This window comes from Glycomyces buryatensis (assembly GCF_004912275.1).
GTDB lineage: Bacteria > Actinomycetota > Actinomycetes > Mycobacteriales > Micromonosporaceae > Glycomyces > Glycomyces buryatensis.
Genome location: NZ_STGY01000083.1, coordinates 1 through 110,339 on the forward strand (window position 1 = coordinate 1; position 110,339 = coordinate 110,339).

Annotated in this window: 115 protein-coding genes and 2 pseudogenes (1 of these 117 running past the window's edge); 67 read left to right on the forward strand and 50 right to left on the reverse strand. The window is 69.2% G+C overall.

Annotation, left to right across the window (positions count from 1 at the left end):
- Positions 1-549: 549 nt before the first annotated feature.
- Positions 550-948 (forward strand): carboxymuconolactone decarboxylase family protein, encoded by a 399-nt coding sequence (locus FAB82_RS24780; RefSeq protein ID WP_281276997.1) that lies wholly within the window; start codon positions 550-552, stop codon positions 946-948.
- 115 nt (positions 949-1,063) lie between these two features.
- Positions 1,064-2,512 carry a sugar porter family MFS transporter gene (locus tag FAB82_RS24785; RefSeq protein WP_136537249.1) on the forward strand — a complete coding sequence of 483 codons (1,449 nt, stop codon included), beginning with the start codon at positions 1,064-1,066 and terminating at the stop codon, positions 2,510-2,512.
- A gap of 59 nt (positions 2,513-2,571) precedes the next feature.
- Here FAB82_RS24785 and FAB82_RS24790 read toward each other — a convergent pair whose 3' ends face one another.
- From FAB82_RS24790 to FAB82_RS24825, 8 genes are all read right to left on the reverse strand, one after another.
- Complete coding sequence (locus FAB82_RS24790; protein WP_136537250.1) at positions 2,572-5,109, reverse strand: ABC transporter permease; 2,538 nt, start codon at positions 5,107-5,109, stop codon at positions 2,572-2,574.
- Between the two features lie 2 nt (positions 5,110-5,111).
- On the reverse strand, positions 5,112-5,912 hold the full coding sequence (locus FAB82_RS24795; RefSeq protein WP_211116875.1) for an ABC transporter ATP-binding protein: 801 nt from the start codon (positions 5,910-5,912) through the stop codon (positions 5,112-5,114).
- A 267-nt stretch (positions 5,913-6,179) separates the two neighbouring features.
- The gene (locus FAB82_RS24800; RefSeq protein ID WP_136537251.1) at positions 6,180-8,726 is read right to left on the reverse strand and encodes an ABC transporter permease; all 2,547 of its coding nucleotides are present in this window, start codon (positions 8,724-8,726) and stop codon (positions 6,180-6,182) included.
- A 3-nt stretch (positions 8,727-8,729) separates the two neighbouring features.
- Complete coding sequence (locus FAB82_RS24805) at positions 8,730-9,506, reverse strand: ABC transporter ATP-binding protein (protein WP_136537252.1); 777 nt, start codon at positions 9,504-9,506, stop codon at positions 8,730-8,732.
- 248 nt (positions 9,507-9,754) lie between these two features.
- Positions 9,755-10,426 carry a response regulator gene (locus tag FAB82_RS24810; RefSeq protein ID WP_136537253.1) on the reverse strand — a complete coding sequence of 224 codons (672 nt, stop codon included), beginning with the start codon at positions 10,424-10,426 and terminating at the stop codon, positions 9,755-9,757.
- Positions 10,423-11,664 (reverse strand): sensor histidine kinase, encoded by a 1,242-nt coding sequence (locus tag FAB82_RS24815; protein WP_136537254.1) that lies wholly within the window; start codon positions 11,662-11,664, stop codon positions 10,423-10,425. The genes FAB82_RS24810 and FAB82_RS24815 overlap by 4 nt, the downstream gene beginning before the upstream one ends.
- A 76-nt stretch (positions 11,665-11,740) precedes the next feature.
- Positions 11,741-12,574: a RecB family exonuclease gene (locus tag FAB82_RS24820; protein ID WP_136537255.1), complete on the reverse strand. Its 834-nt coding sequence runs from the start codon at positions 12,572-12,574 to the stop codon at positions 11,741-11,743.
- 9 nt (positions 12,575-12,583) lie between these two features.
- A complete protein-coding gene (locus FAB82_RS24825; RefSeq protein ID WP_136537256.1) occupies positions 12,584-13,375 on the reverse strand; it encodes a class I SAM-dependent methyltransferase in 792 nt (263 codons plus the stop codon).
- A gap of 124 nt (positions 13,376-13,499) precedes the next feature.
- On the opposite strand from FAB82_RS24825, the gene FAB82_RS24830 reads away from it, so the two are divergent.
- Positions 13,500-14,600, forward strand: coding sequence for a M50 family metallopeptidase (locus FAB82_RS24830; RefSeq protein WP_136537257.1), 1,101 nt, complete (start codon positions 13,500-13,502; stop codon positions 14,598-14,600).
- A gap of 25 nt (positions 14,601-14,625) precedes the next feature.
- The gene (locus FAB82_RS24835) at positions 14,626-15,561 is read left to right on the forward strand and encodes a tRNA (adenine-N1)-methyltransferase (RefSeq protein WP_211116841.1); all 936 of its coding nucleotides are present in this window, start codon (positions 14,626-14,628) and stop codon (positions 15,559-15,561) included.
- Positions 15,562-15,573: 12 nt separating this feature from the next.
- Here the strand turns inward: FAB82_RS24835 and FAB82_RS24840 are convergent, their stop codons facing one another.
- Positions 15,574-15,864, reverse strand: coding sequence for a ferredoxin (locus FAB82_RS24840; RefSeq protein WP_136537261.1), 291 nt, complete (start codon positions 15,862-15,864; stop codon positions 15,574-15,576).
- 115 nt (positions 15,865-15,979) lie between these two features.
- Here FAB82_RS24840 and arc point away from each other — a divergent pair, with 115 nt between their 5' ends.
- From arc to FAB82_RS24875, 7 genes are all read left to right on the forward strand, one after another.
- Positions 15,980-17,761, forward strand: a complete 1,782-nt coding sequence (gene arc, locus FAB82_RS24845; protein ID WP_136537262.1) for a proteasome ATPase — start codon at positions 15,980-15,982, stop codon at positions 17,759-17,761.
- A 339-nt stretch (positions 17,762-18,100) separates the two neighbouring features.
- On the forward strand, positions 18,101-19,606 hold the full coding sequence (dop, locus tag FAB82_RS24850) for a depupylase/deamidase Dop (protein WP_136537263.1): 1,506 nt from the start codon (positions 18,101-18,103) through the stop codon (positions 19,604-19,606).
- Positions 19,607-19,796: 190 nt separating this feature from the next.
- Positions 19,797-20,012 (forward strand): ubiquitin-like protein Pup, encoded by a 216-nt coding sequence (locus tag FAB82_RS24855; protein ID WP_136537264.1) that lies wholly within the window; start codon positions 19,797-19,799, stop codon positions 20,010-20,012.
- Between the two features lie 179 nt (positions 20,013-20,191).
- Positions 20,192-20,986, forward strand: coding sequence for a proteasome subunit beta (gene prcB / locus FAB82_RS24860; protein WP_246039818.1), 795 nt, complete (start codon positions 20,192-20,194; stop codon positions 20,984-20,986).
- Positions 20,987-21,006: 20 nt separating this feature from the next.
- Complete coding sequence (gene prcA, locus FAB82_RS24865) at positions 21,007-21,774, forward strand: proteasome subunit alpha (RefSeq protein WP_136537266.1); 768 nt, start codon at positions 21,007-21,009, stop codon at positions 21,772-21,774.
- A gap of 313 nt (positions 21,775-22,087) precedes the next feature.
- Positions 22,088-23,446 carry a Pup--protein ligase gene (pafA, locus tag FAB82_RS24870; protein WP_136537267.1) on the forward strand — a complete coding sequence of 453 codons (1,359 nt, stop codon included), beginning with the start codon at positions 22,088-22,090 and terminating at the stop codon, positions 23,444-23,446.
- Positions 23,447-23,453: 7 nt separating this feature from the next.
- A complete protein-coding gene (locus tag FAB82_RS24875) occupies positions 23,454-23,672 on the forward strand; it encodes a hypothetical protein (protein WP_136537268.1) in 219 nt (72 codons plus the stop codon).
- Between the two features lie 357 nt (positions 23,673-24,029).
- Here the strand turns inward: FAB82_RS24875 and FAB82_RS24880 are convergent, their stop codons facing one another.
- Positions 24,030-25,127 (reverse strand): DUF3866 family protein, encoded by a 1,098-nt coding sequence (locus tag FAB82_RS24880; protein ID WP_136537269.1) that lies wholly within the window; start codon positions 25,125-25,127, stop codon positions 24,030-24,032.
- Between the two features lie 76 nt (positions 25,128-25,203).
- Here FAB82_RS24880 and FAB82_RS24885 point away from each other — a divergent pair, with 76 nt between their 5' ends.
- From FAB82_RS24885 to tatC, 5 genes are all read left to right on the forward strand, one after another.
- Complete coding sequence (locus FAB82_RS24885; RefSeq protein WP_136537271.1) at positions 25,204-26,220, forward strand: helix-turn-helix transcriptional regulator; 1,017 nt, start codon at positions 25,204-25,206, stop codon at positions 26,218-26,220.
- A complete protein-coding gene (locus FAB82_RS24890) occupies positions 26,210-27,151 on the forward strand; it encodes a helix-turn-helix transcriptional regulator (protein ID WP_136537272.1) in 942 nt (313 codons plus the stop codon). The genes FAB82_RS24885 and FAB82_RS24890 overlap by 11 nt, the downstream gene beginning before the upstream one ends.
- Positions 27,152-27,249: 98 nt before the next feature.
- Positions 27,250-27,459 carry a hypothetical protein gene (locus tag FAB82_RS24895; protein WP_136537273.1) on the forward strand — a complete coding sequence of 70 codons (210 nt, stop codon included), beginning with the start codon at positions 27,250-27,252 and terminating at the stop codon, positions 27,457-27,459.
- A gap of 223 nt (positions 27,460-27,682) precedes the next feature.
- Entirely contained in the window at positions 27,683-27,970 is a 288-nt protein-coding gene (tatA, locus tag FAB82_RS24900) for a Sec-independent protein translocase subunit TatA (protein ID WP_136537274.1), read from the forward strand.
- 24 nt (positions 27,971-27,994) lie between these two features.
- Positions 27,995-28,954, forward strand: coding sequence for a twin-arginine translocase subunit TatC (tatC, locus tag FAB82_RS24905; RefSeq protein WP_136537275.1), 960 nt, complete (start codon positions 27,995-27,997; stop codon positions 28,952-28,954).
- A gap of 55 nt (positions 28,955-29,009) precedes the next feature.
- Here the strand turns inward: tatC and FAB82_RS24910 are convergent, their stop codons facing one another.
- Positions 29,010-29,747, reverse strand: coding sequence for an HAD family hydrolase (locus FAB82_RS24910; protein WP_136537276.1), 738 nt, complete (start codon positions 29,745-29,747; stop codon positions 29,010-29,012).
- Positions 29,748-29,845: 98 nt separating this feature from the next.
- On the opposite strand from FAB82_RS24910, the gene FAB82_RS24915 reads away from it, so the two are divergent.
- A complete protein-coding gene (locus FAB82_RS24915; protein ID WP_136537277.1) occupies positions 29,846-32,572 on the forward strand; it encodes a DEAD/DEAH box helicase in 2,727 nt (908 codons plus the stop codon).
- A gap of 124 nt (positions 32,573-32,696) precedes the next feature.
- Here the strand turns inward: FAB82_RS24915 and FAB82_RS24920 are convergent, their stop codons facing one another.
- The gene (locus FAB82_RS24920; protein ID WP_211116843.1) at positions 32,697-33,590 is read right to left on the reverse strand and encodes a 5'-3' exonuclease; all 894 of its coding nucleotides are present in this window, start codon (positions 33,588-33,590) and stop codon (positions 32,697-32,699) included.
- Between the two features lie 162 nt (positions 33,591-33,752).
- Here FAB82_RS24920 and FAB82_RS24925 point away from each other — a divergent pair, with 162 nt between their 5' ends.
- The 7 genes from FAB82_RS24925 to FAB82_RS24955 all read left to right on the forward strand — a co-directional run bounded on the left by FAB82_RS24925 (position 33,753) and on the right by FAB82_RS24955 (position 41,210).
- Complete coding sequence (locus tag FAB82_RS24925) at positions 33,753-34,535, forward strand: transporter substrate-binding domain-containing protein (RefSeq protein ID WP_136537278.1); 783 nt, start codon at positions 33,753-33,755, stop codon at positions 34,533-34,535.
- Entirely contained in the window at positions 34,535-35,341 is an 807-nt protein-coding gene (locus FAB82_RS24930; protein WP_211116844.1) for an amino acid ABC transporter permease, read from the forward strand. Before FAB82_RS24925 ends, FAB82_RS24930 begins: the two co-directional genes overlap by 1 nt.
- On the forward strand, positions 35,338-36,105 hold the full coding sequence (locus tag FAB82_RS24935; RefSeq protein ID WP_136537279.1) for an amino acid ABC transporter ATP-binding protein: 768 nt from the start codon (positions 35,338-35,340) through the stop codon (positions 36,103-36,105). Before FAB82_RS24930 ends, FAB82_RS24935 begins: the two co-directional genes overlap by 4 nt.
- 12 nt (positions 36,106-36,117) lie before the next feature.
- Positions 36,118-37,656, forward strand: a complete 1,539-nt coding sequence (locus FAB82_RS24940) for an amidohydrolase (protein WP_136537280.1) — start codon at positions 36,118-36,120, stop codon at positions 37,654-37,656.
- A gap of 493 nt (positions 37,657-38,149) precedes the next feature.
- Positions 38,150-39,838 carry an apolipoprotein N-acyltransferase gene (gene lnt / locus FAB82_RS24945; RefSeq protein WP_211116845.1) on the forward strand — a complete coding sequence of 563 codons (1,689 nt, stop codon included), beginning with the start codon at positions 38,150-38,152 and terminating at the stop codon, positions 39,836-39,838.
- 11 nt (positions 39,839-39,849) lie between these two features.
- Entirely contained in the window at positions 39,850-40,638 is a 789-nt protein-coding gene (locus tag FAB82_RS24950) for a polyprenol monophosphomannose synthase (protein ID WP_136537281.1), read from the forward strand.
- The gene (locus FAB82_RS24955; RefSeq protein WP_168801763.1) at positions 40,635-41,210 is read left to right on the forward strand and encodes an FxsA family protein; all 576 of its coding nucleotides are present in this window, start codon (positions 40,635-40,637) and stop codon (positions 41,208-41,210) included. The genes FAB82_RS24950 and FAB82_RS24955 overlap by 4 nt, the downstream gene beginning before the upstream one ends.
- 23 nt (positions 41,211-41,233) lie before the next feature.
- Here FAB82_RS24955 and FAB82_RS24960 read toward each other — a convergent pair whose 3' ends face one another.
- Complete coding sequence (locus FAB82_RS24960; RefSeq protein ID WP_136537282.1) at positions 41,234-41,575, reverse strand: RNA polymerase-binding protein RbpA; 342 nt, start codon at positions 41,573-41,575, stop codon at positions 41,234-41,236.
- Between the two features lie 301 nt (positions 41,576-41,876).
- Positions 41,877-43,229, reverse strand: a complete 1,353-nt coding sequence (locus FAB82_RS24965) for an MFS transporter (RefSeq protein WP_136537283.1) — start codon at positions 43,227-43,229, stop codon at positions 41,877-41,879.
- 109 nt (positions 43,230-43,338) lie between these two features.
- On the opposite strand from FAB82_RS24965, the gene FAB82_RS24970 reads away from it, so the two are divergent.
- Positions 43,339-44,697, forward strand: coding sequence for an Hsp70 family protein (locus tag FAB82_RS24970; protein ID WP_168801764.1), 1,359 nt, complete (start codon positions 43,339-43,341; stop codon positions 44,695-44,697).
- A gap of 65 nt (positions 44,698-44,762) precedes the next feature.
- Here FAB82_RS24970 and FAB82_RS24975 read toward each other — a convergent pair whose 3' ends face one another.
- From FAB82_RS24975 to FAB82_RS24995, 5 genes are all read right to left on the reverse strand, one after another.
- Positions 44,763-45,320: a PadR family transcriptional regulator gene (locus tag FAB82_RS24975; RefSeq protein ID WP_136537285.1), complete on the reverse strand. Its 558-nt coding sequence runs from the start codon at positions 45,318-45,320 to the stop codon at positions 44,763-44,765.
- Positions 45,321-45,428: 108 nt separating this feature from the next.
- Entirely contained in the window at positions 45,429-45,875 is a 447-nt protein-coding gene (locus FAB82_RS24980) for a hypothetical protein (protein WP_136537286.1), read from the reverse strand.
- Positions 45,876-45,992: 117 nt separating this feature from the next.
- Entirely contained in the window at positions 45,993-46,556 is a 564-nt protein-coding gene (locus tag FAB82_RS24985; protein WP_136537287.1) for a hypothetical protein, read from the reverse strand.
- A gap of 32 nt (positions 46,557-46,588) precedes the next feature.
- Positions 46,589-47,977 (reverse strand): UDP-N-acetylglucosamine 1-carboxyvinyltransferase, encoded by a 1,389-nt coding sequence (locus tag FAB82_RS24990; RefSeq protein ID WP_136537288.1) that lies wholly within the window; start codon positions 47,975-47,977, stop codon positions 46,589-46,591.
- A gap of 91 nt (positions 47,978-48,068) precedes the next feature.
- Complete coding sequence (locus tag FAB82_RS24995) at positions 48,069-49,022, reverse strand: LysR family transcriptional regulator (RefSeq protein ID WP_136537289.1); 954 nt, start codon at positions 49,020-49,022, stop codon at positions 48,069-48,071.
- 205 nt (positions 49,023-49,227) lie between these two features.
- Here FAB82_RS24995 and FAB82_RS25000 point away from each other — a divergent pair, with 205 nt between their 5' ends.
- From FAB82_RS25000 to FAB82_RS25025, 6 genes are all read left to right on the forward strand, one after another.
- A complete protein-coding gene (locus FAB82_RS25000; RefSeq protein ID WP_211116847.1) occupies positions 49,228-49,380 on the forward strand; it encodes a hypothetical protein in 153 nt (50 codons plus the stop codon).
- A 97-nt stretch (positions 49,381-49,477) separates the two neighbouring features.
- The gene (locus tag FAB82_RS25005) at positions 49,478-49,963 is read left to right on the forward strand and encodes a CBU_0592 family membrane protein (protein ID WP_136537291.1); all 486 of its coding nucleotides are present in this window, start codon (positions 49,478-49,480) and stop codon (positions 49,961-49,963) included.
- Between the two features lie 9 nt (positions 49,964-49,972).
- Positions 49,973-50,620, forward strand: a complete 648-nt coding sequence (locus tag FAB82_RS25010; RefSeq protein WP_136537292.1) for a response regulator — start codon at positions 49,973-49,975, stop codon at positions 50,618-50,620.
- A gap of 6 nt (positions 50,621-50,626) precedes the next feature.
- A complete protein-coding gene (locus FAB82_RS25015; RefSeq protein ID WP_211116848.1) occupies positions 50,627-51,247 on the forward strand; it encodes an IMPACT family protein in 621 nt (206 codons plus the stop codon).
- A 29-nt stretch (positions 51,248-51,276) separates the two neighbouring features.
- A complete protein-coding gene (locus FAB82_RS25020) occupies positions 51,277-52,242 on the forward strand; it encodes a glycoside hydrolase family 43 protein (protein WP_136537293.1) in 966 nt (321 codons plus the stop codon).
- Positions 52,243-52,253: 11 nt separating this feature from the next.
- A complete protein-coding gene (locus FAB82_RS25025; protein ID WP_136537294.1) occupies positions 52,254-52,538 on the forward strand; it encodes a hemerythrin domain-containing protein in 285 nt (94 codons plus the stop codon).
- A 10-nt stretch (positions 52,539-52,548) separates the two neighbouring features.
- On the opposite strand, the gene arfB is transcribed toward FAB82_RS25025, so the two are convergent.
- Genes arfB through FAB82_RS25050 form a run of 5 tightly spaced genes read right to left on the reverse strand, consistent with a single transcriptional unit; the run spans position 52,549 to position 58,481 of the window.
- Positions 52,549-52,968, reverse strand: a complete 420-nt coding sequence (gene arfB, locus FAB82_RS25030; protein ID WP_136537295.1) for an alternative ribosome rescue aminoacyl-tRNA hydrolase ArfB — start codon at positions 52,966-52,968, stop codon at positions 52,549-52,551.
- Positions 52,969-52,980: 12 nt separating this feature from the next.
- Positions 52,981-54,024 carry an aminoglycoside phosphotransferase gene (locus FAB82_RS25035; protein WP_136537296.1) on the reverse strand — a complete coding sequence of 348 codons (1,044 nt, stop codon included), beginning with the start codon at positions 54,022-54,024 and terminating at the stop codon, positions 52,981-52,983.
- A gap of 12 nt (positions 54,025-54,036) precedes the next feature.
- Positions 54,037-55,110, reverse strand: a complete 1,074-nt coding sequence (locus FAB82_RS25040; protein WP_136537297.1) for a hypothetical protein — start codon at positions 55,108-55,110, stop codon at positions 54,037-54,039.
- Between the two features lie 43 nt (positions 55,111-55,153).
- Complete coding sequence (locus FAB82_RS25045) at positions 55,154-57,646, reverse strand: DEAD/DEAH box helicase (protein WP_136537298.1); 2,493 nt, start codon at positions 57,644-57,646, stop codon at positions 55,154-55,156.
- Positions 57,647-57,680: 34 nt separating this feature from the next.
- Positions 57,681-58,481: an exodeoxyribonuclease III gene (locus tag FAB82_RS25050; protein ID WP_136537299.1), complete on the reverse strand. Its 801-nt coding sequence runs from the start codon at positions 58,479-58,481 to the stop codon at positions 57,681-57,683.
- Between the two features lie 118 nt (positions 58,482-58,599).
- On the opposite strand from FAB82_RS25050, the gene FAB82_RS25055 reads away from it, so the two are divergent.
- From FAB82_RS25055 to FAB82_RS25075, 5 genes are all read left to right on the forward strand, one after another.
- Complete coding sequence (locus FAB82_RS25055) at positions 58,600-60,888, forward strand: hypothetical protein (RefSeq protein WP_136537300.1); 2,289 nt, start codon at positions 58,600-58,602, stop codon at positions 60,886-60,888.
- 46 nt (positions 60,889-60,934) lie between these two features.
- Positions 60,935-61,714 carry an exodeoxyribonuclease III gene (locus tag FAB82_RS25060; protein WP_136537301.1) on the forward strand — a complete coding sequence of 260 codons (780 nt, stop codon included), beginning with the start codon at positions 60,935-60,937 and terminating at the stop codon, positions 61,712-61,714.
- Between the two features lie 99 nt (positions 61,715-61,813).
- Positions 61,814-62,794, forward strand: a complete 981-nt coding sequence (locus FAB82_RS25065) for a VldE C-terminal domain-containing protein (RefSeq protein ID WP_136537302.1) — start codon at positions 61,814-61,816, stop codon at positions 62,792-62,794.
- A gap of 11 nt (positions 62,795-62,805) precedes the next feature.
- Positions 62,806-63,444, forward strand: coding sequence for a maleylpyruvate isomerase N-terminal domain-containing protein (locus FAB82_RS25070; protein ID WP_168801765.1), 639 nt, complete (start codon positions 62,806-62,808; stop codon positions 63,442-63,444).
- Between the two features lie 65 nt (positions 63,445-63,509).
- A complete protein-coding gene (locus FAB82_RS25075; RefSeq protein WP_136537304.1) occupies positions 63,510-63,953 on the forward strand; it encodes a hypothetical protein in 444 nt (147 codons plus the stop codon).
- On the opposite strand, the gene FAB82_RS25080 is transcribed toward FAB82_RS25075, so the two are convergent.
- Genes FAB82_RS25080 through FAB82_RS25095 form a run of 4 tightly spaced genes read right to left on the reverse strand, consistent with a single transcriptional unit; the run spans position 63,950 to position 67,747 of the window.
- Entirely contained in the window at positions 63,950-64,462 is a 513-nt protein-coding gene (locus tag FAB82_RS25080) for a methylated-DNA--[protein]-cysteine S-methyltransferase (RefSeq protein ID WP_136537305.1), read from the reverse strand. The genes FAB82_RS25075 and FAB82_RS25080 overlap by 4 nt on opposite strands.
- On the reverse strand, positions 64,462-65,982 hold the full coding sequence (locus FAB82_RS25085) for a DNA-3-methyladenine glycosylase 2 family protein (RefSeq protein ID WP_136537306.1): 1,521 nt from the start codon (positions 65,980-65,982) through the stop codon (positions 64,462-64,464). The genes FAB82_RS25080 and FAB82_RS25085 overlap by 1 nt, the downstream gene beginning before the upstream one ends.
- A gap of 50 nt (positions 65,983-66,032) precedes the next feature.
- A complete protein-coding gene (locus FAB82_RS25090; protein ID WP_136537307.1) occupies positions 66,033-67,013 on the reverse strand; it encodes a tyrosine-type recombinase/integrase in 981 nt (326 codons plus the stop codon).
- A 38-nt stretch (positions 67,014-67,051) separates the two neighbouring features.
- The gene (locus FAB82_RS25095) at positions 67,052-67,747 is read right to left on the reverse strand and encodes a DUF1697 domain-containing protein (protein ID WP_136537308.1); all 696 of its coding nucleotides are present in this window, start codon (positions 67,745-67,747) and stop codon (positions 67,052-67,054) included.
- On the opposite strand from FAB82_RS25095, the gene FAB82_RS25100 reads away from it, so the two are divergent.
- A complete protein-coding gene (locus FAB82_RS25100) occupies positions 67,670-68,089 on the forward strand; it encodes a secondary thiamine-phosphate synthase enzyme YjbQ (RefSeq protein WP_136537309.1) in 420 nt (139 codons plus the stop codon). The two genes, FAB82_RS25095 and FAB82_RS25100, sit on opposite strands and share 78 nt — an antisense overlap.
- Here FAB82_RS25100 and FAB82_RS25105 read toward each other — a convergent pair.
- Positions 68,086-69,051 carry an aldo/keto reductase gene (locus FAB82_RS25105; RefSeq protein ID WP_136537310.1) on the reverse strand — a complete coding sequence of 322 codons (966 nt, stop codon included), beginning with the start codon at positions 69,049-69,051 and terminating at the stop codon, positions 68,086-68,088. The genes FAB82_RS25100 and FAB82_RS25105 overlap by 4 nt on opposite strands.
- A gap of 107 nt (positions 69,052-69,158) precedes the next feature.
- Here FAB82_RS25105 and FAB82_RS25110 point away from each other — a divergent pair, with 107 nt between their 5' ends.
- Positions 69,159-69,548, forward strand: a complete 390-nt coding sequence (locus FAB82_RS25110) for a MerR family transcriptional regulator (protein ID WP_246039822.1) — start codon at positions 69,159-69,161, stop codon at positions 69,546-69,548.
- Between the two features lie 20 nt (positions 69,549-69,568).
- A complete protein-coding gene (locus tag FAB82_RS25115; protein ID WP_136537311.1) occupies positions 69,569-70,318 on the forward strand; it encodes a nucleotidyltransferase domain-containing protein in 750 nt (249 codons plus the stop codon).
- 102 nt (positions 70,319-70,420) lie between these two features.
- On the opposite strand, the gene FAB82_RS25120 is transcribed toward FAB82_RS25115, so the two are convergent.
- Together FAB82_RS25120 and FAB82_RS25125 are read right to left on the reverse strand one after the other, a co-directional pair.
- The gene (locus tag FAB82_RS25120) at positions 70,421-70,918 is read right to left on the reverse strand and encodes a tetratricopeptide repeat protein (RefSeq protein WP_136537312.1); all 498 of its coding nucleotides are present in this window, start codon (positions 70,916-70,918) and stop codon (positions 70,421-70,423) included.
- Positions 70,919-70,928: 10 nt separating this feature from the next.
- Positions 70,929-71,654, reverse strand: a complete 726-nt coding sequence (locus tag FAB82_RS25125; protein ID WP_136537313.1) for a helix-turn-helix domain-containing protein — start codon at positions 71,652-71,654, stop codon at positions 70,929-70,931.
- A 40-nt stretch (positions 71,655-71,694) separates the two neighbouring features.
- On the opposite strand from FAB82_RS25125, the gene FAB82_RS25130 reads away from it, so the two are divergent.
- Positions 71,695-72,363: a maleylpyruvate isomerase N-terminal domain-containing protein gene (locus tag FAB82_RS25130; protein WP_136537314.1), complete on the forward strand. Its 669-nt coding sequence runs from the start codon at positions 71,695-71,697 to the stop codon at positions 72,361-72,363.
- Here the strand turns inward: FAB82_RS25130 and FAB82_RS25135 are convergent.
- The gene (locus FAB82_RS25135; protein WP_211116850.1) at positions 72,360-73,052 is read right to left on the reverse strand and encodes an HNH endonuclease family protein; all 693 of its coding nucleotides are present in this window, start codon (positions 73,050-73,052) and stop codon (positions 72,360-72,362) included. The two genes, FAB82_RS25130 and FAB82_RS25135, sit on opposite strands and share 4 nt — an antisense overlap.
- Positions 73,053-73,287: 235 nt before the next feature.
- Here FAB82_RS25135 and FAB82_RS25140 point away from each other — a divergent pair, with 235 nt between their 5' ends.
- Both FAB82_RS25140 and FAB82_RS25145 read left to right on the forward strand, forming a co-directional pair.
- Positions 73,288-74,430, forward strand: a complete 1,143-nt coding sequence (locus FAB82_RS25140) for a beta propeller repeat protein (protein ID WP_136537315.1) — start codon at positions 73,288-73,290, stop codon at positions 74,428-74,430.
- Positions 74,430-74,711: a MoaD/ThiS family protein gene (locus FAB82_RS25145; RefSeq protein ID WP_136537316.1), complete on the forward strand. Its 282-nt coding sequence runs from the start codon at positions 74,430-74,432 to the stop codon at positions 74,709-74,711. Before FAB82_RS25140 ends, FAB82_RS25145 begins: the two co-directional genes overlap by 1 nt.
- Positions 74,712-74,774: 63 nt before the next feature.
- Here FAB82_RS25145 and FAB82_RS25150 read toward each other — a convergent pair whose 3' ends face one another.
- Positions 74,775-75,212, reverse strand: coding sequence for an FKBP-type peptidyl-prolyl cis-trans isomerase (locus FAB82_RS25150; RefSeq protein ID WP_136537571.1), 438 nt, complete (start codon positions 75,210-75,212; stop codon positions 74,775-74,777).
- Between the two features lie 332 nt (positions 75,213-75,544).
- Between FAB82_RS25150 and FAB82_RS25155 the strand changes: the two genes are divergently transcribed.
- The gene (locus FAB82_RS25155) at positions 75,545-76,033 is read left to right on the forward strand and encodes a MarR family transcriptional regulator (RefSeq protein WP_136537317.1); all 489 of its coding nucleotides are present in this window, start codon (positions 75,545-75,547) and stop codon (positions 76,031-76,033) included.
- On the opposite strand, the gene FAB82_RS25160 is transcribed toward FAB82_RS25155, so the two are convergent.
- Both FAB82_RS25160 and FAB82_RS25165 read right to left on the reverse strand, forming a co-directional pair.
- On the reverse strand, positions 76,030-76,692 hold the full coding sequence (locus FAB82_RS25160) for an NAD(P)-dependent oxidoreductase (protein WP_136537318.1): 663 nt from the start codon (positions 76,690-76,692) through the stop codon (positions 76,030-76,032). The genes FAB82_RS25155 and FAB82_RS25160 overlap by 4 nt on opposite strands.
- 73 nt (positions 76,693-76,765) lie before the next feature.
- Positions 76,766-77,230 carry an Lrp/AsnC family transcriptional regulator gene (locus FAB82_RS25165; protein WP_136537319.1) on the reverse strand — a complete coding sequence of 155 codons (465 nt, stop codon included), beginning with the start codon at positions 77,228-77,230 and terminating at the stop codon, positions 76,766-76,768.
- A gap of 80 nt (positions 77,231-77,310) precedes the next feature.
- Between FAB82_RS25165 and FAB82_RS25170 the strand changes: the two genes are divergently transcribed.
- From FAB82_RS25170 to FAB82_RS25195, 6 genes are all read left to right on the forward strand, one after another.
- A complete protein-coding gene (locus FAB82_RS25170; RefSeq protein WP_136537320.1) occupies positions 77,311-78,642 on the forward strand; it encodes an APC family permease in 1,332 nt (443 codons plus the stop codon).
- A complete protein-coding gene (locus tag FAB82_RS25175) occupies positions 78,639-79,253 on the forward strand; it encodes a rhomboid family intramembrane serine protease (protein WP_136537321.1) in 615 nt (204 codons plus the stop codon). Before FAB82_RS25170 ends, FAB82_RS25175 begins: the two co-directional genes overlap by 4 nt.
- Positions 79,254-79,258: 5 nt before the next feature.
- Entirely contained in the window at positions 79,259-79,483 is a 225-nt protein-coding gene (locus FAB82_RS25180; protein ID WP_136537322.1) for a hypothetical protein, read from the forward strand.
- A gap of 132 nt (positions 79,484-79,615) precedes the next feature.
- Positions 79,616-80,005, forward strand: coding sequence for a GntR family transcriptional regulator (locus tag FAB82_RS25185; RefSeq protein WP_136537323.1), 390 nt, complete (start codon positions 79,616-79,618; stop codon positions 80,003-80,005).
- Positions 80,002-80,895, forward strand: a complete 894-nt coding sequence (locus FAB82_RS25190; RefSeq protein WP_136537324.1) for an ABC transporter ATP-binding protein — start codon at positions 80,002-80,004, stop codon at positions 80,893-80,895. Before FAB82_RS25185 ends, FAB82_RS25190 begins: the two co-directional genes overlap by 4 nt.
- Entirely contained in the window at positions 80,892-81,881 is a 990-nt protein-coding gene (locus FAB82_RS25195) for an ABC transporter permease subunit (RefSeq protein ID WP_136537325.1), read from the forward strand. The genes FAB82_RS25190 and FAB82_RS25195 overlap by 4 nt, the downstream gene beginning before the upstream one ends.
- Before the next feature lie 72 nt (positions 81,882-81,953).
- On the opposite strand, the gene FAB82_RS25200 is transcribed toward FAB82_RS25195, so the two are convergent.
- Positions 81,954-82,358, reverse strand: a complete 405-nt coding sequence (locus FAB82_RS25200) for a VOC family protein (protein WP_136537326.1) — start codon at positions 82,356-82,358, stop codon at positions 81,954-81,956.
- A 104-nt stretch (positions 82,359-82,462) separates the two neighbouring features.
- A complete protein-coding gene (locus tag FAB82_RS25205; RefSeq protein WP_136537327.1) occupies positions 82,463-83,137 on the reverse strand; it encodes a 4'-phosphopantetheinyl transferase family protein in 675 nt (224 codons plus the stop codon).
- A gap of 67 nt (positions 83,138-83,204) precedes the next feature.
- Here FAB82_RS25205 and FAB82_RS25210 point away from each other — a divergent pair, with 67 nt between their 5' ends.
- The 3 genes from FAB82_RS25210 to FAB82_RS28215 are packed head-to-tail and all read left to right on the forward strand — an operon-like array spanning position 83,205 to position 85,418.
- A complete protein-coding gene (locus FAB82_RS25210; RefSeq protein ID WP_211116851.1) occupies positions 83,205-84,401 on the forward strand; it encodes a threonine synthase in 1,197 nt (398 codons plus the stop codon).
- 34 nt (positions 84,402-84,435) lie between these two features.
- Positions 84,436-84,870: a VOC family protein gene (locus tag FAB82_RS25215; protein WP_136537328.1), complete on the forward strand. Its 435-nt coding sequence runs from the start codon at positions 84,436-84,438 to the stop codon at positions 84,868-84,870.
- Positions 84,871-84,902: 32 nt separating this feature from the next.
- Positions 84,903-85,418, forward strand: coding sequence for a cysteine hydrolase family protein (locus tag FAB82_RS28215; protein ID WP_246039825.1), 516 nt, complete (start codon positions 84,903-84,905; stop codon positions 85,416-85,418).
- 41 nt (positions 85,419-85,459) lie between these two features.
- On the opposite strand, the pseudogene FAB82_RS27680 reads toward FAB82_RS28215, so the two are convergent.
- A pseudogene (locus FAB82_RS27680) lies at positions 85,460-86,290 on the reverse strand (MFS transporter); the annotation flags it as partial.
- Positions 86,291-86,302: 12 nt separating this feature from the next.
- Here FAB82_RS27680 and FAB82_RS27320 point away from each other — a divergent pair.
- Both FAB82_RS27320 and FAB82_RS25230 read left to right on the forward strand, forming a co-directional pair.
- Positions 86,303-86,443, forward strand: coding sequence for a hypothetical protein (locus FAB82_RS27320; protein ID WP_246039826.1), 141 nt, complete (start codon positions 86,303-86,305; stop codon positions 86,441-86,443).
- A 16-nt stretch (positions 86,444-86,459) separates the two neighbouring features.
- Positions 86,460-87,221: an NAD(P)-binding domain-containing protein gene (locus FAB82_RS25230; RefSeq protein ID WP_136537331.1), complete on the forward strand. Its 762-nt coding sequence runs from the start codon at positions 86,460-86,462 to the stop codon at positions 87,219-87,221.
- A 34-nt stretch (positions 87,222-87,255) separates the two neighbouring features.
- On the opposite strand, the gene FAB82_RS25235 is transcribed toward FAB82_RS25230, so the two are convergent.
- The 4 genes from FAB82_RS25235 to FAB82_RS25250 all read right to left on the reverse strand — a co-directional run bounded on the left by FAB82_RS25235 (position 87,256) and on the right by FAB82_RS25250 (position 88,965).
- Positions 87,256-87,747 carry a GNAT family N-acetyltransferase gene (locus FAB82_RS25235; RefSeq protein WP_211116852.1) on the reverse strand — a complete coding sequence of 164 codons (492 nt, stop codon included), beginning with the start codon at positions 87,745-87,747 and terminating at the stop codon, positions 87,256-87,258.
- Between the two features lie 151 nt (positions 87,748-87,898).
- Positions 87,899-88,324 carry a DUF2089 domain-containing protein gene (locus FAB82_RS25240; RefSeq protein WP_136537332.1) on the reverse strand — a complete coding sequence of 142 codons (426 nt, stop codon included), beginning with the start codon at positions 88,322-88,324 and terminating at the stop codon, positions 87,899-87,901.
- Positions 88,325-88,345: 21 nt separating this feature from the next.
- Positions 88,346-88,591 carry a hypothetical protein gene (locus tag FAB82_RS25245; RefSeq protein ID WP_211116853.1) on the reverse strand — a complete coding sequence of 82 codons (246 nt, stop codon included), beginning with the start codon at positions 88,589-88,591 and terminating at the stop codon, positions 88,346-88,348.
- An 11-nt stretch (positions 88,592-88,602) separates the two neighbouring features.
- Positions 88,603-88,965 carry a DUF2089 domain-containing protein gene (locus FAB82_RS25250; RefSeq protein WP_136537334.1) on the reverse strand — a complete coding sequence of 121 codons (363 nt, stop codon included), beginning with the start codon at positions 88,963-88,965 and terminating at the stop codon, positions 88,603-88,605.
- A gap of 446 nt (positions 88,966-89,411) precedes the next feature.
- Between FAB82_RS25250 and FAB82_RS25255 the strand changes: the two genes are divergently transcribed.
- Positions 89,412-90,482 (forward strand): coiled-coil domain-containing protein, encoded by a 1,071-nt coding sequence (locus FAB82_RS25255; protein WP_136537335.1) that lies wholly within the window; start codon positions 89,412-89,414, stop codon positions 90,480-90,482.
- A gap of 130 nt (positions 90,483-90,612) precedes the next feature.
- On the opposite strand, the gene FAB82_RS25260 is transcribed toward FAB82_RS25255, so the two are convergent.
- Both FAB82_RS25260 and FAB82_RS25265 read right to left on the reverse strand, forming a co-directional pair.
- Positions 90,613-91,191, reverse strand: a complete 579-nt coding sequence (locus FAB82_RS25260; protein ID WP_136537336.1) for a DinB family protein — start codon at positions 91,189-91,191, stop codon at positions 90,613-90,615.
- 33 nt (positions 91,192-91,224) lie between these two features.
- Positions 91,225-91,809, reverse strand: a complete 585-nt coding sequence (locus FAB82_RS25265; protein ID WP_136537337.1) for a helix-turn-helix domain-containing protein — start codon at positions 91,807-91,809, stop codon at positions 91,225-91,227.
- Between the two features lie 89 nt (positions 91,810-91,898).
- Between FAB82_RS25265 and FAB82_RS25270 the strand changes: the two genes are divergently transcribed.
- Positions 91,899-92,867, forward strand: coding sequence for an NAD(P)/FAD-dependent oxidoreductase (locus FAB82_RS25270; RefSeq protein WP_136537338.1), 969 nt, complete (start codon positions 91,899-91,901; stop codon positions 92,865-92,867).
- On the opposite strand, the gene FAB82_RS25275 is transcribed toward FAB82_RS25270, so the two are convergent.
- Entirely contained in the window at positions 92,864-93,163 is a 300-nt protein-coding gene (locus FAB82_RS25275; protein ID WP_168801767.1) for a putative quinol monooxygenase, read from the reverse strand. The two genes, FAB82_RS25270 and FAB82_RS25275, sit on opposite strands and share 4 nt — an antisense overlap.
- 66 nt (positions 93,164-93,229) lie before the next feature.
- Here FAB82_RS25275 and FAB82_RS25280 point away from each other — a divergent pair, with 66 nt between their 5' ends.
- Positions 93,230-93,976 (forward strand): methyltransferase domain-containing protein, encoded by a 747-nt coding sequence (locus tag FAB82_RS25280; protein ID WP_136537340.1) that lies wholly within the window; start codon positions 93,230-93,232, stop codon positions 93,974-93,976.
- A gap of 122 nt (positions 93,977-94,098) precedes the next feature.
- Here the strand turns inward: FAB82_RS25280 and FAB82_RS25285 are convergent, their stop codons facing one another.
- Together FAB82_RS25285 and trhA are read right to left on the reverse strand one after the other, a co-directional pair.
- Positions 94,099-94,491 (reverse strand): DnaJ family domain-containing protein, encoded by a 393-nt coding sequence (locus FAB82_RS25285; protein WP_136537341.1) that lies wholly within the window; start codon positions 94,489-94,491, stop codon positions 94,099-94,101.
- A gap of 39 nt (positions 94,492-94,530) precedes the next feature.
- A complete protein-coding gene (trhA, locus tag FAB82_RS25290) occupies positions 94,531-95,178 on the reverse strand; it encodes a PAQR family membrane homeostasis protein TrhA (protein WP_136537342.1) in 648 nt (215 codons plus the stop codon).
- A gap of 117 nt (positions 95,179-95,295) precedes the next feature.
- On the opposite strand from trhA, the gene FAB82_RS25295 reads away from it, so the two are divergent.
- Both FAB82_RS25295 and FAB82_RS25300 read left to right on the forward strand, forming a co-directional pair.
- Positions 95,296-96,507 carry a cation:proton antiporter gene (locus FAB82_RS25295; protein ID WP_136537343.1) on the forward strand — a complete coding sequence of 404 codons (1,212 nt, stop codon included), beginning with the start codon at positions 95,296-95,298 and terminating at the stop codon, positions 96,505-96,507.
- A gap of 81 nt (positions 96,508-96,588) precedes the next feature.
- A complete protein-coding gene (locus FAB82_RS25300) occupies positions 96,589-97,113 on the forward strand; it encodes a DUF2269 domain-containing protein (protein WP_136537344.1) in 525 nt (174 codons plus the stop codon).
- Here FAB82_RS25300 and FAB82_RS25305 read toward each other — a convergent pair.
- A complete protein-coding gene (locus FAB82_RS25305; protein ID WP_136537345.1) occupies positions 97,064-98,182 on the reverse strand; it encodes a glycosyltransferase in 1,119 nt (372 codons plus the stop codon). The genes FAB82_RS25300 and FAB82_RS25305 overlap by 50 nt on opposite strands.
- A 174-nt stretch (positions 98,183-98,356) precedes the next feature.
- Between FAB82_RS25305 and FAB82_RS25310 the strand changes: the two genes are divergently transcribed.
- Positions 98,357-99,055, forward strand: coding sequence for a DUF6319 family protein (locus FAB82_RS25310; RefSeq protein WP_136537346.1), 699 nt, complete (start codon positions 98,357-98,359; stop codon positions 99,053-99,055).
- 19 nt (positions 99,056-99,074) lie between these two features.
- On the opposite strand, the gene FAB82_RS25315 is transcribed toward FAB82_RS25310, so the two are convergent.
- On the reverse strand, positions 99,075-99,590 hold the full coding sequence (locus FAB82_RS25315; protein WP_136537347.1) for a helix-turn-helix domain-containing protein: 516 nt from the start codon (positions 99,588-99,590) through the stop codon (positions 99,075-99,077).
- On the reverse strand, positions 99,587-102,016 hold the full coding sequence (locus FAB82_RS25320) for a helix-turn-helix transcriptional regulator (protein ID WP_211116855.1): 2,430 nt from the start codon (positions 102,014-102,016) through the stop codon (positions 99,587-99,589). The genes FAB82_RS25315 and FAB82_RS25320 overlap by 4 nt, the downstream gene beginning before the upstream one ends.
- A 189-nt stretch (positions 102,017-102,205) precedes the next feature.
- On the opposite strand from FAB82_RS25320, the gene FAB82_RS25325 reads away from it, so the two are divergent.
- The 7 genes and pseudogenes from FAB82_RS25325 to FAB82_RS28965 form a co-directional block, all read left to right on the forward strand.
- Entirely contained in the window at positions 102,206-103,696 is a 1,491-nt protein-coding gene (locus FAB82_RS25325) for a dynamin family protein (RefSeq protein WP_136537348.1), read from the forward strand.
- A gap of 22 nt (positions 103,697-103,718) precedes the next feature.
- Positions 103,719-104,303, forward strand: a complete 585-nt coding sequence (locus tag FAB82_RS25330; RefSeq protein WP_136537349.1) for a nucleotide exchange factor GrpE — start codon at positions 103,719-103,721, stop codon at positions 104,301-104,303.
- The gene (locus FAB82_RS25335; protein ID WP_136537350.1) at positions 104,300-106,201 is read left to right on the forward strand and encodes a dynamin family protein; all 1,902 of its coding nucleotides are present in this window, start codon (positions 104,300-104,302) and stop codon (positions 106,199-106,201) included. Before FAB82_RS25330 ends, FAB82_RS25335 begins: the two co-directional genes overlap by 4 nt.
- Positions 106,194-106,694 carry a hypothetical protein gene (locus FAB82_RS25340; RefSeq protein ID WP_136537351.1) on the forward strand — a complete coding sequence of 167 codons (501 nt, stop codon included), beginning with the start codon at positions 106,194-106,196 and terminating at the stop codon, positions 106,692-106,694. Before FAB82_RS25335 ends, FAB82_RS25340 begins: the two co-directional genes overlap by 8 nt.
- Before the next feature lie 63 nt (positions 106,695-106,757).
- Positions 106,758-108,266: a molybdopterin-dependent oxidoreductase gene (locus tag FAB82_RS25345; protein WP_136537352.1), complete on the forward strand. Its 1,509-nt coding sequence runs from the start codon at positions 106,758-106,760 to the stop codon at positions 108,264-108,266.
- Positions 108,267-108,397: 131 nt separating this feature from the next.
- Positions 108,398-109,666 (forward strand): J domain-containing protein, encoded by a 1,269-nt coding sequence (locus tag FAB82_RS25350; protein ID WP_136537353.1) that lies wholly within the window; start codon positions 108,398-108,400, stop codon positions 109,664-109,666.
- A 297-nt stretch (positions 109,667-109,963) separates the two neighbouring features.
- Positions 109,964-110,339: pseudogene (locus FAB82_RS28965) on the forward strand (IucA/IucC family protein); its annotated part runs 203 nt beyond the window's last position; the annotation flags it as partial.

The window sequence follows — 110,339 nt, forward strand, 5'->3', positions numbered from 1 at the left end:
ACCGAAAGGCCCCACCGAAAGGCGGGGCCTTTCGCATACCCTCGCAACAGCACTTTAAGCCCCGCCTCCCGGCGGGGCTTTCGTCATGCCGCGAGCTTCCTGCCGGCATGGAACAGGGCCGCAACCGAAACGGTTGCGGCCCCTACGCTTACGGAAACACCCACCTCACTTCAGGAGGATGACGACAGGAGTTCTCTGAGCTTGTAGACGCCGGCTCCTACGCCGAAGATGGCCCCTGCTACCAGGAATGTCATCAGCGACAGGGTTACTAGTAGGATCGCGATTCCAACTGCTCCAAGGACACTGAAGAAAGTGCTCACTAGGCCTCCTCCGTTGCAGGCTCGTGTGGGTAAGTTTCCCTCCTTGCATTGTTGCACATCGATGGATAGCTCGTTATGCGCGTCACAAGTTAGGTAGGTCACATTCGTGTATGATTCTCCGGTTTCTCGGCTGCCGGCTGCGCCATTGCCGGCTTCGGCCCAGGCGCGGTTGGTGGCGGTCGGGCGAGGCCCGATCAACCTGCACCGGTCGCTCGCGCACGCGCCCGCGATGCTTGCGCCCATGCTCGACCTGATCCACGCCGTCAGGTATGAATCCGCAGTGGCACGGGTATACCGGGAGATATTGATCTGCCGGATCGCGCAGATAGAAGGGTCGGATTACGAACTGGCCCATCATCTTCCGATGGCGCGCGATGCGGGAGTCGATGCGAGACAACTGGAACAGCTCGACCATTGGGCCGAGGCCGACTGCTTCAGCGCCGCCGAGCGGGCGGTGCTCTCCTATGCCGAGCACCTGGGTACAGGGGTGCCCTGGGACGCGGCCGGGCTCGATGATCACTTCTCACCGGCTGAACAGACCGAGTTGACGGTGGCGGGTGCGACCTACGTGGCCGTAGCGAGAATTCTTCGATCGCTGGAGGTGCGCATCGACGATCATCTTCGCTGATGACGGCCCCGTTAGCCGGGTCGAGGGATGTGTCAAATCGCCTGCCGGAATGGAGTTCTCGGCTTAGGATTTCGACACATTCGGTGTCGATTCCGAGCCGACAACGGGGGAACTGATGACATCAGGCAGCGAAGGTCTGCTCACCGGAAATATCGAACCGAAGCGGGGCGCCGTACTGTCGGTGGCGGTCGCTGCGGCGCTCGGTGGGTTCCTCTTCGGATACGACACCGCCGTCATCAACGGAACCTTGGACGCGCTCGACAAGCAATTTGGGATCTCCGCCATCGAGGGCGGCGTCGTGGTGTCCTCGGCACTGCTGGGTTGCGCCGTCGGCGCCTGGTTCGCCGGAGCGCTCGCGAACCACATCGGCCGCACCAAGGTCATGATGCTGGCCGCGACCATCTTCTTCATCACCTCGCTCGGAAGTGCACTGTCGACCGGTCCGATCGACCTGACCATGTGGCGCGTGCTCGGTGGTCTCGCCATCGGCGCAGCGAGCGTCATCGCTCCGGCCTACATCGCTGAGATGGCACCGGCTGATCGCCGCGGCCGGCTGGGTTCGTTGCAGCAGTTCGCGATCGTCACCGGTATCTTCGCGGCACTGCTGGTCAACTACACCATCCAGGCCGTCTCCGGCGGTGCCAGCGCGCAAGCGCCCTGGGGCGGTTCGGCCTGGCGGTGGATGTTCGCGACCGCGGCCATCCCGGCGTTCATCTACTTCATCGTCGCCCTGCAGATCCCGGAGTCGCCGCGCTACCTCGTGGCGAAGCAGCAGATCGAGAAGGCCACGGCGGTCCTCAAGAAGTACGTGGGCGGCGACGTCGACTTCCGCGTTCACGAGATCCAGGACTCGCTTCGCAGCGACAAGCCGATGCGGATCGCGGATGTCCGCGGTCCGCGTTTCGGGCTGCTGCCGATCGTATGGGTCGGCATCTTCCTGTCGGTGTTCCAACAGTTCGTCGGCATCAACGTCATCTTCTACTACTCCACTACCCTGTGGCAGTCGGTCGGATTCAGCGAAGGCGACGCGTTCCTCACCAGCGTCATCAACTCGGTCGTCAATATCGCCGGTACGATCGTCGCGATCCTGCTCATCGACCGGGTCGGACGCAAGAAGCTGCTGCTGTCGGGCTCGACGGTGATGTTCTTGATGCTCGGCACCATGGCAGTCATCTTCGCGACCGCGCCGGTCAACGCCGACAATGAGCCCATCCTGAGCGACAGCATGGGTGTCGTGGCGCTCCTCGCCGCCAACCTGTACGTGCTCGGCTTCGCCTTCACCTGGGGTCCGGCCGTATGGGTGCTGCTGGGGGAGATGTTCCCCAACCGCATTCGGGCCTCTGCGCTCGGCGTGGCCGCGGCGGCGCAGTGGATCGGGAACTGGCTCATCACCGTCACCTTCCCGCAGCTGTCGGAAATCGGCCTCGGCTTGGCGTACGGCCTGTACGCGGCCTTCGCCTTCATCTCGTTCTTCTTCGTCTACCGGGCCGTGCCGGAGACCAAGAACATCGAGCTGGAGGACATGGACGAACTGCAGGGCTACGAGTCGGCCCGGGTCAAGTAGCTCGACCTGAAGACGGAAGAAGGGGGCGGCCCGCCCGGGCCGCCCCCTTCTTCCGCGGTCTACTCGTACGCGATGGCGCCGAGGATGTTCACCTTCGATGCGCGGATCGCCGGGGCGATGGCCGCCAGCAGGCCCACCACGACCGCCGCGACGAGGTAGCCGGCGATCAGGAGGGTCGGGAGGGCGAACACGTCGACCCCGGTGTCGGCCAGCGCCCGCTGCAACGCCCAGCCGATCAGCACGCCCACGCCGATGCCGAGCAGCGCACCGAACAGGGCGATGGTGACGCTCTCCACCGTGACCATGCGGACCGTCTGGCCCCTGGTCATACCGATCGCCCGCAGCATTCCGAGTTCCCGGGTCCGTTCGAGGACCGACAGGATCAGCGTGTTGATCACGCCGATCACCGCGACGATCATCGCCAGGCCCAGCAGCAGCTGGATCGCGATAAGAACGAAGTCGTAGATCACCGTCACCTGGGCGGTGAACTCCTCCTGGTTCTGGACGGTGACCTCCGGCTCGTCGGCCAGCAGGTCGTCGACCGAGGTCGAGACCGCCTCGACGTCGGCGCCGTCGGCGACGTCGACCAGGGCCGAAGTCGGCCTCGTCGTGTAGAACTCGTCGGTGTAGGCCGTGGTGACGTACCAGCCGTCGGAGTTCTCATTGTCGGCCACGATGGCGGCCACCGTGAACTCGTGCGGCTCCTCGCCGCGGGTGAACGTCGCCGTGACCGTGTCGCCGATCCCGACGCCGACCTCCTTGGCCGCCGAGGCGTTCATGGCGATCTCGTCATCGGACATATCGTCGAGCGATCCCTGCTCGACGGTGCCCCCGTACAGGCCGACGCCGCTCGGAATGTCGGAGGTGGCGTAGACGAACTGCTCGGTGCCGTTGATGTCGGCCGGGTCGTAGTACAACTCGACCGCCGCATCGACGTCTTCGACTTCGCGGATGTCCTCCATCAACGCCGGGTCGAACGACGGCGCGATTGCTGCGGTGATCGGGCCGGACACGATCAGTTCGGCCTCGATCGAGCCCTCGAAGTAATCCTCGATGCTGGCCTTGACGCTGCTCATAAGGGTGCCCGTGGCGGTCACCAAAGTCACGCCGATCATGAGCGCGGCGGCGGTGACGGCGGTGCGCCTGGGGTTGCGGGAGGCATTGCGCCGCCCCAGTTTCCCGGCGAAGTTCCATGACCACAGCAGTCCCAGCACGGCCACCAGCGGCCGTGAGAGCCAGGCTGTCAGGAGCGTCATGCCGACGAACACCAGCCCGGCTCCGACGGCGGTGACTTCGACGCTCTTGTCGATGGTCTCGGTGAGGCCCAAGACCATCAGTCCCGCGCCGATGAAGGCGAGGATGCCGCCGGTGATGCTCATCGCGGTGATCGGCTTGTCGGCCTTGACCGCCTCGCGCATCGCCTCGACCGGCGGGACCCGAGAGGCCCGTACGGCCGGGATCAGCGCCGACAGGACCGTCACCCCGATGCCGACCGCCAGCGCGGCGACCACGGCCGTGATGGGGATCGACAGTGAGACGGAGGCGGTGTCCAGCAGGTAGGTGGAGGCCGCACTGGTGAGCGCCCAGCCTCCGCCGACGCCGAGGGCGGCGCCGATGACGGCGGCGAAGGCGCCCAGGATGAGCGCTTCGAGAAGTACCGAGCCGGTGATCTGACCGCGTCCGGCGCCGATGGCGCGCATCATCGCGATCTCCTTGAGCCGCCCCGCGATGACGATCGTGAAGGTGTTGGCGATGAGGAAGACCGAGACGAACACGGCGACCAGCGCGAAGCCGAGCAGGAAGTACGAGATGTACGCCGCCGTCTCGGCGGTCTCGGCGTTGGCTTCTTCGTTGTACTCCTTCCAGGTGATCGCCTGGGACTCCTCACCGATGACTCCCTCGACTGCGGCGAGCAGTTGGGTGTCGCTGACGCCGTCCTCGGCGTGGACGGCGACGGTGGTGTACTCGTCCTGGCCGTCGAAGACGAGGTGTTGGGCCTCGGCAGTGGTGAAAGCGAGTTCCGTGCCGCCGTCGAGCGTGTCGCGTTCACCCGGATAGCCGTAGACGCCGACGATCTCGTAGGCGGTCTTGTCGCTGGTGAGCGAGTAGGCGGTGACGTCGTCTCCGAGGCCGAGGCCGGCGTCGGACACGAACTTGGCCGAGACGGCCACCTCGTTGTCGGCGGTGGGCTCGCGGCCTTCGCGCAGCTCGCGGTCGATCGACTCGTCTTCCCAGTTGACGGCGTTGGTCGGGGCGAGGCCGCCGACGACCTTTCCGTTCGAGCCGAGAGCGTTGATCATCCAAGTGACGGTGGTGGTCGTGTCGGCCACGCCGTCGACGGCCCCGACCGCCGCGAGCGTGTCGGCGGGGACGCCCTCGCGGACCATTCGGTCGCCCTGGGTCTCCGGTTCGACGGGTTGGACGAGGACCTCCACGCCGGCGTATCGGTCGGCGTTGAGATCGTTGGCGGTCGCTTGGATAGAGGAGGTCAGGACCAGGGCGGCGGCGATGAAGGCCGAACCGAGGATGATGGCAAGACTGGTGAGGGCGAGGCGGGCCTTGCGGCTGGCCATGCCCTTCAGGGAGGCGCGCAGCATCGCTATGCGGCCCCACTGTGGTTGAGGCCGGTGAACTGGCCGCTCGCGTTGTCGGCGTTCATGTCCAGCGCGAGTTTCTCGAAACCGCGCATCTTGTCGATGACGGCGTCGGCGGTGGGGTCGGTCAGCTCGTCCACGATCCGGCCATCGGCCAGGAAGACGACGCGGTCGGCGTGGGCGGCGGCGTTCGGGTCGTGCGTGACCATGACGATCGTCTGGCCGAAGTCGTCGACGCTGGTGCGCAGGAACTTCAGCACCTCGGTACCCGAGCGGGTGTCGAGGTTGCCGGTCGGCTCGTCGGCGAAGACGACCTCCGGCCGCGTTGCGAGCGCGCGGGCGCAGGCGACGCGCTGCTGCTGGCCGCCGGAGAGCTCGGTCGGCTTGTGGTCGAGCCGGTCGGCCAGATCCAGTGTGTCGATGATGCGGGAGACCCACGCCGGGTCGGCCTTGGAGCCCGCGATGGAGGCCGGGAGCGTGATGTTCTCCAGGGCCGTGAGGGTCGGGAGCAGGTTGAACTGCTGGAAGATGAAGCCGATCTTGTCGCGGCGCAGCCTCGTGAGGGCCTTGTCGCCCAGTCCGGTCAGGGAGGTATCGCCGATCGAGACGGTGCCGCGGTCGGTGGTGTCGAGCCCGGCCAGGCAGTGCATGAGGGTTGACTTGCCGGAGCCGGAGGGGCCCATGATCGCGGTGAACTCACCGGAGGCGAACTCAACGGAGACGTCGCGGAGCGCGAGGACCTGGGCTTCACCGGAACCATAGGCGCGCCACAGGCCGGAGGCGGTGACGGCGGAGCGGGTCCGGATCGGGGCGGGGGGATTGGCTAGAGGCACGGTTCGGCCTTTCAGGTCGAGAGTTCCTTGGTGGTACCGACAAGGCTATGGATTTCGGCCGGATTCCACTTCGGTCCGCGGGCCGGACTTCGGCTCCTTCGCAAGGGGGAGAGAGCCGCCCGCCCTCGGCCGAAAGACCTAGGGCGGGCGTGACTCGCGGCGAGGCGAGGGCAAGACGGTGGGGGCGGTGCCTTGCTCGCACCGCCCCCGATTCTTCCTGGTTTCCCTTACTGGATAAAGCTATTCGTACGCGATCGCCCCGAGCACGTTGAGCTTCGCGGCGCGGGCCGCCGGAGCGATCGCTGCGAGCAGACCCACGATGACCGCGGCCACGAGGTACGTCACGATGAGGCCCCACGGCAGCGCGAACTGGTCCAGGCCCTCCCCTTCGAGTGCCTGCTGGACCGTCCAGCCGAGCCCGATGCCGACCGCGATGCCGAGCACCGCGCCGAACAGGCAGATGATGACGCTCTCGACGGTGATCATGCGCCTGGCCTGGCCCCGCGTCATGCCGACCGCGCGCAGCAGTCCCAGTTCACGGGTGCGTTCCAGGACCGATAGGACCAGGGTGTTCACCACGCCGATGACGGCGATGATCATCGCCAGCGCCAGCAGGATCTGTACTGCGCCGAGGATGGTGTCGAGCGAGCCGGTCTGCTGGTCGACGAACTCGGCGTTGTTGGTGACGTTCACTTCCGGCTCGTCGGTCAGGACCTGGGCGACGTCGTCTTCGACGGCACCCACGTCGGCACCGGGTTCGACCACGATGTACGCCTGGAGCGGTTTGGGGATGGCGAAGTGCTCGATGTAGTCCGGAGAGACCCACCAGCCATTGGTGATCAGGTAGTCCTCGAGGACGGCGCCGATGGTGAACGTGGCGGTCTCGCCGTCGAAGAAGCCGACCTCGACGGTGTCGCCCAGCTCGAGGCCCCGGTCCTCGGCCGTGGTCTCGTCGACGACGATCGAGTTCGCGTCCAGGTCAGACAGTGAACCCTCGGTGACTGCGGTGCCGAAGACGCCCATGCTCTCCTCCAGGTTCTCGCTGGAGGAGAGCATGGCGTCCTGGTCGTCGACGCTGGTGCCCCTGTAGTCCTGGTAGTGGTCGGCGACCCGCTGCACATTGGGCACCTCTCGCAGCTCGGTGAGGGTGTCACGCGAGAACGAGGGGGTGTTGGCCCCGGCCTGGAGTCCGGAGACGACCAGGTCCGATTCGAGGCTGGTGTCCAACACATCGCTGGTGGTGGCCTTGATGCTCGAGACGAGTGTGGCGATCCCGGTGATGAGCGCGACGGCGATCATCAGGGCGGCGGCGGTGATTGCCGTGCGCCTGGGGTTGCGGGCGGCGTTGAGCCGGCCGAGCTTCCCGGCGAACGTGAAGGACAGGACCGCGCCGAGCACCGACACGAGCGGAAGCGACAGGATCGGCGTGAGCAGGGTGATGCCCACGAACGTGATGCCGACGCCGACGAGCATGCCGGTGAGGGTGTTGTCGCCGAGGTTGTCGGTCAGGCCCAACGCGAGGAGGGCCCCGCCGACGACGGTGACGATCGCGCCGACGATGGTGATGGTGCGCAATGGCTTCGGCGGGTTGACCGCTTCGCGCATGGCGGCCACTGGCGGCACACCCGAGGCCTTGACGGCCGGGACGAGCGCCGACAGGAGCGTGACGCCGATGCCGACGACCAGGGCCCACAGCGTGGTCGCCGGGACCAGGAGCGTCACCGGCAGGCCGTCCATCATGTACGCGCTGACCGCCTGCGAGAGACCCCAGCCGAGCAGCACGCCCAGCCCCAGGCCGACGATCGAGGCGACGGTGCCGATGAGGAGCGCCTCGGTGAGGACCGAGCGGACGACCTGTCCGCGTCCGGCACCTATGGCGCGTAGCAGCGCCAGCTCCCTTTGCCGTTGGGCGACGATGATGGTGAAGGTGTTGACGATCAGGAAGACCGAGACGAAGACGGCCACGAGTCCGAAGCCGAGGAAGATGTAGCCCATGAAGTCGGCGACGACGGCGAAGCCTTCGGCGGCTTCGTCGCTGGCCTCTTGACCTGTCTGGACCCGGTAGTCGCCGGTGCCGATGGCCGATTCGACGTCGTCGGTGGTGGCGGTGCCGTAGACGTACACCGAGGAGTAGAGGTCCTCACCGCCGGTGAGGAGCCGTTGGGCCTCAGCCGTGGTGAAACCCATCTGGGTCTCGCCGGCCGTGGAGTCGCGCCCGCCGGCCAGTCCGAAGACGCCGACGATCGTGTATTCGGCGCGGTCGGCGGTGTAGGAGTAGGCGGTGACGGTGTCGCCGAGGTCGAGACCGGAGTCGGCCAGGAACTTGGTGGAGACGGCGACCTCATCGTCAGCAGCGGGCCCGCTGCCCTCCCGCATCTCGATGAAGTCGTCCTCGTCGCTGCCTTCGGTCCAGTTGAACGCGATGGTCGGGGCGAAGGTGCCGACGAGTTTCCCGGTCGAGCCGATGGCGTTGATCTCGCCTTCGACCGCGCCATCGGCACGGTCGACGCCGTCGGTGCCTTGGATCTGAGACAGGACGTCGCCGGGGATGGACGGGATAGCGACTCCGGGCGGACCGGAGGCCCCGCCGTTCTCACCGTCGCCGGAGGCAACGACGATGTCGACGTCGGAATAGGCATCGGAGATGACGCCGGAGACGGACTTGTCCATCGTGGCGGTCAGGATCATCGCGGCGGCGACGAACATGGTGCCGAGCAGTACGGCGATGCTGGTGAGGGCGAGGCGGGCCTTGCGGCTGGCCATGCCCTTGAGCGTGGCGCGCAGCATGGATCAGGATTCCTTGACCTGGGCGGCGGCGACGAGTTCCTCGAAGTGCTTCATCTTGTCGATGACGCTGTCGGCGGTGGGGTCGTCCATGTCCTCGACGACCTGGCCGTCGGCCAGGAAGACGACGCGGTCGGCGTAGGCGGCGGCGTTCGGGTCGTGCGTGACCATGACGATGGTCTGGTCGAACTCGTCCACCGAGGTCCGCAGGAAGCTCAGGACCTCGGCGCCGGAGCGGGTGTCGAGGTTGCCGGTGGGCTCGTCGGCGAAGACGACCTCGGGCCGGGAGGCGAGCGCGCGGGCGCAGGCGACGCGCTGCTGCTGGCCGCCGGAGAGTTCGGTCGGCTTGTGGTCGAGCCGGTCGGCCAGGTCGAGGGTGTCGATGATGCGCTTGACCCAGGCCGGGTCGGCCTTGGAGCCGGCGATCGCCGCGGGCAAGGTGATGTTCTCCTCGGCCGTCAGCGTGGGGAGCAGGTTGAACTGCTGGAAGATGAAGCCGATCTTGTCGCGGCGCAGCTTCGTGAGTGCTTTGTCGCCGAGGCCGGTCAGGGCGGTGTCTCCGATCGAGACGGTGCCGCGGTCGGTGGTGTCCAGGCCTGCGAGGCAGTGCATGAGCGTGGATTTGCCGGAGCCGGAGGGGCCCATGATGGCGGTGAAGGCGCCGGAGGCGAACTCGACGGAGACGTCGCGGAGCGCGACTACTTGCGCCTCGCCGGAACCGTAGGCCTTCCAGAGGCCCTTGGCTGCAACGGCATTGGTCTTGACGGGGGTGCTAGTGGACACGACGCTCTCGCTTTCGGTGATGGTGTCGGTGTTCCGAAGGATTGAGTTAATGACATCGATGCATCAGATTGTGACATCATATCTGATGTCATTTAGCATCGCGGTCCATGTGTTCGCGGGTGGTTCGCGAACTCATGGGTCGACTCTATGGGTTCGGGGCGGCTCGGGCATCCGCTTTGAGAACGGTCTTCGGCTCCGACCAAGGGCGTAGGAAGCGGTACCGGAGTACTACGCCCAGCGGACGGTTTTCATTGGCCGGGGCGGACCAGACCGCTCTCGTAGGCGAGGACGACGGCCTGGACGCGGTCGCGCACGCCGAGCTTGGTCAACAGGTGCCCCACGTGGGTCTTGACAGTGGTCTCACCTACGTGGAGGGTGTCGGCGATCTCGGCATTGGTCAGGCCCTTCGCCAGCAGCATCAGTACCTCCCGCTCCCGGGAGGTCAGTGACTCGAGCAGGGCCGGGGCGCGGTCGTTGTCGGCGCCCCGGTTCGCGGCGAAGCGGCCCAGCAGGGTCGAGAGAATGTGCGGTGCGACCACGGCGCCGCCGGCGTGGACGGTGCGGATCGCCTCGACCAGATCGGCGGCGGGGGCGTCCTTGGTGAGGAACCCGGCCGCGCCCGCGCGCAGTGCCCCGACGACGTATTCGTCAAGGTCGAATGTGGTCAATACCAGCACTCGGGTACGAAGTGACGCCTCGACGATGTCAGCGGTGGCCGCGACGCCGTCGCGGCGGGGCATGCGGATGTCCATGAGTACGACGTCCGGCACGAGCCGCCGGGTCAGTTCGAAGGCCTCGACCCCGTCGCCGGCCTCGCCGATGATGTCGATGTCGCTCTCGGCGCCGAGCACCATCTTGAATCCGGCTCGCAGCAGCTGCTGGTCGTCGGCCAGGAGCACGCGGATCGGTCGCTCGGTCATCGCTTGACTCCTTGGAGGTGGGCGTTCTTGGGGAAGTGCGCTTCGACGAGGTAGCCCCCGCCGGGTCCGGGACCGGCCACGAGGGTGCCGCCGTACAGCGTCGCCCTCTCGCGCATGCCGATCAGTCCGTGTCCGCCGGAGAAGCCGTTCACGACCGGCGCACCCCGTCCCGAGTCTCCAATGGAGACCCGGAATTCGTCCTCACCGTAGTCGACCACGACTCCGGACCTCGCCTTCGGCCCGGCGTGCTTGATGGTGTTGGTCAGCGCCTCTTGGACGATTCGGTAGACCGCCAGGCTCACTCCGGTCGGCAGCGGGTATTCCTTGCCGCGGACGCTGTATCTCACCGGCAGGCCCGCTTCTTTGGTCTGCGCGACCAGGGCCCGGATCGAATCGACGGTCGGCTGGGGTTCGAGCTCGGCGCCCGAGGTCTCCTCTCCCCCCTTGCGCAGCACGGCGAGCAGGTCGCGCATTTCGCGCAGGGCGGTGCGGGCGGTCTGATTGACCGTCGTCAGGGCGTCCTCAGCCGCGTCGGGATCGGTGCGCAGGACGCGCTTCGCCCCTTCGGACATGACGCCGATGACCGAGATGTGGTGGGCCACAACGTCATGCAGCTCGCGGGCGATGCGCCGCTGCTCCTCGGCGACGGCCTGGGCGGCCAGTGCCTCCTGCGTCTGCTCGGCCACGCGTGCCCGGTCGGTCAGTTCCTCGACCTTCATCCTCCGGTTTCGCATCACGAGGCCGACCCAGAACGCGGTGACGGCCATCGCGGTGTTGAGGAACGTCAGCAGCGATGCGGAACCGGCCTGGCCGTCCTGCACCGGCCAGTAGTAGAACAGGACCGAGGCGGTGACGGGGATCCACAGCACCGCGGAGGCCGTCACGGCGCGCAGCAGGGGACGATGTGCGGCCGCCGAATAGGTCAGCACCAGCCATCCGACGCCGTTGTCGCCGATGATCCACGGATTGTCGATCGCCATCGCCAGCACCAGCAGCCCGACGGCGAGGAGCATCGAGCCCCACAGCCATTTGCGGCGCAGGGCGATCGGCGACAGGCCGAGCCCCAGCATGGCGACCTGCGGCCAGCCGAATTCGACGCCGTTGTCTGCGGCGGCGCTGATCACCAGGAGCGTGGAGGCGTACGTGGCCCACAGCGCGGCGGCGAACAGAGTATCGGCCGAGAGCGGGTGCCCATGGAACCAGCCGTGGAGACGGCGAAACGAGGAGGCGGCTTGCACGCTCCAACCGTAATGGCTCTTCACTTTCGAATCATCGAACGCGAGAACGACTCACGCCTCCGCCTCAGGGAGGAGATCAGTCTGTCGGAGGCATCTCGAGTCCGGGCAGGACCGTCGGCAACGGGTAGCTCGGCGGCTCGCCCCCGAACTCGGGGCACAGCTTCTGGTGGGCGCACCAGCCGCACAGCTTCGACTTCTGCGGCCGGAACTCGCCGGTCGCGATCGCCTCGCGCATCGTCGCCCACAGCGTCCGCAGCGTCTTCTCGAAGGACTCAAGTTCGACGGCATTGGGGGAGTAGTCCAGCACCTGGGCATTGCCGAGGTACATCAGGCGCAGCAGCGTCGGGACCGTGCCCCGCGTCCGCCACCACACCAGCGCGTAGAACTTCATCTGGAACAGCGCCTTGTCGGCGAACCGGTCCGGCGGGCGCTTGCCGGTCTTGTAGTCGACCAGGCGCACCAGCCCGTCGACATTGACGTCGGCGCGGTCGATGAAGCCCTTGAGCTGCGTGCCGTCGTCCAGCGTGGTCGTCACCAGGCACTCGGTGCGGTGCGGCTGGAGCCGGGTCGGGTCCTCCATGTTGAAGTACGTCTCGACCAGGCCGCGCACGTTCCGCAGCCAATCCGACTCGTCGCTCAAGCCGTCGAACAGCTCCGCATAATCCCCAGAGGTCTGGAGCTTCGCCCACTCGGGCTCGATCAGCGCCAGCGCCTCCGCCGGGGTGCGCTTGCCCGCCTCGACCTCGTAGAGCCGCTCCAGCACCGCGTGGACCAGCGTCCCCTGCACCTGCGCCTTCGTCGGCGGCTCTGGCAGGCGGTCGACCGCTCTGAACCGGTAGAGCAGCGGACACTGCTTGAAATCGGCAGCGCGCGACGGCGACAGCTGCGTGGGACGGGTGGCCTGCGGCATCCTCCGAGTCTATGCCGGGGGTACGACACTCCCCGCCCCGTCCTGGCGCGCGGCGCGGAAGGCATGCGTGTCATAGGGCATCGCGAACGTCTCGCGCCCGGCCAGCTGAGGATGGGTGTCGACGAGCTCGCCTACGGCGTTGAGGATCTCGCGCCGGCGTTCCTCACCGGCGGTGAGGAAGTACGAGCGGGACTGGACGAGTCGCAGCAGCCGTGCCCGGTCCAGGATCTTCTCGTGCCGGAACACGCGGCGCTCGGGGTCGGCGAAGAACGGCGCGAAGTAGCCCGGCTCGGTGGGGCCGGTGGCGGCGAGCTCGCCCTGCGAGGATCCGATGATCTCCGAGAGTGCGGCGATCCAGTCGACGCTCTCGTCGCGGATGTTCCAGATGGGCGCGAGGATCCCGCCGGGGCGCAGCACGCGCGCGAACTCGGGCAGGGCCCGGTCGAAGTCGAACCAGTGGAAGGACTGGCCGCCGCAGATCGCGTCGGCCGAGTCGTCGGGCAGCGGGAGGGCTTCGGCCGAGCCCTGGTGCGAGGCGGCCAGGCCGGGGGAGAGGGAGACGAGCTTGGCGAGCATCTGCTCGTCGTGGTCGACGGCGGTGACGCGGTGGCCCAGCGCGATCAGGCCGCGCGTGAGCAGTCCGGTCCCGGCGCCGAGGTCGACGACGTCCTTCGGCTCGCCGAGCATCCATTCGAGCGCCGCGGCGGGGTAGTCGGGCCGGATGTCGTTGTAGAGGTCGGCCGCCTGTCCGAAGGAGCGGGCGTGCTCACCCGGATTCGAGGTGTCGGAAGCTTCGATCATTCCTAAACAGTACACGCGTTATGTTTGAGGTCGAGGGAGGCGCGGCGGTGATGCGACTCCGAATCCGTCCCGACCATTCGCGCCGCCAGACCCGCCGCGTTCGGGGCGCGTAGCATTGCCGCCGATGTCGACCACAAACACCCTGGCCTTCCGGCGCTCGGGATTCACCCTCTGCCGCGTCAAGGGAATCCCCATCGTCATCGGATACACCTGGCTGCTCCTGGCGGTCATGGTCGTCGCCGTCTACGCGCCGGTCGTGCGCCGCTCGGTACCCGGCATCGGCGAAGGCGCCTCCTTCGTCGTCGCGGCCCTCTTCGCCCTCACCCTCCTGCTCTCGGTGTTCCTGCATGAGCTGGGCCACGCCCTCATCAGCCTGCGCGCCGGCATCGGCGTCCGCCAGATCAACCTCGACGCCCTCGGCGGCTTCACCGAGATGGACCGCGAGGCCCCCCGCCCCCGCACCGCCGCCGCCATCGCACTCGCCGGCCCCGCCGTCTCGGCCGTCCTCGGCGCCGCCGGACTCGCCGGACTCGCCGTCACCGAACTCGGCTCCCTCGCCTGGCAGCTGAGCTTCCAGGTATGCGTGGCCAACCTCCTCGTAGCCGTCTACAACCTCCTGCCCGGACTCCCGCTCGACGGCGGCAAAGCCGTCCAGGCGGCCATCTGGGCAGCCACCGGCGACCGGTGGACCGGATACCGCATCGCCGGGTGGTCGGGACGCGTCGTCGCCATCGCGACCGTCGGCGCCGGACTGTGGCTGTTCTCCAACGAATGGTTCTCCTGGATCGGCCTGCTCCTGCTGCTCATGGTCGCCTTCGAACTGTGGCGCGGCGCGGGCTCGGCGATCCGAGCCGGCCGCATGGGCCCCAAGGTCAAGCGCCTGGACGCGGCCGCGCTGGCCCGCCCGGCCGCGTTCGTGAACGCCGGCGCGACCCTCGGCGAGGCGCTGGCGGCCGCGGGCGACAAGCCGATCGTGGTCGTCGCCGAACAACCCGTCGGGGTGCTCGACCGCAAGGCCGCCGCGGCGGTCCCGGCCGGCAAGGTCGACTCGATGCCGCTGGACGGGCTGATCCGCCGCGGCCTGCCCGCCCTCGACGCCCGGCTGCGGGGCCAGGCGCTGGTGGACGCGATCGGCCGCAGCGGCGCCGACGAGTACTACGTGATCGAGGAGGGCCGCCTGACAGGGCTGCTCTACACCTCAGACGTGGTCAAAGCCCTCCGTTAAGATGCTTCGGGCCTACCGAAGGAGAATGAAAACCGTGGATGACCTGCTCAAAGTCGGCGATCGCGTCCAACTCACCGACGCGAAGGGCCGCAAGGCCACGATCACCCTCGCCGAGGGCGGTGCCTACCACACCCACCGCGGCCAGATCCAGCACGACGACCTCATCGGGCGCCCCGACGGGGTCACCGTGACCTCCGCCGGCGGCACCGCCTACCTGGCGCTGCGCCCGCTGCTGCCCGACTACGGCATGTCGATGCGGCGCGGGGCCCAGGTCATCTACCCCAAGGACATCGCGCAGATCATCACGTTCGGCGACATCTACCCGGGGGCGCGGGTCGTCGAGGCCGGGGCCGGCTCCGGGGCGCTGACCAACTGGCTGCTGCGCTCGGTCGGGCCCGAGGGCCACGTGTACTCCTGGGAGATGCGCGAGGACTTCGCCGAGATCGCCCGCCAGAACGTGGCCGGCTGGTACGGCGAGGAGCCGAAGAACTGGACGTTGACCGTGGGAGACGTGGCCGAGGCCGACCTCGACCCGGTCGACCGGGTGGTCCTGGACATGCTCTCGCCGTGGGAGGCACTCGACACTGTGGAGCGCGTGCTGCGGCCCGGCGGCGTCTTCATGGGCTATGTCGCAACCACCACGCAGATGTCGGAACTCGTTGAGGCCCTTCGGGACCGGCGCACCTTCACCGAACCGGAGGCGTGGGAGACGATGCTGCGCGGTTGGCACCTGGAGGGTCTGGCGGTGCGCCCGGACCACCGGATGGTCGCCCACACCGCATTCCTGGTGTGCGCGCGCAAACTCGCGCCCGGCACGGTGGCGCCCACGCGAAAGTACAAGCCCTCCAAGGGGCAGCAGGCCCTGCGGGAGCGCAATGCCCGTCAGGCCGCGCAGGCGGCGCCTGAGGCGGCCGAGGGCTCCATGGCGCCCGAGGATCAGGATCCCGAGTCGGATTCCTGACCCCGGACCGTCCTAATCGGTTTCGGCCCCCGGTCCGGCGACGGGGGTCTTGTCGGCCTGGTCCCGGACGTAGATGCACTCGCCCGGGCAGTCGTGGGCTGCATTCACAATGTCCAGTCGCAGGCGCTCCGGCACCGCCGTTTGCGAACCCTCCGTGGTCAAAAGGTCACCCTTGAGGTTCTTGACATAAGCCAGTCCATCGATGTCGAACTCGAAGACTTCGGGGGCGTACTGGACGCACAAACCATCGCCTGTACAGGCGTCCTGGTCGATCGACACTTCCAGTTCACGTTCCTCAGCCATGTCCCCCACATTAATTGCCGACAAGAAGCTGGCGCAATGTCGGTGTCGAGTCTTACTATTGGCGTCCCCAGCCAGCTACGGTTGGAGTAGGACCCTCACTCGGGAGGTGTGACCCGTGGCACGAAGCAACGATGACCGTCGACAGGGACTGGGCCAGGGCTCAGAGCACGACGACGAACTGTCAGGACAGGTCGAAGAGCTCCAAGAAGAACTGGCCGCGGCTCGCCGCCGACTCACCGAAACGCCCCGACACGTCCACATTCTGGAAGAGCGGCTCGCTGCCGCCCAATCCCAGATCGATCGTCTGTCGGAACAGAACGAACGGCTCGTGGCGACCTTGAAGGAGGCGCGTGAGCAGATAGTTTCGCTGAAAGAGGAAATCGACCGGCTTGCGCAACCGCCGTCCGGATACGGCGTGTTCCTGGGAGCCCGTGAGGACGGCACCGTCGACGTCTTCACGTCAGGGAGGAAGTTCCGCGTCTCGCTCGCGCCGTCGATTGACGCCGACGAGCTCGAACGCGGTCAGGAAGTCCTGCTCAACGACGCTATGAACGTGGTCGAGGTGCTCGACTACGAGCGCATCGGCGAAGTGGTGACACTCAAGGAGCTCATCGAACCCGATGACGGCGGCCCGCCCGACCGGGCGCTGGTCACCAGCCACGCCGACGAGGAGCGCGTGGTGCTCCTGTCGGACGCGCTGATGAACGCGCCCCTGCGAGCGGGCGACTCGGTCATGATCGAGCCGCGCGCCGGGTACGCCTACGAGCGGATTCAGAAGAGCGAGGTCGAGGAGCTCGTCCTCGAAGAGGTCCCCGACGTCGACTACTACGACATCGGTGGCCTCGACGGGCAGATCGAGATGATCCGCGACGCCGTCGAGCTGCCGTTCCTGCACGCGGACCTGTTCCGCGAGCACCAGCTGCGCGCCCCCAAGGGCGTGCTGCTGTACGGCCCGCCCGGCTGCGGCAAGACCTTGATCGCCAAGGCCGTCGCCAACTCGCTTGCCAAGAAGGTCGCCGAGGTGACCGGACAGCCGGCGGGGAAGAGCTACTTCCTCAATATCAAGGGCCCCGAGCTGCTGAACAAGTACGTCGGCGAGACCGAGCGGCACATTCGCCTGGTCTTCCAGCGGGCGCGCGAGAAGGCATCAGAGGGCATGCCGGTCATCGTGTTCTTCGACGAGATGGACTCCATCTTCCGCACCCGCGGATCCGGGGTCTCCTCCGACGTGGAGAACACGATCGTCCCCCAGCTGCTGTCGGAGATCGACGGCGTCGAGGGACTGGAGAACGTCATCGTCATCGGCGCCTCGAACCGCGAGGACATGATCGACCCGGCGATCCTGCGGCCCGGCCGTCTGGACGTTAAGATCAAGATTGAGCGTCCCGACGCCGAGTCGGCGAAGGACATCTTCTCGAAGTACATCACCACCGAACTGCCGCTGCACAACGATGACCTCGCTGAGCACGACAAGGACCGCGACGCCACCACGGCATCGATGATCCAGGCGGTGGTCGAGCGGATGTACTCCGAGGTCGAGGAGAACCGGTTCCTGGAGGTCACCTACGCCGACGGCGACAAGGAAGTCCTCTACTTCAAGGACTTCAACTCCGGCGCCATGATCGAGAACATCGTGGCGCGGGCGAAGAAGATGGCCATCAAGGACTTCCTGACCCACCAGTCAAAGGGTCTGCGTCTCGGCCACCTCATCGACGCCACCGTCGATGAGTTCCGCGAGAACGAGGACCTGCCGAACACCACCAACCCCGACGACTGGGCGCGCATCTCCGGTAAGAAGGGTGAGCGGATCGTCTACATCCGCACGCTCGTCTCCGGCAAGGGCTCCGACTCCGGCCGCAGCATCGACACAGTGTCGAACACCGGCCAGTACCTGTAACGCGACGGGCGGAAGGCACCGGACGCGGCGGTCAAGACGACGCCGCAGGTGCCGGAATCCAAGGCCGCGAGCGGGTACCGCTTGGAGTCGGTTCCGAAAGACGGGAGGTACTGCTATCGACAGGACCAACGATCGACAAGAACTGAAACCAACCGAGTGAGGAACGATCGGCCGGCGGGCAACCGTCGGTCGATCGCGTTCAACTGCGCCCCAAGCCGAAGCGCCCACCCGCCTGGGGCGCTGCCGCGCGAGGCTCCACTCGGGGATCCGGCCCGATAAATCGAAACGGAAGCGCCGCACAGGAGCGGATGCGGGCCGAGGCGGACTAGGCTCGGTGGTATGACCGTTCGCCGCATTATGGGCACCGAGATCGAATACGGGATCAGCGTGCCCGGCCAGCCGGGGGCCAACCCGATGGTGACCTCCTCCCAGATCGTCAACGCCTACGCCGCCCGTCCCGAACTGTCGAAGGGCGGTCGGGCCAGGTGGGACTACGAGGAGGAGACGCCCCTGCGCGACGCGCGCGGCTTCACCTACACCGGGGCCCTCTACGACCCGGCGGAGAACCTCGCCGACGAGGACACCGGCCTGGCCAACGTCATCCTCACCAACGGAGCGCGGCTGTACGTCGACCACGCCCACCCCGAGTACTCCACGCCCGAGGTCACCAACCCCCGCGAGATCGTGCTGTTCGACAAGGCCGGCGAGATGACGATGGCGGAGGCCGCCCACCGGGCCGCCCACACGCCCGGCATCGGCCCGATCAACCTGTATAAGAACAACACCGACAACAAGGGCGCTTCCTATGGGGCGCACGAGAACTACCTGATGAGCCGGCAGACCCCCTTTGCCGAGATCGTCTCCCACTTCACCCCGTTCCTGGTCACCCGCCAGGTCTACTGCGGGGCCGGGCGCATCGGCATCGGCCAGGACGCGTCCGAGAAGGGCTTCCAGATCTCCCAGCGGGCCGACTTCTTCGAAGTCGAAGTGGGCCTTGAGACCACGTTGAAGCGTCCGATCATAAACACCCGCGACGAGCCCCACTCCGACGCCGAGCGCTACCGGCGCCTCCACGTCATCATCGGCGACGCGAACCTCGCCGAGTACGCGACGTTCCTCAAGGTCGGCACCGCCGCGATCGTGCTGGACATGATCGAGCACGGCGCCTTCGACGGCTCGTTGGCCATCAGTGAACCGGTCGCCGAGCTGCGCGCGGTCAGCCATGACCCGTCGTTGCGGCACAAGATCGAGCTGCGCAACGGCAAGCGGGTGACGGCCGTCGAATTGCAACAGTCGATTCTGGAACAGGCCGAGACCTACTGCGGAGCCGACTGCGACCCCGACACCCGCGAGATCCTCGACCTGTGGGCGAAGGTGCTCGACGCGCTGGCCCGCGACCCGTTCGAGCTGGCCGACATGCTCGACTGGCCCGCGAAGCTCGCGCTGCTCAACCGCTACCGCGAGCGCGAGGACCTCGACTGGGGTTCGTCCAAGCTCCAGGCGATCGACCTGCAGTACCACGATGTGCGGCCCGAGAAGGGCCTGTACCACCGCCTGGTGTCGCGCGGGAAGATGCAGCGGCTGCTGACCGACACTCAGATCATCGACGCGATGACCGAGCCGCCCACCGATACCCGGGCGTTCTTCCGCGGCCGCTGCCTGGCCCGCTATCCGTCCGAAGTCGTCGCCGCCTCATGGGATTCGGTGATCTTCGACGTGGGCGCCGATTCGCTGGTGCGAGTGCCCATGATGGAGCCCGAAAAAGGCACGAAGGCTCATGTGGGAGACCTGTTCGACCGCTGCGCGGCCGCGAAGGACCTTCTGGACATCATTACCGCCGAGTAAAATATTCGATCCAGACACCTGTTCGCCGCGGGCGTAATCCGGTCGCTGCGCTGGGTGCTGGACCGGTGGCGCGCGGTGGCGACCCCGTGCAGGGGAATATTACGTGTTGGTACAGCGTCGTATCTGGCGTGCTGTCGTACCTTCGCGGTACGGTTTAGGCACCATCGGTCGAAGGTAGAAGGGAGTTGCGATGGCAGCAAAGGACTCCGGCGGGCAGTCGCAGTCGCAGCGGTCACGGCAGGACGCGGATGCCGAGACCACCGAGGCCGCTGTCGACCCCGAGATTGCCGAGCGCCACGAAGAGATCACCGAGGAAGTAGACGACCTGCTCGACGAGATCGACGAGGTCCTGGAGACGAACTCCGAGGAATTCGTTCGCTCGTTTGTGCAAAAGGGCGGCCAGTAGACGGCACCCTGCCAATGGAAATAGGGTTACCTGGTGCGCATCGCGCACCAGGTGCTCTATACCATCGACGGCCCTGCGGCCCTTGCCGGTCGCGAATGCGAGCCGCGCTATTGAATAGAGAAATAGGGAGGTCAGTCGTGACAGGTGAAGGATTCCCAGGCAAGCTACCGAACGCGTTTATGACGACCGGAACCTCCTCGTTCTCGGAGTTCCTGTCCAGCGCCGCCCCCGAGCTCCTGCCGGGCCGACGCCCCCTGCCGCCGGGGGATTACGCCGAGATCAGTTCCCATGCCACCACCATCGTGGCCATACGCAGCGCCGAAGGCGTCGTCATGGCAGGCGACCGCCGGGCCACCATGGGCAACTACATCTCCAGCCGCGATATCGAGAAGGTCTTCGCCGCCGACCAGTACTCGCTGGTGGGCATCGCCGGAACCGCCGGCCTCGGCATCGAGCTGATCAAGCTCTACCAGGTCGAACTCGAACACTACGAGAAGATCGAGGGCGCGCAGCTCACCTTGAACGGCAAGGCGAACCGCCTCGCCACCATGCTGCGCGGCAACCTCGGCATCGCCCTGCAGGGCCTGGCCGTGGTGCCTCTCTTCGCCGGCTTCGACACCGACGCCGACTCGGTGGAGGAAGCGGGCAAGATCTTCAGCTTCGACGTCGTCGGAGGCATCTACGCCGAGCGGGACTTCGACTCGATCGGCTCGGGCTCCATCTTCGCCAAGAGCTCGCTCAAGAAGCGGTACCGGCGCGGCATGGGCAGCGACGACTGCGTCAAGATCGCCGTCGAGGCCCTCTACGACGCCGCCGACGACGACTCGGCCACCGGCGGACCCGATCCCACCCGCGACCTCTACCCGGTGGTCATGACCGCCACCGCGGACGGCTCCCGCCGCATCGACGAGTCCGAAGTCGCGGAAGTGGCGCGCAGCGTCATCGCGGCCCGCACCGAAAACCCTTACGGTTAGCCAGAGAGGAGCACGGACTCATGGGAATGCAGTTCTACACCAGTCCCGAACAGATCATGCGGGACCGGGCCGAATACGCCCGCAAGAACATCTCCAGGGGCCGCAACGTCGTGGTGCTCTCCTGCGCCGACGGAGTCCTGTTCGTCGCCGAGAACATCTCCTCGGCCCTGCACAAGCTCTCTGAGCTCTATGACCGCATCGGCTTCGCCGCGGTCGGGCGCTACAACGAGCTGGAGAACCTGCGCACCGCCGGTGTCCGGATGGCCGACCTGCGCGGCTACTCCTACGACCGGCGCGATGTCACCGCCGGGAGCCTGGCCAAGGCCTTCGCCCAGACCCTCGGCGCGATCTTCTCCGAGCAGACCAAGCCGTTCGAGGTCGAGATCTGCGTCGCCGGAGTCGGGCCCAACCCCGAAGCCGACGAGCTCTACCGGCTCACCTTCGACGGCTCGATCCTCGACGAACCCGGATACCTGGCGATGGGCGGCCAGGCCGAAGACCTGGTCGAGGTCCTCAAGGCCGACCACGACTACAACCTCCCGCTGGCCGATGCGTTCGCCCTGGCGCTCAGCGCCCTGTCGCACGGCGGCTCCAACGGTGAGCGGCGCGAGCTGAGCAGGGACGTCCTCGAAGTGGCGCTCCTCGAGCGCGCCCGCCCCGGACGGTCCTTCCGCCGTATAGAAGGACTCGCGCTGGAGGCCCTGCTCCCGGCCGTGGAAGCCGAACCCGAAGCCGAAACCGACGAGGCGGACGAGTCCGACGACTCCTCCGAGACCACCGAATCCTGACGACCTAGCCACCACGGGGCCGCGCCGGGCGGCGCGACTTCGTGGAACCGACGCAACATGGGGGCGTCCGGTGGCCGACGGACCGCACCTCGCGGACCGACGGCCACCGGAACTCCGGCAAGGACCGCATTGAAACGGGGGAGCGGGGTACCCGGCATTTTCGGACTCCGCCTCTTCGCGAAACCGTCCCACTCAAATGGACAGTTGCCGGCCCGGCCGGAGGCCCGCTAGATATCCATAGTGCCCGTCGCGGTCCGGAACCGTTTGATCGCGAGGGGTGTTCTCCTCAAACGAATCGGGGTAGGGTTTCGACATGGACAGGCGCATTTTCGGACTTGAGACCGAATACGGGGTCACCTGCACGTTCCGGGGACAGCGGCGCCTGTCTCCCGACGAGGTGGCCCGCTACCTCTTCAGGCGCGTCGTCAGCTGGGGACGCTCCTCCAACGTCTTCCTGCGCAACGGCGCCCGCCTCTACCTGGACGTGGGAAGCCACCCTGAGTACGCCACTCCCGAGTGCGACTCGGTCGAGGATCTCGTCAAGCACGACCGCGCCGGAGAGCGTATCCTCGAAGGACTCATGATCGACGCCGAGAAGCGCCTTCATGACGAGGGCATTGCCGGCGACATCTACCTGTTCAAGAACAACACCGACTCGGCCGGGAACTCATACGGCTGCCACGAGAACTATTGCGTGAGCCGCCACGGCGAATTCGGCCGCCTCGCCGAAGTCCTCATTCCGTTCCTGGTCACCCGCCAGCTCATCTGCGGCGCCGGCAAGGTCCTCCAGACCCCCCGCGGCGCCCGCTACTGCCTCTCGCAGCGCGCCGAGCACATCTGGGAGGGCGTCTCCTCGGCCACCACCCGGTCCCGCCCCATCATCAACACCCGCGACGAGCCCCACGCCGACGCCGAGCGCTACCGCCGACTCCACGTCATCGTCGGCGACTCCAACATCAACGAGATCACCACGATGCTCAAGATCGGCTCGGCCGACCTGGTGCTGCGGATGATCGAGACCGGCGTGACCATGCGCGACCTGACCCTGGAGAACCCGATCCGGGCCATCCGCGAGATCAGCCACGACACCACCGGCAAGCGCCTGGTCCGCCTCGCCTCCGGTCGCGAGGCCTCCGCCCTGGACATCCAGCGCGAATACCTCGAAAAGGCCAGGGACTTCGTCGACCAGCGCGGCGCCGACGCCACCACCAAGCGCGTCCTCGAACTGTGGGAGCGGGTCCTCCAGGCCGTCGAGACCGGCGACCTCGACTCCGTGTCCCGCGAGATCGACTGGGTCGCCAAGCTCAAGCTCATCGAGCGCTACCGCGAGAAGCGGGGCCTGGCGCTGTCCAGCCCGCGCGTCGCCCAGCTCGACCTGGCCTACCACGACATCCGCCGCGGCCGAGGCCTGCACCACCTGATGGAGGCCCGCGGCGAGGCCGAGCGCCTCACCCACGACGTCGAGGTCTTCGAGGCCAAAGAGGTCCCGCCGCAGACCACCCGCGCCCGCCTGCGGGGCGAGTTCATCCGCAAGGCCCAGGAGAAGCGCCGCGACTTCACCGTCGACTGGGTCCACCTCAAGCTCAATGACCAGGCCCAGCGGACGGTCCTCTGCAAGGACCCGTTCCGCTCCCGCGACGAGCGCGTCGACAAGCTCATCGCCAGCATGTGAGGAACCCGTGAGCGAGCAAGACCACGCCGGACGGGGCGGGCAGGATCGGCAGGAAAGCCGGTTCGCCCGCTTCGACCCGGTTGCCGCCTACGAACGGCGCACCACCCGCATCCGCGAGGAGATCGCCCGCAATCGGCGAGGCGAGTACAGGGTCCCGACCTGGGCCCTCGCGCTCGCGCTGGCGGGCGTCGTCGGCGTATGGATCCTCGTGCTGTTCGTGCTGTAGCGAATCGAACGACGCCCCGCCCGCGCATTCGCGTAGGCGGGGCGGTTCGCGTTCGGGCGCACGCCGGAAGCAGGATGCGCGGCAGGGAAAGGGCCCCGGTTTTCGACACTAGCGCGTCGATCCTGAAGGCACGCTGAAGCGTCGGCGTTCGGAACGTCCCCCAGTTCCGACCCTAGCGCCGGGGAGCTGAAGGTATGCTGAAGCGGCCGTGTTCAGAAGGGCCCCCGGTTCCGACGCTAACGCGGTGATGCTGAAGGCACGCTGAAGGCACGCTGAAGCGGTCGCGTTCGGAATGTCCCCCGTTTCGAGGCTAACGCGGGGAGCTGAAGGGCGGCTGAAGACTGATTGGTCGCGTGCTCAGGTTTGCGGCGACTCTGCCAGGAGGATTGCCGCATGGCGGCCCGCCACGGCTTCGGCCACGAAGTAGACGCGGTCGCGGTCCAGGCCCCGACCCATGGTCGACAGGCGGACCGGGAGCTCCTCCATCGCCGCGATCAGGCCCGCCGAGTCGACGGCGATTAGTCGGTGCCGATCGGGCAGTTCGGCCAGTTGGGACTTGATCTTGTCCTCGAGATCCGCGGGCAGCTCGTCCGGGACGGGAATGTCGGCTCCGGCCAGCGCGACCTTCCCGTAGGCCGTCATCGAATGGTGCGAGATGCCGCGGTGGCGTTCGCGTACGTCGCCCTCGGAGATCCGCAGCGAGGCCACGGGGCGTCCGCCGAGCACGGCGGCGGCGTTGACCGCCTCACCGGCGGCGGTGCCGGAGAAGCCCCACACGGTTCCGGTGCCGAGATTGCCCGGACCCTGGGCGACGATCGCGATGTCCGCGCCGCCGACGACCTTTGCCGCAATGAGTGCATTGTGGATATTGGTCGCCTCCAGGTCCCCACCGAAGCACTGCCCGGCGGTGACCGTGCAGCACAGCCGATCCGAGAGCTGGTCCATCTGGCGGGAGAACCACGCCGGGAGCGAGCCGCCGTCGGTCATGACATACGCGACCTTGGCCTCGGGCCAGGTGGCGTGGATGCCGGCCAGGATCGGCGCGAGGGCCGAGTGCAGGTCGGCCACGACGACCGGCATGCCCTCCAGACTCTCGCAGGTTTCGACCGCGGCGCGGTGGGGCGAGTCGTCCTCGTCCACGGCCAAGCGCATCGCCTGCATCGGCGTGTAGCGGGCCTTGACGATGTGCCCCGGCTCGTCGACGTCGGCCGGAAGCCGGTCGGGAACGGCGATGACCAGCGCGTAGCCGCCGGTACCGAGTCCCTTCGCGATGGCGTTGCAGTTGAGCAGCACCCGCTCGCCCGGTTCCGGGACGCCGACCAGGGCGTCATAGGCGAGCCCCTTGCAGGAAAAGGCGTCCTCGCCCTCGCGGGCCTCGACGTCGACTTCCAATTCGGTGCAGCCACTCCAGGAGCCGCGAACGGCGCGAACGGTACCGTATCGCCATCTGATCACGAACGGACACTATCAAAGGACCGTAGGACGGCGGCCGCGATGGCAGGTGCCGGGGCCGAAGGCATAGGCTGGGCGCGTGTCCAACGATCGCACTGAACGCCTGGTGAACCTGGTCTTGTGCCTGCTGTCGTCGCGACGCTTCCAGACGGCGACCAAGATCGCCCGGACCGTCCCCGGCTACGAGCACGACCTCAACGACAAGCGCGCGCATGAGGCCTTCCAGCGCAAGTTCGAGCGCGACAAGGCCGAGCTGCGCCGCATCGGCGTGCCCCTCCAATCGGGCACCGACGCCTACTTCGACTCAGAGCCCGGCTACCGCATCGCCCGGTCCGACTTCGAGCTCCCGCAGATCGAGTTCACCGACGCCGAGGCCGCCGCGGTGGCCGCCGCCGCGCGGTTGTGGCAGCAGCCCGAGCTCCAGTCCGGCTCCGAGCAGGCGCTGCGCAAGCTGCGCGCCGCCGGCATCGACGTCGAGTCCCATGCGGCCACCGGCCCGGTCAAGACCATGCCCGGGACCGAGGCGGCGCTGTCGCCGCTGCTGGAGGCCGTCTCGCTGCGCCGCGCGGTCACCTTCGACTACCTGGGCGCGCACGACGAGACGGCGCAGAAACGCCGCCTCCAGCCGTGGGGCTGTGCGGCCTGGCGCGGCCGCTGGTACGTGGCCGGATACGACCTCGACCGGGCCGCTCAGCGCGTCTTCCGGCTCTCCCGCATCACCGCGAAGGTCCGCCTGACCGGACCCGAGGACGCCTACGAGATCCCCGCCGACGTCGACGTGCTCGCCTTCGCCTCCGAGTCCGAGGCGCACCAGCTGCCCTCGCGCGCCAAGGTCGTGGTGCGGCCCCGCCGGGCCTGGGGCATCCGCCGCCGCGCCGACCAGATCGGCCCGCGTACCGCCGAGGGCGACGAGGCCTGCTTCTCGTACACCGACACCGCCTACACCGCGTCCTGGCTGGCCTCCTTCGGCGACGACGTCCTGGTGCTGGAGCCGCCCGAGCTGGTCAAGGAGACCGTCGCGTGCCTGCAGAACCTCGCCGACGAAGAGCCGGCCGTCGCCGCACCGCAAACGGGAGTCAACGCCGATGAGCTCTAACACCCGCCTGGCCCGCCTGCTCAATCTCGTGCCCTACCTGGTGGCCCGCCCCGAGGGCGTGCCGATCGCCGAGCTGGCGGCCGACTTCGACGTCAGCGTCGCCCAGCTCCGCACCGACCTGACGGCGCTGTGGATGTGCGGCCTGCCGGGCTACGGCCCCGGCGACCTCATCGACCTGTCCTTCGACGGCGACCACGTCCGCATCCTGTTCGCCGCCGGCATGGACCGGCCCGTGCGCCTTGCCGGCCACGAGGCGCTCGCCCTGTCGGTCGCCCTCCGGGTCCTGGGGGACACCCCGGGCGTGGGGGACCGGGCCGCGATCGCCTCCGCGCTCGACAAGCTCGCCGCCGCCGCAGGCGTCGAGGCCGCCGGGGTGGACGTGCGGGGCACCGTCGTGGAGGACGGCGTCGAACGCTACGCCGACCTGGTCGAATCGGGCCGCGCCGCCCGCATCACCTACTACTCGGCCCACCGCGACACCACCTCCGAACGGGTCATCGACCCCATTGAGGTCGTCGCCGCCGACGGCCACGCCTACCTGCGAGCCTGGTGCCGCACCGCCGGCGAGGTCCGTCAGTTCCGCATCGACCGGATCGACGCCTGCTCCGAGCTGGACGAGCCCTCCGAGCCGCTGCGGCTGAGCAACGGCTCCGCACCCACCGCGTTCCTGGAGGCCGAGCTGCCGCTCATCGAGCTGCGCGTCGGGCCCGGCGGCAAGTGGATCACCGACTCCTACCCGTGCGAGGAGGTCACCGGCGAGGCCCACGGCTACCGCCGCGTCAAGCTGCGCGCCCGCGACCTGGACTGGGCGCGGCGCTTCGTGCTCAGCCTCGGCGGCGAGGCGGAGGTCATCGCTCCCGAACAACTGCGCGAATCGGTCCGGCAGTCCGCGCGGGCCGCACTCGCCCGGTATGCGACCGCTTCCGCCTGACACCGACGCCCCGTCCCGTGGCTCGATGAGTGGTCGCCGATTGTGCAGGAGCATTGCCCGACCTCCCCGATCGGCGACCACTCATCTAGACTGTCGCCATGATCTGGGCGATATCGGGCGTGCTCGCACTTGCCGGACTGGTGTTCCTGGCCGTGGCCGCACTGCGGCTGCGCGCGGGCCTGAGCCAGCTGCGAAACGGCCTCGACCGTGTGAACGACCGGATGGAACAGGCGCAGGAACTGCAAGAACGCCTGAACCAGACCGCTGCCGCCGCTCAGAAAGTCACCGGGAGCTTCCCCGGTAAGTGACGGAGGACCGTCGCCGGCGCCACATTCTGATAAAGATCGGCGTTCCCGAAGCCTCCAGTGTTGACGGAAGTGCCGGCAGTCGGTAATGCTTGTCCGGCTTAACCGCGTGTTGGACCACCGGCCTCACAGCTGCCCGGGCGAGGCCTCAAGGCTCCCTGGCAGACGTCGGGCGAGGGGCATACGATGGTTAACGTCACCGACATATATCCGGAGGGACCGAACAATGGGTGCATTGAAGCCCTGGCACATCATCATTCTCGTCGTTGTCATCCTGTTGCTGTTCGGCTCGAGGAAGCTTCCGGACATGGCCCGGGGTCTGGGTCGCTCTATGCGCATCCTGAAGTCTGAGACTGAGCAGATGAAGAAGGAAGGCTCGAACCCCGAGGCCGACGGCGACGACCGCGCTGAGCCCAAGCACTCGCGCGAGCCGCTGGACCCGCCGAAGCCGGTATCCACTGACGACATTATCGATGGCGAATCCGTTGACGCGGACCGCAAGAAGACCCGGTAGGCGGTCTTAGAGCAGCATACTCAGATGGCTACCGAACCTCGGCGCGAGAGGAAACGCAGGAGTAAATTCCAGCGCGCCGCCGATGGCTCCATGACGCTCATGGAGCACATCCAAGACCTGCGCAGCCGGTTGCTCGTCGCGGTGCTCGTCATCCTGGTGGGCACTGCTGTCGCCTTCTATTTTGCTGAGACGGTCATCAATTTCCTGGCCGATCCGTACTGCTCCTCGCTCGCATCGGCCGACGAGAGCGGCGACGGAGCGAAGTGCGAGGCCGTGCTCAACTCGCCGATCTCCCACATCACGCTGTCGCTGAAGATCTCCCTGTACATGGCGTTGGTCGCCACGGCTCCGGTCTGGCTCTACCAGCTGTGGGCATTCATCGCGCCCGGCCTGCATCGCAGCGAGCGGCGCTACGCCTACCTGTTCATCGGGATCGCCGCGCCGCTGTTCCTGGCCGGCGCGGTCCTGGCCTACTTCGTGGTCTCCCACGGCATGGAGTTCATCATGCTGCTGGCGAGCCAGGACTTCGTCATCCTGTTGAACCTTGAGGACTACCTCAACTTCTTCCTCTCGGTGATGATGGTCTTCGGAATCGGCTTCGAGTTCCCGCTGATCATGTTGATGCTCAACGTTATCGGACTCGTCAACGCCAAGCAGATGCTCGGCTGGTGGCGGATCGTGGTGCTGATCAGCTTCATCTTCACCGCGGTCTTCACGCCCACCCCCGACCCGTTCGGGATGACGGCGCTGGCGATCTGCATGCTGATCCTCTACCTGGGGGCGTGCGGTATCGCCTATCTCAACGACAAGCGACGTGGCGTCACCTACGACGAGAACCTCGACGACGACGAGGCCGGCGATATCGGCGATGCCGCGGATGTCGGCGCGGCGAGCGCGGTTGAGACCGACCTGGTCGACGACGAGGACCCGGTGCGGCGCAACCGCCTCGGACGGCGAGTCGACGGATTCGACGACATCACCTGATGGCGCGAAGTCCGATGAGGACTGAATAGGGTGAATTACTTGCTGCGGGCCGGGTCTAGCACCCGGTCCGCACGAGTTTGAGGACCGCGTCCAGGCCCACGGCCCGGCCGGCCTCGGCGTGCGGCAGCAGGTAGCAGCGCGCCCCGATCCGGGACGCCCCGGCGTCGGCGATCGAGTCGCCCACCATGAGGACCCGGCCCGGCTCCACGTCGAGCGCGTGGCAGGCGGCGTAGAAGATCTTCTCGTCGGGCTTGCAGTAGCCGACCTCGTAGGACAGCACCCACGCGTCGATGAACCGGTCGATGCCCAGATACCGCAGTACCGGACGGGCGTCGAAGCCGATATTGCTGACCAGCGCGATCGGGTACCCTTGCGCCTTGAGCGACACCAGCGTCGCGAGGGTGTCCGCGTAGGACACCCACCCCTGCGGGGACGCCAGCCGGTCGTACAGCGCCTCGGCGAGGCCTTCGAAGACGCCGTGGGCCTGCGCGGCGAGCGCCGTGAACGCCTCCCGGTGGGCCTCTTCGTCCAGGTCCCGGTCGGCCCAGGCGTCGGCGAAGTTCGGGCGCACGCGCGGTTCCATGCCCGACCCGAGCCAGCCCTGCGCGCCGATGGCATCGGCCAGCGCGGTCACGGCGAGGGGGGAGAGTCGCTTACCGCAGGCCTCGGCCGCGAGCGAGACGGACCGGGTGAGCGGTTCGAGCTGCGCCAAGGTGCCGTGGAAATCGAACAGGACCGCGTCGACCCCGCCGCGGCCCTCCTCGTATTCGCCTGGTGAGGAATCCTGGTGCACAAACGGAAGATACCCGGCCGTGTAGGCGTCGTCACAACCGGGTGACGGCCCCGAGCGCGCCAGTGTGGTTGTCGGGCCCTGGCACTAGTCTTGGGGACATGGTGCATTCCTCCGGCGACGTGCAGGCCGACGAACGATCCCCGGCCGAGCGCCACACCGCCGCACAGGCCCGGCGCAAATGGCCCGAACTCACGTCGTTCGCCGAGGACTACCCCTTCGCCCTCGACGACTTCCAGATCCGGGCCTGCCGTGTCCTCGAGGACGGCCACGGGGTGCTCGTGTGCGCCCCGACCGGCGCCGGCAAGACCGTGGTGGGGGAGTTCGCCGTCCACCTGGCGCTCGCCGAGGACGCCAAGTGCTTCTACACCACCCCCATCAAGGCCCTGTCGAACCAGAAGTTCAACGACCTGGTCGATGCGCACGGGGCCGAGAACGTCGGTCTCCTGACCGGCGACACGGTCATCAACGGCGAGGCCCCGATCGTGGTCATGACCACCGAGGTCCTGCGCAACATGATCTACGCCGGCTCGCCCACCCTGGGCGGGCTGCGCTACGTCGTCATGGACGAGGTCCACTACCTCGCCGACCGCTTCCGCGGCGCGGTGTGGGAGGAGATCATCATCGAGCTGCCCGAGCGGGTGCGCGTGGTGAGCCTCTCGGCCACCGTCTCCAACGCCGAGGAGTTCGGCGACTGGCTCAAGAGCGTGCGCGGCTCGACCGAGGTGGTCGTCTCCGAGACCCGCCCGGTGCCGCTGTGGCAGCACATGATGGTCGGCGGGGTCCTGCTCGACCTGTTCGAGCCCGACGGCGACTACGTCAACAAGGAACTGCTCAAGAAAGACGCCCGGGCGCGGGAGCGATCCGAACGCTCCGGCGGCGGGCGCCGGCGCGGCAGGCCCTACGTCGACCGCGGCAGAGTGGTGTCCCGACTGGACTCGGCGGCGCTGCTGCCGGCCATCTACTTCATCTTCTCGCGCGCCGGATGCGATGCGGCCGTGGACGAATGCGTGCGCGCCGGGCTGCGGCTGACCGACGGCGCCGATCGCGACGCCATCATCGACCACGCGACCGCCGCCTGCGCCCACATCGACCCCCGCGACCTCGAGGCGGTCGGCTTCGACCGGTGGCTCGACGGCCTCGCCGCCGGTTTCGCCGCCCACCACGCCGGCCTGCTGCCGGTGTTCAAGGAGGTCGTGGAGAAGCTGTTCGAACGCGGCCTGCTCAAGGTCGTCTTCGCCACCGAGACGCTCGCGCTGGGCATCAACATGCCCGCGCGCTCGGTCGTGCTCGAACGCCTCATCAAGTACGACGGCACCGACCACGTCATGCTCACCCCCGGCCAGTACACGCAGCTGACCGGCCGAGCCGGGCGCCGCGGCATCGACGTCGAAGGCCACGCGGTCACCGTGTGGGCTGACGACATCCGTCCCAAGGAGGTCGCCGGACTCGCTTCCAAGCGCACCTACCCGCTGAACTCCTCGTTCGCGCCCTCCTACAACATGTCCGTCAACCTCATCAACGCCGCGGGCGTCGCCCGCGCCGAGGAGGTCCTGGCCTCCTCGTTCGCGCAGTTCCAGTCCGACACCGAGGCCGTCCACCTGGCCGAGCAGGCCCGGGCGCTCTCGCGCAAGGCCGCCGAATCGGCCGGGGCCGCCAAGTGCGACAAGGGCGACTTCCTGGCCTACTTCGAAGTGACGCAACGGCTCTCACAGGCCGAACGCGGCGCCCAGAAACGCCGCAAGGGCTCCCTGCGCGACGCCGCCCGCACCTCACTGGAAAAACTGCGCGGCGGTGACGTCGTGTGGATCTCGCGCGGCAAGCGCTCCGGGTGGGCCGTGTTCCTGCGGGCCAGCGGGCGCGGGCGCCACGACCTGCGCTGGGCCGTCGTCACCGACGACGGCTGGACCGGCAGCCTCGACTCCACCGCCTTCGACGGCGGCGTCGAGGTCGTCACGCGGGTGCGATTGCCCAAGCACTTCAATCGCAAGGACGTGAAGCACCGCAATGACCTCGCCGCCCAGCTGCGCGAGGCCACCCGCGACCGGTCCCGTCCCACGCGCCGCGGCGGCGCCGCCGAGACCCCCGAGATCGCGCGCCTGCGCGAGGAAGTCCGCGACAACCCGTGCCGGGACTGCCCCGACGCCGGGCAGCATACTGTTCACGCCTCGCGGTGGCTGCGCCTCAAACGCGAAGTCGAACACCTCAAGAGCCGTGCCGGACAACGGGAGCACTCGCTGGCGCGCCAGTTCACCGCCGTCCGCGAGGTCCTCTCCGAGTTCGGCTACCTCGAAGGCGAGACCGTCACCGACTCGGGGCGACTGCTGCGCAACATCTTCTGCGAGACCGACCTCCTCGTCGCCCAATGCCTGCGAGACGGCATCTGGGAAGGCCTGGAGGCGCCCGCGCTGGCGGCGATCGCCTCGACGGTCATCTACGAGTCCCGCTTCGAAGAGGACGAGTACTTCGTGGCGATCCCCGGCCCCATCACCGACGCGGTCGCCGCCACCGGGCGGCGCTGGGAGGCGATCCGGCGGGCCGAGAACTCCCGTGGCCTGTCGCTGATCTCCAAGCCGCAGCTCGGGCTCGCCTGGCCGATGTATCGCTGGAGCCGCGGCGAGGAATTGTCGAAGGCTCTCGCGGCCGCGGACGGCCCGTGGCCGATGCCCGGCGGCGACTTCGTGCGCTGGGCCCGCCGCACCGCCGACCTGCTGCACCAGATGGGCACGGCCGCGCGCGTGATCGGCACCAAGGGATCGAACAAGCTCGCCGACGAGGCCTTCGACGCGGTCGACGCGATCCGCCGCGGTGTCGTCGCCGACGTCTGAGCCAGGGAGTTCGTTGCACCGCAGTCGCGTTTACGCCGTCATCCTCGACACCCCTCAGGACGAGGCGGCCGCCGCATTCGGCGCGGGGGCCGAGATCGTCGCGGCCGGTAGCGAGAACCTGGGATTAGACGATCGCCTCGCCGAAGCGCTTCAGCGCCGAGCCGATGCCCCACTCGGCCGTGATCGCCGCGACCTTCGCCGGTTCGGTCGGCGCCGTCGGCAGTTCGGCGTCGATCGGCGGAAGGTCGACGTCGTCGGCGACCGTGGAGACCTTGAGCGCCCGGTCCAGGTAATCGGCCGCGTCCTCGATCGCCTTGCGCTGGCGTTCGGGGACGTCGGTGTCGTCCTCGGCCGCCGCAGCGCGGATACCCGAGATGCCGCCGTAGGTGTTCACCAGGCTCACCGCCGTCTTCGCGCCGATGCCCTTGACGCCGGGCAGCCCGTCGGAAGGGTCGCCGCGGAGGATCGCGAAGTCCACGTAGTGGCCGGGGTCGACGCCGAACTTGGTCGCGACCGCCGCCGCATCGAACACCTCGGCTTTGGATATCCCGCGTGCGAGGTATACGACCTTTCGGTCCAGCTCGTCGTCGACGAGCTGGAACAGGTCCCGGTCGCCGGTCACGACCAGCACCGGCTCGGCGGTGCGCGCGGCTAGAGTGGCGATCACGTCGTCGGCCTCGTATTCGGGGTGCGACGCCGTCGCCACCCCGAGCGCCGGCAGCAGCGCCTCAATGGCCGCGACCTGCGCGTCCAGACCTTCCGGGGTGTCCTCCGCGCCATCCTCGGTGGCCCGTTCGGCCTTATAGGTCGGCAGCAGATCCAGGCGCCACTGGGGGCGCCAGTTGCCCTCCAGGCAGCAGACCATCCCGGTGGGGGAGAAGCGGCGCGAGAGCGTCGCCAGACCGTCGAAGAATCCCCGGATCGCCCCCGACCGGGCGCCGCTGGGGGATTTGATCGATGAGGGCAGGCCGTAGTGCGCCCGGTACCAGAGCGAGGCCGCGTCGATGAGCATGAGCATGCCCACCACTGTCTCATGGGGGCCCGACTTCCGACGTGAACGGCGATTCCGCCCGTCCCACAGTGCGAAACCTGACACATTATGAGCCAGGTGCCATGACGGCGGCCAGGCCCGCCCTGAAAAGATCGGCACGCGAACGCAACGACATAAAGGAGCAATACGGTGAACACCACTGCCCGCCGTGCCGCCGCCGCCCTTGCCCTGATCGGGACCGGGCTGGCAGCCACGGCATGTTCGTCCGGCGCAGACGAGGACACCCTCACCGTCTGCACGAACGTTCCCTTCGAGCCCTTCGAATTCCAAGAGGACGGCGAGTACGTCGGCTTCGACATCGACCTGATGAATCTCCTCGGCGAGCAACTGGACAAAACCGTCAAGATCGTCGAGATCGACTTCTCCTCGATCGAATCTGGCTCCGCGCTCAACGCCGGCACCTGCGACATCGCCGCCGCCGGCCTCTCTATAACCGAAGAACGTGAAGCGGCCATGGGCATGTCCGAGGCCTACTACCGCGCCGACCAGGCCCTCGTCGCCGCCGACGGCGGCGACGTCGCCTCCCTCGACAACCTGTCCGGAGTCCAGGTCGCCGTCCAGTCCGGCACCACCGGCGAGTCCTACGCCGAATCCGTGTCCGAGCAGTACGGCTTCGAGGTCCGCGCCTTCGACAACATGGGCGACATCCAGTCGGCCCTCACCACCGGCAGCGTCGCCGCCTCCATCGCCGACCTGGCCACCTGGAAGACCATGATCGCTAAGACCGAGGGCCTGGCGGTCATCCAGACCATCGAGACCGAGGAGCACTACGGCTTCGCCGTCCAGAAGGACGACACCGAACTGCTCGACGAGGTCAACACCATGCTCAGCACGGCCTTCGAGGACGGCACCTACGCCGAGATCTACGAGAAGTGGATCGGCGAGCCCTACACCGAGGAACCCGCCGAATAGTGAAATCGCCGAAAACCTCCACCCTGACGGTGCGGCAGCGGCGGCGCTGGGCCCGGACGATCCAGTTCGCCGTCGCGCTCGCCGTCCTCGCCCTCTTGGCCGCGCTGGCAGACTGGGGCCGGATCGCCGACTCCTTCTTCCAGGTCGACATCGCGGCAGCGATGTTCCCGGCCGCGTGGACCGCGTTCGGCAACACCGTCCTCTACACGATCTTCGCGTTCATCTTCGGCATGGTCGTCGCCGTCCCGGTCGCGCTCATGCGCGTCTCGTCGTTCTTCCTGTACCGGTGGGTGGCCACGGCCTACGTCGAGACCTTCCGGGGCCTGCCGGCCCTGCTGGTGCTGTTCGGGGTCGGCTTCGGCGTCCCCCTGGCCTTCCCCGGCATCCAGTACCCCGGCGGCGTGTACGGCCAGGTCGCCCTCGGCCTGGGCCTGACCTCCTCGGCCTACATCGCCGAGAGCATCCGCGCCGGCATCCAGGCCGTCCCCAAGGGACAGGTCGAGGCGGCCCGCACGCTCGGCATGAGCCACACCCGCACCATGATCTCGATCGTGCTGCCCCAGGCGCTGCGCATCGTCATCCCGCCGCTCACCAACGAGCTGGTCATGCTCACCAAGGACTCCTCCCTGGTGTCCGTCCTCGGCGTCACGGCCGGCACCTTGGAACTGACCAAGTTCGCCCGCGACGAGATGTCGGACACCGCCAACGCCACCCCGCTCATCGTCGGCGGCCTGCTCTACCTGCTCCTGACCGTCCCGCTGTCGGCCCTGGCCCGCCGCCTCGAAACCAAGGAGGACCGCAAATGAGCACCGGCGAATCGCCCGAGACGACTGCCCTGGTCACCATTCGCGACCTGCACAAGTCCTTCGGCGACAACGAGGTCCTGCGCGGCATCGACCTCGACATCAACGAGGGCGAAGTGGTGTGCATCATCGGCGCCTCCGGCTCGGGCAAGTCCACGTTGCTGCGGTGCGTCAACCTCCTGGAAGTGCCCACCTCGGGCACCATCGAGGCCGCCGGCCACGACATGACCCACCCCGACGCCGACCTGGACGCCGCCCGGGCCGACATCGGCATGGTCTTCCAGCAGTTCAACCTCTTCAGCCACCTGTCCATCCTCGACAACGTCACCATCGCGCAGCGCCGGGTGTACAAGACGAGCAAGCCCGAGGCCGAGGCCGAAGCCCGCCGCCGCCTCGCCGAAGTCGGCATCGAAGGCAAGGAGCGGTCCAAGCCCTCCCAGCTCTCCGGCGGCCAGCAGCAGCGCGTCGCCATCGCCCGCGCCCTGGCCGTGAACCCCAAACTCATGTTGTTCGACGAGCCCACCAGCGCCCTCGACCCCGAGCTGGTCGGCGAGGTCCTGTCGGTCATGAAGGGCTTGGCCGCCGAGGGCATGACCATGCTCGTGGTCACCCACGAGATGGGCTTCGCCCGCGAGGTCGCGGACCGGGTGGTGTTCATCGACGGCGGCGTCATCGTCGAGGAGGGCACCCCGGCCGAAGTGCTCACCAACCCCAAGACCGAACGGGCACAGAGCTTCCTCCACCGCGTCCTCCACCCGGTCGACTGAGAGAATGGAGGTATGAGCCTCCAAAAGACGCTGTGGCGCGGCGGTCGCGTACTGAGCCCCACCAGTCCACACGCGACCGCCCTGCTGACCGAAGGCGACCGGATCACCTGGGTCGGCGAGGGCGATGACGCGCCGGCCGCCGACCGCACCGTCGACCTGGCCGGGGCCCTCACCACCCCGGCGTTCGTCGACTCGCACGTCCACCTCGGCGGCACCGGCGCCTCCCTGACCGGCCTGCACCTGGCCGGCCTCGGCTCGGCCGCCGAATTGCTCGACCGGGTCGCCGCGCACGCCCTCGACCTGCCCAGCGGAGCGATCGTCCTCGCCCACGGCTGGGACGAGACCACCTGGGGCGACCCGTCCCTGCCCCTGTCGGCCGAGGTCGAGAAGGCCGCCGCCGGGCGCCTGGTGTACCTCTCGCGGACCTGCGGGCACACCGGCATTGCCGGGCCAAGACTCCTGGCCGAACGGCCCGACCTGGCCGCTCTGGACGGCTTCGACGCGTCCGGGCTTCTCACCCGAGGCGCCCACCGCTCGGCCCGCGCCGGCGTGGCCGCCGCCGTCCCGATCTCCCAGCGCCTGGACGCCGTCCGCGCCGCCCTGGAGCACGCCGCGAGCCTGGGCATCGCCGCGGTCGCCGAGCACACCATCCCCGTCGCCGACGATCCCGCCACCGAGGACGAATTCACCGGCCTGATCGCGCTCGGTGCCAGGCCCGACCTGCCGGCGGTATACGGCTGGTGGGGCGAGCTCGGCGCGGCCGAAAGGGCCCGCGACCTCGGCGCTCACGGCTGCGGCGGCGACCTGTCCATCGACGGCTCCCTCGGGGCGCACACCGCCTTCCTCTCCGAGCCCTACCGCGACCGGCCCGCCGAGACCGGCGCCCGGTACTTCACCGCCGAGCAGGTCCGCGAGCACCTCTCCGCCTGCCACCGCACCGGGCTCCCGGCGGCGTTCCACGCCATCGGCGACGCGGCCATCCAGGTCGTCCTGGACGGCCTCGACCTGGTCGAGCCGCTGCTCGGCCTCGACGCTATCCGTCACGCCCGCCACCGCATCGAGCACGCCGAACTTCTCAACCCCGCCCTGACGGCCCGCATGGTCCACCACGGCGTCCACGCCTCGGTCCAGCCCTCCTTCGACGCCGCCTGGGGCGGCAGCGGCGGCATGTACGCGGCCCGGCTCGGCATCGACCGCGCACTGGCGGCGAATCCGCTCTCGCGCATGGCCGGCGTCGGCGTCCCGCTCGCGTTCGGTTCCGACTCCCCGGTCACCCCGCTCGACCCGTGGGGCGGCGTGGCCGCCGCCGTCGGCCATCACAACCCGTCGTTGTCGCTGACCCCCACGGCCGCCTTCAGCGCCGCGACCAGAGGCGGATGGCGCGCGCTCGGCGTGGACGACTCCGGAGCCCTCGCCCCGGGCATGCGAGCCGATTTCACAGTGTGGGAGCTCACCGACGGCCGTATCCCCGAGCTGAGTGATCTGCACACGCCCGCTCCCATGTGCTCCATGACCATCGCCGGAGGACACCTCGTGTACCAGCGCAGTTGACCTGCGCCGGAGCCGAAAGGGCCCCATACGCGAGAAAAATTGCCGGACCAAAAATGCGACCCGGTTGACGAAGGCGGCGCTGTTTGGCTTACGGTGGTCTGGTCCTCGGCGGACGACCACGACCGGAAGTCCGCCGAACGTCGGGGGCGACTCGACTTGCTTTGCTCCCACGCAGACTGGACAAGGTGGCAGCGCGGCCGCACTGCTACCGGCGGCCAGGTCCAGATCGCGGGGGTCGGCGGAGGAAGGCGAGCCGGTCGCCGGTGGTGGACCCGCAGCAGACGTAGGTGATCCCTAGACAACAACTCGCAGTTGATCAGCCAGATGGTTGCGAGTTGGTCCGAAGATCGCCAGCTGACGCCGCAGGGGACACCGGCCGTACAGGGACTGGGAGAAACCCGTGCGAGGGGCGTAGCCAGACACAGCTACGCCCCTTTGCCGTGCGGGCAGTACGCTTAGACCTCACTTGAAACATGAGCGAGGAGCGCCTCCTTTGATCACCGTCACCGACGACGCGACCGATACCGCGGACGAGGCCCGTCCCACCAGGTCACGCCGTCGCCTCAGCCTGATGGTCGACTCGCCGCTCGGGCTCCGCCTGAGCCTGCCCGCCGCGCTCGGAGTCGCCGCCGCCTCCGGTGGTCTGGCCGTGTTCGCCTTCCCGCCCTACGGCTGGTGGCCGCTCGCGGTGCTCTCCGTCGCCGGATTCGGCGTCGCCGTCCACCGCCGCCGCGCCCGAGGCGGCTTCGGCATCGGCTTCGTCTACGGCATGGCGTTCTTCCTCCCGCTCATCTCCTGGACCTCCACCCAGGTCGGCCAGTGGCCGTGGGTCATCCTCTCGGCGCTCGAAGCGCTCGGCCCGGCCGTCCTCGGCTGCGGGCTCGCGATCTGCTCGCGCCTGATCGACCGCCACCGGTGGATCTGGGCGCCGCTCACCGGCGTCGCCTGGGTCGCCCAGGAGGCGCTGCGCGACCGCCAGCCCTTCGGCGGCTTCCCGTGGGGCCGCTTGGCCTTCAGCCAGGCCGAGGCGCCCACCGCCGCGGCCGCCTGGCTCGGCGGCGCGCCCCTCGTCAGCTTCCTCGTCGCCCTCGCCGGCGGCTGTCTGCTCGCGGCCGCCTGGCGCCGCCCGAACTGGCGCAAGAGCGCCGCATTCGTCGCCGCCGCCGCGATCACCGTCATCGCCCCCAGCGCCCTCCCGATCGGCTCGACCGCCCCGAGCGGCGAGGAGATCAACGTCGCCCTCGTCCAAGGCAACGTCCCCCGCCTCGGTCTCGACTTCAACGAGCAGCGACGCGCCGTCCTCGACAACCACGTCGAGGCCACCCTCGAACTCGCCGACGCCGTCAACGAGGGCACCGTCGAGCGGCCCGACATCGTCGTGTGGCCCGAGAACGCCTCCGACGTCGATCCCGTCCACAACCAGGACGCTTACGACCTCATCAGCTCCGCAGCGGCCGCGATCGGCGTTCCGATCGTCCTGGGCGGCATCGTCGAGAGCGAAGACGGCGGCGATCCCGCCAATATGACCATCGTCTGGGACCCCGAAGCAGGCCCGGTGTTCATGTACTCCAAGCGCCACCCCGTGCCCTTCGCCGAATACGTCCCCTACCAGGACTTCTTCTCGACCATCGCCGGATGGATCGACCCGCGCATGTCCGAGGGCCTCGACATGGTCGCCGGATTCGAGCAGGGCGACAACCCCGGCATCGTCGAAGTCGACGACATCACCCTTTCGGGGCTCATCTGCTTCGAGATCGCCTTCGACGCCGAAGTGGCCAACTCGGTTCGCGATGGCGCCCAACTGATCAGCGTCGGCACCAACAACGCCACCTTCGACGTCGCCGAGGCCACCCAGCAGCTCGCCCAGGTCCAGCTCCGCTCCATCGAGCACGGCCGCGACGGCCTGATGGTCTCCACCGTCGGCGTCTCCGCCTTCACCGACCACACGGGAACCGCTTCACAGGCGACCGAGTTCAACACGGCCGCCGTGATCCAATCGGACCTGACGTTGTCGGAACAGTCCACTCCGGCCACCCAGGTCGGTATTCTGCCCGAAGTGGTCCTCACCACCGCAGCGTTGGCCGCCTTGATCGCAGGTATCGTCATCAATGTCCGACACCGCCGCAGCGGCAGCCGACCGGCAGACGAAGCCACTCCCGCTCCGGCGGAGTCGCAAACCTAGGAAGCACCGCCATGAGCTCCACACCGGACCGGACTCCCACCGGCAGCGACACCGGCCCGGCGCTCGTCGCCATCCCCACCTACAACGAGCGCGACAATCTCGGGCCCACCGTCGAGGCGGCCCTGGCCAGCCGCCCGGACATCGACATCCTCGTCGTGGACGACAACTCGCCCGACGGCACCGGCGACCTCGCCGACGAGATCGCCTCCCGCGAAGACCGCGTCCACGTCCTCCACCGGGCCGAGAAGCAGGGACTGGGCGCGGCCTACCTCGCCGCCTTCGCCTGGGCCGCCGAGCGCGGCTACCGCACCGTCATCGAGATGGACGCCGACGGCTCCCACGACCCGGCCGACCTGCCCCGCCTCCTCGCCGGACTGGAAGAGGCCGACCTGGCGATCGGCTCGCGCTACGTCCCCGGCGGCTCGGTCTCCAACTGGCCCTTCCACCGGCTCCTCCTCTCGCGCGGCGCCGGCGCCTACACCCGCCTCATGCTGGGCCTCGACGTCCAAGACGTCACCGCCGGCTACCGCGCCTACCGCCTCGACGCGCTCTCCAAGCTCGAACTCGACACGGTCACGTCCGTCGGCTACTGCTTCCAGATCGACCTGACCTGGCGCGCCGTCAAGGCCGGCCTGACCATCCGCGAAATCCCCATCACCTTCACCGAGCGGCGCTCCGGCGCGTCCAAAATGAACCTGTCGATCTCGCTCGAAGCACTGCGCAACCTCACCCGCTGGGGCATGGCCCACCGCACACGGCGGCTGCGACAAGCCTTGCGGCGTGGCAGAATCGAAGCGTGACCTACAGCCGAGAGCCGCAATCCCCGCCGCCGCGGCAGCGGGCCCCGTACCCGGTCCGGCTCGCGCTGGCCGCCTGGGTGATTCTGGAGGCTGCCGCGTTCTTCGGGCTGGTCTACCTGATCGGCGTCCTCTACACGCTGATGATCTTCATCGGCACCAGCTTCATCGGCATCGCGCTGGTGCAGTACGTGGGCGGCAAGTCCTTCCAAGAGGCCCGCGACTACCTCAACTCGGGCGGCGACCCGTCCAAGGAGCCCGCCAAGCACGGCTACGCGCTGGGCGGCGCGGTGTGCCTCATCGTTCCCGGCTTCGTGACCGACCTGATCGGCCTGCTGCTGCTCTCCCCGCCGACGAGGCTGCTGTTCCGCGGCCTGGGACGCTGGATCGCCGCCAAGACCCCGCAGGTGAACTTCGGCGCCAACTGGGGCGCACGCAGCGGCAGCGTCATCGACGGCGAGGTCATCGACGACACCGAGCCGCGAGGCGACGGGGGAGCTGACCCCGGGCGCGGCCGCCCCTCAGGGGACGACAAGCACCCGGGAGACGACAAGAGGCCCCGGCCAATCGAATGACCGGGGCCCGATAAGACGTTGCGTCAGCGCTCGCCGCGGCGGGCGCGCATCTCCTGAAGACGCTCGTCGAGGATGTCCTCAAGCTCCTCCATCGAGCGACGCTCCAGCAGCATGTCCCAGTGGGTACGCGGCGGCTTGACCTTCTTGGTCTCGGGCTCCTCGCCATCGACCAGCTTCGCCGTCGAACCGTCCAGGCGGCACTCCCACGTCAGCGGGATCTCCGCTTCGACGGCGAAGGGCACCTCGAAGCGGTGTCCCTGCGGGCACACATAATCGCGGGTCTGACGCGGGGCCAGCTCCGTGTTGCGGTCCGATTCGTAGCTGACGGCGCCGAGACGAGAACCTCTCAGCATTCTGTCACCCATGTGTTCCCCTGCACTTTCTTGAGCACTTGCTCGGAAAAACGCTGCTGACCCGCAAATCTATGGCTTGCGAGCTTCGTCGTGGCGGTCGGCGACCCCAGCGATCACGCCGAATCACGGGGTATCGCACTCATGCAACGCCGCGGCTGGCTCGATGCTTCCCGTGCGAACGTACGGCCCGCAAGCTTCGCCGTGGAGTCGACCCCCAAGTGTGGCCCGGCCTGGCCCGGCCTGCCACCCGACGTCCCCTTGAAGTGTGACACAACACCGTCTCAATTCGGCCGCTGTGAGCGCGCACAGTGGGTCAAATCCGCTGCGGCGGCGTGTTTCCCACCTCTTCGATCGCCCGCCGCATCGGCACCAGCGCAAACAGCGCCAGCCCCACCGCGAAGAACGCCACCAACCCGATCACGCCCCACCGCATATTCCCGGTCAACTGCACGACCAGGCCGAACATGAGCGGCCCGATCCACGACGTGCCGCGATCGGCGATCTGATACACCCCGAAATACGCCGCCTCGCGGCCGGCGGGAATCAGCTGGCTGAACAGCGACCGCGAGAGCGCCTGCGTGCCGCCCATGACGCAGCCCAGCAGCACTCCCAGACCCAGGAACGCCAACACGTTGCCCTCCGGCAGGAAGTACGCGGCGATGACGACCCCGCACCAGCCGACCAGCCCGCCCATCACCGTCCGGTACGCCCCGATGCGGTCGGCGATCCGCCGCATCCCCAGCGCCCCGCCGAAGTTCACGAACTGCACCAGCAGGATCGCCAGCACCAGCGCGCTGGCCTCCAGGCCGAGCTCCTGGTCCCCGTAGGTGCCCACCATTGCCAGGACCGTCGAGATCCCGTCCGAGTACAGCAGGAACGCCGCCAGGAACAGCAGCGTCTTCGGGTAGCGCCGCATCTCGGCCAGGGTCGTGCCCAGCGAGCGCACCAGCGACACCGTCGTGTCGATCACCGGAGGCCGGTCCTCCAGCCGCACCAGCGTGAACCAGGTGAACCCGGCCCACCACAGGCCCGTCGCCGCCAGCCCGTACTGCACCGCCGTCAGCTCCGAGATCCCGAGCGGCCCGGCGGCATTGATCGACACCAGGTTGATCGCCAGGAAGATCGCGCCCGACAGGTACCCGTAGGCCCAACCGGTCGAGGAGATCTTGTCCCGCTCGTCGGGCCCGGCCAACTGCGGCAGGAACGAGTCGTAGACGACCTGTGAGCACCCGTAGCAGACGTTCGCCCCCAGAATCAGCCCCGCCGAGAGCAGATAGTTCCCCGAACCGGCGCCGATGAACACGAACGCGAAGATCAGCGCCGAGCCGGCGAACGCGAAGCCGCCGAGCATCCGTCGCTTGTGGAAACTGCGATCGGCGACCGCGCCGATCAGCGGCAACGCCACAACGGTGATGAGCACCGAAGCCGAAGTCGTATACGCCCACAGCGAACCGATGGGCACCGCCGAGCCGAGCACGCCCACGCGCACCGAGTCGCAATCGGACTCGCACCCGACGGCCGAGGACGCCAACTGCGTCAGGAAGACGGTGCCCAAAACCGTCATAACGGAGGTAATAAACGGCTGACCAGCCCAGTCGTAGGCATACCAGCCGATCCGTTCGCGCCGGGTCGAGCGCGGGACTGTTTCATTGAGCACGCGCATCATCTTGCCAGCGGTGTGCAAACGGCCGCCGACGCGAGCGTGAACGGCCGACAGGGTCGCATCGGCGGAGAGCGCGACCAGTATGGTGTGGAAGCAGACAAGGAGTTCTCACATGCACGTGCTTGGAATCGATTTCGGAACCTCGAACACCGTCGCCGTGCTGCGCTCGGCCGATGGACGCGTACGCCCACTGCTGTTCGACGGCGCACCGATCCTGCCCTCGGCGGTGTACTACAACTCCGACGGGCGAATGCTCGTCGGCCGCGACGCCGAGCGCAACGCCCGCATGGATCCTGCCCGCTTCGAGCCCAATCCGAAGCGCCGCATCGACGACGGCTCGGTCTTCCTGGGCACGTCCGAGATCCCGGTGCCCCAGGTGATCGCCTACGTCCTCCAGCAAGTCGCCCTGGAGGCCCAGCGCCAGGCCGGGCAGATGCCCTCCCAGGTGCGGCTCACCCACCCCGCCCGGTGGGGCGAGCGACGCCGCTCGATCCTCATTGACGCGGCCCGCCTGGCCGGTCTGCCCGCGCCTCAGTTGATCCCCGAGCCCGTCGCCGCGGCATCCTATTTCACCTCCGTGCTCGGCACGGCCGTCCCGCCCGGGCGATCGCTGGCGATCTACGACCTCGGCGGCGGCACCTTTGACGCGACCGTGGTGCGCCGCACCCAGACCGGCTTCGAGGTCCTGGCGGAGGAGGGCGTCGGCGACGTCGGCGGCCTCGACTTCGACCACGGCATCGTCGAGCACCTCGGCAAGACCTACGGCGCCTCCCACCCCGACGACTGGAAGCGCCTGCTGAGCCCCGCCGACGACCGGGACCGCCGCTACCGGCGCATGCTCTACGAGGACGTCCGCGGCGCCAAGGAGACGCTCTCGCGCACCGCGAGCGCCGACATCCACCTGCCCGCCCTCGAGGTCGACGCCCACCTCACGCGCGCCGAGTTCGAGGAGATCGCCCGCCCGCCGCTGGAGCGCACCGTCGACTGCCTCTCGCGGGCCATCGCCGCCGCGCGTTTGAACCCGAATGACCTGGTGGGCATCTTCCTCGTCGGCGGTTCCTCGCGAATCCCGATGATCTCGCAGCTCATCCACTCCAAGGTGGGTGTGCCGCCGCAGACGTTCGAGCAGCCGGAGACCGTGGTCGTGGAGGGCGCGGTGCGCGCCTCGACCGGTCCTTCCCCCGACCAGCAGCAGTCGGCGCCGCCACTCGGCCAGACGTCCGGCGGCCCGGTCTCGCCCTCGGCCCACATGTCCGGGCCCCGGGCGCCGGTGCAGGCGCCGCAGATGCTGCCCCCGCAGACGCAGATGGCGCAGCAGCAGATGCAGCCGCAGGCGCCGATGGTCCAGCAGCAACAGCAACAGCAGCCGGGGAACCGCTCGACGATGCAGGAGCCGGCGGTGCTGGTGACCGGCGCGGCCGTGGTGATCCTGTTCGTCATCTTCTTCGTATTGCTGGCAGCGATCCTGTGATCGCGAGGCGCAGGCGGCCGGGCCGCCTGCGCCCGATCCCTTCCACGTTGGGGAAACCGCGCGGCTTAGGGGCTGCGCTGTGCCACGTAGCCGGAGCGGCGGTTGAGGTCGGCGATCTGGTGGTCGAGCCAGTCGATCTCGTTGAGGTTCACCGACCGGTGGATCTGCATGAGGCCCTTGCGGAAGGGCGATTCGAGCTGGTCGGACGGGATGGGCCGCCCGTCGCCGTCGAAGAACAGCTGCGTCGGCTTGTCGAGGAATTCGCGCCGGCGCGCGAGTACGAGCGCCTGCTCCCTGGGGTTCTCCAAGTGATGGAGGAACGCCAGGAGCACGTACCACTTGTTGTCGTCGGTGATGAAGCCCGGCTCCGGATTGCGCAGCCAGCGGCGCAGCTGGTCGGTGCCGTCCTGGGTGATCTCCAGCATGTGGCGCGGTGCGGCGACCGACCCGGGTGCGGTGCGGCGCGTGAGGCAGCCGGCGTCTTCGAGTTTCTTGATGGTGGGGTAGAGCGTGCCGTCGGCGATGGGCCGGACGTGCCCGGCCAGTGCTGCGACGCGGTTCTTCAGATCGTAGCCGTGGAGCGGGAAGTCCCGCAGGAATCCGAGTATGGCCATCTTCAGCATGCGTCCATTCTGGCATAACAAACAAGATATATCGATCCAGAGGTAAAGAACCTCTTTGCGGCCCAAGGAAATCTGATTCGGAGATAAGGAGCGCACCGGATCCGGTGGTCATGCGGGTATGTCGGGGAAGAACTTCCAGGCGTGGATGTCAGCGCACTCGTTGCCGAGGCCGACATCGGTTGCGACCGTTCCCAGCTCTTCCACCTGGGTTTCCTGCAGGTCCACTGTGAGGACGAAGAGCATGTCGGCTTCCGGGCCGCCTTGCCAGTTGGTGATGTTGTCGAGGGTCTCGATCAGCTCATCGAGGGGGGTGAGCCATTCGTCGGGTGTACCGTCCCCGTCGACCGTCTCCAGCTCCTCTGCCTGCCGACGGACCTCCTCCAAGGCGGCGAGCCGGTCCGGAAGGATCGCCATGGCGTCTTCGGCGCCCTCGTCATAGGGCCTCCAGGGGAAAGCGACGTCGACCCGGTTGTAGCACCGGGCGGCGGGGAGGAGTTCCGAAAATGCAATAAGAGATATATCGAATCCAAGGTAGTGAACCTCTCTCCTGGGCAAGCTTGCCCAGAAGCGGAAAGAAGGAGCACGGGCTTCGCCCGCGCACTCACCAACAAACACCTGCGCCCCGAAATCCCTGGCGGACAAGGGTTTTCGGGGCGTCTGTCGAACGGTGGGTCAGATGACGCCGAAGAATTTGAGGGCGAGGTAGGCGGCGGCGCCGAGGAAGGCGATGACGGCCAGGAGGACCAGCCAGCCGGCGGCGGCTTCGAAGATGCCGGGGTGGCCCGAGTCGCCGGTGGCCTCGGCGACCACGCCCCAGGCTTCGTCGCCGACGATGCGCATGGGGGCGATGGCCTTTGCGGGCGGGTACCAGGCGCGGGACTGGATCGCGGAGGCGGTGCGGTTGGCGGGTTGGAGGCGGCCACGGCGGTTGTACAGGAATATGGCCACTTCGGACTCGTCGGCGAGGGTGGCCACGGATGCCGGGGTGGGCATGGCGGTGTAGAGGCAGCGGCGCCGGTCGGGGGAGCCGGTGCCGATGATCATGGTGACGTCCGCGGTGGTGGCGGTTTCGCTGGGGGCCTTGACGGCGGCCACGGTCCGAGGCGATTCGACGGCGGCGGCCCACTGGGGGCTGTCCAGCGGCTCGGCCTCGATGCGGTCCAGGTGCTTCAGGTGCGCTCGGAGGAGGCTGAGGAGCGCATAGGACTGCGGGGGAACATCGGGCACCAAGTTCATGGAGGCAGTGTCACATATGAACGTCGGACGCGTCACTCGCGCGGCAGAGCTGTTCCGCGCGAGACAGGTTCATCGGAGTAGAAGACCTCGATTTCGGCGCCGAGTTGGATGAGGCGCTCGGCCAGCTGCTCGTAGCCGCGGTGGATGACGTTGACGTGTCGCAGTACCGAGGTTCCCTTGGCGCGCAGCATGGCCAGCAGCAGGACTACGGCAGGGCGCAGCGCGGGCGGGCAGACGACCTCGGCGCCCGACCAGCGGACCGGTCCGTCCACATAGATCCGGTGGGGATCGAGGAGGCGGACCCGGGCGCCGAGCCGGTTCAACTCGGTGAGATAGATCGCGCGGTTCTCGTAGACCCAGTCGTGAATGAGGGTCGACCCCTCGGCGCAGGAGGCGATGAGTGCGAAGAACGGCAGGTTGTCGATATTGAGGCCCGGGAAGGGCATCGGGTGGATCTTGTCGATCGGGGCGTGCAGTCGCGAGGGGTAGACCGTCAGGTCGACCAGGCGGGTGCGGCCGTTCGCTGCCAGGTATTCCTCGTCAGTCGAGTAGCGCAGGCCCATCTCCTCGGCGCAGGCGAGTTCGATCTCGACGAATTCGATCGGGACCCGGCACACGGTGATCTCCGATTCGGTGACGATCGCCGCCGAGATGAGGCTCCAGGCCTCGATCGGGTCTTCGGAGGGCGCGTAGTCGACGGCGACGTCGATGTCCCGCTTGCCGTGGACGGTGATCGTGGTCGTCCCGACCCCGTCGATGCGCACCCCGCACTGCTCCAGGTAGAAGCACAGGTCCTGGACCATGTAGTTGCAGGAGGCATTGCGGATCGTGGTCGGCTCGGGGTGCCGGGCGGCGGCCATGATCGCGTTCTCGGTGACGGTGTCCCCGCGTTCGGTCAGCACGATCGAGGTGGTGTCGCCGGGCTCCTTGACCGAGGCGTGGTAGCACCCGTGCGAGGTCTCGACCGACAGCCCGAAGCGTCGCAGCGCCACCATGTGCGGCTCGACGGTCCGGTCACCGAGGTCGCAGCCGCCGGCGAAGGGCAGTTCGAACTCGGGGTAGTCGTGCAGGAGCGGGCCGAGGAACATGATGATCGATCGGGTGCGGCGGGCCGCGTCGGCGTCGATGCGCGACAGGTCCAGGCGGTCGGGCGGCGTCAGCTCCAGGTCGCCGTCCTCGCCGAGCCAGCGGTACTGCACGCCCATGCTCGCCAGGACCCGCAGGATCCGGTTGACCTCCTCGATGCGGGCCACCCGCCGCAGCGTGGTGGTGCCCTTGTTCAGCAGGCTCGCGCACAGCAGCGCGACGCCGGCGTTCTTGGAGGTCTTGACGTCGATGGACCCCGAGAGCTTGGTGCCGCCGCGCACCCGCAGGTGGACCGGCGCCGTCGCGGGCGGGGGACCTTGCACGCTTTCGAACATGGCGCCAGACTAACGGAGCTCCCCGCCCGGCAGGGCCGTTCGAGCCCGACGATTCCGGCCCACCGAGGAATGTCTTGGGGCCATTGCGGGCTCAGCCCCGATCCGGGACCTCTTCGACCTCCTCGGCCGGAGCGATGCCCTCGGCCTCGCGCACGAACTCGTCGAGCAGCTCCATGACCGCCGCGACCGCCGGGCGCCGCTGGCCCCCGCGCAGCGTGACCGCCCGGAAATGCCGGAACGGCGTGAACGGACCGCTGACGGGCACCCGTACCAAATCCAGGTGCGGCGGCAAGTCGACCAGGCGGGGGATGAGCGCCACACCCATCTGGTGCGCCACCATGATCGCGATGACCGTCCATTCGCGAGCCTCACCGACGACGGTAGGCCGGAACCCCGCGTTCGAGCAGGCCGTCAGCACGTGGCGGCGGTGTATCGACCCGGGCACGCCCAGGACCCACGGTTCGCGCTCGAGCTCCCGCAGGTCCACCTCCTTGTGCGAGCCGTACGAATTGGCACTCGGCACGACCAGGTCGAACGGGTCGTTGAACACCGTCTGCGAATCGAAGCGAATGTCCTCCGGCGGCGGATTGTCCGGGGTGGCCTCCACCAGCGCCAGGTCGGCCTCGCCCGCGAAGAGCAGGTCGAAGCTCTCCGAGGCCTCGGTCTCCCGCAGGCGCAGTTCCAGGGCCGGGAAGCGGTCGCGGGCCCGGTCGACCAGCGGCGCCAGCAGCGTCGCGATCGCGGTCGGGAAGCCGCACAACCGCAACAGCCCCGAGGGTTCGCCCTCAGTCGCCTGGAGTTCGGCCTCGGCCAGGCGCCACATGGCCTCGATCGCGTCGATGTGAGCAAGCAGTACCTGGGCGGCCGAGGACAGCCGGACCCGGCGGCCCACCGGCTCCAGCAATGGCACACCGAGCTCTTTGGACAGTAGACGGATCTGCTGTGAGGCGGCGGAAGTCGACATATGCAGGGACTTCGCCGCCCCCGAGACGGTCCCGTGGTGGGCGATAGCCCGCAGCACATGCAGACGACGCAAGTCGATCACGGACGCACCCCCGATGATTAAGCCTTCACTTCACGATGAGTTTCGCAAACTCGCGCGGCGCCGGTGTTGTCCCCCGCTGGAATGAGGTCCTACGCTCGATATAGCGCGGGCGAACCGTGCACAATCCTTATTTTTTCCCGGAACCCTGTGAGGAGGAACGGCCATGCAACGCTGCCCATTTTGTGGTTGGCCCGATGACGATCCCGTGACTACCGTATCGGTGCATCCCACGCCGTCGGGCGTGACCATGTGGACCCGGTGCGTCTGCGGGTCGCTCCAGACCAGGGTGCTGCGCGGTTCACGCGCGGTGATCTGCGCCCGGAGCCGTCCGGCCGACCAGGCCGCCCCCACGGTCTAGGCCGCTTCACACCTCTCTCCCCACGTGAGTGCTCGTCGAGCACTTCGCGCGAACAACCCTGCCTCCTGAAAATACCTGCGTTCCCAAAGAAAAGGTCATGGAGTTCTCCGACTTCCGTCTCGCGCTGCAGCTCATCGGAGCTGTCCTCTCCATCGTCCAGTACCTGCTGGTCCAGACCAACCGGCTCAAGGCCACCGAGCCGGTGGCGCTGCTGATGCTCGTCGGTGCCAGCGGCACGCTGCTGGGTTCGGCCGTCATGGGCCTCGACTGGGGCCTGATCCTGCTCCAGACCGCCTGGCTCGTGATCATCTTCGGCACGCTCTTCGTGCACTGGCGGGCCGCGCTGGCCGCCGCGGCCTCGGCGGAGGCCGAGCCGGCCGCCGCCGTGTTCGAGCCGCTCGTCGCCCAGTCCGCCTTGGCCGAATTCGCCGAGCCGGAGTTCGCTGAGCCGGTCTACCGCGATTCCGTCTACGCCGAAGCGGCTCACAGTGAGCCCGTCTACGTCGAGCCGGCCTCCTCACCGCCGGTGTACGTCGAACCGCACATCACCGGCGAGCTCGAACTGGTCGGTGCCGCCAGCTAACCTTCTGTTGTGACAATCCGAGTGTTGATCGCGGACGATCAGGAGATGGTGCGGGCGGGGTTTCGCGCCATCATCGACGCCCAGCCCGATATGGAAGTCGTGGCGGACGCCGCCGACGGGGTCGCGGCGGTCGCCGCGGCTCGCAAGCTCCGCCCCGACGTGTGCCTGTTCGACATTCGCATGCCGCGTCTCGACGGCCTCGAGGCCACCCGGACGCTGCTGGCCGGTGCGAACGGCACCGGCCCCAGGATCGTGGTGGTGACGACCTTCGATACCGACGAGTACGTCTACGGTGCGCTGCGGTCGGGTGCGACCGGATTTCTGCTCAAAGACTCCGGCCCGACCCTGCTGGTCGAGGCGGTGCGTGCGGCCGCGAGCGGCGAGTCACTGGTTTCGCCGTCGGTGACGGTGCGGCTGCTGGAGCGGTTGACCGAGCCGGTGGCGGCGGGGCCGGGCGCGAAGGACATCCTGACCGAGCGCGAACTCGACGTCGTCGAACTCGTCGCGCGCGGCAAGACCAATGCCGAGATCGCCGAGACTCTCTTCGTGTCCGTCTCCACGGTCAAGACGCACCTGGAGGCCATCCGCGCCAAGCTCCAGCGCCGCAACCGCGTGGAGATTGCGGCGTGGGCCTGGGAGCACGGTGTCGTAGGCTGACGCATCGTGCACACCATCGCGGCCGCCGAGCTCACGTCCGAGACGATTGTCAACAAGTCCCGGTTCGTGTGCACTCTCTACCGGGTGGCGACCGATGGCGAGGCCCGTGAGCGGATCGCCGGGCACCGCAAGGCGCACTGGGATGCCAGCCACAACTGCACCGCCTACGTCCTCGATGACGGGGCGATCGCGCGGTCGGCCGACAACGGCGAGCCGGCCGGGACCGCCGGAGCTCCGATGCTGGAGGTATTGCGCGGTCGCGACATGACCGACGTTCTCGCGGTCGTGACACGGTATTTCGGCGGGGTCAAGCTCGGTGCCGGCGGGCTGCTGCGCGCTTACGGCGGCGCGGTCTCGCACGCGTTGGACTCGGCGCGGCTGGTCGCGCTGGCGACCTGGCCGCGGCTGCGGGTCGCGGTCGACTACGGTCTGGCCGGGAGCCTGGAGGGTCTGCTGCGTTCGCGCGAGGACGTGCGGCTGCTGGAAGTGGACTTCGGTCCGCGGGTCGCCTTCGACCTGGCGTGCGCGGATGCGGTGGCGTTCGAGGCGTGGCTGGCCGGTCAGACGGCCGGGGCCGCGGTGGTCGAGGACGCCGGGGAGCTGCGCGTCGAGCTCCCGTCAGTTTGAGTTATCAGGATGTACAGAAAGGTAAGTCGATGTCGAACCACGAAAATGTGAACGGTCACCGTAATCCCTTCATCGAGGAGCGGGCCGATCCGCAGATTCTGCGGCACGAGGACGGGCGCTACTACTTCACCGGGACCGTCCCGGCCTACGACCGGATCATTCTGCGCGGCGCCGACACTCTTGACGGCCTGCGCGAGGCCGAGGAGCGCACGATCTGGACCGTCCACGAAGCGGGCCCGATGGGTTCGCACATCTGGGCCCCGGAGATCCACTTCGTCGACGGCGCCTGGTACGTCTACTTCGCCGCCGGGGATGCCGGGTCCGAGACCGCCGACGTGTGGCGCATCCGGATGTACGTCCTGGAGAACCGGGGCGCCAACCCGCTCGAAGGCGAATGGACCGAGAAGGGCCAGATCACCACCCCGATCGACTCGTTCTCCCTGGACGCCACCACCTTCGCCGTGAATGGCAAGCGGTACTTGTGCTGGGCCCAGCACAACCCCGAACTGGCCGACTCCAACACCAGCCTCTTCCTGGCCGAGCTCGAGAACCCCTGGACCATCACCGGGACCCCCGTCGAGCTCACCCGCCCCGAACTCGACTGGGAGACCATCGGCTTCGCCGTCAACGAGGGCCCCTACGCGATCGAACGCGACGGCAAGGTCTTCGTCACCTACTCGGCCTCGGCCACCGGCGCCGAATACTGCGTCGGCCTCCTCAGCGCCGACGCCGGTGCCGACCTGCTGGACGCCGCCTCCTGGACCAAGAGCCCGGTCCCGGTGTTCACCACCAGCGAGGCCAATGGGATCTACGGGCCCGGCCACAATGCCTTCACCGTCGACGAGGACGGCGCCGATATCCTCGTCTTCCACGCCCGCTCCTACGAGAAGATCGAGGGCGACCCGCTCGACAACCCCGACCGGCACTGCCGCATCCAGCCGTTCGGCTTCGAGGGCGGCGTCCCGGTCTTCGGCGAACCGCTCCCCGAGGCGTAAAGAGGCCGACCTTGAGTTCCGAGTCCAACCGGATCGTCGCGTTCAGCACCCAACTGCGCGAGGTCCATCATCGCCTGAGGGCCGCGATGGACCTCGCACGCAGCTCGATCGACGGCGATATCGAGGTGCCCGAGGGGCAGGACCTGCTCGTGTTCTACCGCGGATTCTGCGCCGCGATCAGCGGCCATCACAGCAGCGAGGACAAAGGCTTGTTCCCGCACGCGGAGACCCCGAAGGCAGTCGCGCCCATGGCAAGCCACCGCGCCCGCGGCAATATCGCCATCACCATGTCTTAACCGACACGGCCTAGTCAGAGGTGTCGCGGCGCAGCCGCTTGACCTGCGAACGCCGGCGCTTGCCCTCCAGGCGTCGGCGCTGCGACCCCTTGGTCGGCTTCGTGGCCCGCCGCTTCGGCGGGGGCGCCGCGATCGCCTTGCGCAGCAACTCACCCAGACGCTCGGAGGCGGCCTGCCGATTGCGCAGCTGCGACCGAAACTCCGAAGCCGCGATCACGATCGACCCGTCAACGAGACGATCGGCCAGGCGCGTCAGCGCCCGTTCCCGCAGCGCTTCCGGAAGCGACCTGGTCCCGGCCAGGTCGAATACGAGCTCCACCCGCGAATCGGTGGTGTTGACGCCCTGCCCGCCGGGCCCGGACGAACGCGAGAACCGCCAATGCAGCTCGGCGTCGGGAATGGTGATGTCGGTGGCGACATACACGGGCATGGCGGTCTCCTCTCAGGTGTCGAGCGCGGTCCGCGCCCAGGCGGTGATCATCTCGAAGATCGGTCGGCGGCGGGCCAGGACGGCGTCGTCGCCTGAATCGGTGTCGTAGCTGACGCTGCCGGTGGACTGGCCGGAGGCGAGGCGACTCAGCATCATCGGGGCGAGCCAAGCGTACTTGGCCGCTCCGGAAGCGGCGATGGCCTTCCGCGTGGCGGCCTCATCCCGGTACCCGCCCGCGGCGAGCCCTGCGAGGTAGGCGTCGGTGAGGGCGGATTCGACCTCGGGGAGGAGCCCGACGGGTTGAAGCCCGTCGAGGAAGGTGTCGGCGATGAGATTGGCGATGTCCTCGCCGATGGCGCCGGAACCGAAAAAGGACCAGTCGAGCAGGACCGGCTCGTCGCCCCGAGTGGCGAGGTTCATGGGCCACACGTCGAGATGGCAGAGCGTCTGCGGAAGCGACTCGACGAGGTCGAACAGGTCGGTGCGCCGCTCCCAGACCGAGCGAAGCCCCGAACGCAGCTCGTCCGGCCAGTGTTCGGCGGCTTTCGGTGCGTCCCAGTCGATATCGCGGTAGTCGTGGCGGCCGGCGTACTGGCGCAGCCACTGCCGCGAATGCCAAGGTTGGGACGCGGTTCCGACATGGCGGGCCTGGGCGAGACCAAGCTGTTCGGCGAAGTCCGCGAGCCGGTCAACGGACCAATCCTGCCCGGGAGTGCCGTCCGCGTCCTCGAGCCACAGCTCCAGGGCGCCGTCCGCGCGGGGACCGGCGGCGAGCAGGCGCGGCGCGCTGATTGTGGTGCCCTCGCCGTATGCGGTGGTCGCGCCGGTCGAGTAGGCGAGATATTCGCGCTTCCAGTAGTTCCAGTGACGGGGGTCGTCGGAGGCGGCCCATTGACCGTCGGATTCGCTTGGGGGCGTGGCGACCTTGAGGATCGCGGTGCCGCCGGAGCCGGAGACGCGCCAGATGCCTCCGGTGGCCTCGTTGGCGGCGTTGTGGGTCAGGGCCTGCCATGCGGTGGGAGTGCCGATGGGGGAGTGGCGCGGGTCGGTGAGCACCGGGCGATTGTCTCAGGTGTCGAGGAGCGCGGCCATCCAGTTGCGCCCGGTGCCCTCGTTGAAGCCGTGGTCGTATTTCGGGTCGTCACTGGTGCAGCGCTCCAACGTGGCATCGCAGGAACGGACGTCCACGACGAGGACGGTCCGCAGCGGTTGCGGCTCGCTGTAGCTGGCGTTGTAGCGGAACACCGTGCTCAGCGGGATGGGCCGGTGGTCTTGGAAGGGGTCGAAGGCGCTGGCGTCGAGCATCATTTCTCTGTTCGCGGGGTGGCAGGCGGCGCTGTAGAGGCGGTGTTCTTCGGGATAGGCCGATTCGCGATCGCGGGTGTATTCGATGTGCCCTTGGTGTTCGGCGGGATCGGTGTAGCGATCTGAGAGATGGATGTCATCGAGCTGAGCGACGAGCCCCGGGTTCGGGCATTGCCCGTCGTGCAGGGCGGCGCCCTGGATCGAGCCCGGGTGCGGCCCCCAGAGACCGGACTCAAAGGAGTTGCCGGTGTCCAGACCGAAACCGAAGTAGTCGACCTGGGTCGCAGAGTTGAAGGCGGCGGGATCGAGGTTCGCGGTCTGGGTGATGTACAACGAGTCAGGCGCCCACTGGTCGTCGTCATCGGACTCTTTGCCGAGGAATTCCGCCATATCGATCGGCCGGTGCTGGTCGGATCGGATGCACCAGTCCGCGGTGGTGGTCTCGCCGTCCCCGGTGACACGGGCGTTGAGGCAGTTGGGTCCGCCCTCGGTGGTCGAGTCGGCGGCGACGCCGAGACGGAATCCGGTCCCGAAGGCGTCTTCGTAGACCTCCAAGCGGATGTGGGTGATCGTCAGCGGTGCGGCCCAGTCGAATTCGAGCGTGTGATCGGAATTGGGGACGGTGAACGCAGCGGTGCGGGCTTCATTATCGAGGTCGTCTTCGTGCCACTCGTAGGTCCGGCTGGAGTCGGGATAGGTGGCGCCCCGGTAGGCGTCGTAAATGTGCCGCCAGTCGGTGTTCCAGGCGATGAGGACGCCGACGGCAATGAGGATGACGGCCCAGCGGGCGCGCAGGGACACAGGTAGCGAACCTGCCGAGGGGAGCAGAGGGGTCACCGCGCGAGGGTACCAACCCTCGGGTACTCGTTGTGTCCCTTGCCTAGTCGGTGAAGTCCTCTATCGACATGACCACGGAGCCGGTCTCGTCCGAGGCGTCCAGGTCGACGGTGAAGGTCATCGCCCAGTCGCGGTCCTCGGCCGGGTCGTCGATGACCTGGCGGACGTTCCAGGTGCGCCCAGTCTTCTCGATGTCGAGGAACGCGTCCGAGCGGGACTTCGTGGTGGTCCCGATGTCGTCGTGGGCCTCGAAGTAGCGCTCCAGGGAGGCGTCCCACTTCGATGCGGGCCAGCCGGTCTCGAGCGCCGTCAAAGCATCCACGCGGTCGTTCGCGGCCAGTTCGACGTGCCGGAAGACGGTGTTGCGCACGGCGATCTTGAAGGCGCGTTCATTGTCGGTGAAGGCCCGGTTGGGGCGGCCGACGTCGATGTCGTCGTCCTCGGCGGGGTTGGTCAGCTGCTCCCACTCGTTGATGAGCGAGGAGTCGGTCTGGCGAATGGTCTCGCCCAGCCAGGTGGTGAGGTCGTCAAGTTCCTCGCCGCCGATGTCCTCGGGGAGGGTCTGGATCAGGGCCTTGTAGGCACTGGAGAGGTACCGCAGCAGCAGGCCTTCGGCGCGCGGGAGGCTGTAGAGGGCGATGTACTCGCCGAAGCTCATGTGGCCCTCCCAGATCTCGCGCAGGATCGACTTGGGCTCGAGCGAGTAGTCCGCGGCCCACGGGTGCGAGATCCGATAGGCGTCGAAGGCCTCCTCGAGCAGCTCGGCGAGCGGCTTGGGGTAGTCGATCTCCTCGTCGTCGAGCTGGTTCATGCGGTCGTAGTAGTCCAGGCCCTCGGCCTTCATCGCATTGATCGCCTCGCCCTTGGCCTTGCTGCGCTGGGCGGCCAGGATCTGGCCCGGCCCCTCCAGGGTGGCCTCGACAATGGAGACGACCTCCATCGCGTACTCCTCGCCGTCGGTGTCCAGCAGCTCCAACGCCGCCAGCGCGAATGGGGCGAGTGGTTGGTTGAGGGCGAAGTGGTCGGGGAGGTCGACGGTGAGGCGGACGTGGCCGTCGGCGAGTTCGATGATGCCGGCGTCGCGGAGGGTGCGTGCGATGGTGAGGGCGGTGCGGGCCATTTTGAGTTGGGTGGTGCGGTCGGCGTGTGAGTCTTCGATGAGGGTTCGGATGTGGTTGAAGGTGTTGCCGGGGCGGGCGAGGAGGTTGATGAGCATGGCGTGGCTCATGTGCATGCGGCTGGTGAGTGCTTCGGGTTCGGCGGTGGAGAGGCCGGTGAAGGTTTCTTCGGACCAGCCGACGAAGCCTTCGGGGGCCTTCTTCTTGGCCATTTTCTTGCGTTTTTTGGGGTCGAGTCCGAATTTCGCTTCGGCTTTGGTGTTTTCGATGACGTGTTCGGGGGCTTGGCAGACGACGTAGCCCTGGGTGTCGAATCCGGCTCGTCCGGCGCGGCCGGCGATTTGGTGGAATTCGCGGGCGCGGAGGCGGCGGGTGCGGCGTCCGTCGTATTTGGCGAGTCCGGTGAAGACGACGGTGCGGATGGGGACGTTGATGCCGACGCCGAGGGTGTCGGTGCCGCAGATGATTTTGAGGAGGCCTTGTTGGGCGAGGCGTTCGACGAGCCTGCGGTATTTGGGGAGCATGCCGGCGTGGTGGACGCCGATGCCGGCTCGGACGAGGCGGGAGAGGGTTTGGCCGAATTTGGTGGTGAAGCGGAATCCGCCGAGGGCGGTGCCGATGGCGGTTTTGGCGTCTTTGTCGATGAGTTTGAGGCTGGCGAGGGCTTGGGCGGTTTCGAGGGCGGCGGCTTGGGTGAAGTGGACGATGTAGGCAGGTGCGCGGTCGTGGTTGACGAGGTTTTCGACGGTTTCGTGGAGGGGGGTGGCGCGCCATTCGTAGTCGAGGGGTACGGGGCGGGTGGCGCCTGCGATGAGGGTGGTGTCGCGTCGGGTGCGGCGGGTGAGGTCTTTTTCGAAGAAGGTGGTGTCGCCGAGGGTGGCTGACATGAGGGTGAATTGGGCGCGGTTCAGTTCGAGGAGGGGGACTTGCCAGGCCCAGCCGCGGTCGGGTTCTGAGTAGAAGTGGAATTCGTCTGCTACGACGGAGTCGCAGTCGAGGTCGGCGCCTTCGCGGAGGGCGAGGTTGGCGAGGATTTCGGCGGTGCAGCAGATGAGGGGGGCGTCGGGGTTGACGGCGGCGTCGCCGGTGAGCATGCCGACGTTGTCGGTGCCGAATTGTTCGCACAGTTCGAAGAACTTCTCGGACACGAGGGCTTTGATGGGGGCGGTGTAGAAGGAGGTGCGCTGGTTTGCGAGGGCGTTGAAGTGGGCTGCGGCGGCGATGAGGGATTTGCCGGAGCCGGTGGGGGTGGCGACGATGACGTTTTCGCCGGAGCAGATGGCGAGGAGGGCCTCTTCTTGGTGTTCGTATAGGACGATGCCGGAGTCCTCGGCCCAGGAGGCGAACGCGGTGTAGACGTCGTCGGGTTCGGGGGAGGAGGACTTGGGCAGGTAGTCGATGAGGCTCACAACGGTCAATGGTGCCTGGTCGCTGTGGGAATGTCGAGCCGGGTCACTTGTCGTAGGTCACGAGGACGGGTGCGTGGTCGGACCAGCGGGTGTCGTGGGAGGGTGCGCGTTCGACGCGGGCGCTGGTGGCGGCGGCGGCGAGGTTGGGGGTGGCGACGTGGAGGTCGATGCGCCATCCGGTGTCGTTGTCGAAGGCGCGGCCGCGGTAGGACCACCAGGAGTAGGGGCCTTCGGTGTCGGGGTGGAGGTGGCGGACGACGTCGACGAAGCCGCGGACGGTGTAGAGCTCGGTGAGCCAGGCGCGTTCTTCGGGGAGGAATCCGGCGGATTTTTTGTTGCCGCGCCAGTTTTTGAGGTCGATTTCGTTGTGGGCGATGTTCCAGTCGCCGCAGACGAGGAGTTCTCTTCCGGCGTCGGTGCATCGTTTGGCGGCGGCGGCGAGGTAGTCGGCGAAGGCGGCCATGAACCGTTCCTTCTCTTCTTGGCGGGGTGTGGCGGTTTCGCCTGAGGGGAGGTAGAGGCTGGCGACGGTCAGGCCGGGGAGGTCGACTTCGGCGTAGCGGCCGGCGGTGTCGAATTCGTCGGAGCCGAATCCGATGCGGGTGGCTTCGGGGGGTTCGCGGGTGAGGACGGCGACGCCGGCGCGGCCTTTGGCGGTGAGGGAGGGGGCGAGGTGCCAGTGCCAGTTGCCGGCGGAGCGGACTTCGGCGGGGATTTGGGTGTCGTCGGCGCGGACCTCTTGGAGGAGGATGACGTCGGCTTCGGTGGTTTCGAGCCAGGGCACGATGCCTTTTTTGGCGGCGGCGCGGATCCCGTTGACGTTGGCGGTGGCGATGGTGCGCATCGGCCCACCCTATCGCTCGGCGTGGCGGTGGCGATGGAAGTGATGGGGCGGATGTGGCGGAGATTGGCCGGTGCGGGATGGCCGGGGGGCTTTGGGGTGAGGCCATAGACTACGTCCCATGACTGAGGCGGCGGTGCGGCGGCGGACTGGGCGATTGACGCGGGCGGTGTTCGCCGCGGGGGTGGTATTGGTGGGCGTCTTCGCCGCTGGCGCTCCTGCCGGGGCGGCCGATGAACCCGAGGATCAGGCTGGGGGGATTCTCCTCGTCGGCGTCCCGGGCCTGGCGTGGACCGACATCGATGAGTCGAATACGCCGAACATGTGGGATCTGGCCGGTAGTGGCGCTTCGGGGTCGATGAGTGTGCGCACCATCGGGTCGTGGACGTGCCCTGAGGCCGGGTGGGCGAGTCTGGGTGCGGGGGAGCGGGCCGGGGGCCTGGCGCCGCGTGACGCCCAGTGCGCGGCGCAGTCGCAGATTCCCGCGCCGGTCGAATCCGGGGGTGGGTGGACGGTCGAGCGCTATCCCGGTCTGGTGGAGGCGAACTCGGCGTTCAATTATGGGGCCCGCCTGGGTTCGCTCTCCGAAGCGGTCGGCATGTACGCGGAGGATCAGCGGGTCGCCGCCGAAGAGGCCGAGATCGCCGGGGAGGAGGTGCCCCCGGTGCGCGACGGCACGTGTGTGGCCGCGATCGGGAACGGCGCGGCGCTGGCCGCGGCCGACCCTGAAGGCAATCTCACCTACTGGGGTGCGGACCTCGAGCGTCTGCCCGAGGCCATGAACACGTGCGACGTCGTCATTGTCGACCCCGGCATCATCGTCGGTGACTCGGATGGCAATGCGCCCGATACCGCCACCGACTACGACGCGATCGGTGAGGACGACACCGACGTCGGCACGGACGAGACCGCCACGCCCGCGCCCGAGGACGCCGGGGAGATCGCTCCCGAACCGGACCCCGTCCGCGCACGTGCGGCCGCGGCGGCCGATGAGGCGGTGGGTGCGGTGACCGAGGTGATGCCCGAGGATTGGCAGCTGGTCGTCGCGGGGCTCGCCGACGCCTCGGCGCCTTCCTCGCTCCATCCCGTCCTGTATTCGGGGTACGGCGTCGAAACCGGTGAAGCGACCTCGGCCACGACCGGCCGGGCCGGCTATGTGCAGCTGGTCGACCTCGGCCCGACCGCGCTGGCCGCGATCGGCGGCGACGTCCCTGCGTCGATGTCGGGGCGGCCGATCGATGTCTTGGCCGATGAGGGCCGCACCGCCGCAGAGGCGGTCCGAGCGGGCACCGATGAGACGGCCGCGTCCACGGCCGTCGCAGAAGTGGGGTGGAAGTTCTATGCCGCGCTGGCCGCGGCCGGGTCGATCGCGATCGGTGCGGCGGTGTGGCTGCTGGTCGGATCGGCGAAGTGGCGGCGCACGTGCCGCAGTGTCTGCGTGTTCGTCGCGGCGGTGCCTTTGGCCGGTGTCGCGGCCGGGATTCCGCCCTGGTGGCGCGCCGGGAATGCCGAGCTCGTGTTCTGGGCGATCATCGTCGGTGTCGCCGGTCTCGTCTGTGCCCTGACGTGGCTGCCGGGCCTGCGTTCGGGGCCGCGGCCGGCGCTGCTGGTCGCGGGGGCCACGGCCGGTTTGATCGCGATCGACCAGGTGTCGGGCGCAACCTGGCCGCTGCACACCCCCATGGGGTATACGGCGCAGGCCGGGGCCCGGTTCACCGGCCTGGGCAACTACACCTCCGCCGTGTTCGCCGCCGCCGTCATCCTCCTGATGTGCCTCATCCCGTGGCGGGGCCGCGCCAGATACATCGGCCCGGTCCTGCTGGCGGTGTGCGCCGTCGTCATCGTCGGCGCTCCCACCCTCGGGCGCGACATGGGCGGCATTCCCACGATCGCCGCTGCCGCCGTCCTGGCCTGCCTCAAGCTCTGGGGCCGGCGGCTGTCGATCGGTGCGATCGCCGCCGCGTGCGGGGCGGCCGCCGCGCTGTTCATCATCGCCGGCGTCCTGGACTACCTGCGGCCCGAGGCCGACCAGACCCACCTGGGCCGATTCGTCGGCACCGTCCTCGAAGGCTCGGCCGGCGAGATCCTGCTGCGCAAGGCCGCGGCCGCGCTCGGCACCATCGGATCACCCTTGACGTGGCTGTGCGTCGCCGCCGTCTGCGGGGCCATCGTCATCTGGAAGCGACGCGGCCCGATCTCCTCGGACGTCACCGCCGCGGCCGTCATCGGATTGACCACCGCCGCCGTCATCGGCTTCGCCATTAACGACTCCGGCGTCGCCGTCCCGGCCTTCACCATCACCGTCGGCTTCGGCCTCCTCGCCGTCGCCGTCGGGCCGAAGCCCGAAAACGCAGCCCGCACACACAGTGACGACCCCACAGTGGAACCTGCGACGCCGGCCGCGCCCTGAGACGGGCCGGAGACACTAACGCACCGTGGCGGGTATCGTGAGGCCCATGCGCGTGGCCACCTGGAACATCAACTCGCTCAAAGCCCGCCTGGAGCGTCTCCTGCTCTGGCTGGAATCGACCGAGCCCGACGTGGTGTGCCTCCAGGAACTCAAGTGCGCCGAAGCCGACGTCCCCGCCGAAGCACTCGCCGCGGCCGGATACGAAATCGCCGCGGCCGGCGACGGCCGCTGGAACGGCGTCGCCATCCTCTCCCGCGTCGGACTGGCCGACGTCCAGCGCGGCCTGGACTCGCAGCCCGCCTATGACGGCCAGGTCGAGTCGCGTGCGATCGCGGCGACCTGCGGCGGCGTCCGTGTCTGGTCCGTCTACGTCCCCAACGGACGCGAGGTCGACCACCCGCACTTCGCCTACAAGCTCGCGTTCTTCGACGCCCTCGCCGAGACCGTGAAGGCCGGCGCCGCGGGCAAGGTGCCGTTCGCGGTACTGGGCGACTTCAACGTCTGCCCGAGTGACGACGACATCTGGTCGGTCGAGGAATGGGCCGGCACCACCCACATCACCAAACCCGAACGCGACGCGCTCACCGCCGTCGAATCGATCGGCCTCGCCGACGTCTTCCCCCGCGCTCTCAAACACGAGTGGCCGTTCTCGTACTGGGACTACCGCAACCTGGACTTCCCCAAGAACCGCGGCCTGCGCATCGACCTCGCCCTCGCCAACCCCGCATTCAAGACCGCCGTGGCCGACGCCTACGTCGACCGCAACGAACGCAAAGGCAAAGGCGCCTCCGACCACGCACCCCTCGTCATCGACCTCGACCTGTAACAACCACGACCCGAAACTGACCTACCCACCACCACCCGACCCTGAGTAAACACTGACCTACCCACCCGACTCACACTCCTCTGGAAGGCGACCGCTCCCGTGCGAGCCAACATCCTCCCCATCGCGTGCATCGCCGCGCTCCTAGTCCTCCTGCCGGCGCCCGCAGCGGCCGAACCGGACGAGGAGACCCTCGAATCCGACCTCGCCGACGCCATCAGCGCCGTCGCCGACGCCGAAGACGAAGTCGATGCCACCGAAGCACGCGGAGACGAACTGGCCGCCCAGATCGAGGACACCGAAGCCGAACTCGCCGCCCTGCAAACCGAGCTCAACGAATACGCCATCTACCTCTACACCGAGGGCGAACTGCAGACCACGGCCGCGACCCTCGCCGCCGACAACCCCGATGAAATGGTCGCCGCCCTCACCTTCACCGGCTACCTCGCCGACCAGCGGGCCGCCGTCGTGGCCGACGCCGGCGAACTGCTCGCCCAGCTCGAAGCCGAGCAAGACGCCCACGCCGACGAGGTCCAAGCCGCCGAGGCCGCCCTCGAAGAGGCCGAGGAAGCCGCCGACGACCTCGAGGAGAAACTGGAGGAACTCCAGGCCGAGAACGCCGCCGGGCCCGGATCCGACGGCGGCGCCCCCGCCGCCGACCCCGTCCCCCGCAACTCCGACGGATCACTCCCGTCCGAATCGTGCTCCGAGGACGATCCCACCACCAGCGGGTGCCTGACCCCTCGCACCCTTCACGTCTACAACGAGACCAAGGAAGCCGGCTTCGACCGCTACGTGTCCTGCTACCGCGGTAGCGGCGGCGGCGAACACCCGCTCGGCAGGGCCTGCGACTTCGCCGCGGCCTCCGGCGGCTTCGAAGACGTCGACGCCGGGGGCGACGACAAGGCCTACGGCGACCAGCTCGCCGCCTGGTACGTCAACAACGCCGACGCCCTCGGCATCGAATACGTCATCTGGTACCGCGAGTTCTGGTCGCCCTCAAGCGGCTGGAAGTCCTACTCCGGCGCCAACGGCACCCCCGCCGCCGACCACACCAACCACGTCCACGTCTCCGTCCGATAGAAAGGCACGCCGTGACCAACCTCCGACAGCAGTACCTGGACGCCGCGGGCACCGCCACCGGGCTCCTCGCCGCGGACGAAGTCGCCGCCGCCTGGACCGCGGACTCCGCACTCGAAGGCTTCACCGTCGCAGGCCTGGCCGGACACCTCGCCGCCCAGATCTGGGGCGCCGCGGCCGCACTCGAGGGCGACTACACCGGCAAGGACACCATCACCCTGATGGAGCACTTCGGCCGCGCCAAGTGGATCAAGACCGACCTCGACAACGAGGCCAACACCAAGGTCCGCGACGGCGGCCGCCGCCTGGCCGAACCCGGCCCCGAAGCGCTCCTCGAAGGCACCCGCGAACGCCTCGCCCGCTTCGAGACCGCCCTGCCCGCCCTCACCGGGCAGGAGCAGGCCGGCACCGACTACTGGGCGTACGCGATGAGCCTGGACGAATACCTCATCACCCGCATCATGGAACTGGTCGTCCACACCGACGACCTCGCCCACTCCGTCGGCATCGCCACCCCCAGCTTCGACTCCGAACCGTTCGACACCGCCATCCGGATGCTCGCCCGCCTCTCGGTCAAACGCCACGGCCAGGCCGCGCTCGTCAGGGCCCTCGCCCGCGCCGAAAGGGCCCCCGCCGACATCACCGGACTCTAGCGGCTCTTCAACACTCACAAACCGCCAGAACAGATCGACATTCATATTCGGGTAGGGTTCCGGTGATGGTCTTGCCAGCACCGGTCGCCCGACGCCGCGCCCTCTGGGCCGCCCTGTGCCTCCTGGCCACCTTCGCCGGACTCATCGGTGCCGTCGCCGCCCTCGCCTGGGCCCTCGAAGACGACAACACCCCCGACCTCCAGACCATCACCGAGGCCACCCACCTCACCTACCCCGACTCCACCGACGTCGTCGAAGCCGACATCGCCGCCCTCCACGCACCCGCCCCCGGCGCGAGCGCCGAAGTCACCGTCGACATCCCCGCCGACGACTTCGGCACCTTCATCGCCGACAACGGCATGGACCCGCCGCTCGTCTCCGGTACGACCCCCGCCGGCACCGCCTCGGGCCTCCTCGCTTCCGACTGCACCGACGAAGTCTGCTACTCCGGCACCGTCATCCTCGACGAAGAGACCGTCACCGTCCGCCTGCGCATCACCCTCATCTAGGTCCTACTCAAAGGCTCAAGACGGGCGAACAGGTCGACCTCGCCGCGCTCCAAGGCCAGCAGCCGCTCCTTGCGCCACAGCCCGCCCGCATAACCGGTGAGCTTGCCGTTCGCGCCGATCACCCGGTGGCAGGGGACGATGATCGCGATCGGGTTCGACCCGTTCGCCAACCCCACCGCCCGTACCGCCTTCCGGTTCCCGATCCGCTCGGCGATGTCCATATACGACACGGTCTGGCCGAAGGGGATCTCACTGAGCGCGGCCCAGACCCGACGTTGGAAGTCGGTGCCGGCCGCGGCCAGCGGCAGGTCGAAATCGTGCAGCTGCCCGGCGAAGTACGCCTCCAACTGCTCGGTCGCCGCCGCCAGCAACGGCGTCGACTCCCTGGGCCCCCACTCCGGTTCGGAACCGGTCACCCCGAATTCCACATAGGTGAGACCCTGGTCGTTCGCCACTACCGCCAACGTCCCGATCGGGGACTCCAGCGTCACATGCGTCGTGCTGTCCATCACTGCACCATCATTCCTTCATTGTCGTCGGGGATTCGATTCGTCGGATGTTCACTGGCGGCCCACAAGTACTGGACCGCATAGGATCGCCAGGGCCGCCACGCCTCGGCGCGGGCGGCGAGTGCCTTCGGTGAGGCAGGGAGACCGAGCGCCTTCGCACCGCGGATGACCCCCAGGTCGGCGACCGGAAACGCGTCCGGGTCGCCCAAGGCCCGCATGGCGATCATCTCGATCGTCCACGGCCCCACCCCAGGCACCGCCACCAGCTGCGCCCGGGCCGCCTCCCAATCCGCGCCCGGACCGACATCGACCCGCCCCTCGGCCAGCGCACCGGCCAGGGCGAGGACGGTGGCCTTGCGGCGGTTCGGCATCGGCAGGTCATCGGGATCGGCTTCGGCCAGCGCCGCCGAGGTCGGGAACAGGCGCGTCAGGCCCCCTTCGGGGTCGTCCACGGCTTCGCCGTACTTCTCGGACAGCCTGGTGGCGATGGTGGCCGCGGCGGCGGTGGAGACCTGCTGGCCGATGACGGCCCGCAGTGCGTACTCCTCGCCGTCGGCTTTGCGTGGCACCCGCCTGCCCGGTGTCTTGCGGGCCAGGGGGCCCAGGAGCGGGTCGGCTTCGAGGGTCTGCTGGGCCGCGACGGGGTCAGCGTCCAGGTCCAGGGCGCGGCGGCAGCGGGCGACGGCGGCGGTGACGTCGCGCAGGTCGGCCAGTCGCAGGCGGCATTCGATGTAGCCGGGGCCCGGTTTGAGGGCGGCGGTGCCGGGTCCGTGCGGCAGGCGCAGGGTTCGGCGGTAGGCGCCGTCGGCCCATTCTTCGACGCCTCGGGCGGCGGCGGCCGCGAAGTGTCCGAACAGGTTCGAGGCCTCGAACGGTTCGCGGTAGGCCAGGCGCAGTACGATCGCGCCGCCCGCCGATGTCTCCGTGTTCGCTCCTTTGCGGCGTGCGGCCTTGTGGCGAAGTGTGGTGGGGGAGCAGGCGAAGACGTCGGCGACGACGCGGTTGAACGCGCGGATCGAGGCGAAGCCGGCGGCGAAGGCGATCCGGCCCATCTCCAGGTCCGTGGATTCGATCAGGGTCCGGGCGGTGTGGGCGCGGCCGGCGCGTGCGAGTGCAGCGGGGCCGGCGCCGACTTCGGCGATGAGGAGGCGCTCGAGTTGCCGCAGTGAGTATCCGAGGCGCCTGGCCAGGCCGGCGGCGCCGTCGCGGTCGACCACGCCTTCGCCGATGAGTCGCATGGCCCGGGCGCAGACGTCGGTACGGTAGTCCCATTCGGGGGAGCCGGGGGCGGCGTCGGGGCGGCAGCGTTTGCAGGCGCGGTATCCGGCCTCCTGCGCGGCGGCCGGGGAGGCGTAGAAGCGCATGTGCTCGGGTTTGGGTTTGACCGCCGGGCAGGAGGGGCGGCAGTAGATGCGTGTGGAGGTCACGGCCAGGAACACCCAGCCGTCGAAGCGGGCGTCGCGTCCGGCGACAGCGGCGCGGAGCTGTTCGATGTTGCCTTGTTCGAGGAGACCTGTCATGTCCTCAAGAGTGCCCGCCGCCCGTGACAGAAGCTAGCCAGAATTCGACATTACGCTTCGGGGAGTTGGAGGCGGTCGACCGCCTCGCGGCTGCGGCGGGCCGGGCGCCGGTCGTAGCGGGCCGTGGTGGCCGGGGAGGCGTGGCCGACCAGGGACTGGGTGATGGCCAGGTCGACGCCGGCGTCGAGGAGTTCGCCGATGAACGTGCGGCGGAAGTCGTGGGGGGTGTGGCGGCGCTGGCCGGCCTCGACGAGGCGTTTGGTGAGCAGGTCGGCGATGGCCTGCCCGGTCATGCGCGACAGCTGCGTCCCGGATTTGCGGAGGCGGCCGGCCTTGTTGATCGGGCAGAACAGGGCCCCGGGGCCGTTGCCGCGGACGCCCATCCACCGTTCCAGGCGCTCTTGGGCGGCCTCGGTGAGGTAGACGGAGCGTTCCTTGTTGCCCTTGCCGACGATGCGGATCGAGCGTTCGGTCTTGTCGTAGTCGACCAGGCGCATCGAGGCGATCTCGGAGCGGCGGCATCCGGTCGAATAGAGCGCGGCGAGGACGGCGGCGTCGCGGGCGCCGGCGGGGGAGGAGTCCATGTCGCAGGCGTACAGGGCCGCGCCGAGCGATTCGGCGTCCACTTGCGAACCGACCGGGAGGCGCTGGGCTTTCACCGGTGTCAGGTCGCAGGCGCGCTGGTAGTCCTCGGCGGCCATCAGATCGAGGCGCCACGCTTCCTTGAGGACGCGCCGCAGTGCCGCGAGGTGCTTGTTGACGTAGGCGCCCGACCAGCCGCGGTCGATCATCGCCGCCCGCAGCCGGGACGTGTGCTCATAGCGCAGCAGGTGCCACGGCTGCCCCTCACCGGTCACGTTCTCGTCGTCGGCCAGGAGAGCGGCGATGCGGTCGAGGCATCCGCGCATGGTCCGCCGCGACTCGGCCGAGCCCAGCGAGTCCAGGTAGGCCCGGTACGGATCGGCCGCCGGCGATACGACGACGGCACGGTTCGCGTCCCACCCGGCGGCGGCCAACTCAGCAGATGACATGCACCCCACCCTAGTCGAGGCCGACTTCAATGTGGCCGTCACTCGCCGTTCGCCATGTCCCGCAACCGTTTCAGCGTCCGCAGGTTCCGGCCGGTCATCGCGGCCTCGCCGATCGGCTTCCAGAAACCGCGCTGGCCCAGGCGCGAGGTCCCCTGCCCGGTCGGGTAGTACACCCACACCTCGCGGCCGGCCGCCACTACCTCCTCCGGGCAGTCCTCGGGCACTTCCAGGACCGGGGGCGCGGCGTCGAGGAACATCACGATCACCTTCGACTCGTCCAATCCGCGTCCGGCGAACGGATCGGCGTCGAGCAGCGCCTCGATTTCGGCGGCGGTGCGGACCATCACCGGCACCGTGAACCCGAACCGCTCGGCGACCGCTTCGCCGATCGCCGCGGCCACCTCGCCTGGACGACCGGGCGCGTCGAAGACGGCATTGCCCGACTGGATGTACGTCGCCACCGCACCGAACCCGAGGCCGCCCAGCAGGTCCCGAAACTCACTCATCGGCAGTTTCCGGTGCCCGCCGACATTGACCCCGCGCAACAGCGCCGCCATTCGCGTCACGATCGGACCCCGCTTTCGCCTCGCCGCCGATACCACCGGCAACGGTAGTCGCCGGGCGGGCAGGGCGAGAGGCGTGGCAGGATCCGGGCCATGGGGAATGCGTTCACGACCACCGTCTTGCAACTGCACACCGGCCGAGAAGAAGCCGCGGTGGACCTGACCGGCCATTGCGAGACGTTCCTGGCCGAAGCCGGGGCCGGCGACGGCCTGCTGAACGTATTCGTCCCGCACGCCACCGCCGGCATCGCCATCATCGAGACCGGCGCCGGATCCGACGACGACCTCCTCGCCGCGCTGGCCGACCTGCTCCCCGCCGACGACCGCTGGTCCCACCGCCACGGCTCGCCCGGCCACGGCAGGGACCACGTCCTGCCCGGCCTGGTCGCCCCGCACGCCACGATCCCCGTCTCAGGCGGCCGCCCGGCCCTGGGCACCTGGCAGTCGATCGTCCTCATCGACACCAACCGCGACAACCCCGACCGGACCGTCCGCCTCTCCTTCCTCGGCTAAGCGGCCTCGGTCAGCCGCTGCCACTGCTCGGACTCGAGCCGCAACTCCAAACCATCGGCGGCCTCGTTCAACTGCGCGAGCGACGACACTCCGACCAGGGGAATGATCGGCGATTCGTGACCGCACAGCCACGCCAGCACCACCTGGTTGCGCGACGCCCCGGTCTCGGCGGCCACCGCGTCCAGCACCTCCAGCCGCGCGTCCGTCCCGGGGTGGCGGTAGTGCTCCGGCAGCGGCTTACCCGGGTTGGTGTAAGCGCCCGACAGCAGCGAGGAATACGCGAGGAGCGCCGTGCCCGCCGTGTTACCCACGTAGTCGATGTCGCCGGGCTCGACGTGCACGTGGCCGCCCTCGGGCAGCCGCACGCCAGGCCTCGGTTGCAGGTAGGAGTAGCGGTTCTGCATCGCCGTATACGCCGCCGCCCCCGTCGCGGCCGCGACCTGCCGGGCCCGCTCCACCCGCCAGGCCACATGGTTCGAAGCGCCCACGATCCGCGCCTTCCCCGCTTTCACCGCCGCATCGAATCCCGCGACCGTGTCCTCCAATTCGGTGCCGCGGTCGTCGCGGTGCGACCAGTACAGGTCGATGTAGTCGGTGCCGAGCCGCTCCAAACTCTCCTCCAGCGAGGCCGCAATCCGCTCGGACGTCAGCGGCTCCGACGCCTCCAGGCCCCCACCGGGGAAGGACGGACGCCGCCCCACCTTCGTCGCCAGCACCAGATCCTCGCGGCCGCCCCGGTCGGCCAGCCAGGACCCGAGCAGGTGCTCCGACTCGTCACCGGTGCCGTCCGGCAGCCAGAACATGTAGCAGTTCGCGGTGTCGATGAAATTCCCGCCCAGCTCCACGAACCGGTCGAGGATCGCGTACGACGTCTCCTTGTCCTGCACCCCACCGAGCGCCATCGCGCCCAGACACATGCGCGACACCGCAATACCCTCGGTGCCCAATGCCATCCGCTCCATCGCGGACCTCCTTCGATCGTTGCTTGATTCAGACGCTAAGACCTGGAGTGGACTCCAACGCAAACCCGCAGGCCCGGCGCCGGCAGCGGTGACTATCCTCGATAACCGTGGCTACCGAACTGACCGCCGCGGGCCGCTACTCCATCGGCGAGACCGCCCGCCGCACCGGATTCACCATGGACACCCTCCGCTACTACGAACGAGTCGGCCTCATCGACGGCGTCGAACGGGGCCCCACCGGCCAACGGCGCTTCTCCGAGGACCACCTCGGCTGGCTCGACATCCTCAAATGCCTGCGCGACACCGGCATGCCCATCGAGCAGATGTGCCGCTTCGCCGAACTCGTCCGCACCGGAGACGAGACCATCCCCGCCCGCATCACCCTCCTGACCGCACACGAGCAAGCCGTCGCCAAGCGCATCGCCGACCTCGAATCCCAACGCGCCCACATCAACGGCAAGATCGACTACTACAAATCAGTGGCCGCCGGCGAATAGCCACCCCCATACTCCTCGGCATGGACCAGAGCCCGAACGCCATCGCCGAACACCTCGCACACGACCTCGCCGCGGACACCATCGGCATCGCCCTGACCGGATCGATCGCGACCGGCACCGACCACCCCGACTCCGACATCGACCTCATCGCCATCGCGCAGGCCGGCCGCGACGACCAAACCCAGTCGCTCGCCGGCCGCCTGGTCACCATCACCTGGACTACCCTCGAGGACGCGAACGGCGCCTTCGACCAGCCATGGTCGGCCGGCCAAGCCGTCCCCGGCTGGAGGGACGCCCGAATCCTCCACGACCCGACCGGCGCCCTCGCCGCACTCAAAGACCGGGCCCGGAACTGGCAATGGGACGACATCGCCGCGGCGGCCGACCGGTGGGCCGGGGCCACCCTCGTCGGCCTCGCCGAAGAGGTCCACAAGGTCCACGGCATGCTCGCCACCGGCGCACCCCGGGCCGCCGCCGCCAACCGCGACCTGATCGCCCTGCAACTGCCCGGCGCCCTGGCCGCGGCCGACCGGATCCTCTACGGCTCGGAGAACCGCCTGTGGGACTTGGTATGCCAGGCCGAAGGCGAGGCATGGGCCCGCGCCTGGGACACCGCCACCGGCATCAAGACCGCGTCATTCGAGGACAGCTGCCGGGCCGCCCTGACCCTCTACCGGCTCGCCGCCGACCGCCTCAAAGGCCACCTGGAAGCGAGCGAACGCCCCATCGTCGAAGTCGCCTGCAACCTCACCGGCAGACCCCAGTCGTGAAGCGCTACATCCTCACCGGCGCACCCGGTCCCCGCCCAGATACGCTTCGGGCCGGCGCTGCCCGGCCGCGCGCGAGACGCCGATCCGCGCCGCGACCCTCGGCTAGAGCGGTTCCCGGCCGATGAGGCCACGCGCGTAGTTGACCGTCGAACGCTGATAACGCGGCAGATGCGGCGCCAAAGCGACCAACGCGACCGACAGGCCCTCCCGCTCGCGCCCCAGCTTCGCCAACGTCAGCGCCTCACACATCGCCAAAGCATCGTCGTACGCATCCGACCCGTTCGCCCGCTCGACACCCAGCATCGCCAAAGCCCGCTCAGGATGCCCGGTCTCACGCAGCGACGAGGCCATCTGAATCACCACCCGGCGGCGCCGCACCCCGTCGAGCCCGGCCGCGATCGCCCGCTCGTAGTAACCGACGGCCTGTTCGGTGAAACCGGTCGAATCGTGCGCGCCCCCGATCTCGAACAGCGCCACCGGATCATCCGGGCCGCGCTCGGCGGCCAACTCCTTCATCGCGGCCACGAATTCCTCGCGCCCCATGGCATCCAGCCGCGCCCACAGCGCATCAAGACGCGCTTGCCAATCCGCATCAGTCACAGAGGCGAACCTATCTCGCCGAAATGCCGTCGGGGAGTGCGCCCAGACCCGCCAGCAACTCCAAGCGCTCCGAGGCCGACAGCACCCGGTAGGCGGTTGCGTCAAGGCGGTCGGTCTCCGCCTCGACCCGGTCCCGCACCGGCCCCGGGCCGAGTCCGACGACCTCGCCGGCACTCAATCCGGCCGCGCGCCAAGCCGCCCGGTGCGCGTCCGCGCGATGATGGCGAAGCGCCCCCAACTGCGAGGCCAGCACCGCCGCCGGGCCGGCATCGTCCGCGGCGAATACCGGCGTGAGACCCGAGAACGCCGGACCGCCGCTGCCCTGGCCCGCTTCCAGGACCCGGGCGGTCAAAGCGGACAACCGCTCCAGGCCGCCCAGACCCGGCATGGTCTCGATCGGCCGCGCACCCCACAGCCGCTCGGCCCCGGCGCCGACCGCCTCATCGACCGCCAGCGCCAATTGCCGGCCCGGCGCCGTCAATTGCCAAACGCCATCAACGAGTTCGGCGATACCGCGGGCGAGCTCAGCTTCAGTGTCGAAGCCGCTGTAGGTCTTCCACGCCGCGACCGCCTCGGCCGGCACCGGATGGTCCAGCAGCGCGTAATAGCAATTGACCTCGATGCCCGGATTCAGGCCCCGCTGCTCGTACAGCGCCCGAACCCGCGCGTGCGACGCGCCTCGCAGCCCGACGTACACCCGGTCGATAACCGGCCGGATCACTCCCGCGAATTCCACCGGAGGCTCCTCTCACCTTGTGGACCAATAGGATGCGTTCATGGTCGCATCCCGTTCACTGGCCGCCCTCGCCGACGAGTCCGGCCGTCTGGCCGCCGCCCTGCCCGCACTCACCGTGGCCCAGTGGGCCGCCCCCACCCGGTGCGAGCCGTGGGACTGCGCGGCGCTGCTGGCCCACACCAGCCAGGCCGTCGAACGGCTCTTCGCGATGCTCGACGCCGAGCCACCGGCCGAGGCCACCGTGGACGCCGCGGGGTACTACCGGCCCGACGAGCGCTTCGCGCCCGAGATCGACCGCGTCCGCGTCGAAGGTTCGATGCGCGAGGGCCGCATCGGCGGGCCCGCGCTGGCCGCCCGCTTCAACGAGATGTGGCCCGAGGCGGTCCGGCGATGCGAGGCCGAGGGGCCGGGGCGGCTCGTGACGACCCGCCACGGCGACCCGATGACCCTCGAGGACTTCCTGACTACGCGCGTGGTCGAAGTGGCCGTCCACGGCATGGACCTGGCCGACGCGGCCGGTATCGAACGCTGGACGGGTCCGGCCGCGGCCGAGGTGGTCACCGATCTCCTGCTGCCGGTTGGCGGGCTTGACCGGCTCGGCTGGGACGGGGTCGGTTTCATCGCCAAGGCCACCGGGCGCGACGCGCTCACCGGGGGCGAACGCGAGCAGGTCCAAGCGGCCGGCATCACCTGGCTGACCCTCGGCTAACACGCTGCGGCGTACTCCAGCAGCGCCGCCTGCTCGGCCTCGTCGACGCTGAGGTCCCATTCGGTCTTGACCTGGGTCCACGCCCAGATATAGGCGCACCAGACCGTTTCGTCGGTCGGCATCCAATCGGCCGGGTCCTTATCGGACTTCGACCGGTTCGAGGAGGCGGTGACCGCGACCAGATGCCACGGCTGCTCCAGCGAATTGGCGTACGCCTGGCGGTCCTCGGTGGTCCAGTCGCCCGCGCCCGAACCCCAGGCCTCCTTGAGCGGCACGAAGTGGTCGATGTCCAGATCCCCGGATTCGGTGACGGTCTCGCCGTCGTACATCGACATCCATTCGCCGCTCATGGTCTCGCCGCAGTCGCCCGCGGTGAGGTTCCCGGACAGGTCCTGGGCGACCAGGACGTCATCGCGGGCGTCGCAGCCGTTGTCGTCATCGTCCCTCCAGTGGGGGAACAGCGACCGGTCATAGCCCGCATCGGCCTCTTCGGCGACGGTGAGGGCCTCGATTTGGGCCGCCAGGTCGGCGCCGTCGATCTCGGTGACGAACGGCGGCATATCCGTCGTCGCCATCCCGTCCGAGGACGGCGGCGACTCCTCGGCCCCCAGTCCTCCGGGTGCCTTGCAAGCGGCCAAGGGCAATAGGCAGGCCAAGGCGAGCACACTGGCGCGAACAACGGAGCGCATAAGCAGGGGTCCTAACTGACCGGGGAGGCGACCGGGACGCGGGCGTACACCCCGGATGGGGGCAACGTAACACACTCGTGTCGGGGCGGGAAGGTCCAAAACCGGCGGGGTGACGCACCTGAGCGGCCGGAAAAACTTCGGCACCGCCTGGCCCATCGCCTGGAAATCGTCACACCCCGGGTCCACCATGAGAAGGACCGAACTATCCGCGATCCAGGCAAGGAGGCCCGGAGCAATGGGTTATCTCGTCCTCATCGGCACACGCAAAGGCCTGTTCACCGCCACCAGCGACAACCGCACCGACTGGGAGGTGAAGGGCCCGGTCATTCTCGACAAGGACGGATTCACCGCCGTCGCCGAGATCTACTCGGTCGCCGCCGACGCCGCCACCGGCCGCATCCTCATCGGCGCCGACACGTTCTTCGGCCCCTCCATCTGGCGCTCAGGCGACTACGCCCGGACCTGGTCCGAACCCGAGAAAGCCCCGATGGCCTTCCCCCAGGACCTGCCCTACCGGCCGCTGGACTTCTCCGAGGCCGCCGGGATCGACCAGCCCGAATCCGACCAGAACAACACCGTCAAACGCATCTGGCAGCTGGCCTTCGGGCCAGGCGAGCGGGTGTGGGCCGGAGTCGAACCCACCAGCCTGTGGGTCAGCGACGACGGCGGCCAGACCTTCGCCTTCAACCAGCCCCTATGGGACCACCCCGAGCACACCACTTGGGCCTCCGGCGCCGGCGGACCCGCCGTCCACACCATCGTCCCCGACCCGGCCGACCCCGAGGCGCTCACCATCGCCATCTCCTCGGGCGGGATCTACCAGACCGACGACGACGGCCAGAGCTGGACGGGCATCACCAAGGGCATCACCGCCGACTACAGCCCCGAGGACGCCCCCGAATCCGGGCAGTGCATCCACAAGGTCACTCGCGGCACCGACAGCACCCTGTTCGTCCAGAGCCACGGACCGGCCTACCGCTCCACCCGCCCCGACGGCGGCTGGACCAATATCTCCGGTGACCTGCCGACGAACTTCGGCTTCGCGATGATCGCCCACCCGACCCTGGACGGCAACGTCATCGCCTGGCCGTGCACCGAATCGATGGAACGCACCCCGCCAGGCCGCCAGGTCGGACCCTGGCGCACCACCGACTCCGGCGAGACGTGGAACGCCTGGACCGACGGCCTGCCCACCGACCCCTACTTCGGCGGGGTCCTGCGCGACGGCGCCTGCACCGACGCCGCCGCCGACCCCGGCTGGTACTTCGGCACCCGCTGCGGCGACATCTGGACCGCCACCGACTCCGGCGGCACCTGGAACAGCATCGCCGCGCACCTGCCCGACGTGCTGTGCGTCCGAGCGATCGAGACCCCGTAATGGACACCGAGATTAAGATCCCCGCCGCGCTCGCCAGCGAATGCGGCGGTGCCCGCAAAGTCACCGTCCACACCGGGCCCGAACCGGACCTCGCGGCCCTCCTCGACGCACTCGCGGCCGACTACCCGCGCCTGGGGCGGCGCCTGCGGGACGAGGCCGGACAGCTGCGGCGCTACGTCAATATCTTCCTCGACGACGAGGAATGCCGCCGCGTCGGCGGATTGACCGCACCCACCACCGGCCGCATCGTCCAGATCCTGCCCTCCATCGCCGGAGGCTGACCTCGAGCGACAAAAAGGGGCGCCCCGCCAACCAGGCAAGGCGCCCAACAAAAACTGCCGCGGCTACGACTGGCCGTTGACCGCCAGGACGTCCACGACGAACACCAGCGTCTCGTTCGGGGCGATCACGCCGCCGGCGCCGGCCGAACCGTAACCGAGGGCCGGCGGGATCACCAGCAGCCGCCGGTCGCCCACGTGCGCGCCCAGCAGGCCGTCGTTCCAGCCCTGGATCACCGGCGCCGACCCCAGCGGGGTCACGTCGAACGGCTGCGCGCCCCGATCCCACGAAGCGTCGAACCCGGCTCCAGTCGACCACGACCAGCCCGCGTACTGCACGCTCACCGCGTCGCCGGCCTTCGCCTCGGTGCCCTCACCGTCGACCACATTCTGAGCGAACAGCTCAGCGGGCGGGTCGCAATCGGGGACCTTCACCGCGGGCTTGAGGGCCGTATCGGTCGACACTTCGACCTCGCAGCCCTCGCTGATCTCCACTGCCGTCATTTCCAGCTCCGTTTCAGTTTCAGCCTCGGCGCTCGCACCGGCGCTCTCGGACTCGGACTCGGTCTCATCGGCGGCTCCGGCATCGGCGCCGGTGCCGCACCCGGCCAGCGCGCCCGCCGCAAAGCAGGCCGCGACCAACGGGGTCCACACTCGTCTCATCAAACGGCTCTCAGCCACCGAGGGAACCTACCACCTCAGGGGGTGGCTGGTGGTGCCGGAAGGTCTGGCTCCGGCCCCACCCGGCACCACCAGCCACCCCTAGCCCGCGCGCCGTCCGGCCCGGGGCCGGACGGCCTATGCTGGTTCGGGCCGATCGCAGGGGAGCAGCCAGAATGAACGAGATTGCCGACGGGAACGACGCGGCGACCAGGCGGGGCCTGGGTGTGCGGGTCACCGGTCGCCTGCGCGAGTTGACCGTGCAGTTGTCGCTGCTCAACCACCAGGTCGCCGCCCGCGCCGGCATTCAGGACGTTGATCTGGACTGCCTCGACATCGTCTCCCGTGAAGGGCCTCTGACGCCGAGTGCGTTGGCGCGCAAGGCGGGGCTCCACCCGGCCACCACCACCGGCGTCATCGACCGGCTGGAGAAGGCCGGGTGGGTGCGGCGCGAGCGGGTGCCGACCGACCGGCGGGCCGTCCACATCACGTTCATACCCGATCGGGCCGGGGAGATCCTCGGCCTCTATGCCCCGATGGCCACCGCCATCGGCGAGATCTGCCAGGACTACAGCCCGGCCGAGCTCGAGGCGATCGGCTCGTTCCTGGAGCGGGCGACCGGGGCCGGCCTGGAGGCGACGGCGATCGTCTCCGAACGAGGCTAGTTCGCCACGCCCAGCACCCGGCGGCTCGATGCCGGGTCGGCCAGGGCCGCCAGCATCGCATGGGCGACGTCGGCGCGGGCGATCTTGATGCCGCCGCGGGGCATGGCGCCCTCGACGGTCCGGTAGGCGCCGGTGGCGGGCTTGTCGGTCAGCTGCGGCGGACGCACGATCGTCCAATCCAGTCCCGAGTCCATGATCAGGTCCTCCATGGCCGCCAGGTCCTCATAGTGCTCGCGCAGGACACGTTTGACGATCGCCATTCCGAGTTTGTCGAGGGCGCTGGCGTTCGGCTCCGTTCTCGGCTTGTCCGGCCGGGCGGGGGAGGGAAAAGTGCCGATCGGGGCGGCCGACAGGGCGACCAGTCGCGCGCAACCGGTGGCCTGCATCGCCTCGATGAGGGCGCCGGTGCCGCGGGTGGCGACGCCGGCCTCGGCCTTGGAGGTGGCCCCGAGCGCCGAGACGACCGCGTCGGCCCCGGCCAGTGCCTCGGCCAGAGCGGCCGGGTCCGGGTTCGACAGGTCGGCCTGGACCGCGGGGGTTCCGGCGGGGAGTTTGCCCGGACTGCGCACGAGCGCGGTGACGTCGTGTCCGGCCGAGAGCGCCCCGGAGAGTACGAGCCTGCCGGTCGCGCCGGTGGCGGCGGCGATGGTGAGTTTCATGGTGTGCTCCTCGCAAAAGTGGTACGAGAATCATAACATCGGGGATTCGTATTAAGGTTGGTCGCGATGTCGGCTACGACACCTCGGGCAGCTGATCGAGGACTCGGTTGTGCACCCGCTGGAAGATCAGCGACGTCTCGAACCGGTCCACCTCCGGGCGCGTGGCCAGCCGGTCGACCAGGAATGCGTGCAGGCGTTCGGGACTCTGCACCGCCACGTGCAGCACGATGTCGCCGTCACCGGAGACCACGAACAGCGTCAGCACCTCCGGCCATGACGAGACCGTCCCCTTGAGGGCCTCATAGGAGGGCCGCGAGTGCTTGCGCAGCCGCACCGTCACCAGCGCCTGCACCTCGCGCCGCAGCGCGTCCAGATCCACATCGGCGTGGAAGCCCCGGATCACCCCGTGTTTGCGCAGCAGCCGCACCCGCTCCAAACAGGTCGAGGGCGCCACGCCGATCCGGCGGGCCAGCTCCCGGTTCGACAACCGCGCATCCGACTGCAACAAACGTACGATCGCCGCATCAAGTTCGTCCATGCACCGATTATGAACCAAATATCGATCGAACGTTCGGCGGGTGCCCTGGAGTGCCGACCGCATGCTTAAGCTTTCGAGCTATGGACACGCAAACGGCCGCTCCCTCCCGCGGCAGACTCGGCATCGGCCGCGGCACCGCACTCTACCTCGGTGCGATCCTCGGACCAGGCGTCCTCGTCCTCCCACAACTGGCCTCCGCCGCCGCCGGCCCCGCCTCCCTCCTCGCCTGGATCGGCCTGCTCCTGCTGTCGATCCCCGTCGCCATCACCCTCGCCTCCCTCGCCGCCCGCCACCCCGACGCCGGCGGCGTCGCCACCTTCACCCGCCTCGCCTTCGGACCCGACGCCGCGGCCATCGTCGGCTGGTGGTTCTACGCGGTCATCCCCATCGGCGCCGTCGCCGCCTCCTTCATCGGCACCGAATACCTCGCCGGCATCGTCGAGATGGACCGAACCGCCTCACTGGCCTGCGCCGCCGCCTTTATCGCCATCGCCTTCGCCACCAACCACGCCGGCCTGCGCCTCTCCGGCGGCGCCCAACTGATCCTCATGGGACTCCTCCTGGCACTCCTGGCCGCCGCCATCGCCACCGCCCTGCCCCACCTCCAATGGGCCAACTTCACCCCCTTCGCCCCCCACGGCGCCGCCGGCGTCCTCTCGGCCGCCGCCGTCCTCTTCTTCGCCTTCGCCGGATGGGAAGCCGCCACCCACCTGGCCGGCGAATTCACTGACCCCGCCCGCCAACTCCACCGCGTCACCGCCCTCGCCCTCATCATCGTCACCGCCGTCTACCTCGGCCTCGCCACCGCCACCACCGGCGTCCTCGGCCCAGCCGCCGCACGTTCCCCGGTCCCGCTCACCGACCTCCTCGCCTACGGCTTCGGCTCCGCCGCCGCCCCCATCACCGCCATCGTCGCCACCGTCCTCACCCTGGGCGCCATGAACACCTTCATGGCCGGCGCCTCCCGCCTGGGCGCCGCCCTCGCCCGCGACGGCGCCATGCCCCGCCCCCTGGCCAAAGGCGGCAGCCCCGGCGCCGTACCCCACCGCAGCCTCGCCGTCCTCGCCACACTCTCGGCTACGTCCTTCGCCGCCACCCTCTACTGGGACCTCGACCTCGACCAGACCATGCGCGCCACCTCCGCCTGCCTCGCCGCCGTCACCGTCCTCGCCTGCGCCAGCGCCATCAAACTCCTCCACGGCAACGCCGCCAAAACCACCGCGATCATCGCCACCGCCTTCACCGGAATCGTCCTCATCGGACTCGGGCCCTACCTGCTCGTGCCCGCCATCGTCGGCGCCATCGCCCTCGCATATCTGCGCACCCGCGGGCCTGGCAGACGCGAGCCGGCCCCCGCTACCCTTCAAGGAGGCACCACCGACACACCTCCGGCGATCCAAGGAGCCCCATGACCACCGGCCCCGCCCCCCGCACCCACCCACTGCGGCGCGCGCTGGCCCTGTGGGGCGCCGTCATCGCCGCGATGTGGCTGCTCTTGATCGCCGACTGGATGATCCCGGCGCAATTGACGCAGTGGGGCATCACCCCGCGCGAGAGTTCGGGGATCCTCCCGGGGTTCATCGCCGCGCCGTTCCTGCACGCCGGCACCGAGCACCTCGTGTCCAACATGGTGCCGCTCGCCGTCATGGGCATCATCGCCGCGCTGCGGGACTGGCGGTCGTTCTGGATCGCCTTGGGCGCCATCGTCATCGTCTCAGACCTCGGCGTCTGGTTCATCTCGCCGGCCGGATCGGTCACCGTCGGCGCCTCCGGCGTCGTCTTCGGGCTCTTCGGCTACCTGCTGGGCCGCGGCATCTTCCACCGCAGGCTCGGCGACCTGCTCATCGCCGTCGCCTTGATCCTCGTCTACGGGTCGATGGTGTGGGGCATCTTCCCCAGCCAGCCCCACATCTCCTGGCAGGGCCACATGTTCGGCTTCATCGGCGGCGCCGGTGCCGCCTACGCCCTGCGCGGCACCAGGAACACCTCGAAGGCGAACGTCCCCGCGCAGGCGGGCCAGTAGCGGACATGGGCGCCGCGAACGGATTCGCCTACCGCCACCGCAGCGACGGCACGGTCGTCATCACCCACCGCGGCAAGGCCGCCGCCACCCTCCGCGGCGGGCGGGCCGAGAAGTTCCTCGCCGAGATCGCGGCCGGAGACGATCAACTGGTCATGGCCCGGTGGACCGGCGCCTACAAGTTCGGCAATGAACGCGCCGCCAGAAACCACCCCAGAAACCAGGGCCGCTAACGGCCCAGACCGAGAAGGCCAGGCGAGACGAGCTGTCTCACCTGGCCTTTCGCCTTGCCTCGCACCAGGTGCTTGACAAAGGCCATCCACAAAGCGCTATAGTGCTAACATCCTAGTGAAATAGAGTTACCGGTGATCGACTTCTACCTCGAACCACGCTCGGGCGTCGCCCCCTACATGCAACTGGTCCACCAAGTCCAACAGGCACTGCGGCTCGGCATGCTCACCACCGGGGACCAGCTCCCCACCGTCAAGCAGGTCGTCGCCAAGATCGCCATCAACCCCAACACCGTCCTCAAGGCCTACCGCGAACTCGAACGCCAGGGCCTCGTCGCACCCAAACCCGGCCGCGGCACCTTCGTCACCGCCACGCTCGCCGGCGAAGACCTCACCGCGCAAGCAGCGCTCGCCGGCGAACTCGCCGCCTGGATCACCAAGGCCCGCGGCGCCGGACTCGACGACGAGGCCATCGAAGCGGTCTTCACCACCACACTCCGAAAGGCACAGCAGGAGCAGCCATGAACACCCCAGTCCTGACCGCGCACGCGCTGACCAAGCGCTACGGCACACATCCGGCCCTCACCGAGGCCACACTCGACATCCCCGCCGGCCGCATCGTCGGCCTCGTCGGCCCCAACGGCGCCGGTAAATCCACCCTCCTGGCCCTCGCCGCCGGACTCATCCGACCCACCAGCGGCCACATCGAAGTTCTCGGCCGCAAACCCGCCGCCGACGCGGAGCAACTCGCCAGGGTCGGCTTCGTCGCCCAGGACACCCCCGTCTACGCCGGCCTGTCCGTCGCCGACCACCTGAAACTGGGGGAGCACCTCAACCCCACCTGGGACAAGCAGTTCGCCGCAGACCGCATCAAGCAGATCGGCCTCGACCCCGCCAAGCAGGCCGGCCGCCTCTCCGGCGGCCAGAGAGCCCAACTCGCCCTCACCATCGCCGCCGCCAAACGCCCCGAACTGCTCATCTTCGACGAACCCGTCGCCGCGCTCGACCCCTTGGCCCGCAGAGCCTTCCTCCAGAACCTCATGGAATTCGTCGCCGAGATCGACGTCTCCGTGATCTTGTCCTCGCACCTCATCTCGGACGTCGAACGCGTCTGCGACCACCTGATCATCCTGGCCGAATCCCGCGTTCAAGTCGCCGGCGAGATCGACGACCTCACCGCAGGCCACTATCGCCTCGTCGCACCCCGCGGCACCCTCACCGACCTCCCCGACGGCGTCGACCTCATCGCCGCCGACCACACCGACCGCCAGACCACCCTCATCGTCCACAACACCAACCCCACCCCCCTGGCGATCTCCGGAGCCGAACCCATCGGCCTCGAAGACATGGTCCTCACCTACCTCCACCGCGCCGAAGGCACCACCGCCCCGACTCTCGAGGAGACCCGCGCATGATCTGGCTGACCTGGCGCCAAATGCGCGCCCAAACCCTGTGGACCGCAGGCCTTGTCGCCGCCGTCGCCGCCTACCTCCTCTACCTCGGCACCGACATCCGAGGCGCCTACCGCACCGACATCACCGACTGCACCGCCAGGTGCGACGACGCCGCGCACGCCTTCGGCGACCAGTTCGGCTCCAGCCTGCTCATGATCGGCCTGCTCCTGCTCGCCGGACCCGCCCTCATCGGCGCCTTCTGGGGCGCGCCCCTCATCACCCGCGAACTCGAAAACGGCACCCACCGCCTCGTATGGAACCAATCGGTCACCCGAAAACGCTGGCTCGCAGTGAAACTGGTGGTAGTCGGGGGAGTGGCCGTCCTGTTCACCGGCGTGCTCAGCCTGCTGCTGACCTGGGCTGCCAGCCCCTACGACAAGCTCATCGACAGCCGCTTCGAACCGCTCACGTTCGCGGCGAGGGACCTCGCCCCGTTCGGATACGCCCTCCTGGCCTTCACCCTCGGCCTCGTGGTCGGCGTGCTCGCCCGCAAGACCCTGGTGGCCATGGCCGTGACGCTCCTGGTGTTCGTCGCCTTCCAGCTCCTGATGGCGAACGTACTCCGGCCGCACTTCGCCGAGCCCGTCACCGAGACCATCGCGTGGGCCGATGCCAACACCGTCGGCCAGATCGACTCGTTCGGCACCGGACCGCAAGGCACCGGCATCCAGGAGTACGACATCTCCGGCGCTTGGGTGATGTCCGACTACATCGTCGTCCACAAAGGCGACGGCACCGAATTCACGGAGACCGACCTCGACGCCTGCGACGTCCAAGGCGACAATCCTGACGACTGCATGATCGCGCATGACGCAACGTTCGACGTCACCTACCAGCCCGCCGACCGCTACTGGACCTTCCAACGGATCGAACTCGCCACCGCCGTCGGCCTCGCAGCCCTGCTCGCCGGGATCGCGTTCTGGCGCATCCCCCGCGGCCTGAACTGACCGGCACCACAAAGGAAACCCACAACGGCGGGCGAGGCCGAGAGGCCTCGCCCGCCGCGACGTCCAAGTAGCTCACGTGCCGCTGATGTTCACCATCCACGCGATGCCGAACCGGTCGGTCAGCATGCCGAACTCGTCGCCCCACATCTGCTTCTCCAGCGGCATCACAACGTTCCCGCCCGCACTCAGGCCGCCGAAGTACCCGCGCAGCCGGTCCACGTCCTCGCCGCTGAGACTGATCGAGATGTTCTGACCGGGGTTGTACGGCATCCCCGGAGGCGTGTCCGAAGCCATGATCGTGTAGCCCGCGTCCGTCGCCAGCAGGGCGTGCATGATCTGGTCCGCCGGTGCGTCGGGCATCGCGGACTCGCCGTACGTGTTGATCTCCAGCTTGCCGCCGAACACGCTCTGATAGAACTCCATCGCCTCCCGCGCGTTGCCGCTGAACGACACGTACGGATTGAGGATCGACCCCATCACAGACTCCTTTCATCGTCGAATGGATTCACCGCCATCGTCGCAGGGACCACCGGCACAATCAGCGAAATCGCGCCCAGGCCCGTGCCACAATCCACCCGGCCCTATTCGAGCAGGTGAAGTGCCCCGGCAGAACCGTCAGGGACCACCAGATCGACCGTGCCGGCGCCCGGCACCGGCCCGATACCGACATGCACCGTCGCCGGATCGAGCGCCAAACCCGTACCGAGCGCCTTCAGCCGCGCCTCCTTGCGCACCCACGCCCGAGCGAACGCCTCCGGCCGCTCGGCCCGAGCCAGCGCAGCGAGATCGGCCCCTTCGGCACCGTCGAGGCAGCCGAGCAGGTCGCCCATCACCGCGAAATCGGGGACCGGTTCGACATCGACGCCCACCGGCGCGGCCGCGAAGGCGGCCAGGGCATAGCCGCCCCCGTGCGAGAGCGAGAAATGCAGCCGCGGATCGCTCTTGACCGCGGGACGCCCGTGCGGGCCCCCGCACAGCGGACACGACTCCCTGTAGAACCCCAGCGCCTGCGGCCCAGTGCCCAGATAGGAGGACAGGAGGAGCCGGAGCATGACGTGGGCGGCCTCGTACCGGGACCGGTCGGCGCCGCGGACGAACGAGGCGGCCCTCGACCGCTCGACCGCTCCGAGCACCGCGGTATCGCCAGGGGCGGCCCGGGCGTCGGCGATGAACACATCGACCCGACCCTCCCCCGGGTACGGGAGCGCGCCGGCCGCCCTGCCGTCGAATGGCACCGGAATCTGCTTGCCGCCCATGGCCACAACCTATCGAAGGCCGCTGGCGGCGTCCACTCAAGACGGGCCGGCGGTGTAGGTTCGGGACATGACCGACGTTGTGTCCCTTGCCGAAGCGCAACGATCCCTGGGCGATGAGTCGCTGCGGTTCCCCTTGTGGCCGCCGATGCTCGAAGGCTGCCCCGAAACCAGCACCGGCGAGGTCGCCTATCCGATCGAAGTGGACTACGACTACGACCGGCTCGAACCCGGGTTCCTCGACGGGCGGGGCGACGGCGGCCTGGACCGGTGGGCGTCCCTGCTGCCGCCGCTGCATGCGCCCGGCCTCGGCGAAGGCCGCACCCCGCTGGTGCCGATCGGTCGGGACGTGTACATCAAGGACGAGTCGCAGAACCCGACCTGGAGCCACAAGGACCGCCTCAACCGCTGCGCCGCCAGCGCCGCCGTCGGTGCCGGAGCCCGCGGCATCGCCGTGTCCTCGTCGGGCAACCACGGCGCCTCGGCCGCCGCCTACGCCGCCCGCGCCGGACTCGACTGCATCGTCCTCACCGCCACCGACACCCCTCCCGCCGTCCTGGAGTTCATGGGCGCCTACGGGGCACACGTGTTCGCCGCGCCCGACCACGCCCGCAGGCCGCTCCTGCGGGCCATCGTCGAGCACACCGGATTCCACCCCGTCTCCAGCACCACGGTCACCCACACCGGGCACCCCTTCGGCGTCGAGGGCTACAAGACCATCGCCTACGAGATCGCCGCCGACATCGGAGCGCCCGCCGCGGTGTACATGCCCACCGGCTACGGCGAGCTCCTCTTCGGCGTCTGGAAGGGCTTCACCGAACTGCACCGCCTCGGACTGACCGACCGCGTCCCCGAACTCGTCGCCTGCGAACCGGCCGCCGCCGGACCCTTGACCGCCGCCATCGAACAGGGCCTGCCGGCCGCCCGGGTCCAGCCTGGGCCGTCGGACGCCTACGCCATCACCTGCGCCGTCGGCGGCTACCGCGCCACCCTCGCCGCCACCAGCGCCGGCCGCTCCATGCGCGTGAGCGACAAACAGATGCGCGCCGCCCAAGACCAGCTGCGGCGCCAAGGCCTGTGGGTCGAACTCTCCGCCGCGGCGGGACTGGCCGGACTCAACGCCGGCGCCGCCCCCGGCGGCCCCGTCGTCTGCATCTCCACCTCCTCGGGCTTCAAAGACCGACCCGCCGGGCCGAGACCCGGCGGCGCCACCGAAGACACCTGGGAGGGGCTCCAGCAACGACTCGTCCAAGCCGGAGTGATCTGACCGGGGTGTCACAGTCGCGGCGTACCGTCACGACATGGCAGCCACCATCGATCTGACCTTGGACTGCGCCGACGCCCAGCGCCTCGCCGCGTTCTGGAAGACCGCCCTGGGCTACATCGACGAACCCCCGCCCGCGCCCTTCAAGACCCGCGAGGAATGGCTGGCCCAGTTCGAGCCGGCCGAGGACGAATCCGACGATGACGGCGCCTGGCTGTGCGACCCAGGCGGCGTCGGGCCGCGCCTGTCCATCCTCAAGGTCCCCGAACCCAAGACGGTGAAGAACCGCCTCCACATCGACATTCGAGTGCCGGTCGACGGCAGCCGTGCACGTCAATGGGCTCAGCTCAAGGCCGAAGCCGAACGCCTCGTGGCGGCGGGCGGGACAATCCTGGAGGAGTTCGAGGGCCACCACCTGCTCATGGCCGACCCCGAAGGCAACGAGTTCTGCATCGCCAAGACCGCGACGTGAGGGCCCATATCGCCTAGGGCACCATGGAAACCATGCAACTGGACACCCCCAGCACCGCGCTGCTCCTGATCGACCTCATGCCCCGCATCATCGCCCGCGACACCCACCCCAGGACCGGCACCGAAGTCCTCGGGGCATGCCTGGCGCTGGCCGGGGCCGCCCGTCGCGCCGGGGGCCTGGTGGTGTGGGTCAGGGTCGAGCGGCCCGGCGTCGACCAGCAGCCGCCCGGCAGCGACCTGGCCGCCGAATGCGACCCGGGGCCCGGCAAGCCGGTAGTCGTCAAGCGGGCCTGGAACGCCTTTCACGAGACCGAACTGCGCGAGACCCTGGTGGAGCGGGGAATCGAGACGGTCGTGGTCGCCGGGCTCGTCACGACCTTCGGCGTCGAGTCGGCCGCCCAATGCGCCTCAGACTACGGCTACCGGGTGGTGCTGCCGACCGACGCGATGGCGGCCCTCAGCGCCGAGGCGCACACCTTCGCCGAGGACCTCGTGTTCGGGTCCATCGGGACGGTGTGCGCCTCGGGCGACCTGACCTGGGCCTTATGAGCCGGTGGTGGCCTTTGTCGGTAGGTCGGTCTGACCACGCCGGACAGGAACGCGCCGATCAATGCCCCGGAGTTGGCGATGCCGAGGACGACGCCGAGGGTGCCGGCGCCGGCGTGGAGTTGTTCGACAACGAGCCAGGGGATGACGACGCGGATCATGCCGACCGTGGCGTTGAACAGCGCGAAACTGACCGTGAGCGAGACGAGTACCCCGTCGCTGCGGAACAGGTTGAACACGGGTTTCCACCCGAAGCTCTCGCGCAGGCTCATGCTGGTGTTGCCCTCGGGGGCGGCCAGCGGCGCCTTGATCGCGATGACGCAGCCGGCGAAGGCGAGATAGGTGAGGGCGTCGAGCAGCAGGACCGTCGGCGCATCGAAAAGTCCGATGAGGACACCACCGATGGCGGGGCCGGCCATGCCCGCCGCGCCGTAGGCGATCGACTCCAACGCGGTCGCCGAACGCAGCGCCCGCTTCTCGACCAGTTCGGGGACGAGCGTCGGCACCACCGCGAGCGGCACGATCTTGAGCAGGCCGTATTTGACGGCTGCGACGTACAGGTGCCACAGGGCCAGCTCACCGGCGAACGCGATCAACGGGATCGCGCCGATGATCGCGGCCCGCAGCAGTGAGTCGGCCACCAGCATGAAACGGCGGGACAGGCGGTCCATGAGCGGCCCGATGATGGTGCCGCCGATGAGGATCGGCAGCGTGTAGCACACGGCCATGATGGCGACCGAGCCCGCGTCGCCAATGGTGATGGCCAGCCAGGCCAGCGCGGTCCAGGTGGCACCGTCGCCGATGAGGCTGATCACCGAACCGGACCACAGTAGCTCGCCGCCGCGCGCCGCCTCCCCGAAGTCGTCGACCTCCAAATCGACGTCGCCGTGGGGGACAAGGTCGCGCAGTACCGGTCATCGAGAGACCGGGTCGCCTCGATCATCCTGCGCGCCGGCGACATCGAAGTCCTCGCCCAAGCCGAGAAGACGGTCGCCAGTACGCTCCGCATCAAGACAGCACCGGCGTAGACAAGGAGCAGACACCATGAAGCGCATCGGCATCATCGGAGTGGGCGAGATCGGCCGCGCCATCGTCATGGGCCTGCGCGACGGGGGAGACGAGACACCGGAAGTGTTCCTTTCACCGCGAGGAGCCAGCACGGCCGCCGAGCTCTCCTCGCGCTACGAGGACGTGCGAGTCTGCGCCGATAACCAGGAGGTCGTGGACCGCTCCGAGATCGTGATCATCGCCGTACGCCGCGGCGACCGCCGCGACGCATTGGCCGGCCTGCGGGTGGACGGCGACAAGCTGGTGATCAACGTGATGGCCGGCGTCGCCAATGCCGAGCTGCGCCAGATCCTCGCCACCGATGTCCCGCTGGTGCGGGCCATCCCGCTGCCCTCCGTTCGCGAGCGCCGCTCCGTGACGGTGACGTTCCCGTCCCACCCGGAGTCGGACGCGCTGTTCGACTACCTGGGCGGGGCGCTCCCGATCGCCGACGAGGCCTCCTTCAACGTCTTCTCGACCTTGACGGGGACGCTGACCACCCACTACTCGTATCTCGCGGCGCTCACGTCATGGGCCGCAGGCAAAGGCATCCCCGAGGCCGACGCCGACCGCTACATCCGCGGGCTCTTCCAGGGCGTCGGCCGCGCCCTCGGCGACGAGGCCCGCTCCCTCAACCAACTCGCCGCCGACCACGAGACCCCGAACGGAAACAACGAACGCATCCGCACCACCTGGTTCGGCCCGTCCAATGTCGAAGCTCTGAACCGGGCCCTTGACGACCTCCTCGCCGACCTGTGAGACGCAGGGGCACTCACCGTGAGCCGCTTCGGCTTCAGGTCGAACCCGCCGAACCGCTTCGGGACGCACCGGCGAGGTCGAACCGCATGATGGGCAGCGACCTGCCGGGGATCGACGCACTGGGGATCGCGCCGGTGCGGACCGCGCCGTTCCCCGCGTAGAACGGCTCCGCATTCGGGTCCGCGTCGAGCGTGACCGCCTCGGCTCCGAACGCCTCGGCCGCGGCCAGCGCGTGTTCGAGCAGGGCCTTGCCCACGCCGGTGCCGATGGCGTCCGGGTCGACGAACAGCGATTCGAGCTTGCTGACCGGGACGAGCGCGACCAGACGGTAGAAGCCCAGCACCCGCTGCGCCCGTTCGGCGACGACGAGGCCTCCCGAGGCGCACACCTGCGGCGAGTAGGTCAGTTCCGCCCGGACCGAGTCGAGGAATTCCTGGCTGTAACCCCAATACCCCTTGGACCGCAACGCCAAGGCCGAAATACTCGGCGCCTCATCTGCCCGGCCGGGACGAAACGTGATCTCCACGGAGAGAACGCTACCCGCCGGGCCGCGGCTTCGAAATCGGATTCGGTCCCGATGCGAGGCCGCCAGCGCACCAGTCTCGATTCCCGCAAGCTAAGGGAGGCCCGGAGCGTCGACCACCCATGACGGTCGACGCTCCGGAGTGACGGGGGAGTTATTCGCAGAAGACCCGGATGGAGGTGTCGGCATCGTCGATATCCACAATGACCTCGTCAAGGTGGTCGATGAGCTCCTCGAGCTGCTGCGGCTTGAGCTCGTTGAGGTCGATCGGGAATCCCGACTTGTCCAGCTCCTCGTTGGCCAGGGTGATCGCCCGCGGGGGGATGAGGCTGGTGAGCCGGACCCCGGCTCGCAGCAGCTGCAGGGGGACCTGGACATTGATCCGGTCCTGGCCACCGCTGCCGTCGGCCGAGTTCAGCACGACGCGCAGGTACTTCGGCTTGGCCTTCGAACGGGCGCCGATTCCCAGCGAGGACTCGGGCTGTTCGCGCTCGACGGCATTGATCAGCCGCTCGGCCTCGTCGGCGGTGATCTTGCCTTCGGCCAGCATTTCCAGAATCTGGCGGCGTTGCTCACTCATGGCTTCTGTTTCCTCTCCGATTTACCTGATGCGGACGTGCAGGGCCGTGCGGCCCTCTTCGAACTCGAACCGCGTGCCCGGCAGCGCCCACAGCACCCGCCCGATGCCGCGCAGCGCACCCAGCGGGCGCACGTCGAACATGAAGCAAGCGACCACCCCGCCCACTACCGCGAGCAGCAGCAACGGCGACAGCAGCAGCGCCACCGGCACGACGGGGATGAACAACCGCCGCCACCGCCCGTCGGCCCGGCGCCGACGGACTGTCACCAGCTGCGGAATCATCGGAGCCGCTCCAATTCGGCCAGTGCCTCTTCGGCGGAGATCTCGCCCAGCCGCAGACGGTCGACGACATCGGCGTTGGTGGGCGGCGGGTCGGTGTCGACGAAGTCGAGGACCTCGGCGATGCGGTTCAAGCGGGACTTGATCGTCGGATAGCTGACCCCGAAGATCCGCTCCATGTCCTTGATCGAACCGTGCGCCAAGACGAATGCGGAAACGAACACCTGGTCGTCGACGCTGAGCTGAAACAGTTGCGGCGGCTCGAACTGACCCTCGACCGCGACACCGCTGTCGACGAGGCGGACCCGCTCGACCACGAACTCCCGCCCCTGCGTCAGGTCCGTCAGATCCTGCCAATCCATGCTCGGCTCCTTCATGCTCGACAACGTTCCCGTCTTTCAGTTGTATCTTAAGATTCTTAAGTTTACAACGACCAAACCTTAATTTTCTTAATATCGACTTCAATATTCGCACGCCGTGCACCCTATAGTTCGCGATCAGACACAAACCGGCCAGGTCCGGCGGCGGCCACACTCATCGGTCGGGCCGGCCGCGCCATCTCGTCCGAACGCGGCCCGGCATCCGCAGCGACACCAGAACGCCCCGATCGGCCAAGAGGCGCACGGCGGCGTGCCACTCGGCCGATCCGCGATTTGGGCACCCGTCGACCCCACAACCCGAGAACGCCCAAATAATACATAACTTGCGGGAACGGCACTTCTCGTGAGTTATGTATAGGCGTAGAGCGAAGTTGTTTTTCTAGTTTTTAAATATTAAAAACGGAAATAAATAATGGTAGGGTGTGCCCGTGACAAAAACAGTGACGTTGTGCAAGCGGTGCGGGAACCCGATCCCTCAGCAGGCCGGCCGGGGGCGCCCGCGGCTGTACTGCGCGGAAGGCGATTGCGCCGCTCAAGCGAAACGGCAGCGCGAGCTGCGCCGGGCCACCCCAGGACTCGAAGGCGCGCTCGCACGCGCCGAGGAGCTGTACGAGCAGATCGACCAGTCCATGACAGCCGCCCTGGCGCCGCTCGCCGAGGCGCTCCGGGCCGAGACCGATCCGGCCCAGGTCGAGGCACGCCTGGCCGAAGTCCGCTCAGAAGCCGCCGGCGCGGTCGCCGCCGCCAGGGCCGAACGCAACGAGGTGACCGGCCGGTCCGAATCACTCGCGGAGGAACTGGCCGCGGCGCGAATCGAGATCGAACGGCTCGCCTCCTCGGCCGAGGAGGCGCAGGTCCGTGCCAAGGAGGCCGTGACGGCTCGGGTGGCGGCGGTCAAGGCCGCCGAGCAGACCAGGGCCGAGGCCGACGCGCAGATATTGTCCGCGCGCGAGGAAGTCGAAGCGGCCACGGCCGCACGGGAAGACGCTGAAGCGTCGGCACAGGCCGCGCTCGGCGAGGCGAAGACCGCACGCGAGGACAGCGACGCGGCCCGCAATGCGCAGGCCGCCGCCGACGAGGCGGCCACCGCCGCACGCGGCGAGGCCGACCGGGCCCGGGCCCGGGCCGAGCAGATCGCCACCGAAGCCGAGGCCGCCGTCCGCGCCGGCCAGGAGGCACTCGCCAGGGCCGATGCCCGTGCCGCGGCGCTGGCCGGTGAGCGTGACGCTGAGCGCTCCCGGGTGGAAACGCTCCTCGGTGACCTTGCCATTGCTCGCAGGGACGCCGAAAAGGCCGTCGGTGAAGCCGAAGCCGCCCGACAGGCGTTGGCGGCCAGCGCCGACCAGGTTTCGGCGCTGGCATCCGATCAGCGCGTCCTTGAGTCGAAATTGGAGGCCGCCAGCACGGACGTCCAGGGGTTGCGCGGTGAGGTGGAGTCGTGGCGCCGGCGAGCTCTGGCGGCCGAGGTGCGTTTGGAGCGGCCGACCGAGGCGGATTAGTGCTGCTACTCCCCCGCGCTGGCGAGGGAGGTTTGTCCTGTTTGGTGACTTGGGCCTCGGTGGGGTTCGCTGCCGGGGCCCGTTTTGGTGCGGGTCGGTCGCGGCCGCTGCGGGCTGGGTGCCTTGTGGGTTAGCGGAAGCTGTTGGCGGTGGCTTCGAGTTTGGTTCGGTAGTCGGTCCACCATTGCTGGTCGGCCGGTGGCAGGTTGTCGTTGCCCCTGGCCATGCCGACGTCGCCGTCGATGGTTTCGCGCACGATGTCGGCGTGGCCGGCGTGGCGGTGGGTTTCGGCGATGGTGTGGATGAGGATCCGGTGGAGGGTGACGGTCCGGCTTTCGGGTCTCCACCAGGGGACGGTGCCGGTCGCTTCGAGGTCGAGGGCGGCGATGGTGGCGTCGGAGTTGGCCCAGACGCCGTGGTAGACGTCGGTGATGAACTCGGTGGACTCGTCGGCGGTGGCCCACATGTCGGTGTTGTCTTCGGCTTCTTCGTAGGTCCAGGGCAGGTCGGCCATGGGGCGGTCGAAGACGGTGCCGAGGTATTCGCATTCGGTCCAGGCGACGTGTTTGACCAGGCCGAGGAGGTTGGTGCCGGTGGGGGTGAGGGGCCTGCGTCGGTCGTATTCGGACAGGCCGTCGAGTTTCCACAGCAGGGCGTCGCGGCCTTCTTGGAGGTAGCGCTGGAGGGTGTCCTTGGGTACGTTGGTCATGGGGGCGAGTGTGTCATGCGGGTGTGACGGGAGTCAGGTGGTTTTGGGTCGGGCTTTGACGTGGATCTTCTCCCCCTGGGGGCCGAAGATGGCGAGGAATTCGACGGGTTCGGTGCCGGGGTTGGAGAAGCCGTGTGGGACGCGGGTGTCGAATTCGGCGGCTTCGCCGGGGCCGAGGGTGAGGTCGTGGGATCCGAGGGCGAGGCGCAGTTTCCCGGAGAGGATGTAGAGCCATTCGTAGCCTTCGTGGGTGCGCTGTGCGGGTTTGTCGGGGCCGTCGGGTGGGCGGATCTGTTTGTAGGCCTGGAGTCCGGCGAAGCCTTGGGTGAGTGGGATGAAGGTCTGGCCGTGGCGTTGGAATGGGCGCATGTGGACTCTGGGGTCGCCGGTGGTGGGGGCGCCGACGAGGTCGTCGAGTTGGACGCGGTGGGCGGCGGCGATCGGGAGGAGAAGTTCGAGGGTGGGTTTGCGTTTGCCCGATTCGAGGCGGGAGAGGGTGGACAGGGAGATGCCGGTGGTCTCGGCCAGTTCGGTGAGGGTGGTCCCCTGCCTGCGGCGGAGGTCTTTGAGCCGGGCGCCGACGCCGGTGAGGACCGAGTCGAGCTCATTGTCGTCCATGGATCCAATATTGCCATATCGGCAAGAAATTTGCTCCTGTTTCGGGATTCGGTGCAGCATCGGATCAGACGATGTTCGTAGGAGGAATCATGCAGGAGCAGCATTTCGAGGTCGTGGTGATCGGCGGCGGGGCGGCCGGTTTGAGCGGGGCGGTGACATTGGCGCGGGCCAGGCGCACGGTGCTGGTGATCGATGCGGGCGCGCCGCGCAATGCCCCGGCCGAGGGGGTGCATTCGTACCTGACGCGGGACGGCATGCCTCCCGGTGAGTTCACGGCGGCGGGCCGGGCCGAGGTTCGCGGCTACGGCGGCGAAGTCTGGGAGGACGGCGTCGACACCGTCAAAAGGGACGGTGACCGGTTCGCGGTGCGTCTCGATGGCGGCCGGGCCGTGTCGGCCGACCGGCTGCTGGTCGCCACCGGCGCGGTCGACCATCTCCCCCAGATTCCCGGGCTGGCCGAGCGCTGGGGCCGCGAGGTCCTGCACTGCCCGTACTGCCACGGCTGGGAGGTCCAGGACCGGCGGATCGCGATCCTGGCGACGGACCCGGCCGTGGCGATGCACCAGGCGCTGCTGTGGCGGCAGTGGAGCGATGCGGTGACGGTCCTGCGGCACACCGCCGGAGCGTTCGCCGCCGATGACGAAGAGCGCCTTGCCGCGCGCGGCATCGACCTGGTCGAAGGCGAGGTGACCGCGGTGGAGGTCGAGGACGACCGTCTCGCGGCCGTGGTGCTCGCTTCGGGTCGGCGCGTGGCGTGCGCGGCGCTGGTGGTCGGCACCGCCCCCGACGCTGCGGCGCCGTTCCTGGCGGATCTGGGTCTGGAGGCGGTCGAGGCGCGCCCGGGTGAGCCCGCGTTCGGCACGAAGGTCGAGACCGATCCGACGGGGAAGACGTCGGTGCCGGGGGTGTGGGTGGCCGGGAACGTGGCGAACCCGATGGCGCAGGTCGTCGCCTCGGCCGCCGGCGGCACCATGGCGGGAGCGATGATCAATATGGACCTGGTCGAGGCCGAGACGGCCCGGGCCGTCAGCGCGAGGCGCCGGGAGTTGACCCTCTAGAGGTCGATGGGTTCGGCCTCGAAGACGTGAATGTCGGCGGGGCGGGCGCGGAGCGCTTCCAGCGCCGCGCTCGCCCCGACGTGGTGGGGCGCATCGATGTGGGCCTTGAGGGATGCCAGGTCGGTCCAGCGTTCGACGAACACGAATTTGTCCGGGTCGTCGGAGTCGGCCCACACCGAGTACTCGAGGCATCCGGCGTCGCCGGCGAGCGTCGCCTCCCGCATCGCTTGCAGGCCGGCCCGGTAGGCCTCGCGATGCTCGGTCTGGGCGTAGACGTAGGCGTGTACCACGATCATGGCCCCACCGTAGCCGGACCCGATACTCGATTGCACCGGCGCGGCCCGAGCGTTATGGTGCGGGCGATGACTTCTCATGATGGGCCGAAGCGTTACGGCCACGTTGACTTCAACTCCCCTATCGCCCCGTGGCGGGCCGACCGGCTCGTGCACGACCTGGCCGCCGCTTCCCCGGCGACGATCGCCGACATCGGTTGCGGCTGGGGCGAACTGCTGCTTCGCCTGGCCGCTGCGGTCCCGGCGGCCAGCGCGGTCGGGATCGACGGCGATACCGAGCTGTTGGACCGGGGTCGGGCGAATGCCGAGGCGCGTGGTCTGGCGGAGCGGGTGCGGTTCGTGGAGTATCTCGGTGAGGACTGGACGGAGCCGGCGGATCTGGTGGTGTGCAGCGGGGCTGCGCATGCGTTCGGCGGGACGGCCCCGGCGCTGGCCGGGTTGGCGAAGCTGGTGAATCCGGGCGGGCGGTTGCTGTTCGGGGACGCGTTCTGGGAGCGGATTCCGACCGAGGCGGAGCTGGCGACGATGTGGCCGGGGACGACGGTCGAGGAGATGCTGCCTTTGCCGGAGTTGGTCGATGCCGGGATCGGTGCGGGCCTGCGGCCGTTGCAGGTGACGTCGGTCGAGCGTGGTGAGTGGGAGTATTTCGAGTCGGGGTTCTTGGCCGACAAGGAGACTTGGCTGCTGGAGCACCCGGATGATGAACGGGCCGAACAGATCCGTGAGGGCGTCGACGAGCACCGGAACTGGTGGCTGCGGGGGCACCGGGGTCTGGTCGGGTACGCGTATGTGACGTTCGGTCGCCCGGTTCGCTGACGTTTGATGCCCGACGCCCGCCACCCCGAAGGTGGCGGGCGTTTTGCGTTGTCATTGGGCAGCGATGAGGCAGGCGGCGCTGAACAGGACTTGTTCGGCGGTGCGGATGGGTGCCTAGTGCGTCACTCCCCCGCCGGAGTGCGCCTCTCGCGCCAAGCGGCCACGGTCGCTTCGGCGTCGACCAGGCCGAACCGCAGCGGCGGTCCGTCGGTCGGGGCGATCAGTGCTTTGCGGATGCGGACGTTGAACTCGTCGATCGCTTCGCGCACGTCCGCCTCTGCGGCCAGCGCATCGAGCCGGTCCGGGAGGTCCTCGAGTTCCTTGCCGAGGCGCAGCGCCGGCGGCAGGGCCTCGGCGCCGATGTTCTCCCGCGTCGTCTTCTGCCGCAGCCACCAGTCCGGGCTCGTATCGCCCAGGTTCAACGGCTTGCCGGCGCCCGGCAGGTTCCGAAACTCGCCCCGTGCCTCGGCGTCTTGGATCTGACGGTCCACGCCGCGGGCCTGCCTGTCGCTCATAGCGCCTCCCTCTTGCGGTAGGAGGCAACGATATCGCGCTCAAGCCGACTGGACGACCAGCGCGACCGCCGCGAACTGCGCGATGTAGGCCGCGAGGGTGAAGGAGTGGAAGACCTCGTGGAACCCGAACCAGCTCGGGCTCGGATCGGGGCGCTTGAGTCCGTAGATGACGCCGCCGGCGGTGTACAGCACGCCGCCGCCGATGATCAGCACCGTCGCTAGCACCCCGGCGCCGTCGGCCAGTTGCGGCATGACGAACACCGCCGCCCAACCCAGCACGATGTACAGGGCCGTGTAGAGCCAGCGCGGCGCGCCGACCCAGAGCGTGCGGAAGACGACGCCGGCGATAGCGCCGGTCCAGATGATCGTCAGCAGCCAGGCCCGGGCGGCCCCGCCGAGGGCGAGCACGGCGACGGGCGTGTAGGTGCCGGCGATGATGAGATAGATATTGGCGTGGTCGATGCGCTTGAGCCAGGCCGTTGCCGCAGGGCTCAGGCGTGAGCGGTGGTAGAGGGCCGAGACGCCGAACAGGGCCGCCGAGGTCGCGACGTAGATCGCGGCGGCGAGGCGTGCCGCTTGGGTCGGGCCGGTGGCGACCAGGATGAGTCCGGCGGCGATGGCGATGGGGAAGGCGGCGAGGTGGATCCAGCCCCGCAGGCGGGGCTTGGGTGCGGCTTCCTGGTTCATGCGTCAACGCTACGCCCGAACGTTACCGGCCGGTAGTGTCGCTGGTCCCCCTGTCCGAGGTGGGCGTAGGCCCCCGAAGCGCCCCGTCAATCCCCTTCGGACCGTTAGGCTCCGGCAGTGGAGATCATCATCGGTCAGGACCTGGCGATCGACCTCGTCATCGTGGCCTTCGCCGCCGTCTTGGCCCCGCTCGCCTCGGACCGCCTCGAACGGTGGGTCCGGCTGCCGTCGGTGGTCGTGGAGATCCTCATCGGCATCGCCATCGGCCCCTACATGCTCGGTTTGGTCGAGCCCGGCATCGTCCTCGCCTCCATCTCGGACCTGGGCATGGCGCTGCTGTTCTTCCTGGCCGGCTACGAGATCGACTTCCGCGCCATCCGCGGCAAACCCATCGCCCTGGCAGTCGCCGGCTGGATCGTCTCCTTCGCCGCGGCCTTCCTGCTCGTTCGGACCGTCGACGCCCCCATGGCCGCCCTGATCATCGCGATCGGGATCTCCTCGACCGCGCTGGGCACGATCCTGCCCATCGCCCGCGACGCCGGACTGCTGTCGGACAAGGTCGGCCCCTCCCTCATGGCCACCGGCGCCGTCGGCGAATTCGCCCCGATCATGCTGTTGGCCCTGCTGTTCTCAGAAGGCAGCCACGACGGCAAGACCACCCTCGTCATCGGCCTCGCCGGCCTGGCCGTCGCCGCCGCGTTCTGGGGCTCCATGCGCCACTCCGAACGCGTCTCGCGGATGCTGTCGGCCACCCTCGGCACCAGCGTCCAATTCGCGATCCGCCTGTGCGTCCTGGTCCTCCTCGCCGCCGTCCTCCTCGCTGTCGAACTGGGCGTCGACATCGCCTTGGGCGCCTTCGCCGCCGGCGTCTGCATGCACGTCCTGCTGTCGGCCCTGGACGAGCGGGAGGCCGAGCAGGTCCAATCGAAACTCGACGGCATCGGCTTCGGCTGGCTCGTCCCGGTGTTCTTCATCTACACCGGCATCGGCTTCGAGCTCGGCGAACTGCTCTCCAGCCCCGCCGCGCTGGCGCTCATCCCGGTGTTCCTCGGCCTGTTCGCCCTCGTCCGCGGCGTCGTCACCTGGGCCGTCTTCGCCCGATTGCTGAATCGGGCGCAGCGGGCCACGCTCGCTCCACTCGCGGCCACGCAGCTGCCCATCGTGGTCATCGCCGCGGGCGTCGCGGCCGATCGCGGACTGATCGACGAGTCGGTCGAGGCGGCCATGGTCGGCGCCGCCATGCTCTCGGTCCTGCTCTTCCCGCTGATCGCGCTGCGGGCCGCCCGCCGCTCCGCCCCGGAGAAGGCCTCGGAGGTGGCGGCCGCGTAGCGGTCTTCAGCGTCTCGCCGTAGCGGCGAATACGCTCCGAATCGGATGTGCCGGCGCGACCGGTGGCGCGAATGTGAAGGCATGAAACTCAACCGCAGCGCCTACCGAGGCGCCATCATCGTCCACGTGGCCTCCTCGCTCGCCTGGCTCGGGCTCGCGCTCTGCCTGCTGGCCCTGGGCATCACCACCCTCACCACCACCGACCCCGGGATGCAGTACGCCGCCGGGCGAGCCGCCGCGATGCTGGCGACGACCATCGCCGTGCCGATCGGCGCGCTCGCACTGGCCTCCGGTGTGCTGCTCATGCTCGGCACCAGGTGGACGGTCCGCTACCGGTGGGTCCTGGTGAAGCTGCTGGCCACCGCCGTCATCTACACGCTCACGGTGTTCCTGCTCGGCCCCGGCCTCGCCGAGACCGCCGAGGGGCTGGACCCGGGCCGCCTGGCCCTGCTCGACCAGGGCGTCGTCATGGGCCCCATCGTCTCCTCCTCGACCTTCATCGCCCTGACGGCGATCTCCTACATCAAGCCGTGGGGCCGCATCGGCGCCGCTACGCCTAAGCCGGCACCCCGGCGGCGGCGAGCGCTCGCCGATAGTGCCCGATGATCGCATCGCCCTCGGCCTCCCACGTGCGGCTCTGGACCTTGAGGTGCCCCTTGCGGCCCCACTCGCGGAGCAGGCCCCGCTGGCCGGCCAGATCGGCGACGGCAGCGGCGAGGCCGATGCGGTCGCCGGGGGCGAAGTGGACGCCGTCGACGCCGGGGTCGACCAGTTCGGCCGCGCCTCCGGCCTCGACGCAGGCGACCGGCACGGCCGAGGCATGGGCTTCCTGGATGGTCTGCCCGAACGTCTCGAACGGTCCGGTGTGGACGAACAGGTCGAGGGTGGCGTACAGGCGCGAGAGGTCTTCTCCGGCGAGGGATCCGAGGAAGGCCGCCTGCGGCAGGATGCGCTCGAGCCAGCGGCGCCGGGGCCCGTCGCCGGCGACCACGACGCGCACCCCCGGCAGGTTGGCGACGCCCGCGAGGTCGTGGATCTGCTTCTCGCGGGCCAGACGCCCGACGTAGCCGACCAGGAGTTCCCCGTTCGGCGTGAGCGCGTCGTGGAGGCCACGGTCGCGCCAGGAGGGGTGGAAGCGGGTGGTGTCGACGCCGTGCCCGACGACGGCGACGCCGCCGATCCCCTGAGCCGCCAGGGCTCTGGCGGTGTGGTCGGTCAGGGCGAGATTGACCTGGGCGCGGGAGTGGATGCGCCGCAACCGTGCCCACACCAGCTGTTCGAACGCGGTCAGATGGTAGGCGCGGGTGTAGGCCGGCAGATCGGTCTGCCAGACCGCGACGGTCGGAACGTCGCGGCGGTCGGCCCATTCACCGGCCCGGGCGGTGTATCCAAAGGGGCTGGCGAGGTGGACGATGTCGGGCCGGTAGTGCTCCAGCGCGTTCTCCAGGGCCCGCCCGGCCAGGCCGGCGCGAAAGCCCCGGTAGCCGGGGACGGCGATGGAGGGGACGTGGACGACCGGCCAGTCGAAGGACGGGGCCGGGCCCGGTCCGGGGTCGGGGGCGATGACCACCGGTTCCAGGCCGCGGGCGGCCAGGTGCTCGGCGTGTCGGGCGACGGCGCGGGCGACGCCGTTGACCTGTGGCGGGAAGGATTCGGTGACGAGGGCGACTCTCATGGCCCCGAGCGTATGTGCGCTGGTGGGCGGGCAGGGGAATGCCGGATGGACCGATGGCGAAGACCAGCGGATGTTCCTGCGTCCCACTGGGCCGGGGCGGTGTCGTACCCGGCGGGTAGGTATTGGAGGATGCAACGCAATGTCTCAGCTCAGGTGACCGGAAAGGAGCCCCCGATGTCATTGTCGAGTGCCGACATCACCCATTTGGAATCGGTGTTGGCGCAAGGGAAGAAACCGAAGGTGATGTTCACCGACGCCGCCGGGCAGGTGGCCGGGAAGGCCGGGAAGGTCGTGGCGCTGGAGGAGGCCCGCGAGGGCGACTTCGTGCTGGTGGCCTTCGGGTCGGACCAGTTGCCGTTCGCCCCTGGCGAACTGCGTCTGCCCAAACCCGGCGAGGGATCCCGTGCCCGCGCCCCGCGCCAGAGGGCCGCGGCCGAAGAGCCCGCACCCAAGGCCCCGTCGGGGCCGGGTCTGCTGCCCGATGACGAACCGGCGCCCAAAAGCGCCCCTGCCAGGAAGAAGCCCAGCGTGTCCGACGCGAACACTGAAACCGCCATCGAGGCCGCCCCGGTCCGCAAGAAGGCGCCCCGTGCCCGGCCGGCGAAGGACCGCCACCCCGAGTTGACCATCACCCTCACCTATGAGGACGGGGAATGGGCCGCGGCCGCCGCCAAGGGCGCGCGCACGATCGTCAAGGGCGCCAAGGTCTCCCACTCCGCCGCGCTGGCGATGTGCGCGGCCTCGGAATCGCCCGACATCGACGTGCTGGTGTCCGAAGTGGTCGAGAAGATTCGGTCGGAGGCGGCCGAGGAGGCCGCGCGGCTGCGCCGCCAACTGGAGGAGGCCGAGGCGAAACTCGCCGAGCTCGGTTGAGGAGGCCACCCACCTCGGGTCAGTCGCGGGCGTGCTTGATGTAGAGCATGACCGCCTCGCGTGTGGTCTTGACGCCCAGGGCCCCGCGGGCGGCCGCGATGCGCCGGTTCGCCGTGCGCAGTGACACGAATTCCGCTTCGGCGGCGGCCGCGATGGTGGAGCCGCCGGCGAGCCGGGCGAGCAGGGCCCGCTGTTCGGCATCGAGATCGAGGCCGTCGGCGGGCGCTTCTTTGCCCGGAGTGACCCCCAGCGGCCCGACGCGACGCAGGTCGGCGGCCAGCGCCAAGGCGATCTGCCCGGCCGCGACGGCGACGATGCCGGCCCCGCGGGCGGCGGCCAGGACCGCTTGGGAGGCGGTGTGGTCGTCGGTGACGGCGCCGTGGGCGAGCAGGCGCCGTTCGGCCAGGTCCCAGGCGGGCTCCAGCAGCGCGAAGCCGCGGTGGGCCTTCCATCCGGCCGCGGCGCAGCGCCGCACGATCGCGTCGGCGTCGGCGGCGCCGCTGACCACGTGCAGCGGCACGGTCTGGTCGTTCATCGCTCACCTCCGGCGCCGTCGAGCAGTACGGCCGCTTCGGTGCGGGTCTTGGCGCCGAGTTTGCGCATGCCGGAGCGGATGTGGGTCTCGACGGTCTCGGCGGTGATGCCGAGGATCTCGGCGATGCGCCGGGAGGGGTGGCCGGCGGCGACGTGGCGCAGCACCTCGGTTTCGCGGTCGGTCAGTCCGCCGCCGCCGCGGGCCGAGCGGCGGTCGCGTCGCACGTCGTGGCGGCGCAGCGAGCGGCGGGCGCGCCCGGCCAAGACGCGCAGTCCGTGGTCTTCGGCGACCTGTTCGGCCGCTTCGAGTGCGGCGATGGCGTCCTTGGGGTCGGCCGAGTGCGCGGCGAGGGCGAGGAGGCAGCGGACCTGTTCGCGGGCGGCCAGCCCGTCCCAGGCGCCTGCGGCCTCGGCGAAGGCCTCGTCGCGGGCGAGGTCCCAGGCGGCGAGGGTGGCCTGCACCGGGCTCGGCCAGGCGTCGGTGGAGGGGATGGGTTCGGTGCCGGTGTCGTAGGCGATCCAGCGGCCGGTGATGTGGGCGAGGCCGCCGACGAGGCCGGCGGTGTGGTCGGGTGCCTCGGGGCCGGGTTGGCCGTCGAGCCAGGCGGTCTCGTGTTCGAGCCAGGCGACGAGCCCGCTGAGGGCGGCCGGCGGGTCGGACAGGCGGGCCAGGCGGGCCCGGGCGGCGCCGAGGGCGCCGGTGTCGGCTTCGGCCAGGGCGATGGCGGCGACGACGAGGGTGTCGGCGACGGCCGGGAGGGTGTGGTCGGCCAGGTTCTGGGCGGTGGCGATGACATTGTCCAGGCCCGTCCCCGACAGCACCAGGCACCAGGCGGCGGCGGCGAGGAAGCGGGTCTGCCAGGAGTAGGCGCCGGCGGCCCCGGCGCGCAGGGCCGCTTCGCGGGCGGCGGTCTCGGCTTCTGCGAGGCGGGCGGCGTCGGCGAGGGCGATCACGCGGGTCCAGGCGCACCAGGATGCGGTGGTCGTATCGCCGGCGGCGCGGGCGAGGACTTCGGCGGCTTCGAGGGCGGCGGGGTCGTCGCCGGCGAGGGCGGCGGCGAGCCCGGGGTGGTCGATGCGCTCGCCCCAGACCGACCGCAGCTGCGCGGTGACCGCGGCCTTCTGGGCCGAGGGCGTGGTGAGCAGCAGCAGCTGGTCCCGTTCGGCGCACGGCTCGGCTTCGATGAGCGCGATGGACGCCGACGGGGAGTCGCCGATGGACAGCAGCGCCCAGGTGCGGGCGAGCGCGGCCTCGGCGCCTCTGGTGTGCTCGAGGGCGGCGAGGGCGGCGCGGGGACGCCCGGCGCCGATCGCGGCCCTGGCGGCGCGGGTGGCGTGGACGGAGTCGAGGCTGGCGGCCAACAGGAGCGCTTCGGCCTCAGTGGACGGGGTGGCGCCTTCGGCCGCGGCCAGCGCGAGCGCCAGCGCGGCCGCATCGAGGCCGGCGGCCTGGGCGTGTCGGGCGGCTTCGACGCCGCCGGTGGCCTCGGCCAGGCGCGCGTGCATCGCGGTGCGGGCCTGGGGCGCCAGGAGGCCGGCGGCGATCTCGGCCATCCACGGGCTGGCCGGCCTGAGGTGGGGGCCGTCGGTGTGGGCGAGGCCGGCTTCGGTGAGGATGGCGGCGCCGTCGCCGAGGAGCGAGGGGTGGGCGGGGCGGCCGAGGAGGCCGAGGGCGGCCAGGGCGGTGCGGCCGGCCCTGGGGAGGTCGGCGATGGCCGCCGCTGCCGCCGCGGCGGGCTCGGAGGGCGCACTGCCGTCCATATAGGCGCCGGAGGAGCCGTCTTCGGCGCCGCGGGCGAGGGCGGCGAGCGCGAGCGGGTTGCGTCCGGCCCGCTCGCACAGGGCGGCGACGCGGTGAGCCGGCAGGGCCGGGGCCGCTTCGGCCACAATCGCTTTCGCTTCGGCATCGGTCAGGGCGGGGACGTCGATGACGTGGGCGGCACCGCGCAGGCGCTCGAACGCCTCGACCGGGAGACGGTTGGGGGTGCGGACGGCGGCGGCGATGGGCAGGCGCTGGGCGAGGATGGGGAGGACGGCGAGCGTGGCGGCGTCGCACCATTGCAGGTCGTCGATGATGAGCAGTCCGCCGCGGGTGCGGGAGTAGACCGCCTCGGCCAGCAGCGGCAGGTCGTCGGCGGGCATGCGGGCGCGGGTGGCCCTTTCGAGTGCGAGGGCGGGGGTGCCCGAGAGCATGGACAGGCCGCCGCCGGCGTGGACGGGACGTTTGGACGCCCCCGCGAGGCGCTGGAGCAGCCGGGTGCGTCCGCATCCGGGCGGGCCGGACAGAATCACCAGTCCGGGTCCGGCCAGGGCTGCGGCCATGGCGCGCACGGTGTCGTCTCGCGTCGCAGGCCGGGCCGGAGCCTGCGCGGGGGCGGCGGGCGCCGGGGGTTGCACGCCGGGGGTGAGCGACGACGGGGCGGCCAAGGGGGCTCCTTACGCTGTGGCACGAATGGGGGAGGCAGGGTGTCCCTGCGGGTTTGTATTGTCGAATGCGTCGACGGTTCGCCGACGCCTCTCATGATATTGCGGAAGCTTCGTTGCCGCAGACCGGCGTCGACCGGCCGCGGCCATTGACCGGATCGTTGCAGTCGGAGAGGGCGGGATACGCGGATTATGGTGGCAGGGCAGCTGACCACGAGTGTGGCGGGCATGTGCGATGACCTGGCAGGCAAGGTCTCCGCATCGACTCGCCCGGTGGTCGAGGAGGTGGCGGCCCGTCTGGCCCAGCCGCTGCGCGTCGCCGTCGCCGGACGTCTCAAAGCCGGCAAGTCCACACTGGTGAACGCGTTGATCGGGCGCCGGGTGGCCCCGACCGCGGCCGGTGAATGCACCCGCGTGGTCACCCAGTTCCGTTACGGCCCGGCCGATCGGGTCGACGTGATCGCCCGCGACGGCAAGAAGCACGCCGTGCCGCTCGATGCTTCGGGCATGATCCCGACGACGCTGCCGATCCCCGCCGACGACGCGGCCATGATCGACGTTCAGCTCTCCTCGGACCGGTTGCGCGACTTGATCGTGGTCGACACGCCCGGCCTCCAGTCGGTCAACACCGACATCTCCGACGCCGCCCGCGAGATGCTGTTCGCCGCGCCCATCGCCGACGACGTCGACGACGACTCCCGCGAGGCCGTCGCCGGAGCCGAGGCGATCATCTACGTGGTGACCCAGCAGGTCCGCGCCGACGACATCGAAGCGCTCGAAGCGTTCGCGAAGGCCTCGCAGCAGCTGGCCTCCTCCCCCATGAACTCGCTCGCCCTGTACAACAAGGCCGACAAACTCGCCCCCGGGCCCGGTCAGGACCCGTGGCCGGTGGCCGGGCCGATCGCCGCCGAGCAGTCGGCGATCCTGCACCGCGCCGTCTGCGACGTCGTCCCCGTCGTCGGCCTCCTCGCCGAGACCGCCGAGGCCGGACTGTTGACGGCCGCCGACTGCGAGGCCCTGCGCACCCTCGCCGGCCTCGACGAGGACAAAAGGGCCCTCATGCTCGCCTCCGCCGGCCTGTTCGTCTCCACCGAAGGCCCGGTCGACCAGGCCCAGCGGCAGCGCCTGCTCGAACGCCTCGACCTGTACGGCATCCACTTCGCCATCGCGCACCTGCAGTCCAACCCGCACCTGGCCACCGGTGAACTCGTCAGGCTCCTGTTCGCCGCCTCCGGTTTCCCGCGCCTGCGCACGACCTTGCACCAGATCTTCGGGGTGCGGGCCGACGTCATCAAGGCCGGCTGGGCGCTCGGGCGCCTCGACGCCGCGGCCGCCTCCGGCCCTCCCGCCGACCGCGACCTGCTCCGCGGCGCGGTCGAATCGGTCGTCGCCCGCCCCGAATACCACCGCCTGCCGCTGCTCGAAGCGGCCGCGCAGGTCACCACCGGGCAAGTCGCCCTGCCTCCCGACATGGAGGCCGAAGTCGCCCGCCTGGCCCTCACCGACGAGGCCGGCGTCGTCCTCGGCCGTGAAGGCGCCACCCGTCCCGAACTGCGCAAGGCCGCGATCGAAGCGGCCAGCCGGTGGCGGGCCTTCGCCAACGGCGGCGCCACACCGGCGCAGGCCAGAGTGGCGAACGTGGTGCATCGTGGGTTCCATCTACTGGCACAACGCCTCGGCTGAATACGGTTCTAAGGAGAACATTGTGACGAATCGACTCGGCGGGCCCCTGGTCGGGGCACTGGTCGGCCTTGCCGTGGCCGGCCTGGGCGCCGTGTTCCTCACCGGCGGTTTCGATCCGGTGACGCTGGCCGTCGCGGCCGGCTCGGTCGTCATCGCCGCCGCCGTCGCCGCCCTCTCAGGCCGGTCGATCACCGCACCCCTGGCGCAAACCCCGGTCATGGCGCCGCCCGCCTCGGCGCCACCGGCGATGGGCCCCGGCTCGGGACCGATCCCGGTCGCCCAACTCGCCGACGGCGCCCGCGGCGCCCAAGCCCTCACCGACCGCACCGCCCTCGTCGAGGCCTGCATCTGGATGCGGGACCGCGCCACGTCCCCAGCGTTGGCGCAGCACCTCGACCAGGCCTTCGGGAGAGTCGGCGTCGCCCCCGTCGACGCCACCGGGCAACGCTTCGACCCGGCCGTCCACGAAGCCGGCTCGACCGTCGCCGCCCGCTCCGCCGCCGAAGACGGCCTCGTCGCCCGCACCGAGATCCCCGGCTACACCGACCGCGGCCGCCTCCTGCGCCACCCGGTCGTGGCCGTCTACCGCGGGCAGGTGCGCGCATGACCACCGAAGCGCCCGCCGCCGCACCCGCGAAGAAAGCCGCCGCGAAACCCAACCCGGCCGCGCAGATCCACAAACTGTGCGCCAAGGCCGCCAAGGCCGGCACCGCCTCCCTCCGCTCCGTCGACGCCAAAGCGGCGGCCGAAGTGGACGAGGTCGCGCGCTGGCAGCCCGACAAGCCCGTCGCCGTGATCGTCGGCGAGACCAAGCGCGGCAAGTCCTCTTTGGTGAACGCCTTGTTGGGGACGCCGGGCTTGTCGCCGGTCGACGCCGCCGTCGCCACCACCGCCTATCTGGAGTTCGCCCACGCCGAGCAGGCGTCAGTCCGCGCCTGGCAGCCGGGAGCGGCCGACCCGATGCTGCTGGGCACCGGCGACCTGCGCAACTGGGCGACACGCCTGGGCACGCTGCCGCCGGGGATGCTCCCGCCCAAGCGAATGCTCGTCGGCCAGCCCGCGCCGCTGCTCAAACACTTGTCGATCGTGGACACGCCCGGGACGGGCGGTCTCGACCCCGACCACGCCCAGATCGCCCTCGAAGCGGTCTCCCGGGCGACGTGCCTGATCATGGTCACCGACTCGTCCTCGCCGATGGCCAAGACCGAACTGGACTTTCTGTCCGAGGCCTCCCGCCGCGTCAACTTCGTCGTCTTCGCTTTGACCAAGACCGACACGTATCCGGGGTGGCGGACGGTCCTGGAGGAGAACCGGGCCCTGATCGAGGCCCACGCGCCGCGGTTCCGCCACGCCCCGCACTTCCCGGTCTCGGCGATGCTCGCCGAGCACGCCCTCGCCTCTTCTGGCCCCACCCGCCAGGCCCTGGCCAAGGAGTCCGGGATCGGCAAGCTGCAGCGGGCGCTGGTGCGCGTCGGCTCGGCCGGGAAGGCCCTGGTCGCGGCGAACGTCGTGCGGGCCGCCCGCACCGAGTTCGCCCGGCTCGCCAAGTCCGCGCAGGAGGACATGAAGGCCTACGACCCCGACCCGGCCGCGGCCGACCGCATCAAGGAAGAGAAGAAGCAGGTCCTGTCGACCAAACGGTCCGAGACCAAGAAGGCGAACCTGGCGCTCAGGGTAGAGACCCAGCGCGCCAAGATCGAATCGCAAGGCCGGCTCCGCACCCACCTGCAGGAACTTGAGGAAGCGCTCCTCGACGAGGTCGAGAAGGCCTCCAAATCCGACCTGGAGGCGATGCCCGAACGCGTCGAGATCGCCCTGCAGGCCATCGCCGCCCGCCTCTCGGGCGAGTTGCACCACCGGTTCGTGCTCCTGGCCGAACGCGTGCTCCGGCAGGTGTTCAACGAGGAGGAGCTGAACCAGGCCACCGGCCAGATCAACGCCGGACTGCGCGCGGCCGCGTCGGGCCGGGCCCGCCGCGACGCCAACGCCGACGGGGCGATGCTCGTCGCCTCCTCCGCCGGTGTGGCCATGATGGCCGGACGGGCGGTGTCGATCGGCGCCGGCGCCATCGGCCTGGGCGCCCTTGGCGGCATCGGCGCGCTCGCACTGTCGTTCACCGGCATCGGCGTCGGCATCGGCGCCGCCGCGTTCCTGCTGTACCGCCGCAAGATCGCCGGCGACCGCCAGGCCGCCAAGCAGTGGATCCAACGGGTGATCGCCGAAGCCCGCGCCAACCTCAACGAGGAGATCGGCTTCCGCTTCACCGAGGTCGAGTTCGTGTTCAACACGACCCTCGATGACGCCCTGGAGCGGCGCGGCACCGAATACGATGCCCGCATCTCCGCGGCCGAATCGGCCGCGAAGGCCGACCAGGCCGCCCGGGCCAAGAAGCAGGCCGCGCTCAAGCAGCGCCGCGACTCGATGGCTCAGAAGGTCAAACAGCTGGACGAAGTGCTGGCGAAGGCCCGCACGCTCGTGCCGGGCGAGGAGGACACCGATGGATGAGTTCGATCAGTTCGACGCGGGCGACGGCGACGACTTCGACCCCGGCGGCGCCCTCGACGGAACCGACGAGGGACCGAGCGACTTCGGCGGCTTCGACGAAGGCGACGGCGACGGCGGCGATGACCTGTTCGCCTTCGACGACGCCACCGACGAAACCGACCTCGACGACGGGCTCGAAGCGGGCCTCGACATCGAGGCCGACCTCGACGAGAACGTCGAAGAGCCCGAGGCCGAGAACGCGGGCGCCGAACCGGCGTATGCGGCAACGTATGAGGACATGCTCGTCGCCGACGCCGACAACCCGGCCTCGTTCCCGCCCGAGCTCGACATCGACGTGCCCGAACCGGTCGACGGCTACCCGTGGGTCGACCTGGATGCGCTCGGCACGGCCGAGGACCAGCCGTGGATGAACACCGTCGACGCCTCCGAGTACGCCATCGACGACATCGACGACCCGGCCGCGCAAGCCCTCGCCCGCTTCTGGCAAGGATGAATGTAAGCGAAGTGTAAGCGCCGCACCGGGCGGTACAGGGCGCGGCGGCGCCATGATGGAGAGGTGGAGACACCGAAGAGCCATCCCGCATCGCCTCGCGCCTGGGCCGGGGCCGGCATCGCCGCGAGCCTCGCCGGCATCGCCGCCGCCCACCTGATCGCCGCGGTCACCGAGCCGCGCGCCGCACCCCTGTCGGCCATCAGCGACGTCGTCATCGCCGCCATGCCGCCGGCGGTCACGGCGTGGGCGATCGAGACGTTCGGAACCGCCGACAAACCCCTCCTCCTCGCCGGTCTCGCCGCCGGCCTGATCGCCGTCGCCGCCCTCGCCGGGCTGGCGTGGCGAAAGCGCCCGCCGGCCGCGGCCGCGATCATCGCCGTCCTCGCGCTGGCCGGCGCCGGTGCCGCGGCCACCCGGCCGGGCTTGAGCCTGGCCGCGGCGCTGCCTTCGCTGCTCGCCGGAGCGATCGCCCTATCGGTGCTGGCGTGGTGGTCCGGTCGGGGCCGGACTGCGACAGTGACCGGACGCCGCTGGTTCCTCGCGGCGGTCGCCGGTGTCGGCGCCGCCGCTTTGGCCGGGTCGCTGCTGGTGCGGCGGTTCGGCCCGGCTTCGGCCGAGGCCGACCGTGACGCGCTGACCCTGCCCGATGCCGACGTCCCGGCCCCCGATCCGGGCGCGGCCGATCTGGACGTGGGGGGCCTGTCGCCGTGGCAGACGCCGAACGCGGACTTCTACCGCATCGACACGGCCATCACCACACCCGCGGTCGATGTGGACACCTGGTCGCTCACGGTGCGCGGCATGGTCGACACCGAGCGCACCTACTCCTTCGACGATCTGTTGGGCCGCGAGCTGATCGAGCGGGACATCACCTTGTGCTGCGTGTCCAACCCGGTCGGCGGCGAACTGGTCGGCAATGCCCGCTGGCTGGGCGTGTCCCTGGCCGATCTGTTGGCCGAGTCGGGCCCCGACCCGGCCGCGGACCAGCTCGTGTCCCGATCGGTCGACGGTTTCACCGCCGGTTCGCCCACCGATCTGGTCTTCGACGGCCGCGACGCGCTCGTCGCGGTCGGGATGAACGGCGTGCCGCTGCCGGTCGACCACGGCTGGCCGGCCCGGTTGATCATCCCCGGCCTGTACGGGTACGTCTCGGCGACGAAATGGGTCACCGAACTGGAGTTGACGACGTTCGGCGCCTACGACCCGTACTGGATCCAGCGCGGCTGGGACGGCCCGGGGCCGATCAAGACCGCCTCGCGCATCGACACGCCCCGTTCGAAGGCCGACTCGGGGACGGTGACGGTCGCGGGTGTCGCCTGGGCGCAGCATCGGGGCATCAGCGCCGTCCATCTTCAGATCGATGATGGCGAATGGACCGAATGCGAGTTGTCCGAAGTGCCCTCCGGTGACACCTGGCGGCAATGGCGATTCGATTGGGAAGCCGATTCGGGCGACCATTCGCTGACGGTGCGTGCGACCGACGGGGACGGGAACATCCAGACCAGTGACGTCACGGGGGTCAAACCCAACGGCGCCACCGGCCTCCACAGTATTGCGATCACCGTGGCGTGAAATTCTCGGACCGCGCGGCACCAAAAAGGGCGAAGCGGCGGTAGATTGGCTCCATTACCGTCGACCGCGACGCCCGATCCCCCCTCGGCGGGCGCCGCTTAGTCCCCGAACGACCTACCGGGAGCCGAGTGGTGAACGAACCAGACCACTACCGCGTCCTCGGGGTGAGCCCACAGGCTCCGAGGTCCGAGATCCAAGCGGCCTACCGGGCCCGCCTGCGTCAGACCCACCCCGACCGAGGCGGCGACCAAGCCGAATTCCATAAAGTACAGACGGCGTGGGAGATCCTCTCCCACCCCGGACACAGGCGCGAATACGATCTGCTGCGTTTCGGCAAGCGGGCCGCCCGCCGCTACGGGCGCGAGGCCTCGCGCCCGTCCCACCGCAAAGTCCGCAGCTGGAACGTCGGACCCCAAAGGGCCCCCGCACCCTCGCCCGCGCCGGACCTACCGGGCGCGCTCGTCTCGGTTCCCTGGCATGCGCGGCTTCGCCGCGCCCGGCCCATCGCCCGGCCCTCACTGTGGATCGAGCTGACCATCCTGGCCGCCCTCGCCGCCGTCTGGGTGATCGCCGGACTCGCGTTCTGCGCCGCCGCCCTGGCCACGAACGCGCCCCTGCCGATCCGGGCCCTGTCGATCCCACTGGTCCTCGCCGGCGCCATCATCGTGCTCGGCCAGGTCACACGCTTCCGCTCCCGCCGCGACGAGACCGAACCGCCCGTCCCGGCCGGACGCCTCATCGCCGCCGGACTGTTCGCGGCCGCCGCAATCTGGACGGCCGGCCCCGGCTCCGCGATGGGCTGGTGGCTCGCCGTCTTCGCTTTGAGCGGATCGGCCCTGATGTGGCCGGCGCGGCGCGCCCGCTGGGCCGCCACGCTCCGCCGCTCGGTCGGTGCCGCCCTGCGCGACTACAACGCATTCGGCCCCGCCGGGACCCGCCCGCGCGCCGACCGCCCCACCGGGAAGCTCCTGCGCGAGGTCCTGTCGAACCTGCCGGCCTCCCGCCTGTTCGTCGCCCTGCCCGCTCACGACGAATCGCGCATCCCCCACGCGATCGTGTGCGGCGACCGCATCGCCGTCCTGTGCGCACCGGTCGGACGCGAGACCGGCGACGTCGACGCGGCCTGTCTGCCCGACGCCGTCACGGCCCTCGCGAAGGCCGTGCCCGACGCCCACGTCCAAGGCTGGGTGCTGTGGCCGACCCTGCCCGAGACCCCCCGCGCCGGCGAACACGCGGCCGTCCACGACGCCGCCGTCACCCAAGCCGCGGCCGACATCGGCCTGTGGCTCGCCGCCGGCGGCTCCTATTACGACCTGCCCGTCCTCCAGTCCCTGCGGCTGCGCCTGGCCGCCGTCCCGGTCCAGCGAACCGGGCTCCCCACGCCCGCCGTCAGGGCCTGAGAAGCGTTGCGGCCCAGCCGCTCCCGCAAGCGTTGCATGCGGGAGCGGTGAGCAAACGCACCTGGAGCACACACGCGAACACCAGTACAGTGCTAGGCGATGAACCACACCCACGTCCGCACGGCTGACGCCATCGTCGCCGCCCGCTTGGCCGCGGCGGCCCGAAACGAACCGCTGCCCGCCTCAGGCAGCGCGCCCGGCACCGGCGCCTCGGCCGTCGAGATCGCCGCCGCGATCAGCGCCGGATCACCGCACGCCGACCGGTTCCGATCCGAAATCGAGACGGCCGTGCACGGGATGGCGCTCGCGCTTGCGGCCGCCCGCCCCCACCCGAACGACCTGTGGGCGGCCGCCGCCGCGGCCCACTACGACCGGACCGTCTGGTTCGAGCAGGCCGTCATCACCGGACACCCCACGCACCCGCTCTCGCGCACCAGAGGCGGCCTCACCGACGACGAGATCCGCGCCTACGCACCCGAACACGCGCCCCGCTTCGACCTGGCCCTCTACCGGATTCCCGGCCTCGACGAGAGCACCTTCTGGCTCTCGTTCTGCGGCAAGACCGAGCAGCTGCCGGTCCACCCCTGGCAGGCCACCCGATACGGACTGACCGACCCCGACCGGGTGTTCACCGGCGCCGCACCCCTGATGAGCCTGCGGACGGTCTCGGCCG

What these genes read in the sequence shown, in the direction of transcription:
- prcA (WP_136537266.1), top strand. Translation starts at nt 21,007, where the DNA reads ATGGGAATGCAGTTCTACACCAGTCCCGAACAGATCATGCGGGACCGG.
- FAB82_RS24825 (WP_136537256.1), bottom strand. Translation starts at nt 13,375, where the DNA reads ATGATCGAAGCTTCCGACACCTCGAATCCGGGTGAGCACGCCCGCTCC.
- FAB82_RS25265 (WP_136537337.1), bottom strand. Translation starts at nt 91,809, where the DNA reads ATGGACGACAATGAGCTCGACTCGGTCCTCACCGGCGTCGGCGCCCGG.
- FAB82_RS24985 (WP_136537287.1), bottom strand. Translation starts at nt 46,556, where the DNA reads ATGAACTTGGTGCCCGATGTTCCCCCGCAGTCCTATGCGCTCCTCAGC.
- tatA (WP_136537274.1), top strand. Translation starts at nt 27,683, where the DNA reads ATGGGTGCATTGAAGCCCTGGCACATCATCATTCTCGTCGTTGTCATC.
- FAB82_RS24965 (WP_136537283.1), bottom strand. Translation starts at nt 43,229, where the DNA reads ATGATGCGCGTGCTCAATGAAACAGTCCCGCGCTCGACCCGGCGCGAA.
- FAB82_RS24790 (WP_136537250.1), bottom strand. Translation starts at nt 5,109, where the DNA reads ATGCTGCGCGCCTCCCTGAAGGGCATGGCCAGCCGCAAGGCCCGCCTC.
- FAB82_RS25240 (WP_136537332.1), bottom strand. Translation starts at nt 88,324, where the DNA reads ATGAGTGAGCAACGCCGCCAGATTCTGGAAATGCTGGCCGAAGGCAAG.
- FAB82_RS25340 (WP_136537351.1), top strand. Translation starts at nt 106,194, where the DNA reads ATGGATGAGTTCGATCAGTTCGACGCGGGCGACGGCGACGACTTCGAC.
- FAB82_RS24990 (WP_136537288.1), bottom strand. Translation starts at nt 47,977, where the DNA reads ATGTTCGAAAGCGTGCAAGGTCCCCCGCCCGCGACGGCGCCGGTCCAC.
- arfB (WP_136537295.1), bottom strand. Translation starts at nt 52,968, where the DNA reads ATGCCCGTGTATGTCGCCACCGACATCACCATTCCCGACGCCGAGCTG.
- FAB82_RS24780 (WP_281276997.1), top strand. Translation starts at nt 550, where the DNA reads ATGCTTGCGCCCATGCTCGACCTGATCCACGCCGTCAGGTATGAATCC.
- FAB82_RS25260 (WP_136537336.1), bottom strand. Translation starts at nt 91,191, where the DNA reads ATGACCAACGTACCCAAGGACACCCTCCAGCGCTACCTCCAAGAAGGC.
- FAB82_RS25195 (WP_136537325.1), top strand. Translation starts at nt 80,892, where the DNA reads ATGATCTGGCTGACCTGGCGCCAAATGCGCGCCCAAACCCTGTGGACC.
- FAB82_RS24940 (WP_136537280.1), top strand. Translation starts at nt 36,118, where the DNA reads ATGAGCCTCCAAAAGACGCTGTGGCGCGGCGGTCGCGTACTGAGCCCC.
- FAB82_RS25170 (WP_136537320.1), top strand. Translation starts at nt 77,311, where the DNA reads ATGGACACGCAAACGGCCGCTCCCTCCCGCGGCAGACTCGGCATCGGC.
- FAB82_RS25285 (WP_136537341.1), bottom strand. Translation starts at nt 94,491, where the DNA reads ATGAGCGACAGGCAGGCCCGCGGCGTGGACCGTCAGATCCAAGACGCC.
- FAB82_RS24935 (WP_136537279.1), top strand. Translation starts at nt 35,338, where the DNA reads ATGAGCACCGGCGAATCGCCCGAGACGACTGCCCTGGTCACCATTCGC.
- FAB82_RS25190 (WP_136537324.1), top strand. Translation starts at nt 80,002, where the DNA reads ATGAACACCCCAGTCCTGACCGCGCACGCGCTGACCAAGCGCTACGGC.
- FAB82_RS25090 (WP_136537307.1), bottom strand. Translation starts at nt 67,013, where the DNA reads ATGTCATCTGCTGAGTTGGCCGCCGCCGGGTGGGACGCGAACCGTGCC.
- FAB82_RS25250 (WP_136537334.1), bottom strand. Translation starts at nt 88,965, where the DNA reads ATGGATTGGCAGGATCTGACGGACCTGACGCAGGGGCGGGAGTTCGTG.
- FAB82_RS25175 (WP_136537321.1), top strand. Translation starts at nt 78,639, where the DNA reads ATGACCACCGGCCCCGCCCCCCGCACCCACCCACTGCGGCGCGCGCTG.
- FAB82_RS25085 (WP_136537306.1), bottom strand. Translation starts at nt 65,982, where the DNA reads ATGACAGGTCTCCTCGAACAAGGCAACATCGAACAGCTCCGCGCCGCT.
- FAB82_RS24820 (WP_136537255.1), bottom strand. Translation starts at nt 12,574, where the DNA reads ATGCCGCAGGCCACCCGTCCCACGCAGCTGTCGCCGTCGCGCGCTGCC.
- FAB82_RS25140 (WP_136537315.1), top strand. Translation starts at nt 73,288, where the DNA reads ATGGGTTATCTCGTCCTCATCGGCACACGCAAAGGCCTGTTCACCGCC.
- FAB82_RS25060 (WP_136537301.1), top strand. Translation starts at nt 60,935, where the DNA reads ATGCGCGTGGCCACCTGGAACATCAACTCGCTCAAAGCCCGCCTGGAG.
- FAB82_RS24840 (WP_136537261.1), bottom strand. Translation starts at nt 15,864, where the DNA reads ATGGCTGAGGAACGTGAACTGGAAGTGTCGATCGACCAGGACGCCTGT.
- FAB82_RS24895 (WP_136537273.1), top strand. Translation starts at nt 27,250, where the DNA reads ATGATCTGGGCGATATCGGGCGTGCTCGCACTTGCCGGACTGGTGTTC.
- tatC (WP_136537275.1), top strand. Translation starts at nt 27,995, where the DNA reads ATGGCTACCGAACCTCGGCGCGAGAGGAAACGCAGGAGTAAATTCCAG.
- FAB82_RS25325 (WP_136537348.1), top strand. Translation starts at nt 102,206, where the DNA reads ATGGTGGCAGGGCAGCTGACCACGAGTGTGGCGGGCATGTGCGATGAC.
- dop (WP_136537263.1), top strand. Translation starts at nt 18,101, where the DNA reads ATGACCGTTCGCCGCATTATGGGCACCGAGATCGAATACGGGATCAGC.
- FAB82_RS25115 (WP_136537311.1), top strand. Translation starts at nt 69,569, where the DNA reads ATGGACCAGAGCCCGAACGCCATCGCCGAACACCTCGCACACGACCTC.
- FAB82_RS24975 (WP_136537285.1), bottom strand. Translation starts at nt 45,320, where the DNA reads ATGCTGAAGATGGCCATACTCGGATTCCTGCGGGACTTCCCGCTCCAC.
- FAB82_RS25275 (WP_168801767.1), bottom strand. Translation starts at nt 93,163, where the DNA reads ATGATCGTGGTACACGCCTACGTCTACGCCCAGACCGAGCATCGCGAG.
- FAB82_RS24830 (WP_136537257.1), top strand. Translation starts at nt 13,500, where the DNA reads ATGTCGACCACAAACACCCTGGCCTTCCGGCGCTCGGGATTCACCCTC.
- FAB82_RS25005 (WP_136537291.1), top strand. Translation starts at nt 49,478, where the DNA reads ATGGAGTTCTCCGACTTCCGTCTCGCGCTGCAGCTCATCGGAGCTGTC.
- prcB (WP_246039818.1), top strand. Translation starts at nt 20,192, where the DNA reads ATGACGACCGGAACCTCCTCGTTCTCGGAGTTCCTGTCCAGCGCCGCC.
- FAB82_RS25080 (WP_136537305.1), bottom strand. Translation starts at nt 64,462, where the DNA reads ATGGACAGCACGACGCATGTGACGCTGGAGTCCCCGATCGGGACGTTG.
- FAB82_RS25105 (WP_136537310.1), bottom strand. Translation starts at nt 69,051, where the DNA reads ATGGAGCGGATGGCATTGGGCACCGAGGGTATTGCGGTGTCGCGCATG.
- FAB82_RS25310 (WP_136537346.1), top strand. Translation starts at nt 98,357, where the DNA reads ATGTCATTGTCGAGTGCCGACATCACCCATTTGGAATCGGTGTTGGCG.
- FAB82_RS25020 (WP_136537293.1), top strand. Translation starts at nt 51,277, where the DNA reads ATGTCGAACCACGAAAATGTGAACGGTCACCGTAATCCCTTCATCGAG.
- trhA (WP_136537342.1), bottom strand. Translation starts at nt 95,178, where the DNA reads ATGAACCAGGAAGCCGCACCCAAGCCCCGCCTGCGGGGCTGGATCCAC.
- FAB82_RS24810 (WP_136537253.1), bottom strand. Translation starts at nt 10,426, where the DNA reads ATGACCGAGCGACCGATCCGCGTGCTCCTGGCCGACGACCAGCAGCTG.
- FAB82_RS24855 (WP_136537264.1), top strand. Translation starts at nt 19,797, where the DNA reads ATGGCAGCAAAGGACTCCGGCGGGCAGTCGCAGTCGCAGCGGTCACGG.
- FAB82_RS24785 (WP_136537249.1), top strand. Translation starts at nt 1,064, where the DNA reads ATGACATCAGGCAGCGAAGGTCTGCTCACCGGAAATATCGAACCGAAG.
- FAB82_RS25215 (WP_136537328.1), top strand. Translation starts at nt 84,436, where the DNA reads ATGGCAGCCACCATCGATCTGACCTTGGACTGCGCCGACGCCCAGCGC.
- FAB82_RS24835 (WP_211116841.1), top strand. Translation starts at nt 14,626, where the DNA reads ATGAAAACCGTGGATGACCTGCTCAAAGTCGGCGATCGCGTCCAACTC.
- FAB82_RS25145 (WP_136537316.1), top strand. Translation starts at nt 74,430, where the DNA reads ATGGACACCGAGATTAAGATCCCCGCCGCGCTCGCCAGCGAATGCGGC.
- FAB82_RS25165 (WP_136537319.1), bottom strand. Translation starts at nt 77,230, where the DNA reads ATGGACGAACTTGATGCGGCGATCGTACGTTTGTTGCAGTCGGATGCG.
- FAB82_RS25270 (WP_136537338.1), top strand. Translation starts at nt 91,899, where the DNA reads ATGCAGGAGCAGCATTTCGAGGTCGTGGTGATCGGCGGCGGGGCGGCC.
- FAB82_RS28215 (WP_246039825.1), top strand. Translation starts at nt 84,903, where the DNA reads ATGCAACTGGACACCCCCAGCACCGCGCTGCTCCTGATCGACCTCATG.
- FAB82_RS25200 (WP_136537326.1), bottom strand. Translation starts at nt 82,358, where the DNA reads ATGGGGTCGATCCTCAATCCGTACGTGTCGTTCAGCGGCAACGCGCGG.
- FAB82_RS25280 (WP_136537340.1), top strand. Translation starts at nt 93,230, where the DNA reads ATGACTTCTCATGATGGGCCGAAGCGTTACGGCCACGTTGACTTCAAC.
- FAB82_RS24890 (WP_136537272.1), top strand. Translation starts at nt 26,210, where the DNA reads ATGAGCTCTAACACCCGCCTGGCCCGCCTGCTCAATCTCGTGCCCTAC.
- FAB82_RS24915 (WP_136537277.1), top strand. Translation starts at nt 29,846, where the DNA reads ATGGTGCATTCCTCCGGCGACGTGCAGGCCGACGAACGATCCCCGGCC.
- FAB82_RS24960 (WP_136537282.1), bottom strand. Translation starts at nt 41,575, where the DNA reads ATGGGTGACAGAATGCTGAGAGGTTCTCGTCTCGGCGCCGTCAGCTAC.
- FAB82_RS25095 (WP_136537308.1), bottom strand. Translation starts at nt 67,747, where the DNA reads ATGGCCGGTCAGGTCCACCGCGGCTTCTTCTCGGCCGGTGTGCAGTTG.
- pafA (WP_136537267.1), top strand. Translation starts at nt 22,088, where the DNA reads ATGGACAGGCGCATTTTCGGACTTGAGACCGAATACGGGGTCACCTGC.
- FAB82_RS25150 (WP_136537571.1), bottom strand. Translation starts at nt 75,212, where the DNA reads ATGACGGCAGTGGAGATCAGCGAGGGCTGCGAGGTCGAAGTGTCGACC.
- FAB82_RS25205 (WP_136537327.1), bottom strand. Translation starts at nt 83,137, where the DNA reads ATGGGCGGCAAGCAGATTCCGGTGCCATTCGACGGCAGGGCGGCCGGC.
- FAB82_RS24970 (WP_168801764.1), top strand. Translation starts at nt 43,339, where the DNA reads ATGCACGTGCTTGGAATCGATTTCGGAACCTCGAACACCGTCGCCGTG.
- FAB82_RS25180 (WP_136537322.1), top strand. Translation starts at nt 79,259, where the DNA reads ATGGGCGCCGCGAACGGATTCGCCTACCGCCACCGCAGCGACGGCACG.
- FAB82_RS25135 (WP_211116850.1), bottom strand. Translation starts at nt 73,052, where the DNA reads ATGCGCTCCGTTGTTCGCGCCAGTGTGCTCGCCTTGGCCTGCCTATTG.
- FAB82_RS25315 (WP_136537347.1), bottom strand. Translation starts at nt 99,590, where the DNA reads ATGAACGACCAGACCGTGCCGCTGCACGTGGTCAGCGGCGCCGCCGAC.
- FAB82_RS25305 (WP_136537345.1), bottom strand. Translation starts at nt 98,182, where the DNA reads ATGAGAGTCGCCCTCGTCACCGAATCCTTCCCGCCACAGGTCAACGGC.
- FAB82_RS25130 (WP_136537314.1), top strand. Translation starts at nt 71,695, where the DNA reads ATGGTCGCATCCCGTTCACTGGCCGCCCTCGCCGACGAGTCCGGCCGT.
- FAB82_RS24920 (WP_211116843.1), bottom strand. Translation starts at nt 33,590, where the DNA reads ATGCTCATGCTCATCGACGCGGCCTCGCTCTGGTACCGGGCGCACTAC.
- FAB82_RS24950 (WP_136537281.1), top strand. Translation starts at nt 39,850, where the DNA reads ATGAGCTCCACACCGGACCGGACTCCCACCGGCAGCGACACCGGCCCG.
- FAB82_RS25160 (WP_136537318.1), bottom strand. Translation starts at nt 76,692, where the DNA reads ATGAAACTCACCATCGCCGCCGCCACCGGCGCGACCGGCAGGCTCGTA.
- FAB82_RS25075 (WP_136537304.1), top strand. Translation starts at nt 63,510, where the DNA reads ATGGTCTTGCCAGCACCGGTCGCCCGACGCCGCGCCCTCTGGGCCGCC.
- FAB82_RS25055 (WP_136537300.1), top strand. Translation starts at nt 58,600, where the DNA reads ATGACTGAGGCGGCGGTGCGGCGGCGGACTGGGCGATTGACGCGGGCG.
- FAB82_RS25050 (WP_136537299.1), bottom strand. Translation starts at nt 58,481, where the DNA reads ATGCGCACCATCGCCACCGCCAACGTCAACGGGATCCGCGCCGCCGCC.
- FAB82_RS24800 (WP_136537251.1), bottom strand. Translation starts at nt 8,726, where the DNA reads ATGCTGCGCGCCACGCTCAAGGGCATGGCCAGCCGCAAGGCCCGCCTC.
- FAB82_RS25300 (WP_136537344.1), top strand. Translation starts at nt 96,589, where the DNA reads ATGAAACTCAACCGCAGCGCCTACCGAGGCGCCATCATCGTCCACGTG.
- FAB82_RS25335 (WP_136537350.1), top strand. Translation starts at nt 104,300, where the DNA reads ATGACCACCGAAGCGCCCGCCGCCGCACCCGCGAAGAAAGCCGCCGCG.
- FAB82_RS25230 (WP_136537331.1), top strand. Translation starts at nt 86,460, where the DNA reads ATGAAGCGCATCGGCATCATCGGAGTGGGCGAGATCGGCCGCGCCATC.
- FAB82_RS25210 (WP_211116851.1), top strand. Translation starts at nt 83,205, where the DNA reads ATGACCGACGTTGTGTCCCTTGCCGAAGCGCAACGATCCCTGGGCGAT.
- FAB82_RS25155 (WP_136537317.1), top strand. Translation starts at nt 75,545, where the DNA reads ATGAACGAGATTGCCGACGGGAACGACGCGGCGACCAGGCGGGGCCTG.
- FAB82_RS25100 (WP_136537309.1), top strand. Translation starts at nt 67,670, where the DNA reads ATGGGGAATGCGTTCACGACCACCGTCTTGCAACTGCACACCGGCCGA.